Annotated in this window: 103 protein-coding genes, 7 tRNA genes, 1 pseudogene and 1 riboswitch (2 of these 112 cut by a window edge); of the genes and pseudogenes, 24 read left to right on the top strand and 87 right to left on the bottom strand. The window is 72.4% G+C overall.

The window, feature by feature from the left end; all coding sequences use genetic code 11:
• The 3 genes in view from ACFYU0_RS28085 to ACFYU0_RS28075 are tightly spaced (each overlapping or abutting the next) and all read right to left on the bottom strand, a layout consistent with a single transcriptional unit that may run on beyond the window.
• On the bottom strand, positions 1-722 hold the 5' portion of the coding sequence (locus ACFYU0_RS28085) for a bifunctional 3,4-dihydroxy-2-butanone-4-phosphate synthase/GTP cyclohydrolase II (protein WP_351663821.1). It extends 592 nt beyond the left edge of the window; 722 of the gene's 1314 nt are visible here — the first part of the coding sequence; it begins with the start codon at positions 720-722; its stop codon lies beyond the left edge, outside the window.
• Positions 719-1360, bottom strand: coding sequence for a nicotinamide mononucleotide transporter family protein (locus tag ACFYU0_RS28080; RefSeq protein WP_351663823.1), 642 nt, complete (start codon positions 1358-1360; stop codon positions 719-721). The genes ACFYU0_RS28085 and ACFYU0_RS28080 overlap by 4 nt, the downstream gene beginning before the upstream one ends.
• Positions 1357-1962: a riboflavin synthase gene (locus tag ACFYU0_RS28075; protein WP_389304804.1), complete on the bottom strand. Its 606-nt coding sequence runs from the start codon at positions 1960-1962 to the stop codon at positions 1357-1359. The genes ACFYU0_RS28080 and ACFYU0_RS28075 overlap by 4 nt, the downstream gene beginning before the upstream one ends.
• A 156-nt stretch (positions 1963-2118) precedes the next feature.
• A riboswitch (FMN riboswitch) is annotated at positions 2119-2249 on the bottom strand.
• Positions 2250-2549: 300 nt separating this feature from the next.
• On the opposite strand from ACFYU0_RS28075, the gene ACFYU0_RS28070 reads away from it, so the two are divergent.
• Positions 2550-3302, top strand: a complete 753-nt coding sequence (locus tag ACFYU0_RS28070) for an SDR family oxidoreductase (protein ID WP_389304803.1) — start codon at positions 2550-2552, stop codon at positions 3300-3302.
• A gap of 254 nt (positions 3303-3556) precedes the next feature.
• Here ACFYU0_RS28070 and ACFYU0_RS28065 read toward each other — a convergent pair whose 3' ends face one another.
• A complete protein-coding gene (locus ACFYU0_RS28065; protein WP_389304802.1) occupies positions 3557-4771 on the bottom strand; it encodes an ROK family transcriptional regulator in 1215 nt (404 codons plus the stop codon).
• Positions 4772-4890: 119 nt separating this feature from the next.
• On the opposite strand from ACFYU0_RS28065, the gene ACFYU0_RS28060 reads away from it, so the two are divergent.
• Positions 4891-6102 (top strand): MFS transporter, encoded by a 1212-nt coding sequence (locus tag ACFYU0_RS28060; protein ID WP_389304801.1) that lies wholly within the window; start codon positions 4891-4893, stop codon positions 6100-6102.
• On the opposite strand, the gene ACFYU0_RS28055 is transcribed toward ACFYU0_RS28060, so the two are convergent.
• The gene (locus ACFYU0_RS28055) at positions 6062-6520 is read right to left on the bottom strand and encodes a thioesterase family protein (RefSeq protein WP_351663833.1); all 459 of its coding nucleotides are present in this window, start codon (positions 6518-6520) and stop codon (positions 6062-6064) included. The two genes, ACFYU0_RS28060 and ACFYU0_RS28055, sit on opposite strands and share 41 nt — an antisense overlap.
• A 195-nt stretch (positions 6521-6715) precedes the next feature.
• Between ACFYU0_RS28055 and ACFYU0_RS28050 the strand changes: the two genes are divergently transcribed.
• The 3 genes from ACFYU0_RS28050 (at position 6716) to ACFYU0_RS28040 (ending at position 9911) form a co-directional block, all read left to right on the top strand.
• A complete protein-coding gene (locus ACFYU0_RS28050) occupies positions 6716-8107 on the top strand; it encodes a solute carrier family 23 protein (protein WP_351663835.1) in 1392 nt (463 codons plus the stop codon).
• 90 nt (positions 8108-8197) lie between these two features.
• On the top strand, positions 8198-8884 hold the full coding sequence (locus tag ACFYU0_RS28045; protein WP_389304800.1) for a DUF5995 family protein: 687 nt from the start codon (positions 8198-8200) through the stop codon (positions 8882-8884).
• 97 nt (positions 8885-8981) lie between these two features.
• Positions 8982-9911: an LLM class F420-dependent oxidoreductase gene (locus tag ACFYU0_RS28040; protein WP_351663839.1), complete on the top strand. Its 930-nt coding sequence runs from the start codon at positions 8982-8984 to the stop codon at positions 9909-9911.
• Between the two features lie 42 nt (positions 9912-9953).
• Here ACFYU0_RS28040 and ACFYU0_RS28035 read toward each other — a convergent pair whose 3' ends face one another.
• Both ACFYU0_RS28035 and ACFYU0_RS28030 read right to left on the bottom strand, forming a co-directional pair.
• Positions 9954-11651: an NAD(P)/FAD-dependent oxidoreductase gene (locus ACFYU0_RS28035; protein WP_351663841.1), complete on the bottom strand. Its 1698-nt coding sequence runs from the start codon at positions 11649-11651 to the stop codon at positions 9954-9956.
• A 49-nt stretch (positions 11652-11700) separates the two neighbouring features.
• Positions 11701-12489 (bottom strand): carbon-nitrogen hydrolase family protein, encoded by a 789-nt coding sequence (locus ACFYU0_RS28030; RefSeq protein WP_389304799.1) that lies wholly within the window; start codon positions 12487-12489, stop codon positions 11701-11703.
• Positions 12490-12792: 303 nt separating this feature from the next.
• Here ACFYU0_RS28030 and ACFYU0_RS28025 point away from each other — a divergent pair, with 303 nt between their 5' ends.
• On the top strand, positions 12793-13338 hold the full coding sequence (locus tag ACFYU0_RS28025; protein WP_389304798.1) for a Repetin: 546 nt from the start codon (positions 12793-12795) through the stop codon (positions 13336-13338).
• Positions 13339-13529: 191 nt separating this feature from the next.
• On the opposite strand, the gene ACFYU0_RS28020 is transcribed toward ACFYU0_RS28025, so the two are convergent.
• The 9 genes from ACFYU0_RS28020 to fmt all read right to left on the bottom strand — a co-directional run bounded on the left by ACFYU0_RS28020 (position 13530) and on the right by fmt (position 22757).
• The gene (locus tag ACFYU0_RS28020; RefSeq protein ID WP_132894522.1) at positions 13530-13982 is read right to left on the bottom strand and encodes an Lrp/AsnC family transcriptional regulator; all 453 of its coding nucleotides are present in this window, start codon (positions 13980-13982) and stop codon (positions 13530-13532) included.
• Between the two features lie 27 nt (positions 13983-14009).
• The gene (locus ACFYU0_RS28015; protein ID WP_351663847.1) at positions 14010-15497 is read right to left on the bottom strand and encodes an amino acid permease; all 1488 of its coding nucleotides are present in this window, start codon (positions 15495-15497) and stop codon (positions 14010-14012) included.
• A gap of 417 nt (positions 15498-15914) precedes the next feature.
• Complete coding sequence (locus tag ACFYU0_RS28010; protein ID WP_389304797.1) at positions 15915-17357, bottom strand: GuaB1 family IMP dehydrogenase-related protein; 1443 nt, start codon at positions 17355-17357, stop codon at positions 15915-15917.
• Between the two features lie 94 nt (positions 17358-17451).
• Positions 17452-17820, bottom strand: coding sequence for a barstar family protein (locus ACFYU0_RS28005; protein ID WP_351663851.1), 369 nt, complete (start codon positions 17818-17820; stop codon positions 17452-17454).
• Complete coding sequence (locus ACFYU0_RS28000; RefSeq protein ID WP_389304796.1) at positions 17817-18278, bottom strand: ribonuclease domain-containing protein; 462 nt, start codon at positions 18276-18278, stop codon at positions 17817-17819. The genes ACFYU0_RS28005 and ACFYU0_RS28000 overlap by 4 nt, the downstream gene beginning before the upstream one ends.
• Positions 18279-18358: 80 nt before the next feature.
• Positions 18359-19402 carry a sugar-binding domain-containing protein gene (locus ACFYU0_RS27995; RefSeq protein ID WP_351663855.1) on the bottom strand — a complete coding sequence of 348 codons (1044 nt, stop codon included), beginning with the start codon at positions 19400-19402 and terminating at the stop codon, positions 18359-18361.
• Positions 19403-19492: 90 nt separating this feature from the next.
• The gene (gene rpe / locus ACFYU0_RS27990) at positions 19493-20179 is read right to left on the bottom strand and encodes a ribulose-phosphate 3-epimerase (protein ID WP_351663857.1); all 687 of its coding nucleotides are present in this window, start codon (positions 20177-20179) and stop codon (positions 19493-19495) included.
• A gap of 146 nt (positions 20180-20325) precedes the next feature.
• Positions 20326-21744, bottom strand: a complete 1419-nt coding sequence (locus ACFYU0_RS27985) for a transcription antitermination factor NusB (protein WP_351663859.1) — start codon at positions 21742-21744, stop codon at positions 20326-20328.
• A gap of 80 nt (positions 21745-21824) precedes the next feature.
• On the bottom strand, positions 21825-22757 hold the full coding sequence (fmt, locus tag ACFYU0_RS27980; RefSeq protein ID WP_351663861.1) for a methionyl-tRNA formyltransferase: 933 nt from the start codon (positions 22755-22757) through the stop codon (positions 21825-21827).
• A 274-nt stretch (positions 22758-23031) separates the two neighbouring features.
• Here fmt and ACFYU0_RS27975 point away from each other — a divergent pair, with 274 nt between their 5' ends.
• A complete protein-coding gene (locus tag ACFYU0_RS27975) occupies positions 23032-23577 on the top strand; it encodes a hypothetical protein (protein ID WP_351663863.1) in 546 nt (181 codons plus the stop codon).
• Positions 23578-23683: 106 nt separating this feature from the next.
• Here ACFYU0_RS27975 and ACFYU0_RS27970 read toward each other — a convergent pair whose 3' ends face one another.
• From ACFYU0_RS27970 to pyrR, 14 genes are all read right to left on the bottom strand, one after another.
• The gene (locus ACFYU0_RS27970; RefSeq protein WP_389304795.1) at positions 23684-25831 is read right to left on the bottom strand and encodes a primosomal protein N'; all 2148 of its coding nucleotides are present in this window, start codon (positions 25829-25831) and stop codon (positions 23684-23686) included.
• Positions 25832-25984: 153 nt separating this feature from the next.
• Entirely contained in the window at positions 25985-27193 is a 1209-nt protein-coding gene (gene metK / locus ACFYU0_RS27965) for a methionine adenosyltransferase (RefSeq protein ID WP_351663867.1), read from the bottom strand.
• A 295-nt stretch (positions 27194-27488) separates the two neighbouring features.
• Entirely contained in the window at positions 27489-28691 is a 1203-nt protein-coding gene (gene coaBC, locus ACFYU0_RS27960; RefSeq protein WP_351664169.1) for a bifunctional phosphopantothenoylcysteine decarboxylase/phosphopantothenate--cysteine ligase CoaBC, read from the bottom strand.
• A 131-nt stretch (positions 28692-28822) separates the two neighbouring features.
• Entirely contained in the window at positions 28823-29095 is a 273-nt protein-coding gene (rpoZ, locus tag ACFYU0_RS27955) for a DNA-directed RNA polymerase subunit omega (protein WP_005319902.1), read from the bottom strand.
• A 74-nt stretch (positions 29096-29169) separates the two neighbouring features.
• Entirely contained in the window at positions 29170-29763 is a 594-nt protein-coding gene (gene gmk / locus ACFYU0_RS27950) for a guanylate kinase (RefSeq protein ID WP_351663869.1), read from the bottom strand.
• 61 nt (positions 29764-29824) lie between these two features.
• Positions 29825-30148: an integration host factor gene (locus ACFYU0_RS27945; RefSeq protein WP_003977346.1), complete on the bottom strand. Its 324-nt coding sequence runs from the start codon at positions 30146-30148 to the stop codon at positions 29825-29827.
• A 300-nt stretch (positions 30149-30448) separates the two neighbouring features.
• Positions 30449-31294, bottom strand: coding sequence for an orotidine-5'-phosphate decarboxylase (pyrF, locus tag ACFYU0_RS27940; protein ID WP_389304794.1), 846 nt, complete (start codon positions 31292-31294; stop codon positions 30449-30451).
• Positions 31291-32397 carry a quinone-dependent dihydroorotate dehydrogenase gene (locus ACFYU0_RS27935; RefSeq protein WP_389304793.1) on the bottom strand — a complete coding sequence of 369 codons (1107 nt, stop codon included), beginning with the start codon at positions 32395-32397 and terminating at the stop codon, positions 31291-31293. The genes pyrF and ACFYU0_RS27935 overlap by 4 nt, the downstream gene beginning before the upstream one ends.
• 51 nt (positions 32398-32448) lie before the next feature.
• The gene (gene carB, locus ACFYU0_RS27930; RefSeq protein WP_389304792.1) at positions 32449-35757 is read right to left on the bottom strand and encodes a carbamoyl-phosphate synthase large subunit; all 3309 of its coding nucleotides are present in this window, start codon (positions 35755-35757) and stop codon (positions 32449-32451) included.
• Complete coding sequence (carA, locus tag ACFYU0_RS27925) at positions 35750-36892, bottom strand: glutamine-hydrolyzing carbamoyl-phosphate synthase small subunit (RefSeq protein ID WP_351663877.1); 1143 nt, start codon at positions 36890-36892, stop codon at positions 35750-35752. Before carA ends, carB begins: the two co-directional genes overlap by 8 nt.
• Positions 36889-37449, bottom strand: coding sequence for a hypothetical protein (locus tag ACFYU0_RS27920; protein ID WP_389304791.1), 561 nt, complete (start codon positions 37447-37449; stop codon positions 36889-36891). The genes carA and ACFYU0_RS27920 overlap by 4 nt, the downstream gene beginning before the upstream one ends.
• Entirely contained in the window at positions 37446-38732 is a 1287-nt protein-coding gene (locus tag ACFYU0_RS27915; protein WP_389304790.1) for a dihydroorotase, read from the bottom strand. Before ACFYU0_RS27915 ends, ACFYU0_RS27920 begins: the two co-directional genes overlap by 4 nt.
• Positions 38733-38737: 5 nt before the next feature.
• The gene (locus ACFYU0_RS27910) at positions 38738-39718 is read right to left on the bottom strand and encodes an aspartate carbamoyltransferase catalytic subunit (RefSeq protein WP_351663883.1); all 981 of its coding nucleotides are present in this window, start codon (positions 39716-39718) and stop codon (positions 38738-38740) included.
• Positions 39719-39809: 91 nt separating this feature from the next.
• Entirely contained in the window at positions 39810-40382 is a 573-nt protein-coding gene (gene pyrR / locus ACFYU0_RS27905) for a bifunctional pyr operon transcriptional regulator/uracil phosphoribosyltransferase PyrR (protein ID WP_351663885.1), read from the bottom strand.
• Positions 40383-40633: 251 nt separating this feature from the next.
• Between pyrR and bldD the strand changes: the two genes are divergently transcribed.
• Complete coding sequence (bldD, locus tag ACFYU0_RS27900; protein ID WP_351663887.1) at positions 40634-41137, top strand: transcriptional regulator BldD; 504 nt, start codon at positions 40634-40636, stop codon at positions 41135-41137.
• A gap of 194 nt (positions 41138-41331) precedes the next feature.
• On the opposite strand, the gene nusB is transcribed toward bldD, so the two are convergent.
• From nusB to ACFYU0_RS27835, 13 genes are all read right to left on the bottom strand, one after another.
• Complete coding sequence (gene nusB, locus ACFYU0_RS27895; RefSeq protein WP_389304789.1) at positions 41332-41766, bottom strand: transcription antitermination factor NusB; 435 nt, start codon at positions 41764-41766, stop codon at positions 41332-41334.
• 2 nt (positions 41767-41768) lie between these two features.
• The gene (gene efp / locus ACFYU0_RS27890) at positions 41769-42335 is read right to left on the bottom strand and encodes an elongation factor P (protein WP_037742222.1); all 567 of its coding nucleotides are present in this window, start codon (positions 42333-42335) and stop codon (positions 41769-41771) included.
• A 47-nt stretch (positions 42336-42382) separates the two neighbouring features.
• The gene (locus tag ACFYU0_RS27885; RefSeq protein ID WP_351663889.1) at positions 42383-43489 is read right to left on the bottom strand and encodes an aminopeptidase P family protein; all 1107 of its coding nucleotides are present in this window, start codon (positions 43487-43489) and stop codon (positions 42383-42385) included.
• Positions 43490-43568: 79 nt separating this feature from the next.
• Positions 43569-44516 carry a Pro-rich N-terminal domain-containing protein gene (locus tag ACFYU0_RS27880; RefSeq protein ID WP_389304788.1) on the bottom strand — a complete coding sequence of 316 codons (948 nt, stop codon included), beginning with the start codon at positions 44514-44516 and terminating at the stop codon, positions 43569-43571.
• Between the two features lie 199 nt (positions 44517-44715).
• On the bottom strand, positions 44716-45807 hold the full coding sequence (aroB, locus tag ACFYU0_RS27875; protein WP_389304787.1) for a 3-dehydroquinate synthase: 1092 nt from the start codon (positions 45805-45807) through the stop codon (positions 44716-44718).
• Positions 45804-46313, bottom strand: coding sequence for a shikimate kinase (locus tag ACFYU0_RS27870; protein ID WP_389304822.1), 510 nt, complete (start codon positions 46311-46313; stop codon positions 45804-45806). The genes aroB and ACFYU0_RS27870 overlap by 4 nt, the downstream gene beginning before the upstream one ends.
• Positions 46314-46318: 5 nt before the next feature.
• Positions 46319-47503 carry a chorismate synthase gene (gene aroC, locus ACFYU0_RS27865; protein WP_389304786.1) on the bottom strand — a complete coding sequence of 395 codons (1185 nt, stop codon included), beginning with the start codon at positions 47501-47503 and terminating at the stop codon, positions 46319-46321.
• 176 nt (positions 47504-47679) lie between these two features.
• Positions 47680-48519, bottom strand: coding sequence for a shikimate dehydrogenase (locus ACFYU0_RS27860; protein ID WP_389304785.1), 840 nt, complete (start codon positions 48517-48519; stop codon positions 47680-47682).
• Positions 48500-50182 (bottom strand): endolytic transglycosylase MltG, encoded by a 1683-nt coding sequence (gene mltG, locus ACFYU0_RS27855; RefSeq protein ID WP_389304784.1) that lies wholly within the window; start codon positions 50180-50182, stop codon positions 48500-48502. Before mltG ends, ACFYU0_RS27860 begins: the two co-directional genes overlap by 20 nt.
• Positions 50183-50302: 120 nt before the next feature.
• Positions 50303-50767, bottom strand: a complete 465-nt coding sequence (gene ruvX, locus ACFYU0_RS27850; protein ID WP_351663895.1) for a Holliday junction resolvase RuvX — start codon at positions 50765-50767, stop codon at positions 50303-50305.
• 14 nt (positions 50768-50781) lie between these two features.
• Positions 50782-53454: an alanine--tRNA ligase gene (alaS, locus tag ACFYU0_RS27845; protein WP_389304783.1), complete on the bottom strand. Its 2673-nt coding sequence runs from the start codon at positions 53452-53454 to the stop codon at positions 50782-50784.
• Positions 53454-53801, bottom strand: coding sequence for a hypothetical protein (locus tag ACFYU0_RS27840; protein WP_351663897.1), 348 nt, complete (start codon positions 53799-53801; stop codon positions 53454-53456). The genes alaS and ACFYU0_RS27840 overlap by 1 nt, the downstream gene beginning before the upstream one ends.
• Before the next feature lie 9 nt (positions 53802-53810).
• The gene (locus tag ACFYU0_RS27835) at positions 53811-54251 is read right to left on the bottom strand and encodes a DUF948 domain-containing protein (RefSeq protein ID WP_351663898.1); all 441 of its coding nucleotides are present in this window, start codon (positions 54249-54251) and stop codon (positions 53811-53813) included.
• A gap of 162 nt (positions 54252-54413) precedes the next feature.
• On the opposite strand from ACFYU0_RS27835, the gene ACFYU0_RS27830 reads away from it, so the two are divergent.
• A complete protein-coding gene (locus ACFYU0_RS27830; RefSeq protein WP_389304782.1) occupies positions 54414-56594 on the top strand; it encodes an ATP-binding protein in 2181 nt (726 codons plus the stop codon).
• Positions 56595-56600: 6 nt separating this feature from the next.
• On the opposite strand, the gene rpsD is transcribed toward ACFYU0_RS27830, so the two are convergent.
• The 5 genes from rpsD to ACFYU0_RS27805 all read right to left on the bottom strand — a co-directional run bounded on the left by rpsD (position 56601) and on the right by ACFYU0_RS27805 (position 61832).
• The gene (rpsD, locus tag ACFYU0_RS27825) at positions 56601-57215 is read right to left on the bottom strand and encodes a 30S ribosomal protein S4 (protein ID WP_108957064.1); all 615 of its coding nucleotides are present in this window, start codon (positions 57213-57215) and stop codon (positions 56601-56603) included.
• Positions 57216-57521: 306 nt separating this feature from the next.
• Positions 57522-58931, bottom strand: coding sequence for a replication-associated recombination protein A (locus tag ACFYU0_RS27820; protein ID WP_351663900.1), 1410 nt, complete (start codon positions 58929-58931; stop codon positions 57522-57524).
• A gap of 53 nt (positions 58932-58984) precedes the next feature.
• The gene (locus ACFYU0_RS27815; RefSeq protein WP_389304781.1) at positions 58985-59641 is read right to left on the bottom strand and encodes a vitamin K epoxide reductase family protein; all 657 of its coding nucleotides are present in this window, start codon (positions 59639-59641) and stop codon (positions 58985-58987) included.
• Between the two features lie 208 nt (positions 59642-59849).
• Entirely contained in the window at positions 59850-61112 is a 1263-nt protein-coding gene (gene hisS, locus ACFYU0_RS27810) for a histidine--tRNA ligase (protein ID WP_351663902.1), read from the bottom strand.
• Between the two features lie 12 nt (positions 61113-61124).
• The gene (locus ACFYU0_RS27805; RefSeq protein ID WP_389304780.1) at positions 61125-61832 is read right to left on the bottom strand and encodes an MBL fold metallo-hydrolase; all 708 of its coding nucleotides are present in this window, start codon (positions 61830-61832) and stop codon (positions 61125-61127) included.
• A 180-nt stretch (positions 61833-62012) separates the two neighbouring features.
• On the opposite strand from ACFYU0_RS27805, the gene ACFYU0_RS27800 reads away from it, so the two are divergent.
• On the top strand, positions 62013-62846 hold the full coding sequence (locus ACFYU0_RS27800; protein WP_389304779.1) for a peptidylprolyl isomerase: 834 nt from the start codon (positions 62013-62015) through the stop codon (positions 62844-62846).
• A 153-nt stretch (positions 62847-62999) separates the two neighbouring features.
• Positions 63000-64229 (top strand): DUF349 domain-containing protein, encoded by a 1230-nt coding sequence (locus ACFYU0_RS27795; RefSeq protein ID WP_351663905.1) that lies wholly within the window; start codon positions 63000-63002, stop codon positions 64227-64229.
• 63 nt (positions 64230-64292) lie between these two features.
• Here ACFYU0_RS27795 and ACFYU0_RS27790 read toward each other — a convergent pair whose 3' ends face one another.
• From ACFYU0_RS27790 to pgsA, 16 genes are all read right to left on the bottom strand, one after another.
• Positions 64293-66806, bottom strand: coding sequence for a RelA/SpoT family protein (locus ACFYU0_RS27790; protein ID WP_389304778.1), 2514 nt, complete (start codon positions 66804-66806; stop codon positions 64293-64295).
• 257 nt (positions 66807-67063) lie between these two features.
• Positions 67064-67447, bottom strand: coding sequence for a hypothetical protein (locus tag ACFYU0_RS27785; protein WP_351663907.1), 384 nt, complete (start codon positions 67445-67447; stop codon positions 67064-67066).
• 209 nt (positions 67448-67656) lie between these two features.
• Entirely contained in the window at positions 67657-68205 is a 549-nt protein-coding gene (locus tag ACFYU0_RS27780; protein ID WP_351663908.1) for an adenine phosphoribosyltransferase, read from the bottom strand.
• On the bottom strand, positions 68202-69308 hold the full coding sequence (gene secF / locus ACFYU0_RS27775) for a protein translocase subunit SecF (protein WP_351663909.1): 1107 nt from the start codon (positions 69306-69308) through the stop codon (positions 68202-68204). Before secF ends, ACFYU0_RS27780 begins: the two co-directional genes overlap by 4 nt.
• Before the next feature lie 3 nt (positions 69309-69311).
• Positions 69312-71087: a protein translocase subunit SecD gene (gene secD / locus ACFYU0_RS27770; protein WP_351663910.1), complete on the bottom strand. Its 1776-nt coding sequence runs from the start codon at positions 71085-71087 to the stop codon at positions 69312-69314.
• A 140-nt stretch (positions 71088-71227) separates the two neighbouring features.
• A complete protein-coding gene (yajC, locus tag ACFYU0_RS27765) occupies positions 71228-71725 on the bottom strand; it encodes a preprotein translocase subunit YajC (RefSeq protein ID WP_351663911.1) in 498 nt (165 codons plus the stop codon).
• Between the two features lie 166 nt (positions 71726-71891).
• The gene (gene ruvB, locus ACFYU0_RS27760) at positions 71892-72962 is read right to left on the bottom strand and encodes a Holliday junction branch migration DNA helicase RuvB (RefSeq protein ID WP_351663912.1); all 1071 of its coding nucleotides are present in this window, start codon (positions 72960-72962) and stop codon (positions 71892-71894) included.
• A gap of 26 nt (positions 72963-72988) precedes the next feature.
• A complete protein-coding gene (ruvA, locus tag ACFYU0_RS27755; RefSeq protein ID WP_389304777.1) occupies positions 72989-73594 on the bottom strand; it encodes a Holliday junction branch migration protein RuvA in 606 nt (201 codons plus the stop codon).
• Positions 73591-74130 (bottom strand): crossover junction endodeoxyribonuclease RuvC, encoded by a 540-nt coding sequence (gene ruvC, locus ACFYU0_RS27750; protein ID WP_351663914.1) that lies wholly within the window; start codon positions 74128-74130, stop codon positions 73591-73593. The genes ruvA and ruvC overlap by 4 nt, the downstream gene beginning before the upstream one ends.
• A 134-nt stretch (positions 74131-74264) precedes the next feature.
• Complete coding sequence (locus ACFYU0_RS27745; protein ID WP_351663915.1) at positions 74265-75017, bottom strand: YebC/PmpR family DNA-binding transcriptional regulator; 753 nt, start codon at positions 75015-75017, stop codon at positions 74265-74267.
• Between the two features lie 49 nt (positions 75018-75066).
• The gene (pdxT, locus tag ACFYU0_RS27740) at positions 75067-75672 is read right to left on the bottom strand and encodes a pyridoxal 5'-phosphate synthase glutaminase subunit PdxT (protein ID WP_351663916.1); all 606 of its coding nucleotides are present in this window, start codon (positions 75670-75672) and stop codon (positions 75067-75069) included.
• A gap of 13 nt (positions 75673-75685) precedes the next feature.
• Entirely contained in the window at positions 75686-76591 is a 906-nt protein-coding gene (gene pdxS / locus ACFYU0_RS27735; protein WP_351663917.1) for a pyridoxal 5'-phosphate synthase lyase subunit PdxS, read from the bottom strand.
• Between the two features lie 126 nt (positions 76592-76717).
• Entirely contained in the window at positions 76718-77260 is a 543-nt protein-coding gene (locus ACFYU0_RS27730) for a hypothetical protein (RefSeq protein ID WP_389304776.1), read from the bottom strand.
• 47 nt (positions 77261-77307) lie between these two features.
• Complete coding sequence (locus ACFYU0_RS27725; protein ID WP_351663919.1) at positions 77308-78468, bottom strand: glycosyltransferase family 4 protein; 1161 nt, start codon at positions 78466-78468, stop codon at positions 77308-77310.
• The gene (locus tag ACFYU0_RS27720) at positions 78465-79373 is read right to left on the bottom strand and encodes a phosphatidylinositol mannoside acyltransferase (protein WP_389304775.1); all 909 of its coding nucleotides are present in this window, start codon (positions 79371-79373) and stop codon (positions 78465-78467) included. The genes ACFYU0_RS27725 and ACFYU0_RS27720 overlap by 4 nt, the downstream gene beginning before the upstream one ends.
• Positions 79370-80098, bottom strand: coding sequence for a phosphatidylinositol phosphate synthase (gene pgsA / locus ACFYU0_RS27715; protein WP_351664173.1), 729 nt, complete (start codon positions 80096-80098; stop codon positions 79370-79372). The genes ACFYU0_RS27720 and pgsA overlap by 4 nt, the downstream gene beginning before the upstream one ends.
• Before the next feature lie 234 nt (positions 80099-80332).
• Between pgsA and ACFYU0_RS27710 the strand changes: the two genes are divergently transcribed.
• Together ACFYU0_RS27710 and ACFYU0_RS27705 are read left to right on the top strand one after the other, a co-directional pair.
• Complete coding sequence (locus ACFYU0_RS27710; RefSeq protein WP_351663921.1) at positions 80333-82531, top strand: elongation factor G-like protein EF-G2; 2199 nt, start codon at positions 80333-80335, stop codon at positions 82529-82531.
• 210 nt (positions 82532-82741) lie between these two features.
• Positions 82742-84388, top strand: a complete 1647-nt coding sequence (locus ACFYU0_RS27705; protein ID WP_351663922.1) for a hypothetical protein — start codon at positions 82742-82744, stop codon at positions 84386-84388.
• 33 nt (positions 84389-84421) lie between these two features.
• Here ACFYU0_RS27705 and ACFYU0_RS27700 read toward each other — a convergent pair whose 3' ends face one another.
• Positions 84422-84985 (bottom strand): HIT domain-containing protein, encoded by a 564-nt coding sequence (locus ACFYU0_RS27700; protein ID WP_351663923.1) that lies wholly within the window; start codon positions 84983-84985, stop codon positions 84422-84424.
• Positions 84986-85052: 67 nt separating this feature from the next.
• Here ACFYU0_RS27700 and ACFYU0_RS27695 point away from each other — a divergent pair, with 67 nt between their 5' ends.
• Positions 85053-85712, top strand: coding sequence for an ion channel (locus ACFYU0_RS27695; RefSeq protein ID WP_351663924.1), 660 nt, complete (start codon positions 85053-85055; stop codon positions 85710-85712).
• A gap of 28 nt (positions 85713-85740) precedes the next feature.
• On the opposite strand, the gene thrS is transcribed toward ACFYU0_RS27695, so the two are convergent.
• The 3 genes from thrS to ACFYU0_RS27680 all read right to left on the bottom strand — a co-directional run bounded on the left by thrS (position 85741) and on the right by ACFYU0_RS27680 (position 89698).
• Entirely contained in the window at positions 85741-87717 is a 1977-nt protein-coding gene (thrS, locus tag ACFYU0_RS27690; protein WP_351663925.1) for a threonine--tRNA ligase, read from the bottom strand.
• 185 nt (positions 87718-87902) lie between these two features.
• Entirely contained in the window at positions 87903-89135 is a 1233-nt protein-coding gene (locus ACFYU0_RS27685) for a hypothetical protein (RefSeq protein ID WP_389304774.1), read from the bottom strand.
• Positions 89132-89698 (bottom strand): DUF4365 domain-containing protein, encoded by a 567-nt coding sequence (locus tag ACFYU0_RS27680; protein WP_389304773.1) that lies wholly within the window; start codon positions 89696-89698, stop codon positions 89132-89134. The genes ACFYU0_RS27685 and ACFYU0_RS27680 overlap by 4 nt, the downstream gene beginning before the upstream one ends.
• A gap of 168 nt (positions 89699-89866) precedes the next feature.
• Between ACFYU0_RS27680 and ACFYU0_RS27675 the strand changes: the two genes are divergently transcribed.
• Positions 89867-90592, top strand: coding sequence for a 3'-5' exonuclease (locus tag ACFYU0_RS27675; protein WP_351663928.1), 726 nt, complete (start codon positions 89867-89869; stop codon positions 90590-90592).
• Between the two features lie 55 nt (positions 90593-90647).
• Here the strand turns inward: ACFYU0_RS27675 and ACFYU0_RS27670 are convergent.
• The 5 genes and pseudogenes from ACFYU0_RS27670 to ACFYU0_RS27650 all read right to left on the bottom strand — a co-directional run bounded on the left by ACFYU0_RS27670 (position 90648) and on the right by ACFYU0_RS27650 (position 92412).
• Positions 90648-90719: transfer RNA gene (locus ACFYU0_RS27670), tRNA-Val, on the bottom strand.
• Positions 90720-90758: 39 nt separating this feature from the next.
• Entirely contained in the window at positions 90759-91205 is a 447-nt protein-coding gene (locus ACFYU0_RS27665; RefSeq protein WP_389304772.1) for an SRPBCC family protein, read from the bottom strand.
• A gap of 137 nt (positions 91206-91342) precedes the next feature.
• A pseudogene (locus ACFYU0_RS27660) lies at positions 91343-91561 on the bottom strand (sugar ABC transporter substrate-binding protein); the annotation flags it as partial.
• 223 nt (positions 91562-91784) lie between these two features.
• A tRNA-Val gene (locus ACFYU0_RS27655) sits at positions 91785-91856 on the bottom strand.
• Positions 91857-91950: 94 nt separating this feature from the next.
• On the bottom strand, positions 91951-92412 hold the full coding sequence (locus tag ACFYU0_RS27650; protein WP_351663931.1) for a TIGR02611 family protein: 462 nt from the start codon (positions 92410-92412) through the stop codon (positions 91951-91953).
• Between the two features lie 190 nt (positions 92413-92602).
• Here ACFYU0_RS27650 and ACFYU0_RS27645 point away from each other — a divergent pair, with 190 nt between their 5' ends.
• Positions 92603-93016 (top strand): SsgA family sporulation/cell division regulator, encoded by a 414-nt coding sequence (locus tag ACFYU0_RS27645; RefSeq protein ID WP_004002642.1) that lies wholly within the window; start codon positions 92603-92605, stop codon positions 93014-93016.
• A gap of 292 nt (positions 93017-93308) precedes the next feature.
• Positions 93309-93869: a CGNR zinc finger domain-containing protein gene (locus ACFYU0_RS27640; protein WP_351663932.1), complete on the top strand. Its 561-nt coding sequence runs from the start codon at positions 93309-93311 to the stop codon at positions 93867-93869.
• A 75-nt stretch (positions 93870-93944) separates the two neighbouring features.
• On the opposite strand, the gene ACFYU0_RS27635 is transcribed toward ACFYU0_RS27640, so the two are convergent.
• Positions 93945-94097 (bottom strand): hypothetical protein, encoded by a 153-nt coding sequence (locus tag ACFYU0_RS27635; RefSeq protein ID WP_174266498.1) that lies wholly within the window; start codon positions 94095-94097, stop codon positions 93945-93947.
• A gap of 122 nt (positions 94098-94219) precedes the next feature.
• The gene (locus ACFYU0_RS27630; protein WP_351663933.1) at positions 94220-94675 is read right to left on the bottom strand and encodes a hypothetical protein; all 456 of its coding nucleotides are present in this window, start codon (positions 94673-94675) and stop codon (positions 94220-94222) included.
• Between the two features lie 238 nt (positions 94676-94913).
• On the opposite strand from ACFYU0_RS27630, the gene ACFYU0_RS27625 reads away from it, so the two are divergent.
• A complete protein-coding gene (locus tag ACFYU0_RS27625; protein ID WP_389304771.1) occupies positions 94914-95435 on the top strand; it encodes a DsbA family protein in 522 nt (173 codons plus the stop codon).
• Between the two features lie 9 nt (positions 95436-95444).
• Here the strand turns inward: ACFYU0_RS27625 and ACFYU0_RS27620 are convergent, their stop codons facing one another.
• The 3 genes from ACFYU0_RS27620 to ACFYU0_RS27610 are packed head-to-tail and all read right to left on the bottom strand — an operon-like array spanning position 95445 to position 98205.
• Positions 95445-96269, bottom strand: a complete 825-nt coding sequence (locus tag ACFYU0_RS27620; RefSeq protein ID WP_389304770.1) for a GNAT family N-acetyltransferase — start codon at positions 96267-96269, stop codon at positions 95445-95447.
• Between the two features lie 53 nt (positions 96270-96322).
• Entirely contained in the window at positions 96323-97144 is an 822-nt protein-coding gene (locus ACFYU0_RS27615; protein ID WP_389304769.1) for an aminotransferase class IV, read from the bottom strand.
• Entirely contained in the window at positions 97141-98205 is a 1065-nt protein-coding gene (locus ACFYU0_RS27610; protein ID WP_389304768.1) for a chorismate-binding protein, read from the bottom strand. Before ACFYU0_RS27610 ends, ACFYU0_RS27615 begins: the two co-directional genes overlap by 4 nt.
• Before the next feature lie 178 nt (positions 98206-98383).
• Here ACFYU0_RS27610 and ACFYU0_RS27605 point away from each other — a divergent pair.
• The 5 genes from ACFYU0_RS27605 to ACFYU0_RS27585 all read left to right on the top strand — a co-directional run bounded on the left by ACFYU0_RS27605 (position 98384) and on the right by ACFYU0_RS27585 (position 98850).
• Positions 98384-98456, top strand: a tRNA-Gly gene (locus ACFYU0_RS27605).
• 38 nt (positions 98457-98494) lie between these two features.
• Positions 98495-98568: transfer RNA gene (locus ACFYU0_RS27600), tRNA-Cys, on the top strand.
• A gap of 1 nt (position 98569) precedes the next feature.
• Positions 98570-98641 (top strand) — tRNA-Val (locus tag ACFYU0_RS27595).
• A gap of 36 nt (positions 98642-98677) precedes the next feature.
• Positions 98678-98749: transfer RNA gene (locus ACFYU0_RS27590), tRNA-Val, on the top strand.
• 29 nt (positions 98750-98778) lie between these two features.
• Positions 98779-98850, top strand: a tRNA-Val gene (locus ACFYU0_RS27585).
• A gap of 57 nt (positions 98851-98907) precedes the next feature.
• On the opposite strand, the gene ACFYU0_RS27580 is transcribed toward ACFYU0_RS27585, so the two are convergent.
• The 3 genes from ACFYU0_RS27580 to ACFYU0_RS27570 form a co-directional block, all read right to left on the bottom strand.
• Positions 98908-99201, bottom strand: a complete 294-nt coding sequence (locus ACFYU0_RS27580) for a zf-TFIIB domain-containing protein (RefSeq protein WP_351663938.1) — start codon at positions 99199-99201, stop codon at positions 98908-98910.
• Between the two features lie 80 nt (positions 99202-99281).
• Positions 99282-100235: an aminoglycoside phosphotransferase family protein gene (locus ACFYU0_RS27575; RefSeq protein WP_389304767.1), complete on the bottom strand. Its 954-nt coding sequence runs from the start codon at positions 100233-100235 to the stop codon at positions 99282-99284.
• A 611-nt stretch (positions 100236-100846) separates the two neighbouring features.
• The gene (locus tag ACFYU0_RS27570) at positions 100847-101023 is read right to left on the bottom strand and encodes a hypothetical protein (protein ID WP_185091440.1); all 177 of its coding nucleotides are present in this window, start codon (positions 101021-101023) and stop codon (positions 100847-100849) included.
• Between the two features lie 624 nt (positions 101024-101647).
• Between ACFYU0_RS27570 and ACFYU0_RS27565 the strand changes: the two genes are divergently transcribed.
• Entirely contained in the window at positions 101648-103024 is a 1377-nt protein-coding gene (locus ACFYU0_RS27565) for a protein kinase (protein WP_351663939.1), read from the top strand.
• Here ACFYU0_RS27565 and ACFYU0_RS27560 read toward each other — a convergent pair.
• The 6 genes from ACFYU0_RS27560 to ACFYU0_RS27535 all read right to left on the bottom strand — a co-directional run.
• Complete coding sequence (locus tag ACFYU0_RS27560) at positions 102991-103809, bottom strand: TrmH family RNA methyltransferase (RefSeq protein WP_389304766.1); 819 nt, start codon at positions 103807-103809, stop codon at positions 102991-102993. The two genes, ACFYU0_RS27565 and ACFYU0_RS27560, sit on opposite strands and share 34 nt — an antisense overlap.
• 92 nt (positions 103810-103901) lie before the next feature.
• Positions 103902-105134 (bottom strand): uroporphyrinogen-III C-methyltransferase, encoded by a 1233-nt coding sequence (cobA, locus tag ACFYU0_RS27555; RefSeq protein ID WP_389304765.1) that lies wholly within the window; start codon positions 105132-105134, stop codon positions 103902-103904.
• A gap of 140 nt (positions 105135-105274) precedes the next feature.
• On the bottom strand, positions 105275-109423 hold the full coding sequence (gene cobT, locus ACFYU0_RS27550) for a nicotinate-nucleotide--dimethylbenzimidazole phosphoribosyltransferase (RefSeq protein ID WP_389304764.1): 4149 nt from the start codon (positions 109421-109423) through the stop codon (positions 105275-105277).
• Between the two features lie 347 nt (positions 109424-109770).
• Positions 109771-110988, bottom strand: a complete 1218-nt coding sequence (cbiE, locus tag ACFYU0_RS27545) for a precorrin-6y C5,15-methyltransferase (decarboxylating) subunit CbiE (protein WP_389304763.1) — start codon at positions 110986-110988, stop codon at positions 109771-109773.
• Between the two features lie 133 nt (positions 110989-111121).
• Entirely contained in the window at positions 111122-111760 is a 639-nt protein-coding gene (locus ACFYU0_RS27540) for a GNAT family N-acetyltransferase (RefSeq protein ID WP_389304762.1), read from the bottom strand.
• 132 nt (positions 111761-111892) lie between these two features.
• Positions 111893-112621: the 3' portion of a MetQ/NlpA family ABC transporter substrate-binding protein gene (locus ACFYU0_RS27535; RefSeq protein WP_389304761.1), read on the bottom strand. Its footprint extends 105 nt past the window's final position; the window shows 729 of its 834 coding nt (coding positions 106-834); its start codon lies off the right edge, out of view — the gene reads right to left on this strand; it ends in the stop codon at positions 111893-111895.

The raw sequence follows: 112621 nt of genomic DNA, 5'->3' as shown, positions 1-112621 counted from the left end.
TAGGCGGTGAAGGTGCCGTGCCGGGTGGGCAGCCGGGTCTCGGCCTCGCGGCGGACGGTGGGCTCGCTGTCCCGGCGGTAGGCGATCAGGTCCTCGATGGAGATGATCGTCAGGCCGTGCTTGCGGGCGAACGGGATCAGTTCGGGCAGCCGCAGCATCCGGCCGTCCTCGCCGGCAATCTCCACGATGGCCCCGGCCGGGCGCAGGCCCGCGAGGCGGGCGAGGTCGACGGCGGCCTCGGTGTGGCCGTTGCGGGTCAGCACGCCGCCGGGCCGGGCGCGCAGCGGGAAGACATGGCCGGGGCGGACCAGGTCGGTGGGCTCGGCGGTGCCGCTCGCCAGCAGCTGGAGCGTGGTGGCGCGGTCGGCGGCCGAGATGCCCGTGCTCACGCCGTGCGCGGCGGAGGCGTCCACGGAGACGGTGAACGCGGTCTTCATCGACTCGGTGTTGTCCTCGACCATCTGCGGCAGCCGCAGCCGGTCGAGTTCGGCGCCCTCCATGGGGGCGCAGATCAGGCCCCGGCACTCGCTCATCATGAAGGCGACGATCTCGGGGGTGGCCTTCTCGGCGGCGATGACGAGGTCGCCCTCGTTCTCCCGGTCCTCGTCGTCGACGACGACGATCGGGCGGCCTGCCGCTATGTCGGCGATGGCCTGCTCGACGGGGTCGAGCGCGAAGTCCTCGATGCGTTCGGTGCTGTGGAGCAGAGGTGCCGAGGTCATGCCGGCGCTCCTTCCAGAACGGGCCGCGCGTCCCTGCGGGAGCGCAGCCACCAGTCGCGCATGCCCCACAGGACGAGCGCGCCGTAGATGACGTAGACGAAGCCGGAGAAGGCGTAGCCGTTGGCGAAGTTGAGGGGGACGCCGACGAGGTCGACGAGCAGCCAGGCGATCCAGAACTCGACCATGCCCTTGGCCTGGGCGTACATGGCGACGATGGTGCCGACGAAGATGTAGGCGTCGGGCCAGGGGTCCCAGGACAGGGACGGGTAGGCCTTGAACAGCAGGGCGACGGCGACGGTGCCGGCGGCCGCGGCGGCGAGCATCACCGCGCGCTCGGTCCAGGTCGCGAACCGGGGCGCGATGTGGCCGTCCTCGGCGCGGTCCTTCCTGCGCTGCCACTGCCACCAGCCGTACAGCGCGACCGCCATGACGACGGCCTGCTTGCCGGCGCTGCCGGCCAGGTGGCCGTAGAAGGCGCCGAACAGGACCAGGCCGGACAGGAACTGCACCGGCCAGGTCCACAGCGAGCGGCGCCAGCCGAGGGCCAGGGTGATGAGGCCGAGTATGTTGCCGGTCATGTCGGACCAGATGATGTGCTGGCCGAAGAGCGTGAAGGCCTCGGAGTTCATCCAGTTCACTTGCCGTCCCCCTGTCCGGCCGCGAGCAGCCGCTCCACGTACTTGGCGATGACGTCGACCTCGAGGTTGACCGGGTCGCCGGGCTGCTTGTGGCCGAGCGTGGTCAGGGCGAGGGTGGTCGGGATGAGGCTCACCGTGAAGTGGTCGGGGCCGGCGTCGACGACGGTGAGGCTGATGCCGTCGACGGTGATGGAGCCCTTCTCCACGACATAGCGGGCGAGGTCCGCGGGCAGCGAGACCTTCACGATCTCCCAGTTGTCGGACGGCTTGCGCTCCAGGACCTCACCGGTGCCGTCCACGTGCCCCTGCACGATGTGCCCGCCGAGGCGCGCGCCCACCGCGGTGGGGCGCTCGAGGTTCACACGGGAGCCGACACCGAGCGCGCCGAGGCTGGAGCGGTTCAGGGTCTCGGCCATGACGTCGGCGGTGAACTCGTCGCCCTCGTGGTCGACGACGGTGAGACAGACCCCGTTCACGGCTATGGAGTCGCCGTGCTGCGCGCCCTCGGTCACTACGGGGCCACGGAGCCGGAAGCGGGAGGCGTCGCCGAGATTCTCGACGGCGGTGACCTCACCCAGCTCTTCGACGATTCCGGTGAACACTTCCCGGGTCCTCCTGCCTCATGGGGCACGGACTCCGGGGCCTGTCGAAGACGACAGAATCAACGGGAGAACAGCTCCGGGACGACGCCGAACGGGGACCCGTCCGCACGCGGACGCGTCCAGATTCGGCGGCGCGCATGAAGGCATGCCCGCCCGCCGCGCACTGCCTCCCATCCGGACTTTAACCGTCGGTCCAGGAATTTCACCTGGTCAACCGGCCGCTGGAAGCGACCGGGTCGCGGACTGTAACCGCCGGTTCGGACTTTCACCGACCCCGGAGTGCGCTGCTTCTGGTACAGGGCCAGTGTGCCACGGCCGACGCGGGTCCATGCGGGCGAATGTTGTGGAGTGACTCACAGAAGACCCACTCGGACTTTCCGGGACGCTATTGGTCCGGACCATTGACCGTACTGGTCTAGTCCTTTTAGGGTGCGGGCGGGCCCGGCGGCGGTGACGACGGCCCTTGCCCGCCGCCGGGCCGCCCAGGGCGGGTTCGGCCCTGTCACGTTCCGCGTGGCCGCGTTGTCCCCACGGACGGAGGGCACTCCACTCGGGAGTGCCCCGGCGTCCGGAGGGACGGAATCAACATGGCCACGATCCTGGTGACCGGCGGGACCGGCACACTCGGCCGGCTCGTCACCGAACGGCTGCGGGCGGACGGGCACGAGGTGCGGGTGCTCAGCCGGAGCTCCCGGCCGTACGCCGTCGACCTGCGCACGGGCGGCCCGGGTCTGGACACGGCCCTCGCGGGCGTGGAGACGGTCGTGCACTGCGCGAGCAACCCCCGCGGCGGCGACGAGCGGGCGGCGGACCATCTGATCGCGGCGGCCCGGCAGGCGGACGTGGGCCACCTGCTGTACATCTCCATCGTGGGCGTCGACGAGGTGCCGTACGGCTACTACCGCTCCAAGCTCGCGGTGGAGCGGCGGATCGAGGAGTCGGGGCTCGGCTGGACCGTGCTGCGCACGACGCAGTTCCACGACCTGGTGGCCTCGGCGCTGCGCGCGCTCACCAGGTCGCCGGTCGTGCCGCTGCCGGCCGGGGTGCCGGACCAGCCCATCGAGGTGGCCGAAGTCGCCGACCGCCTGGCCGAGTTGGCCGCCGGCCCACCGGCCGGCCGGGTCCCCGACATGGGCGGCCCGCAGGTGCGTTCGTTCGAGTCGCTGGCCCGCGCCTACCTCCGGGCGACCGGCCGTCGCCGGGCGCTGGTACCCGTACCGCTCTTCGGCAGCACCTACCGCGCCTTCCGCGCGGGCGCCCATCTGACGCCCCCGGAGCAGGCGGTCGGCAAGGGCACCTTCGAGGACTATCTGGCCCGGCGGGCGGGGCGTCGAGGGTGAGCGGGCTGCCGGGGCCGGCCGGGCGGGCTTCGGGGCGCACACCTGGCCGACGCACGGGCCCAGCGGTCGGCGTCTGCAAACATCCGTCGCCAAATACGCGCCACCGGTCGACGTTTCGAACACGCGCTCGCTGAACGGATTCTGCGATCGGCACAGGCGAACAGCGCGGATCGGAAACCGAACGAAGCCGAGCGGACTAGGCCGAGCGGGCTTCGGCGGCGGGCCCGGGCGAGGCCCCGGTCGCCGGGCCCGTCCTAGCGGTCGGGCGGGGTGAAGAGTTCGTCCTGGGCCCGGTCCCGTGCTGTCAGCAGGGCGCCGCGGAGGACCGCGGCGCCGCCGAGGCGGCCCGCACGGACCTCGGTGTCCAGGGGTGACATCCGGCGCAGCCGCTCGGCGACGCGGTCGGCGAGGACCGCTCCCCCGGCCTGTCCGATCTCCCCGCCGAGGACCACGCAGCCCGGGTCGAGGATGGAGACGACCGAGGCGGCGCCGATGGCGATCCGGTCGGCGAGGGCGTCGAGGAAGCGTTCGGCGGGACCGGCCCCGGCCGTCCCGCCGGGCGCCTCCGTCACCCGCGCCACCGCCGCGCGCACCACCACCGCCACGCCCGGCCCGTCCGCCCGCTCCGCCGGCGGCAGACCGTGCAGCTCGGCCAGCCGGGCGATCGCCGCCGCTCCGGCCAGGGAGTGGAAGCCGCCGTCGCAGTCCGTCGCCGACGGCAGGGTCACCGTGCCCGGGACCGGCAGGAAGCCGATCTCGCCCGTCCCGCCGGAGGCACCGCGGCGCAGGGCGCCGTCGAGGACGACCGCGGCGCCCACGCCGTGGCCTAGCCAGAGCAGGACGAAGGTGTCCCGGTCCCGGGCGGCGCCCTCGCGCTGCTCGGCCAGGGCGGCCAGGTTGGTCTCGTTCTCCACGGTCACCCGGGCCTCGGGCATCCGTTCCTGAAGGGCCGCGGCGAGCCGGCGGTGCCAGGCCGGCAGACCGCCGGAGTCGCGGAGGTCGCCGGTGGCCGGGTCGACGAGGCCCGGCGCCCCGATCCCGACGGTGTGCGGCCGCCGGCCCCCGGCCCGCTCGACGGTCCGCTCCACGGCGGCCACCGCCTGCTCCAGGGCGGGCCCGGTACCGGTGTCCCCGCCGATGGGCGCCGAGCCCTCGGCCAGCACGCGCCCCACGAGATCGGAGACCAGCACGAGGACGCCCTCGGTGCGCACGTCGAGCGCGGCGAGGTGGGCGCGGTCGGCCACGATGCCGTACAGCCGGGCGTTCGGGCCGCGGCGCTGCTCGCCGGACTCCCCCACCACCGTGATCAGGCCGGAGACGCTGAGCCGCTCCACCAGGTCGGCGACCGTGGGCCGGGACAGTCCGGTGAGCTGCTTCAACTGCCCTGCCGTCAGCGGGCCTTCCCGCTGCAGCAGACGCAGGGCGTGCCGGTCGTTGATGGCCCGGGCGGTGCTCGGTGATGCGGGCATGACGGGCATCCTCCCAGACCTGCGCGGCCGACTTTTCCACTATCTATCAGGCAGGGTCCCTGATAGTTTACGCCCGGGCGGCGACGGCGCCGCGGCAGGACCTGGGGAGGGACCGGAACATGGGTGACGTGAGCCATGCGCCTGACGAGGTGAGGCGCGCCCGGTACGCCGTGGCGGCCGTGTTCGCCGTGCACGGCGCCGTGACCGGCTCCTTCGCCACCCGGGTGCCCTGGGTGCAGGAGCACGCCTCGCTGAGCGCGGGGCAGCTCGGCTTCGCCCTGGCGTTCACGGCGTTCGGCGCCTCGTGCGCGATGCCGCTGGCGGGCCGGATCAGCCACACCTTCGGCAGCCGAACGGCGCTGCGGGGGCTGCTCGCGCTGTGGACCCTGTCGCTGGTCCTGCCGGCCCTCGCGCCGAACATGTACACGCTGTGCCTGGCGATGTTCGTCTACGGCGCGAGCGCGGGCATGGCCGACGTGGCGATGAACGCCCTGGGCGTCGAGGTGGAGCGGCTGCTCGGCAAGTCGATCATGTCGGGCCTGCACGGCATGTGGAGCGCGGGCGCGCTCGTCGGCTCGGCGGCCGGCACCCTCGCCGCCCATCTGGGCTCGGACGCGCGTCTGCACTTCGCGCTCGCCGCGGCCGTCCTCACCGCGCTCGGGCTGGCGGCCTGCTCGGGGGTGCTGGACGTGCAGGCCGCCGAGGACGAGGAGCCGCCCCCGCGGTTCACGCTGCCGCCCCGCTCGGCACTGCTGATCGGCGCGGTCGGGTTCTGCGCGGTGTTCGCCGAGGGGGCGAGCCTGGACTGGTCGGCGGTGTTCCTGCGGGACCGGCTGGACAGTTCGGCCGGGGTCGCGGCCGCCTGCACCACCGGGTTCATGCTGACCATGGCGGTGGCCCGGATCGCCGGGGACGCGGTGGTGAACCGGTTCGGCGCGGTGCGCACGGTGCGGGCAGGCGGGGTGCTGGCCGGGCTCGGCGGCCTGCTGGTCGTCCTCGCCGGGCACCCGGCGGTGGCGATGACCGGGTTCGCGCTGATGGGGCTCGGCATCGCGGTCGTCGTACCGCTGTGCTTCGCGGCGGCCGGGCACGCCGGCCCCAACCCCAGTCAGGCCATCGCGGGCGTGGCGACCATCACGTACACCTCGGGCCTGATCGCGCCCAGCCTGATCGGCGGGGTGGCGCAGGCGACCAGCCTGATGGTCTCGTTCTGCGTGGTGACCGTGCTCGCCTGCGGCCTCGCGGCGTTCGCGGGTGTGCTGCGCACCGCCGAGCGCGGCGGCGCGGAGATCAGTCCTGCGGTCGCAGAAGTTCCCGGCCCACGGCCCTGAAGGCGTCGCTCCACGGCGCCGGGCGGAGCGTCGTCGCGTCCAGCCGGACCAGGACCCGGGTGCCGCGGGCGTAGGTCTGCGCGCCGTCGGCCGAGCAGAAGCGGAAGCCGTAGGTGAGGCCCGTGGTGCCGAGCCGTTCCAGCCACAGATGGACGGCGTAGGTGCCCGGGCGGGTGACCGGCGCCTCGTAGCCGATGGTCAGTTCGCGAACGGCGTTGCAGGCGTCGCCGGCGGCGTGCCAGTCGCCGTCGAAGCGGACGCCGTGCTCGTTCCACAGCTCGGTCCAGGCGCGCTCGACCATCAGCGGGTAGCGGGCGTTGTGCAGCAGTCCGAGCGCGTCCAGGTCGTCGAAGTGGACGGTGACGGGGATCAGCCGGCCGTGGGCGACGGCGGGGGCGATCGGGGCTTCGGCGGTCACGGAGGTGCTCCTGGGCGACGGGACGGGACGATGTGGACCACTCCATACTAAGCGACCGCTCAGGCGGGTTCGCCGGACACCGCAGGTCAGGCACGTGAGCGCGGTCCGCGAGGGGGCCGGGTGCACGGGAAGCCGGCCGGTACCCCCGACAATGGCCTGGAACGTCTTCACGTACAGAGAAAGCGAAACCCCACCATGGACCTCGGCGTGCGCTGGAAGCTGCACGGTGACGGGCGCACGCCCGCACCCGGAGCGGTGGTACGCCCCGACGAACGGCTCTCCTGGCCGCGCACGGTGGGCCTCGGCGCCCAGCACGTCGTGGCGATGTTCGGAGCCTCCTTCGTGGCCCCCGTGCTCATGGGCCTGAACCCGAACCTGGCGATCATGATGTCGGGCGTGGCGACCGTGATCTTCCTGCTCGCCACCCGGGGCCGGGTCCCGAGCTATCTGGGCTGCTCCCTGTCCTTCGTGGGGGTGGCCGCGGTCATCCGGGCGCAGGGGGGCACGAGCGCCACCGTGACCGGCGCGGTCCTGGTGGTCGCCGCCGTGCTGTTCCTGGTGGGACTCGCGGTGCGGCGCTTCGGCGCGCGGGTCATCCACGCCGCCATGCCGCCGATCGTCACCGGCGCGGTCGTGATGCTGATCGGCTTCAACCTGGCTCCGGTGACGGCCTCCACCTACTGGCCGCAAGACCAGTGGACGGCCCTGCTGGTGATGCTCTTCACCGGACTGGCGGTCGTCTGCCTGCGCGGTTTCTGGTCGCGCATCGCGATCTTCCTGGGCCTGGTCTTCGGGTACGGGATCTCCTGGATCTTCGACCTGGTCTTCGGCAAGATCCACTCGGTGGACGCGAGCGGCAAGCTCACCGACCACTGGCGACTGGACCTCTCCGGCGTCTCCAAGGCCGACTGGATCGGGCTGCCGTCCTTCCACGGGCCTTCGTTCCAGTGGTCGGCGATCCTGGTCGCGCTGCCGGTCGTCATCGCGCTGATCGCCGAGAACGCCGGGCACGTCAAGGCGGTCGGGGAGATGACCGGCGACCCGCTGGACGACGAGCTGGGCACCGCGATCTCCGCGGACGGCGTCGGTTCGATGCTGTCGACCGCGGTGGGCGGCCCGCCCACCACCACCTACTCCGAGAACATCGGCGTGATGGCCGCGACCCGCGTCTACTCCACCGCCGCCTACTGGGCCGCGGCCTGCTTCGCGCTGCTGTTCGGCCTCTGCCCGAAGTTCGGCGCGGTCGTCGCCGCGATCCCGGGCGGGGTGCTCGGCGGCATCACCGTCATCCTCTACGGCATGATCGGCCTGCTGGGGGCGCAGATCTGGATCAACGCCAAGGTCGACCTGCGCAACCCCCTGAACCTGGTGCCGGCCGCCGCGGGCATCATCATCGGCGTCGGCAACGTCACCATGAAGTTCACCGACACCTTCTCGCTCAGCGGCATCGCGCTCGGCACCCTGGTCGTCATCACCGGCTACCACGCGCTGCGCGCCTTCGCGCCGGCCCATCTCAAGACCCAGGAGCCGCTGCTGGACGAGGGCACGTCCAGCTACGACGAGAACGACCGGCGCGCCGAGTCGTAGGCGGGTCCCGCCCGCCGCGCGTTCCCCCGTTCCGGGGAAGCGGCGGGCCGGTCGCCGCGCGGCCCGGCCCCGGGCTGCCACTCTTCCCCCATGGCGCAGCCGGAACACCTCACCACGCCCGTCGACGCCGTCCTGGCCCGGATGCGCTCCCTCGACGCGGAGTTGCCCGAGCGGGACGGGGTCGCCGTGTTCAACCGCGTCTACCTCGCCGTCACCGAGGAGGTCGGCCGGCGCCTGGACGCGGGCGTGTTCGCGGACCGGCGGGCGGCGGCCACGCTGGACGTACGGTTCGCCGAGCGGTACCTGGCCGCGGTCGAGGCGGCGGAGCGGGACCGCCGTCCGCCCGCCTGCTGGCGGCCGCTGTTCCAGTTCCGCCGCCACCCCGGGGTACGGCCGCTGCAGTTCGCGCTCGCGGGCATCAACGCCCACATCGGGCACGACCTGGCGCTCGCCGTGGTGGACGCCTGCCGGACGCTCGGTTGCGAACCGGCGGATCTGGAGGACGAGTTCGACCGCGTGGGCGACCTCCTCGCCTCGCTGGAGGAGCGCATCCGGGAGGACCTGATGCCGGGGCCCGACCTGCTCCAGATCGCCGACCCGATCACCCATCTGCTGGGCTCGTGGAGTCTGGAGCGGGCGCGGGAGGCGACCTGGGCGGCGGCCCGCGCGCTGTGGGCGCTGCGCCACTGCGGGGGCCTCGCCGGGGAGTTCACCGAGCGGCTGGACGCGGCGGTCGGCTTCGCGGGGCGGATGCTGCTGACGCCGTGCGGCGACTGACCCGGGCTCTTCCGGCCAACCTCCGCCGGGTCTCCTGGAACTGCGCTGCGATCTCGGTAGGTTGAACCGGGAACCGACCGCGAAGGAGTCACGGCACATGGCTACTCGACTGGGCCTCGGCCTCCCGCAGAACCGGCAGTACGACCTGGGCAGGGACGTGCCCGACGTGGCGCGCACGGCGGAGCGGATCGGGTACGACAGCCTGTGGGTGTACGAGCGCGCCCTGGTCCCGGACCCCGCCCACCAGGGCCTCTACGGCATCCCGGGGCTCCCCTGGCCCGACTCCTACCGCGGCGTCGCGGAGCCGCTGGTCACCCTGACCCTCGCGGCGGCCGCCACCGAACGCGTCGAGCTGGGCTCCAGCGTGCTGGTCGCGCCGCTGCACCTGCCCTTCCAGCTCGCCAGGTCCCTCGCCACGCTGGACGCGGCGAGCGGGGGCCGGGTGCTCGCCGGGTTCGGCACCGGCTGGTCCCACGACGAGTACGCGGCGGCGGGCGTACGGCCCTTCGAGGAACGCGGGCAGGTGCTGGACGAGCTGATCGACGTGTGCCGGGCCGTGTGGGGCCCGGACCCGGTCGTGCACGAGGGCCGGATCAGCCGGATCTCCTCCGCGGTGGTCGGCCCCAAGCCGGCCCGGCCGATCCCGATCCTGCTCGCGGCGAGCGGCCGGCGCGCACAGCGGCGTCTGGTGGACCACGCCGACGGCTGGCTCCCGGTGGGCACGGGCGTCGAGCAGATCGCCGCCCAGTGGGCGGAGTTGCGGGAGCTGGCCGCCGAGCGCGGCCGCGAGGAGCCGATCCGGACCGTGCTGCGGGTCAACGCGGTGCACTCGGCCAAGCCCTACGAGGGCGGGGACCGGCGGCCGTTCCAGGGCGACGCCGGCCAGATCGCCGAGGACCTGGCCCGGCACGCGGAGATCGGCCTGGACGAGATCCTCGTGGACCTGCAGAGCACCCCGCGCGACGCCCAGGAGCTCAAGGACGTCGCCGCCGAGGTGTTCGAGAAGGCGCGGGCGGCCGGAGTCTAGGTCCGGCCGCCCGCGCCTCGGTCCGTTCCGGCCCGGGGCCGGTCAGTCCTCGGGCAGCTCCACCGGGGCGATCTCGTCGTAGACGTCGCCCGGGCCCGGGTTGGTCGGGTCGGTCTCGCCGCCGAAGTGGTGCATCACGCCCCAGACCGCGTTCAGCGCGGTCTGGATCGCGCCCTCGGCCCAGCCCGCCGTCCAGGAGATGTCGTCGCCGGCGAGGAAGATGCCCCGCTTGTCCTCGGGCAGCCGGTCCTGCATGAAGTGCGTGAACAGGCGCCGCTGGTAGCGGTAGTGGCCGGGCAGGTTGGCCTTGAACGCGCCCATGAAGTAGGGCTCGTTCTCCCAGGAGACGGTCACCGGGTTGCCGATGATGTGCTTCCTGATGTCGACCTTCGGGTAGATCTCGCCGAGCGACTTCAGCATGACCTCCATCCGCTCGTTCGCGGACAGCGGCAGCCACTTCAGGCTGTCGTCGCACCAGGTGTAGGACAGGCAGATCACGGCCGGCCTGTCCGGGCCGTCGTCCAGCAGGTAGGTGCCGCGGGTCATGCGGTCGGTGAGCGTCATCGACATGACGTCCCGGCCGGTCTCCTCGTCCTTGTCCAGCCAGAACGGCCGGTCGACCGGGACGAAGAGCTTCGAGGACTCCATGTAGTGGGTGCGCTCGATGGCGGTCCAGTGGTCGATCGGGAAGAGCGAGTCGTCGCAGGCGATCTTCGACAGCAGCATCCAGGACTGGGCGGTGAACACCGCCGCCCGGTAGGTGCGGATGTCGCCGTTCGCGTCGGTGACGGTGATCCGGTTGCCCGAGGTGCGGTGCAGCCGGGTCACGGCGGGGCGGGGCTCGCCGTCCACGTGCAGGGACTTCAGCGAGGTGCCGTACGGCCAGTGGACGATCTTCTCCGGCTCGCGCTCCCAGAGCCGCAGCGGCAGCTGCTGGGAGCCGCCGACGATGCCGCGGTGGTGGTCGTCCGCCTCGGTGTAGACGACGCGCAGGATCTCCAGGATGGAGTTCGGGAAGTCGGTGTCCCAGCCGCCGGTGCCGAAGCCGACCTGGCCGAAGATCTCCCGGTGCCGGAAGGACCTGAAGGCCTCGGAGTCGCAGAGGAAGCCGTAGAAGGTCTGGTTGTCGAGCTTCTCGACCAGCCGGGCCCAGATCTCACGGATGCGCGGCACGTCCCGCTCGCGCAGCGCGCGGTTCATGTCGGAGAAGTCGGCGCCGTCCTCCAGGCACCTGTTCCAGGCGTCGGCGACGTCCCGGTACACCTGGGGCAGGTCGTCGACGGTCTCGGCGTAGTGCGACTCGCCCTTGAGGTCCACGACGGTGGACGGGGTGGTCTCGGCGAGCGGGTTCGGGAACGGCCTGGTCTCCAGGTCCACCAGGTCGATGTAGTGCTGCAGCGCGGTGGAGGACGGCGGGAAGCGCATCGCGCCCATCTCGGCGGTCAGCGACTCGTCGCAGCCCTCGAAGCCGACCGTGCGCAGCCGGCCGCCGAGCTGGTCGGCCTCGTAGACGACGGGCTTGAGGCCCATCTTCATCAGCTCGTAGGCGGCCACCACACCGGACAGACCGCCGCCGATGACGGCGACCTCGGCGCCGTGCTCGGTCGCCGGGATCTGGCCCAGGCCCGCCGGGTGGGCGAGGAAGTCGTCGTAGGCGTAGGGGAAGTCCGGGCCGAACATGGTGATCGGCGGCTGCTGCTCGTCTGCGTGCTCGACGGCGTTGGGCACGGTGGACGTCATGGGGTACGGACTCCTTGCGCGGGGGTGGATCTGGAGAAGCTGGGCGTGATCAGACGAGGGACCGGTACAGCCCGGGGCGGCGGTCCTTCAGGTACGGGTTGGCCTCGCGGGAGGCGGCCAGGAAGCCCGGGTCGGCGTCGGCGAGGACCAGTTGCTCCTCGCGGCCGGCGCGGGCGCGGGCGACGCCGTCGGGGCCGGCCAGAACGGACAGACCGACGAACTCGAACTCGCCCTCGCGGCCGACCCGGTTGACGTAGGCCACGTACATCTGGCTCTCCCAGGCCCGCACCGGCACCAGGGACTCGGCGACGAACTGGAAGGGGTGCATCTGCGCCGTCGGCACGACGAGGAGGTCGGTGCCGGCCAGGGCGTGCGCCCGTACGTTCTCCGGGAACTCGACGTCGTAGCAGATCATCAGGCCGACGGTCAGCCCGTTCAGCTCGGCCTGCACGACCGGCTGCTCGCCGGGCGTGAAGTGGTCCCGTTCGAAGCAGCCGAAGAGGTGGGTCTTGCGGTAGTTCGCGAGCCGGGCGCCGTCGGCGGAGATCAGCTGGGCGGAGTTGTAGACGGCGTCGCCGTGGCGCTCGGGGTAGCCGTAGGCGATCGCCAGACCGTGCCGGCCGGCGATCTCGGCGACCGCGTCCGCGGAGTCGCCGTCGGCGGGCTCGGCGAGGCGGGCGATGCCGTCGCCGATCGCGTACCCGGTGAGGAACATCTCCGGCGCGGCCAGCAGCGCGGCGCCCGCGGCGGCGGCCCGGCCCGCGGCCTCGTCGAGAACCTTGAGGTTCTCGGCGATCGAGCCGGGGCGGCCGGAGCTCTGGAGCAGGGCGGTGCGCATGCGTTTCCTCACCGGGAAGGGGGTTTGGGGGGCCATTAAGAAGGTACGGTCGGCGCGCTCGGCCGGACAAGGAGGAGCCGTTGCGCGCCGGTGCGCGGTTCGTTGCGTGGCGAGCGGGTCGCACGGCGATTCGTTGCGCGCCCGGCGGTGGAGCCCGCGTACGCCCTGGGGCGCAGGTCGCGGCGGGGTTACCCGCCGGACGGCGGAGGCGGGACGCCGTCTGGGGAGCGATGTGCGAACGGCGCGCCGCCGGGAGAGTGATGTGCGTTCAGTTCACGCGCTCCACCTGCGGAAAGGACCGTCATGCGACGTCGTACGAGGATCGCCGCCGTCACCGCCGCCCTGCTGATCACCGCCGGAGCCGCCGACTCGGCGACGGCGTCCGGGCAGGGTCCGCGACAGCAGCACCGGCACGAGGCGGCCGCGCTCACCGGAACGGCCAAGCTGTACCGGTCGGCCGGCGACGACATCACCTTCTCCTTCGACGCGCATCTCGCGGCCGGGGACACGAAGAACCCGGGGGCGGCCACCGGTACCTTCCGGTTCAGCCACTACCTGCACGGCAAGGGCGCCTGGGCCAGGGCGAAGGTCGACTGCCTGGTCACGGGCGGGGAGGTCGCCGTCGTCTCCGGGGTGATCACCGACTCCGACCTGCCGGGCGCCAAGGGCCGCCGGGTCGGCGTCACGGTCCAGGACCTCGGCCGGCACGACCGGCTGGGCTACAGCTGGGCCGCGACGAAGGACCTGGGGCCGCGGAACCTGCCCAAGTGCGTCTCGTCGGCGCCGTTCGAGAAGGTGCGCCAGGGCACGGGCGACTTCCACGTCGTGCCGTGGCGGCCCGCGCTCTAGGCCTTCCGTGACTGCTCCGCGGGACCGCGGAGCGGGTCCGGACCGGCGGCGGGGCCGGTGACGGGGTGGCGGCCCGGCTCGCCGGCACGGACCGGGCCGGACACCCGCGGCAAGCGGGGGTCCGGCCCGCGGGTCGCGGCAGCCTTTCAGGGGGAGCCTGCCGGGGCGTACGGCCCGGCACGGAGCCCGGTCTAGCCCGGGGCGCCCGAGGAGAAGCGGCGCAGCAGCGGAGACAGCACCAGCACCGACTTGGTCCGCTCCACGAACGGCTCTCCGGCGATACGTTCCAGCACCCGTTCGAAGTGGCGCATGTCCGAGGCGAAGACCTGGACGACGGCGTCCGCGTCACCCGTGACGGTCGACGCGGCCACGACCTCCTGGTAGCGCTCCAGGCCTCGCTGGATGGTCTCGGGCGAGGTGTTGCGCCGGCAGTAGATCTCGACGAACCCCTCGGTCTCCCAGCCCAGCGCCGCCGGGTCCACCCGGACGGTGAACCCGGTGATGGCCCCGGTGGCCCGCAGCCGGTCCACGCGCCGCTTGACGGCGGGCGCGGACAGGCCGACGAGCTGCCCGATGTCCGCGTAGGAGCGGCGCGCGTCCTCGGCGAGGGCGTGCACGATGCGTTCGTCGAGATCGTTCAGCACGAGCGGTGGTTCATTTCTCCGGGGCGGTCACTTCTCGGCCGCGACCGCGTCGTCCTCGGCGGTCGCGAGACGGGAGCGGCGATGGCCGTACCCGAAGTAGAACACGAGCCCGACCGCCATCCAGACACCGAAGACCACCCAGGTGACGGCGGAGAGGCTGAACATCATCCAGGCGCAGCAGGCGAAGCCCAGCGCAGGCAGCACCCACGACAGCGGGACCCGGAACGTGCGCTTCATGTCCGGGCGGGTACGGCGCAGCACCACCACGGCGACGTTGACCAGGGCGAAGGCGAACAGCGTGCCGATGCTGGTGGCGTCGGCGAGCTGGCCCAGCGGGATCGCGGCGGCGAGGACGCCGCAGAACAGCGACACGATCACCGTGTTGGCGCGGGGCGCGCCGGTCTTCGGGTTGACCCGGGCGAAGACCTTGGGCACGAGGCCGTCGCGGGACATGGCGAAGAGGATGCGGGTCTGGCCGTAGAGCACGGTCAGGACGACGCTCGCGATGGCGATGACGGCGCAGAACGCCAGCAGGGTGCCCCAGAAGCTCTGGCCGGTGACGTCCGTCATGATCTGGGCGAGCGCGGCCTCGGAGTCCTCGAACGTCCGCCAGGGCTTCGCGCCCACCGCGACGGTGGCGACCAGCACGTACAGGGCGGTCACGATGACGAGGGACAGCATGATCGCGCGCGGCAGGTCCCGCTGGGCGTTCTTCGCCTCCTCACCGGCGGTGGAGGCGGCGTCGAAGCCGATGTACGAGAAGAACAGCGTGGCGCCGGCCGCGCTCACACCCCCCATGCCGAGCGGCATGAAGTGCGCGTAGTTGCCGGACTTGAAGCCCATGAAGCCGATGGCGCAGAAAAGGATCAGCGCGGCGATCTTCACGCACACCATGATCGTGTTGGCGCGCGCGGACTCCTTGGCGCCGCCGAGCAGGAACGCCATCGCGAGCAGCACGACGATCAGCGCGGGCAGGTTGAAGACACCGCCGTCGCCGGGCGGCGCGGACAGGGCGTCCGGGATGGTGACGCCGATGGTGCCGGCGAGCAGTTCGTTCAGGTACTCGCCCCAGCCGACGGCGACCGCGGCCACCGAGACGCCGTACTCCAGGAGCAGGCACCAGCCGCAGACCCAGGCGATCAGTTCGCCCATGGTTGCGTATGCGTACGAGTACGAGGATCCGGAGACCGGGATGGTGCCCGCGAGCTCGGCGTAGGAGAGGGCCGAGAAGAGTGCGGTGAGTCCGGCGATCACGAAGGAGAGGATGACGGCCGGACCCGCCTTCGGAACGGCCTCGCCGAGGACGACGAAGATGCCGGTGCCGAGGGTGGCGCCGATGCTGATCATCGTCAGCTGCCACAGCCCGAGGGATCGCCGCAGCGTCCCTCCCTCGCCCTGGCCGCCCTCCGCGACCAGTCGTTCCACTGGCTTGCGACGCATGAGGCGCGCGGCGACGCCCGGGGACGCCGGGGCGGCCGTTCTCTTGTCTTGCGGTGGTGCGCCTTGCTCGAGCACGCGCTGGGCTCCTTATCGCTGCCGGTCAGGACGGACGAGGACCGGCGGAAGCCCGTCAGGGCAGGAACCCGCCGAGCGGAGTCCCCGCCACGCCACCTACAGCGCAGCACCCTATGAGGCGCGGCTTCGCGGGCGTAATGCAGCAAGGTTGCGCATGCCCGCATGATCATTGCGTTGATCCGGAGCCGGTGCCCTTTTGTTGCGCCCGGACCGCGAACCGTTGCGCGACCACCCCGCCGATCCCTTTTCTCACGCTTTCTCCGGCTCCCTCGCGCCGGTCCTTTCCTCCGTCCGCGTCCCCCCGGCCGGCGAGGGACTCGCGCGGCCGCAGCGCGTCCGGCACACATGCCGACGGCCCCCGGCCGTCCCGGGAGCGGGAGCGGTGGGGGCCGTACGGAAGGAGGTTTTCCGGGTGTGTCAGTTCCAGCTGGCGTGCAGCGGCTTGCCCTCGGCGTAACCGGCGGCGCTCTGGACGCCCACGACGGCCTTCTCGGAGAACTCTTCCAGGGAGCCGGCGCCGGCGTAGGTGCAGGAGGAACGGACGCCCGCGATGATCGAGTCGATCAGGTCCTCGACGCCCGGGCGGGCCGGGTCGAGGAACATGCGGGAGGTGGAGATGCCCTCCTCGAACAGGGACTTGCGGGCGCGGTCGTAGGCGGACTCCTCCGAGGTGCGGTTGAGCACCGCGCGCGCGGAGGCCATGCCGAACGACTCCTTGTAGAGGCGGCCGCCGGCGTCCTGCTGGAGGTCGCCCGGGGACTCGTAGGTGCCCGCGAACCAGGAGCCGACCATCACGTTGGACGCGCCGGCCGCGAGGGCCATGGCCACGTCGCGCGGGTGCCGCACACCGCCGTCGGCCCACACGTGCTTGCCGTACTTCCTCGCCTCGGCGGCGCACTCCAGGACCGCGGAGAACTGCGGCCGGCCTACGCCGGTCATCATCCGGGTGGTGCACATCGCGCCGGGTCCGACGCCGACCTTGATGATGTCCGCGCCGGCGTCGATCAGGTCCTTGACGCCCTCGGCGGAGACGATGTTGCCCGCCGCGATCGGCACGTGCGGGTCGAGCGCGCGCACCAGCTTGATGGCGCTGATCATCGACTCCTGGTGGCCGTGCGCGGTGTCGATGACGAGGGTGTCCACGCCTGCGTCGAGGAGCTGCTTGGCCTTGCCGGCCACGTCGCCGTTGATGCCGACGGCGGCGGCGACGCGCAGCCTGCCGTTCGCGTCCACGGCCGGGGTGTACAGCGTGGCGCGCAGGGCCCCCTTGCGGGTGAGGATGCCGGCGAGCCGGCCGTCCTCGTCCACGGCCGGGGCGTAGCGGCGGTTGTGCGTGTCGAGGATGTTGAAGGCCTCGCGCGGGTCGATGTCGGCGTCCAGCAGCAGCAGGTCCCTGGACATGACCACTTCGAGCTGGGTGAAGCGGTCGACGCCGCTGAGGTCCGCGTCGGTGACGACGCCGACTGGCCGCTGCTCCTCGTCGACGACCACACCGGCGTTGTGCGCGCGCTTGGGCAGCAGGGCCAGGGCGTCGGCGACGGTCTGGTGCGGGGCCAGCACGATCGGGGTGTCCAGCACCAGGTGGCGGCTCTTGACCCAGGAGACGACGTCGGCGACCACGTCGATCGGGATGTCCTGCGGGATGACCACGAGGCCGCCGCGCCGGGCGACCGTCTCGGCCATGCGACGGCCGGCGATGGCGGTCATGTTGGCGACGACGAGCGGGATGGTGGTACCCGTGCCGTCCGGCGAGCCGAGGTCCACGCCCTGACGCGAGCCCACCGCGGAGCGGCTCGGCACCATGAACACGTCGTCGTACGTCAGGTCGTACGGGGGCTGGATGTCATTGAGGAAACGCACGTGCCGCACATCCCAGTCGATCAGAGGTGACCCCCCGACGGGTGCGCCAGGGGGAAAAGAGCACGTACTTCATTGTCCCATGACGGCCGGACGGTCACGCCCTCACAGAACCTCCAGGGCCGCCGGAGGGGGTCTTGGAGGATCCCCCAAGGGCCAGCAGGACGTCGAGGGCGGGGGTGCGGTCCACGGCCTCCTCGAAGACGTCCTGCGCGGTCAGCCACTCCGGCGGGTTCGCCCGGGCGTACTCCCGCCAGCCCCGTACGACGACCACGAGGCCCCGTTCGACGGAGCCCTCGGGCCAGACGGTGTGGTCGGACAGGGAGTCCGCCAGCGCGTCCCAGTTGCGGCCGAACCAGCCGGGCAGCCCCAGGGCCCGGGCCGCGCGGTCCATCAGGCCCGCCTTGTCCGCGACCCCGTCGAGGTCGAGGACGACCACGAGCCGGCCCGTCAGGTCCTCGGTCATCTCAGCACCGCCCGGAACGAGTTGTAGTGGTCATCGGTGTAGTAGGTCTCCCCGTCCCGCCCGGTGACCAGCCGGCGTGCCCCGCGGTCCGCCGAGCCCGGGGTGGGCACGGTGTACTCGTGGTAGTAGCCGCGCGGCTGCCTCGGCAGGTGGCCCTCGAAGTTCCCGAACACGACGCCGTCCCTGGCGTACGGGTAGGGGCCGCCCCGGTCGACGAGCACGAGGGTCCTGCGCGCCTCGGCCGGCAGCCGGGACTCCTGGACGGTGGCCATGCCCCGCGCCCATTCCGGGGCGGACGCGCTCGTGCCCGCGGGCCCCGCCCCGTCCGTGCCGGAGCAGCCGGTGAGCAGGACGGCGAGCGCGAGCAGCGCCCCCGCGAGCACGGCGGGGACGCGGCGCGCCCCGGCTCGCAGGAGGAGCCTCGGGAGCGCGTGGGGGACGAACCGCGGCAGCAGCATGCGGCCGATGCTGTCACGGCCGTCCCGTCACGTCCTCACCGCGACCCGCCGGCGTGCCCGTGGGGCGCCGCCGGGGTCCGTCAGTGCCCGTCGGGGTCCGCGCGGCCCAGCGTGGGCTTCGGCGCCGGGCCGGTCGTCATCAGGTAGTCGGCGGCCGAGGTGTCCGTGACCAGGCTGGTGACCAGCCCGGAGCGCAGCACCGCGTCGATCGCGGACGCCTTGCGCTGCCCGCCGGCGATCGCCACGACCTCCGGGATACGGCGGAGCTGGTCGGCCTTGACCGTGATGCACCGCTCCCCCAGGTCCCGCCCGATCCGGCGCCCCTCGGCGTCGAACAGGTGGGCGGCCATCTCGGCGGCGACACCGAGCGAGGCGTAGTGGGCGCGCTCCTCGTCGCTGAGCATGTCGTGCACCGTCGAGATACCGGGCTCCCAGGAGCCGATGGAGACACAGGCGACCGTGACCTTGTCGAAGTACTCGAAGGCCCGGGCGATCCCCGTCTGGTTGCGCAGCGCGGCCGCGGTGGCCGCGTCCGGCAGCAGCATCGGCGCGTAGATGGGGTGGGCGTCGCCGCCCGACACCTGGGCGGCGCGGCGCACGGCCTCCACCGAGCCGCGCTCGGAGGTCCCGGCGTCGTACACGCCCGTGAGCTGCACCACCGTGCACGGCGGCAGCCGGTCGAGCGCGGCCGCCATGTGGATGGTGGACCGGCCCCAGGCCAGCCCCAGCACGTCCCCCTCGTTGACGAGCTCACCGAGCAGGTCGGCCGCGACCTCGCCGAGGTTCTCGGGGTCGGGGGTCTCCTCCGCCTCGGCCGGGGACTCGACCACGACGGCGTGCCTCAGGCCGTAGCGGGCGCGGAGCGCGTCGGAGCGCTCGGCGTCCAGCTCGGCCGGCACACGGATCTCGATACGCACGAGATCCCGTTCGAGGGCCGTCTCCAGGACCCGGGCCACTTTGAAGCGGCTGACGCCGAACTCCTCCGCGATCTGGATCTTGGATTTGCCCTCGAGGTAGAAGCGGCGGGCCATGGCCGCCGCCTGCACCAGCTCAGCGGGTCCCATCCGCATGGCTGACCGGCCCGCCGACATACCCGACACGGCGATCTCCTCACTGCTGTTCACACTCTGGATTCGCCGTTCATCCTTGCAGATCCGGCGCGGCTGATCCGCCCGGATGGGCGGCGTTCACTCAAGCGTTCACGTAGCCGTGGCTCAGTGGCCGCATGCCCAGGACGCCTCGGCGGTAACGGAATCCGCCTGGGCGCGCAGCGCCCGCACCGCCTCCGCGGGGTCCTCGGCCCCGTACACGGCCGAGCCGGCCACGAACACGTCCGCGCCGGCTTCCGCGCACCGCTCGATGGTCGAGGCGGAGACACCGCCGTCGACCTGCAGCCAGAGCTGCAGGCCGTGCTTGCCGATCAGCTCCCGGGTACGGCGGATCTTCGGCAGCATGATGTCCAGGAAGGCCTGCCCGCCGAAGCCCGGCTCGACCGTCATGATCAGCAGCATGTCGAGTTCCGGCAGCAGGTCCTCGTACGGCTCGATCGGCGTCGCCGGCTTCAGCGCCATGGAGGCGCGGGCGCCCTTGGCGCGGATCTCCCGGGCGAGGCGCACCGGCGCGGCGGCCGCCTCGACGTGGAAGGTGACCGACGAGGCCCCCGCCTCCACGTACTGCGGCGCCCAGCGGTCGGGGTCCTCGATCATCAGATGGCAGTCCAGCGGGGTGCCCGTGGCACGCGCGAGGGACTCCACGACCGGCACGCCGAGCGTGAGGTTCGGGACGAAATGGTTGTCCATGACGTCGACATGGAGCCAGTCGGCTCCCTCGACCGCCTTGGCCTCGTCCGCGAGGCGGGCGAAGTCGGCGGACAGAATGCTGGGGTTGATCTGCGCGGCCATGGCCCAAGCCTGCCATGCCGCCGCCCTCCGCTGAAACGGCGGTCCGCGCGGGCCATGTCCCGGCGGCGGCCGTCGGGAGCCGGCCGCGGCCGGTGGAGGCCCGGTGGCCCTGTTCCCCGCGTCCCCGGGGAACCGCGGGCCGGGCGTCAGCCGGTGCGGCGGATCAGGGCCAGGTACATGGCGTCGGTGCCGTGCAGGTGCGGCCAGAGCTGTACGTCCGGGCCCTCGCCGAGCGCCGGGACGCCGGGCAGCAGCGGGCGGGCGTCGATCAGCTCGGTCTCCGGGCGCTGCTTGAGCACGTCGGCGACGACCGCCCGGGTCTCGGCGAGGTGCGGCGAGCAGGTGGCGTAGCCGACGACCCCGCCGACCCGCACCGAGTCCAGCGCGGTGCGCAGCAGGGCGCGCTGCAGCGGCCCGAAGGTGTCCAGGTCCTCCGGGCGGCGCCGCCAGCGTGCCTCGGGGCGCCGGCGCAGGGCGCCGAGTCCGGTGCAGGGCACGTCCATCAGGACCCGGTCGAAGGAGCCGGGCCGCCACGGCGGCCGGGTCCCGTCGGCGGTGATCACCTGGTACGGGCCCGGGTTGCCCCGGAGGGCCTTGGCCACCAGTCCGGCCCGGTGCGGCTGCTTCTCGGCGGCCAGCAGCGCGGCCCCGCGCTCCGCGGCGAGGGCGGCCAGCAGGGCGGCCTTGCCGCCGGGACCGGCGCAGCCGTCGAGCCACGTGGCGTCGGGACCGTCGAGCGGAGCGTTGGCGAGCGCGAGGGCGACCAGCTGGCTGCCCTCGTCCTGCACCCCGGCCCGCCCCTCGTGCACGGCCGGCACCGCGCCCGGCTCACCGCCCTCGGCCAGCCGCACGGCGTACGGCGACCAGCGGCCCGGCACGGCGGCCTCCTCGCGCAGCAGCTCCTCGGTGGTGGCCCGGCCCGGCCGCGCGACGAGCGTGACCTCGGGCCGCTCGTTGTCGGCCGCCAGCAGTTCCTCGATGCCGGCCCGGCCGCCGCCGAGGGAGTCCCACAGCGCGGAGACGACCCAGCGGGGGTGCGAGTGCACGACGGCGAGATGGTCCTCGGGGTCCTCGTCGTAAGGAGGCGCGACCTTCTCGACCCAGCCGTCGAGGTCGTTCTGGGCCACCTTCCGCAGCACCGCGTTGACGAACTTGGCCCGCCCGTCCCCGAGCACCACCCGGGCGAGCTCCACGGACGCGGACACGGCGGCGTGGGTCGGGATCCGGGTCCCGAGGAGCTGGTGCGCGCCCAGGCTGAGCACGTCCAGCACCGGCGGGTCGACCTCGCGCAGCGGCCGGTCGACACAGGCGGCGATGACCGCGTCGTAGGTGCCCTGCCGGCGCAGCGTCCCGTACACCAGCTCGGTGGCCAGAGCGGCGTCCCGCGCCTCGAAACCGCCCTTCTCGCGCGCCTTGCGCAGCAGCGGCGGCAGGACCAGGTTGGCGTACGCGTCCCGTTCGTCCACCGCGCGCAGCGCGTCGAAGGCCAGGATGCGGACGGGGTCCTTCTGGGGACGGCGGTACGGCTTGGCGGGCCGGCGCGGCCGCTGGGACTGCTCGCTCACGAAAAAGGTGCTCCGGATGTGAAGAAGGGGGTGCGGATCCCAGCGTACGTCGGCGCGGCCGCGCCCCCGCCGCCCGGGGCTCAGCCCCCGAGCGTCTCCCCCTCCGCGATGCGCGCCCCGCGCGCCCAGTCGGCGGCCCGCATCGGCTTCTTGCCCTGGGCCTGCACCCAGAGCAGCTCGACGGCGTACGAACCGGTGCCCACGTGCACGCTGTTCTTGCCGGCCACGAGCTGCCCCGGGGCCAGACCGGAGCGCTCGGGGACGGTCGCGACCTGGACGAGCTTGAGCCGCTCGCCGCGGAACGTGGTCCAGGCGCCGGGCGCGGGCGTGCAGCCGCGCACCACCCGGTCGACGCGGAGCGCGGGCGCCGCCCAGTCCACCTGGGCGTCCTCGACGGTGATCTTGGGGGCGAGAGTGATGCCCTCGGCCGGCTGCGGTACGGCCTTCAGGGTGCCGTCCTCGATGCCGTCCATGGTCGCGGCCAGCAGTCCGGAGCCGGCGAAGGCGAGCCGGGTGAGCAGATCGCCGCTGGTGTCGGTGGGCCGGACCTGCTCGGTGACGGTGCCGTACACCGGACCCGAGTCGAGCCCCTCCTCGATGAGGAAGGTGGAGGCCCCGGTGATCTCGTCGCCCGCCATGAGGGCGTGCTGCACGGGTGCGGCCCCGCGCCAGGCCGGCAGCAGGGAGAAGTGCAGGTTGACCCAGCCGTGCGCCGGGATGTCCAGGGCGACCCGGGGCAGCAGGGCGCCGTAGGCGACGACGGGGCAGCAGTCCGGGGCGATCTCGCGCAGCCGCTCCAGGAACTCGGGGTCGCGCGGCTTGGCCGGCTTCAGCACCTCGATGCCGGCCTCCGCCGCCCGCTCGGCCACGGGGGACGCGACCAGCCTGCGCCCCCGTCCGGCCGGCGCGTCGGGCCGTGTGACGACGGCGGCCACCTCGTGCCGCCCGGAGGCGAGAAGAGCGTCCAGGGCGGGAACGGCGACCTCGGGGGTGCCGGCGAACACGAGCTTCATGGGCGGGATCGGGCCTCTCGGGCGGGGGTCGGACGGGCGGCGCACCAGTCTATGGCCCGGCCGGGTCCACCGTCCCACCTGCCGGGGACGCGCGGTCGCCGGCGGCGCCCGGCCCGCGCCGGTGGTGCGCGGGCTGCGGGCGGCGTACGCATATGCCCGCACGCCCCCACCCCGTGACCGGCGGAGCGTCCACGCGTTGTCAAGAGAGAGTTGACCGCATCGGGCCGCGCCAGCGGCCCGGATTCCTTTCAACGCCGGTTCGAGAGGCTTGTTCATGGCCGACCACGCCACCCACGACGCCCAGGCCCGGGCCAGCCTGCACTTGCTGGTGCGGGACATCGAGCGGGTCCGCCGGCAGGTGGACGCGCTCCGCACGCTCACCGCCCAGCTGGGCAACGTCTACCGTCCGCGCCGTTCCGGCCCGTCCACGGGCTTCGTCGTCTACGGCCGCGCCCCCGCCCCGACGGTCCGCCTCGCCCAGGAACTGCGGGACAGCGTCGAGACGCTGGTCACCGCCGCCGTGGACTTCGACCGCTCGCTCGGCTTCTCCTGGGACGCGGTGGGCTCGGCCCTCGGCGTCACCAAGCAGGCGGTGCACCGCCGTTACGGCGCCCGCCGGGCCGCGACGCAGGCGGCCGCCGAGAACGAGCGGGCCACCGAGCCGTCCGGCACCCGCACGCTCGACGTGAACTCTCCCCTGCCCGCCGCGGTGCCGACGGTTCCCGCGGCCCGTTCCATGCCGACGCAGCCGACCGCGGGCAGCCCGACGCTCCGCGACGACGCCCGGACGACGGCCTTCCCCGGCCCGCGCAACGGCTGAGCGCACCGCCCGGCCCGGTCTCATCCCCGCCCTCCCGGGAGGCACCGGGAGGGCAGACGCGTGCCGGCCGACGGCACCTGGGTCCTCCGGCCGCTGCCGGCGGCCCTCAGCCGATGTCCGGCGGATCGATTCGCACCCGCACCGGCTCCTCGCTCCCCCGCGCCATCCGCGCGGCCTGGGCCGTCTTCAGCGCGGTGGCCAGCGCGGCCCCGCTGCCCGGCGGGACCCGCACCAGCGCCCGCTCCCAGTGCTCACCGGGCGGCGGCGCACCGGGCCTGCGGGGCCGGCCCGGCAGCGTGGGCGGCACCGGCACCGGCCCCAGCACCTCGGCGTCCTCGGGCAGCGCGACGGCGCCGAGGAACTCGGCGACGGCCTCGGCCGTACCGGACACGGCCGCCATCCGGGACACCGGCGGGAAGCCCAGCTCGGCCCGCTCGGCCAGCTCCCGCACCGCGTGGCCTACGGGGTCCCAGCGCACCAGCGCCTGCACGGGACGCAGGGTCGGCTCGGCCACCACGACGACCGTCCCGCCGTCGCCCTGCGGCCGCACGAGCGCCCCGGCGGCGATCCACCGGCGCAGCGCCTCCTCACCGGCCCGCAGGTCGGGCCGCCCGAGCATGGCCCAGCCGTCCAGCAGCAGGGCGGCCGCGTAGCCGCCCTCGGCGACGGGCTCGGCCCCGGGCGTGCTCACCACCAGCGCGGGCGTGTCCGGCACGGTGTCCAGCACGTGCTCGCGCCCCGATGTGCGCACCGGTACGGCGGGGAAGGCCCGTCCCAGTTCCTCGGCGGTCCGACGCGCCCCCACGATCTGGGCCCGCAGCCGGAAGCCCCCGCACTCCGGGCAGTGCCAGGCGCCCTCCTCGCGTCCGCACCAGCCGCACCGCAGCGCGCCAGCGTCCTGGGCCTCCAGCGGGCCCGCGCAGTGGCGGCACCGGGCGGGCGCCCGGCACTGGGCACAGGCCATGCGGGGCACGTAACCGCGCCGGGGCACCTGCACCAGCACCGGGCCGTGCCGCAGCCCCTCTCGGACCGCCTGCCAGGCGAGCGTGGGCAGCCGGGCGGCGCGGGCGGCCTCGTCGCGCGCGAGGTCGTCGTCCCCGACCGTGCGCACGAGGGGGGCGGCCCTCCGTACCTGCTCGCGGCCGGCGGCCAGGGGACGCGCCCAGCCGCTCTCGACGAGCTGGGCCGCCTCGACCGTGCAGCTCCAGCCGCCGAGCAGGAAGGCGCACTTGTCGAGCGTCGCGCGCAGCAGCAGGACGTCCCGGGCGTGCGGCTGCGGGGCGTGCTGCTCGCTGTGGCTGCCGTCCCCGTCGTCCCAGACGGCGACGAGGCCCAGGTCCCGCACGGGCGCGAACATCGCCGCACGGGTGCCGACGACGGCGTGCACGGCACCGCGCCGCACCGCGAGCCACTGCGCGTACCGCTTCTCGGGGCCGGCGTCGGCGGTGAGCAGCACATGCCGGCCCTCGCCGAGCAGCGCCGTCAGCGCGGCGTCCACGCGGGCGGCGGCCCGCCCGTCCGGTACGACGACGAGCGCGCCGCGTCCCGAGGCGAGCGTGGCGGCGACGGCCCGGGCCAGCTCGTCGCTCCACAGCGGGCCGGGCAGGGCGTTCCACACGGCCCGCGGGGCGGCGCCGGCGGCCAGCGACTCGACGAACGCGGCACCGTGCTCGTACCGCGCCCATGGGCCCGGCTCCGGCGCCGGCGGCGGAGGCAGCGGGGCGGGCGAGGGCCGCCGCTCGGCGCGCGCGCTGCGCGGCGGCACGGCGAGCTGCAGCACGTCGGCGAGGCTGCCCGCGTACCGGTCGGCGACGGCCCGCGCGAGCCCCAGCAGCTCTTCGCCGAGCACGGGCTCGGGCGAGACCACCTGGGCGAGCGCCGCCAGCGGCCCCGAGTAGTCGGACTCCGCCCGCCGCTCGACGATGAAGCCGTCGATGAGCCCGCCGCCCTCGCGCCGCCCCTCGCGGACGCGCCCCCGTCCGGCGCCGAACCGCACCCGCACCCTGACCCCGGGCTGCGCCTCGGCGTCCAGTTCCTCGGGCACCGCGTAGTCGAAGTAGCGGTCGAGGTGCAGCACGCCCTTGTCGACGAGCACCCGCGCCACGGGCAGCTCCCCCGCCAGCGCGGCGCCCCGCCAGGTCCGCGGCTTGGCCCGGGGCACCCTGGCCTCCCGCACGCTCTCCCGGATGAGCGCGAGCTGCTCCGGCGGCGCCCCCTCGGCCCCGCCGTCCCCCGAACCGTTCTCGCTGCTCACGCTTGCATTCTTACCAAACGCCACCGACAACCGGCGCCCCGAGCGGTTCCCGCCGGGACGGCGGGCACGGGCACGGGGGTGCGGGAGCGCCGGACGCACCGAGGCCCGGCTCCCGAAGGGGAGCCGGGCCTCGGCGGGACGAGCGGGTCGGGACTACAGGCCCGCGGCCTGGCGCAGGGCGTCCACGCGGTCCGTGCGCTCCCAGGTGAAGTCGGGCAGCTCACGGCCGAAGTGGCCGTACGCGGCGGTCTGGGCGTAGATCGGGCGGAGCAGGTCGAGGTCGCGGATGATGGCGGCCGGACGGAGGTCGAAGACCTCGTCGATCGCCTTCTCGATCTTCTCGTGGTCGATCTTGGCGGTGCCGAAGGTCTCCACGAACAGGCCCACCGGCTCGGCCTTGCCGATGGCGTAGGCGACCTGGACCTCGCAGCGGGAGGCCAGGCCCGCCGCCACGACGTTCTTGGCGACCCAGCGCATGGCGTAGGCGGCGGAGCGGTCGACCTTGGACGGGTCCTTGCCGGAGAAGGCGCCGCCGCCGTGGCGGGCCATGCCGCCGTAGGTGTCGATGATGATCTTGCGGCCGGTCAGGCCGGCGTCGCCCATCGGGCCGCCGATCTCGAAGCGGCCGGTCGGGTTGACCAGCAGCCGGTAGCCCTCAGTGTCCAGCTTGATGCCGTCCTCCAGCAGGGCCTTCAGCTCGGGCTCGACGACGAACTCGCGGATGTCGGGCGCGAGCAGCGACTCGAGGTCGATGTCCGAGGCGTGCTGGGAGGAGACCACGACGGTGTCGAGGCGGACGGCCTTGTCGCCGTCGTACTCGATGGTGACCTGAGTCTTGCCGTCGGGACGCAGGTAGGGGATGGTGCCGTTCTTGCGGACCTCGGAGAGCCGCTTCGACAGGCGGTGCGCCAGGAAGACCGGCAGCGGCATCAGCGTCGGGGTCTCGTCCGAGGCGTAGCCGAACATCAGGCCCTGGTCGCCGGCGCCCTGCTTGTCGAGCTCGTCCTCGTCGCCCTCGACCCGGGACTCGTAGGCCGTGTCGACGCCCTGCGCGATGTCCGGCGACTGCGCGCCGATCGACACCGAGACGCCGCAGGAGGCTCCGTCGAAGCCCTTCTTCGAGGAGTCGTAACCGATCTCCAGGATCTTGTTGCGGACCAGGGTCGCGATGTCCGCGTACGCCTTGGTCGTGACCTCGCCGGCCACGTGCACCAGGCCGGTGGTGATCAGCGTCTCGACGGCGACGCGCGAGGAGGGGTCCTCGCGCAGCAGCGCGTCGAGGATCGTGTCGCTGATCTGGTCAGCGATCTTGTCGGGGTGACCCTCGGTCACGGACTCCGAGGTGAACAGGCGACGGGACACAACGCTCCCTGGGGTTGCAGCGGCTGCTGGCTGATCATTGGCAGATGACGCGGGGGGCTGCACCCGACGTCGTCCGAGAACAGTTTATCGGTCGCACTCGGCCGCCGGCCCACGTGTCTCGCCACTCGGGAGTGCTGTGACCTGCGGCACGGGCATTCTGCACAATGCCGAGCGGCCTTGGCCAGGCCCGCCACGCGACATTGTGCGGCGGAAAACCGACGTCCCGCGGCCGGACCAGAAGGGCCCGGACGGCCGAACCGGGCCGCGCCCGGACGGCCCAACGCCGGCGGCGAGGTCAGCCGAGACGGGCGGCCACCAGGTCCCAGACGACGTCAGCGAGGGCCTCCTTGGGACCGTGCGGCACGGGGGTCTCGCTGCCGTCGGCGCCCAGCACCACGGCCTCGTTCTCCTCGGAGCCGAAGGTCTTGCGCTCGCCGACCTCGTTGACGACGAGGAGGTCGCAGCCCTTGCGGGCGAGCTTGGCGCGGCCGTTGGCGAGCACGTCGTCGGTCTCCGCGGCGAAGCCGACGACGACCTGCGCCGGCCGGGCTCGCTCCGCCGAGATCTCCGCGAGGATGTCCGGATTCCGCACCAGGGTGATGGGGGCGGGCTCCTGGTCGTCCTTCTTCTTGATCTTTCCCGCCGCGTAGACGGCGGGGCGGAAGTCGGCGACGGCGGCGGCCATGACCACGGCGTCGGCGTCGGCCGCCGCCTTCAGGACGGCTTCGCGGAGCTGGACGGCGGTGCCCACCGGGACCACGTCGACCCCGGCCGGGTCGGGCAGCCCGGTGTTGGCGGCGACCAGCGTGACCCGGGCGCCGCGGGCGGCGGCCGTGCGGGCGAGGGCGTAGCCCTGCTTGCCGGAGGAGCGGTTGCCCAGGAAGCGGACCGGGTCGAGGGGCTCGCGGGTGCCGCCTGCCGAGACCACCACGTGCCGTCCCTGGAGGTCGGGCGCCTGGGCGCCCCGGGCCAGGACCCGGCGGCACACCTCGAAGATCTCCACCGGGTCGGGCAGCCGGCCCTTTCCGGTGTCCACCCCGGTCAGGCGGCCCACCGCGGGCTCGACGACGACGGCGCCGCGGCGGCGCAGCGTCGCCACGTTCTCCTGGGTGGCGGGGTGCTCCCACATCTCCGTGTGCATGGCGGGCGCGAAGACGACCGGGCAGCGGGCGGTGAGGAGGGTGTTGGTCAGCAGGTCGTCGGCGAGGCCGTGGGCGGCCTTGGCGAGCATGTCGGCGGTGGCGGGGGCCACCACGACCAGGTCGGCGTGCTGGCCGATGCGGACGTGCGGCACCTCCTCGACCTGGTCCCAGACCTCCGTGGAGACCGGGTTGCCGGAGAGGGCGGACCAGGTGGCCGCGCCGACGAAGTGCAGCGCGGAGGCGGTGGGCACCACGCGTACGTCGTGGCCCGACTCCGTGAACCTCCTCAGCAGCTCACAGGCCTTGTACGCGGCGATGCCGCCACTGACCCCCAGAACGACCCTCGGCTTGTCCACCATCTCTCCCGGACTCGGCAACGTACGGGTTCCTCACACACCACAGGCCCGGCAGCGGGTCCCCCTCCGGGGGAGTGACTGCCGGGCCTGTGGATGAGTCAACCGCGATCTGAAAGTACTACCGCGCGGTTCTACTGGGCGGGGCCCTCGATGGCCTCGGAGGTCAGCAGACCGGCGTTGATCTCACGCAGGGCGATCGACAGCGGCTTCTCGTGGACGTGCGTGTCGACGAGCGGACCGACGTACTCGAGCAGGCCCTCACCGAGCTGCGAGTAGTACGCGTTGATCTGGCGGGCCCGCTTGGCCGCGTAGATCACGAGGCTGTACTTCGAGTCCGTGGCCTCGAGCAGCTCGTCGATCGGCGGGTTGATGATGCCCTCGGGCGCGGTGATGGAAGAGGACACGCTCTACCTTCCGATGGATGGGAAAGAATCAGTCGGTGCTAGGGGCCGCGTGCACCTGGGTGCGGCGGTCACGATCACACAACGTCCATCAAGGCTAGCAGCTCGCGGGCCACGTCCTCGACGGAGGTGTTGACGAGGGTCTCGTCGAACTCCGGCTCGGCCGCCAGCTCGGTCTTCGCCGCGTCCAGGCGGCGCTCGATGACCTCGGGCGGCTCGGTCCCCCGGCCGGTGAGCCTGCGCACCAGTTCGTCCCAGGAGGGCGGGGCGAGGAACACCAGCTGGGCGTCGGACATCGACTCGCGGACCTGCCGGGCGCCCTGGAGGTCGATCTCCAGCAGCACGGGCTCGCCCTTCTCCAGCCGCTCCTGCACGGCCGTGCGGGGCGTGCCGTAGCGGTTGCCGGCGAACTCGGCCCACTCCAGCAGCTCGCCGTTGGCGATCAGCTTGTCCATCTCGTCGTCGGTGACGAAGAAGTAGTGGACTCCGTGCTGCTCGCCGGGGCGGGGCTTGCGGGTGGTCGCGGACACCGAGAGCCAGACCTCGGGATGTTCCTTGCGCATATGGGCGACGACCGTGCTCTTGCCGACCCCGGAGGGGCCGGAGAGCACGGTCAGCCGCGGACGTGCGTCCGGGGGCACGGGGGTCGTCCCCCGGGGTGTTACAGCCATGCAGCGATTATTCCAGCAATCCCGGAGTGCCCGGGACTCCCGGTCCGGCCGGAGACCGGACTCAGGAGCCGGTGCTGCCGAACTCACGCTCCAGCGAGGCGATCTGGTTGGAGCCGAGACCGCGCACGCGACGGCTCTCGGAGATGCCCAGACGCTCCATGATCTGCTTGGCGCGGACCTTGCCCACGCCCGGCAGGGACTCGAGCAGGGCGGAGACCTTCATCTTGCCGATGACGTCGTTCTCCTGGCCCTGCTTGATGACCTCGTGCAGGGAGGCGCCGGAGTGCTTGAGTCGATTCTTGACCTCGGCCCGCTCCCGGCGAGCCGCGGCGGCCTTTTCGAGCGCGGCTGCGCGCTGTTCAGGGGTAAGGGGCGGAAGAGCCACGCCTACGTCACCTCGGATGTCGAACTGTCGGATACGGACCGGTGAGGAACCTAGTCGCCCCACACCTGGGGAGCCACGAGCAACACGCTGCCCGTTCTCCCCCACTACCTGCGGAGGCGCGGGAGGTGCCCCCACTGCTCGGAGACTAGCGGTCAAGTCCGCCAGAGTCAGCGAGAACAGCGGAAAAGTACAGGTCAGCCGCCGTCAGGCCGGACATTTCAGACATACTGCCCTCGATTTGAGGATGTATTCACACTCAAGCCGCCCGCCGGCCGCGCGCCGCGACGCCCTCACGGCAGCTCAGCCGCCCGCGACGGCGGTCCTGATCTCGTCCGCGAAGCGCTCCGTGGCCGAGCGCAGCGCCCCGGTGTCCGGCCCCTGGCGCAGCACGCCCCGGCTGACGTTCGGCACCACGTTGCGCACCGCCGGCCCGAAGAGCCGGGGAAGGTCGGCCGCCGTCGCCCCCTGCGCCCCCACGCCGGGCGCCAGCAGCGGGCCGTTGATGCCGAGGTCGTACGACGACAGGTCCCCCACCGTCGCGCCGACGACCGCCCCGAACGAGCCCAGCGGCTCCTCGCCGGCGTTCTCGGCGGCGAGGTGCGCCAGTATGGTCGCGCCCACGTCGCGTCCGTCGGCGCGGACCGCGTGCTGCACCTCGGGGCCCTCCGGGTTCGAGGTCAGCGCCAGCACGAACAGGCCGGTGCCGCTCTCCCTGGCCAGCGCCACGGCCGGGCTGAGCGAGCCGTAGCCGAGGTAGGGCGAGACGGTCAGCGCGTCCGAGAACAGCGGGGAGTCCTTGTGCAGGTAGGCCTCGGCGTACCCGGCCATGGTCGAGCCGATGTCGCCGCGCTTGGCGTCCATCACGACGAGGGCGCCGGCCGCGCGCGTCTCCTGGACCGTCCGCTCCAGCACGGCGACGCCACGCGAGCCGAACCGCTCGAAGAACGCGCTCTGCGGCTTCACGACCGCGACCCGGTCGGCCACCGCCTCGACGACCCTGCGGCTGAACCGCTCCAGGCCGGCGACGTCGTCGGGGAGGCCCCACTCGGCAAGCAGGGAGGCGTGCGGGTCGATGCCGACGCACAGCGGGCCGCGCTCGTCCATCGCGCGGCGCAGGCGCGCGCCGAAGGGCTCCAGAACCGTCATGCGTCGTTCCTCACGTCGGCGCCGACCGCGTCGGCGAGGGTGGCGTACGGGCTGGTGCGCAGGCGTGCGGCCAGGCCCTTGTGGATCGCACGGGCCCAGAACGGGCCCTCGTAGATGAAGGCGCTGTACCCCTGCACCAGCGTGGCCCCGGCGAGGATGCGCTGCCAGGCGTCCTCGGCGGTCTCGACGCCGCCGACACCCACCAGCGTGATCCGGTCGCCCACGCGCGCGTACAGGCGGCGCAGCACCTCCAGGGAGCGCGCCTTGAGCGGCGCGCCGGAGAGACCGCCGGTCTCCTTCACCAGCGACGGCGGGGAGGTCAGGCCGAGTCCCTCGCGCGCGATGGTGGTGTTGGTGGCGATGATGCCGTCCAGGCCGAGTTCCACCGCCAGGTCGGCGACGGCGTCGACGTCCTCGTCCGCGAGGTCGGGGGCGATCTTCACCAGCAGCGGGACGCGCCGGTCCGGGACGGCGCGGTCGGCGGCCTCGCGCACCGCGGCCAGCAGCGGGCGCAGCGCCTCGGTCGCCTGGAGGTTGCGCAGGCCGGGGGTGTTCGGGGAGGAGACGTTCACGACCAGGTAGTCGGCGTGGGGCGCGAGGCGCTCGGCGGACTTCACGTAGTCGCCGGCGGCCTCCTCCTCGGGGACGACCTTGGTCTTGCCGATGTTGACGCCGACGACGGTCCGGAACACCGGCTCGCGTGCGGCGAGGCGGGCCGCGACGGCCAGTGAGCCGTCGTTGTTGAAGCCCATGCGGTTGATCAGCGCGCGGTCGGCGACGAGGCGGAACAGCCTCTTCCGGGGGTTCCCGGGCTGGGGCTCACCGGTGACCGTGCCGATCTCGACGTGGTCGAAGCCCAGCATGGACATGCCGTCGATGGCGACGGCGTTCTTGTCGAAGCCGGCGGCGAGGCCGAAGGGGCCGTGCATGCGCAGCCCGAAGGCCTCGGTGCGCAGCTCCTTGTGGCGGGGCGCGAGGACGGCCGCCGCGAACGTGCGCAAGCCTGGGACGCGGACGGCCAGGCGGATCCAGCGGAAGGCCAGGTGGTGGGCCGTCTCGGGGTCCATCCGTTTGAAGAGGAGGTTGAAGAAGATCTTGTACATGGTGTCCTCGTGAAGAGGGGGACACCGTTTCCGGTGTCCCCCTCGGGGCTGCTAGTCGCGGGCCGCGGTCAGGTGTTCCGCGTGTTCCTGGAGCGAGCGGACGCCCACGTCGCCGTGGTTGAGCGCGTCGATGCCCTGGACGGCCGCCGCGAGCGCCTGGACGGTCGTCAGGCACGGCACGGAGCGGGCCACCGCCGCGGTACGGATGTCGTAGCCGTCGAGGCGGCCGCCGGTGCCGTACGGCGTGTTGACGATGAGGTCGACCTCGCCGTCGTGGATGAGCTGGACGATGGTCCGCTCGCCGTTCGGGCCGGTGCCCTCGGACTGCTTGCGCACGACCGTGGCGTTGATGCCGTTGCGCCGGAGCACCTCGGCGGTGCCCGAGGTGGCGAGCAGCTCGAAACCGTGCGCGACCAGCTCGCGCGCCGGGAAGATCATCGAGCGCTTGTCCCGGTTGGCGACCGAGATGAAGGCGCGGCCCTTGGTGGGCAGCGGCCCGTAGGCGCCGGCCTGCGACTTGGCGTACGCGGTGCCGAAGACCGAGTCGATGCCCATGACCTCGCCGGTGGAGCGCATCTCCGGGCCGAGGACGGTGTCGACGCCGCGGCCCTGGATGTCGCGGAAACGCGACCACGGCATCACGGCCTCCTTGACGGAGATCGGCGCGTCCAGCGGCAGCTCGCCGCCGTCGCCGTTCGCCGGCAGCAGGCCCTCGGCGCGCAGCTCGGCGACGGTCGCGCCCAGCGAGATCCGGGCGGCGGCCTTGGCCAGCGGCACGGCGGTCGCCTTCGAGGTGAAGGGCACCGTGCGGGAGGCGCGCGGGTTGGCCTCCAGGACGTAGAGGATGTCGCCCGCCATCGCGAACTGGATGTTGATCAGGCCGCGCACTCCGACGCCCCTGGCGATCGCCTCCGTGGAGGCGCGCAGACGCTTGATGTCGAAGCCGCCGAGGGTGATCGGGGGCAGGGCGCACGCCGAGTCGCCGGAGTGGATGCCGGCCTCCTCGATGTGCTCCATCACGCCACCGAGGTAGAGCTCCTCGCCGTCGTAGAGGGCGTCGACGTCGATCTCGATGGCGTCGTCCAGGAAGCGGTCCACGAGGACCGGCCGGGACGGGCTGATCTCGGTCGACTCGGCGATGTAGGAGGCCAGGCGGGTCTCGTCGTAGACGATCTCCATGCCGCGGCCGCCGAGCACGTACGAGGGCCGGACCAGGACCGGGTAGCCGATCTCGTCGGCGATGGCCTTGGCCTCCTCGAAGGTGGTGGCCGTGCCGTGCTTGGGGGCGGGCAGGCCGGCCTCCGCCAGGACCCGGCCGAAGGCGCCGCGGTCCTCGGCGGCGTGGATCGCCTCGGGCGAGGTGCCCACGATCGGCACGCCGTTGTCCTTCAGGGCCTGCGACAGGCCGAGCGGGGTCTGGCCGCCGAGCTGCACGATCACGCCCGCGACCGGACCGGCCTGCTGCTCCGCGTGGACGATCTCCAGCACGTCCTCCAGCGTCAGCGGCTCGAAGTACAGCCGGTCGGAGGTGTCGTAGTCGGTGGAGACGGTCTCCGGGTTGCAGTTGACCATCACGGTCTCGTACCCGGCGTCGGACAGCGCGAAGGAGGCGTGGACGCAGGAGTAGTCGAACTCGATGCCCTGGCCGATGCGGTTCGGGCCGGAGCCCAGGATGATCACCGCGGGCTTCTCGCGGGCCGCGACCTCGGACTCCTCGTCGTAGGAGGAGTAGAAGTACGGCGTCCGCGCGGCGAACTCGGCGGCGCAGGTGTCGACCGTCTTGTAGACCGGGCGGATGCCGAGGGCGTGCCGGACCTCGCGGACGACGTCCTCGCGCAGGCCGCGGATCTCGCCGATCTGCTGGTCGGAGAAGCCGTGGCGCTTGGCCTCGGCGAGCAGGTCGGCGGTCAGCTCGGGCGCCCCGGCCAGCTCGTCGGCGATCTCCTTGATCAGGAAGAGCTGGTCCACGAACCACGGGTCGATCTTCGTGTACTCGAAGACCTCCTCGGGGGTGGCGCCCGCGCGGATGGCCTGCATGACGGTGTTGATCCGGCCGTCGGTGGGGCGCACGGCCTCGCGGAGCAGCGTCTCCTTGTCGCCGGGCTCGCCGGTGAAGGCGAACTGGCTGCCCTTCTTCTCCAGCGAGCGCAGCGCCTTCTGGAAGGCCTCGGTGAAGTTGCGGCCGATGGCCATGGCCTCGCCGACCGACTTCATGGTGGTGGTCAGCGTGGAGTCGGCCTGCGGGAACTTCTCGAAGGCGAACCGCGGGGCCTTGACGACCACGTAGTCGAGCGTGGGCTCGAAGGAGGCCGGGGTCTCCTGGGTGATGTCGTTCGGGATCTCGTCGAGCGTGTAGCCGACGGCCAGCTTGGCGGCGATCTTGGCGATGGGGAAGCCGGTCGCCTTGGAGGCGAGCGCCGAGGAGCGCGAGACGCGCGGGTTCATCTCGATGACGATGACCCGGCCGTCCTCGGGGTTCACCGCGAACTGGATGTTGCAGCCGCCGGTGTCGACGCCGACCTCGCGGATGATCGCGATGCCGACGTCGCGCAGCACCTGGTACTCGCGGTCGGTCAGCGTCATCGCCGGGGCGACGGTGATCGAGTCGCCGGTGTGCACGCCCATCGGGTCGAAGTTCTCGATGGAGCAGACGACCACGACGTTGTCGTGCTTGTCGCGCATCAGCTCCAGCTCGTACTCCTTCCAGCCGAGGATGGACTCCTCCAGGAGCACCTCGGTGGTCGGGGAGAGCGTGAGGCCCTGGCCGGCGATGCGGCGCAGCTCCTCCTCGTCGTGCGCGAAGCCGGAGCCGGCGCCGCCCATGGTGAAGGACGGGCGGACGACCACGGGGTAGCCGCCGAGCGTCTCGACGCCCTTGAGGACGTCGTCCATGGTGTGGCAGATGACCGAGCGCGCCGACTCGCCGTGGCCCGTCTTGCGGCGGACCTCCTCCACGACGCCCTTGAACAGGTCGCGGTCCTCGCCCTTGTGGATCGCCTCGGGCTTGGCGCCGATCAGCTCGACGCCGTACTTCTCCAGGACGCCGTTGTCGTGCAGCGCGATGGCCGTGTTCAGGGCCGTCTGGCCGCCCAGGGTGGGCAGCAGGGCGTCGGGACGCTCCTTGGCGATGATCTTCTCGACGAACTCGGGGGTGATCGGCTCCACGTAGGTGGCGTCGGCGATCTCCGGGTCGGTCATGATCGTCGCCGGGTTGGAGTTGACGAGGACCACGCGCAGGCCCTCGGCCTTGAGCACCCGGCAGGCCTGGGTGCCGGAGTAGTCGAACTCGGCTGCCTGGCCGATGACGATCGGGCCGGAGCCGATGACCAGGACGGACTGGATATCGGTGCGCTTAGGCACGCTGGCCCTCCATCAGGGATACGAAGCGGTCGAAGAGGTAGGCGGCGTCGTGCGGGCCGGCTGCCGCTTCGGGGTGGTACTGGACGGAGAAGGCGGGCTGGTCGAGCAGCTGCAGCCCCTCCACGACGTCGTCGTTCAGGCAGACGTGCGAGACCTCGGCGCGGCCGAACTTGGTGTCGCTGACCTTGTCGAGCGGCGCGTCCACGGCGAAGCCGTGGTTGTGCGCGGTGACCTCGACCTTGCCGGTCGTACGGTCCTGGACCGGCTGGTTGATGCCGCGGTGGCCGTACTTCAGCTTGTAGGTGCCGAAGCCGAGGGCGCGGCCGAGGATCTGGTTGCCGAAGCAGATGCCGAACAGCGGCGTACGGCGCTCCAGGACGGCCGACATCAGCGCGACGGGGCCGTCGGCGGTGGCCGGGTCGCCGGGGCCGTTGGAGAAGAAGACGCCGTCGGGCTCGACGGCGTAGACCTCGTCGGCGGTGGCGGTGGCGGGCAGCACGTGCACCTCGATGCCGCGCTCGGCCATGCGGTGCGGGGTCATGCCCTTGATGCCGAGGTCGATGGCGGCGACGGTGAAGCGCTTCTCGCCGACGGCCGGGACGACGTACGCCTCCTTGGTGGCGACCTCCTCGTAGAGGCTCGCGCCCTTCATGTGCGGCTGCGCCTGCACCCGCTCGACCAGCTCGGCCTCGGGGGCGACGGCCTCGCCGGAGAAGATGCCGGCGCGCATCGAGCCGCGCTCGCGCAGGTGGCGGGTGAGCGCCCGGGTGTCGATCCCGGAGATGCCGACCACGCCCTGCGCGACCAGCTCGTCGTCGAGGGACCGCTTGGCGCGCCAGTTGGACGGCACGCGCGCGGGGTCGCGCACGACGTACCCGGAGACCCAGATGCGCCGGGACTCGTCGTCCTCGTCGTTCCAGCCGGTGTTGCCGATCTGCGGGGCGGTCGCGACGACGATCTGGCGGTCGTAGGACGGGTCGGTGAGGGTCTCCTGGTAGCCGGTCATGCCGGTGGAGAACACGGCCTCGCCGAAGGTCTCCCCCACGGCCCCGTAGGCGCGGCCGCGGAAGGTGCGGCCGTCCTCCAGGACGAGTACGGCGGGAACCTTCGCGGTTCCCCTGGTGGAGGTCGTCATCGTGCGCCTTCCGTGTCGTTGATCATCTTGTTCAGGGTGTCGGCCCACTCGGCGTGCTCGGCCGCGTGGTCGGAGCGGAAGCCGGAGTCGATCAGCTTGTCGCCCAGTGCCCAGGTCACCACCAGCAGTCCGCCCTCGGTGAGGACCTTGCCGGCGATGCCCTTGTCGAGCCGGGCGCCGAGCAGCGCGGCCGTGGGGACGAAGAAGTCGTTCGCTCCGGGGCGCTCGACCTCCAGGCCCGCGTCGGTCAGGGTGAGCTCGGCCCGGCTGCGGGTGCCGAGGCCGTGGGCCACGATGCGGTCCAGCCACTGACCGGCGGTCGTGGAGCCGTGGTAGCGGCCGCTCATGCTCAGTCTCACCGGGCCGTTGGCGTCCGGCGCGCTGGGCGGGGCGGGCAGGTCCCCCTGGAGGGTGCCGCGCCACTTCCATCCCTCGCGCATCAGCCAGTAGATGAGCGCGACGAAGAGGGCGAGTCCGACGAGCCAGCCGATGCGGGCGCCCCAGTCGGTGACCTCGGCCGACTTCTTCGCCTCGGCCAGCAGGATTACAGGTGTCACGTGAGCTTCCCGTCGACGAGCGTGGCCTTGCCCCGCAGCCACGTGTGCGTCACACGGCCCGGCAGCTCGCGTCCCTCGTACGGGGTGTTGCGGCTGCGCGAGGCGAAGCCCGCGGGGTCCACCCGGCCACGGTATGCCGTGTCGACGAGGGCGAGGTTGGCGGGCTCACCAGCCGAGACGGGGCGGCCGTGTCCGGTGGCCTGTCCGATCTGCGCGGGCCTGACGGACATCCGGTCGGCGACGCCGGCCCAGTCCAGCAGGCCCGTGTCCACCATCGTCTCCTGGACCACCGACAGCGCGGTCTCCAGGCCCACCATGCCCATGGCGGCGGCGGCCCACTCGCAGTCCTTGTCCTCGTGCGGGTGCGGGGCGTGGTCGGTGGCGACGATGTCGATCGTGCCGTCGGCGAGCGCCTCGCGCAGGGCGTGCACGTCCCGCTCGGTGCGCAGCGGCGGATTGACCTTGTAGACCGGGTTGTACGAGCGCACCAGTTCGTCGGTGAGGAGCAGGTGGTGCGGGGTGACCTCGGCGGTGACGTCGATGCCGCGGGACTTGGCCCAGCGGACGATCTCCACGGACCCGGCGGTCGACAGGTGGCAGATGTGCACGCGGGAGCCGACGTGCTCGGCGAGCAGCACGTCCCGCGCGATGATCGACTCCTCGGCGACGGCCGGCCAGCCGCCCAGGCCCAGTTCGGCGGAGACGACGCCCTCGTTCATCTGGGCGCCCTCGGTGAGGCGCGGCTCCTGGGCGTGCTGGGCGACGACGCCGCCGAAGGCCTTCACGTACTCCAGCGCCCGGCGCATGATCACGGCGTCGTCCACGCACTTGCCGTCGTCGGAGAAGACGGTGACGCCGGCGGCGGACTCGTGCATCGCGCCCAGCTCGGCGAGCTTCCGGCCCTCCAGGCCGACGGTGACGGCGCCGATGGGCTGCACGTCGCAGTAGCCGTGCTCCCGGCCGAGCCGGTAGACCTGCTCGACGACGCCCGCGGTGTCGGCGACGGGGAAGGTGTTGGCCATGGCGAAGACGGCCGTGTAGCCGCCGCTCGCGGCCGCGCGGGTGCCGGTCAACACGGTCTCGGAGTCCTCGCGGCCCGGCTCGCGCAGGTGGGTGTGCAGGTCGACCAGGCCGGGGAGCAGCACCTTGCCGGCGGCCTCGACGACCTCCGCGCCCTCGGCGCTCAGGTCCCGGCCCACCTCGGCGATCGTCGCACCGTCGATCAGCACGTCCTGCGGCTCGCCGCCGAGCACCTTCGCACCACGGATCAGGATCTTGCTCATGGTCTTTACTTCTCCTCCGCGGTGCGGGCTTGGGTCAGGGCGGGCTCGTTGCCGCCGAGCAGCAGGTACAGGACGGCCATCCGGATGGAGACGCCGTTGGCGACCTGCTCGACGACGGTGCAGCGGTCGGAGTCGGCGACCTCCGCGGTGATCTCCATGCCGCGGACCATCGGGCCGGGGTGCATCACGATGGCGTGCTCGGGCATCTTCGCCATGCGCTCGCCGTCCAGGCCGTAGCGCCGCGAGTACTCGCGCTCGGTGGGGAAGAAGGCGGCGTTCATGCGCTCGCGCTGGACCCGCAGCATCATCACCGCGTCGGACTTCGGCAGCGTGCTGTCGAGGTCGTAGGACACCTCGCAGGGCCAGGTCTCGACGCCGACCGGCACGAGGGTGGGCGGGGCGACCAGGGTGACCTCGGCGCCGAGGGTGTGCAGCAGGTCGACGTTGGAGCGGGCGACCCGGCTGTGCAGGACGTCGCCGACGATGGTGATCCGCTTGCCGCTCAGGTCCTGGCCGAGGCCGGCGTCCCGGCCGATCAGCCGGCGGCGCATGGTGAACGCGTCCAGCAGGGCCTGGGTGGGGTGCTGGTGGGTGCCGTCGCCTGCGTTGACCACGGCGGCGTCGATCCAGCCGGAGGTGGCCAGGCGGTAGGGGGCGCCGGAGGCGCCGTGCCGGATGACGACGGCGTCGACGCCCATCGCCTCCAGGGTCTGGGCGGTGTCCTTCAGGGACTCGCCCTTGGAGACCGACGACCCCTTGGCGGAGAAGTTGATGACATCCGCGGACAGCCGCTTCTCGGCGGCCTCGAAGGAGATCCGGGTGCGGGTGGAGTCCTCGAAGAAAAGGTTGACGATCGTGCGGCCGCGCAGGGTCGGCAGTTTCTTGATCGGCCGGTCGGCGACCCGGGCCATCTCCTCAGCGGTGTCGAGGATCAGGACGGCGTCGTCGCGGGAGAGGTCGGCGGCCGAGATGAGATGACGCTGCATCTGTCAGGCTCCGTAAGGCAGTTCATACAGGGAGATTCGGGGCAGGCCGGTGCGTGCACGGGCGCGCCGGGGCGGCCGTACGCCGGGTGCGCTACTGGCCGGAGGGCTTCACGCCGAGCAGCACGGTGTCGCGACCGTCCTCCTCGGCGAGCTGGACCTTGACCGTCTCCCGCAGCGACGTGGGGAGGTTCTTGCCGACATAGTCCGCGCGGATGGGCAGTTCGCGGTGGCCGCGGTCGACCAGGACCGCGAGCTGCACGGCGCGCGGGCGCCCGATGTCGTTCAGGGCGTCGAGGGCGGCGCGGATGGTGCGGCCGGAGAAGAGCACGTCGTCGACGAGGACGACCAGCTTGCCGTCGATGCCGTCACCGGGGATCTCGGTGCGGGCCAGCGCACGCGGCGGGTGCATGCGCAGGTCGTCGCGGTACATGGTGATGTCGAGCGAGCCGACGGGGACCTTGCGGTCGGTGATCTGCTCCAGCTTGGCGGCGAGCCGCTGGGCGAGGAAGACCCCCCGGGTCGGAATGCCGAGGAGCACCGCGTCGTCGGCGCCCTTGGCGCGTTCGACGATCTCGTGGGCGATGCGGGTCAGGACGCGTGCGATGTCGGGGCCCTCGAGCACGGGCCGCGCATCGGACGCGGAGGGGCTTGCGTGTGTGTCCATACGAAACGGACCTCCTTCTCCGCCTCACGGGACGGACCTTAAAGGACGTCGGATTTGCGCCATCCACCGTAGCAGGTCCCCCGGAGTCCTCGATCACCCGTACGGCGTAACCGGCCACCACCGGAACGGAAGAGTCGGGGTGGACCATTCGGCTTGACGCGCAAGAGTCACGCTGCGTAACCTCACAGTGAGTTACCAGCCGCGCGGCGGAAATCACAGCCGACCGCGTCGACACAGTGCCGGGGAGCTATATGTCCAGCGAATACGCCAAACAGCTCGGGGCCAAGCTCCGGGCCATCCGCACCCAGCAGGGCCTTTCCCTCCACGGTGTCGAGGAGAAGTCCCAGGGGCGCTGGAAGGCCGTGGTGGTCGGTTCCTACGAGCGCGGCGACCGTGCCGTGACCGTGCAGCGGCTGGCCGAGCTGGCCGATTTCTATGGCGTCCCGGTGCAGGAACTGCTGCCGGGCACCACGCCGGGCGGCGCCGCCGAGCCGCCGCCGAAGCTGGTCCTCGACCTGGAGCGGCTGGCCGGTGTGCCGGCCGAGAAGGCGGGCCCGCTGCAGCGCTACGCGGCGACGATCCAGTCCCAGCGCGGCGACTACAACGGCAAGGTGCTCTCGATCCGCCAGGACGACCTGCGCACACTCGCCGTCATCTACGACCAGTCCCCCTCGGTCCTCACCGAGCAGCTGATCAGCTGGGGTGTCCTGGACGCGGACGCGCGCCGCGCCGTGGCGACCCACGAAGACGCCTGAGCCGCGGAACGCCTCAGCAGAAACGTGCCGCCGGGGTGGCCGGAACTCTACGGTTCCAGCCACCCCGGCGGTTTCATTGCGCCCCCTGAGGCCCTCCTGAGCCTCCTCACGGCTTCCCGGGGAGGCCCGGGTATGACGCGCCACAGGGCCCGCGGCGATCGCTCACCGCGGGCCCTGTGGCTTCCGTCGTGCGTCTACGCCTCGTCCCGGCGCAGCGACGGCTTGAGCTCCTTCAGCCGGCCCAGGAGGCCGTTGACGAACGAGGGGGACTCGTCCGTGGAGAACTCCTTCGCCAGCTGCACCATCTCGTCCAGGACGACGGCGTCCGGGGTCCCGTCCACCCAGATCAGCTCGTAGGCGCCCAGGCGCAGGATGTTCCGGTCCACCACCGGCATCCGGTCCAGGGTCCAGTCCACCGCGTACGTCGCGATCAGCTCGTCGATCCGCTTCGCGTGCTCGGCGTAGCCCTCGACGAGCTGCATCGTGTACTCGCTCACCGGCGGCTGCCGGGTGTCGGACCGGGAGAGCCGGATCCAGTCCGCGAGGACCGTGAGGACGTCGGCCCCACGCTGGTCGCCCTCGAAGAGGATCTGGAAGGCGCGCTTGCGGGCCGTGTTGCGGGCAGCCACGGTTAGCTGTTCACCCGGCCGAGGTAGTCGCTGGTGCGGGTGTCGACCTTGATCTTCTCACCGGTGGTGATGAAGAGCGGGACCTGGATCTGGTGGCCGGTCTCCAGGGTGGCGGGCTTGGTGCCGCCGGTGGAGCGGTCGCCCTGGACGCCGGGCTCGGTCTCCTGCACGACCAGCTCGACGGCGGCCGGCAGCTCGACGAAGAGCACCTCGCCCTCGTGCTGGGCGACGGTGGCGGTGAAGCCCTCGATCAGGAAGTTGGCGGCGTCGCCGACGGCCTTGCGGTCGACCATCAGCTGGTCGTAGGTCTCCATGTCCATGAAGACGAAGTACTCGCCGTCCATGTACGAGAACTGCATGTCGCGCTTGTCGACAGTGGCCGTCTCGACCTTGACACCGGCGTTGAAGGTCTTGTCGACGACCTTGCCGGAGAGCACGTTCTTGAGCTTGGTGCGCACGAATGCCGGGCCCTTGCCGGGCTTGACGTGCTGGAACTCGACGACGGACCAGAGCTGGCCGCCTTCGAGCTTGAGCACCAGGCCGTTCTTGAGGTCGTTCGTGGAAGCCACGGTTGCGGAATCTCCTGGACTGACGTACGACCCCGGGGCACGCACTCCTACAGCGCGAGCAGCTCCTTGGTCGTGATGGTGAGTAGCTCGGGTCCGCCGTCCGCCTCTGGGCGCACGACGAGCGTGTCATCGATCCGGACACCGCCCCGGCCCGGAAGGTGGACCCCCGGTTCGACGGTGACTGGCACGCAAGCGTCCAGTTTACCCATGGCGGCGGGGGCCAGCTGCGGGTCCTCGTCGATTTCGAGTCCGACACCGTGTCCGGTCAGCGGTGGCAGTGCCTCCGCATAGCCCGCGGAGTCCAGCACCTGGCGGGCCGCGCGGTCCACCTCGCGGAACGCGGCGCCCGGCATCAGGGACTCCCGTCCGGCCCGCTGGGCGGAGAAGACCAGGTCGTAGAGCTCGATCTGCCAGTCGGCGGGCGAGGTGCCGATGACGAACGTGCGGCCGATCTCGCAGCGGTACCCCCGGTAGGTGGCGCCCAGGCAGACCGAGAGGAAGTCGCCCTCCTCCACCCGCCGGTCGGTGGGCCGGTGCCCACGCCGGCCCGAGTTGGGCCCGGTGGCGACCGAGGTGGGGAAGGCCGGCCCGTCGGCGCCGTGGTCGACCAGCCGGCGCTCCAGCTCCAGGGCGAGGTGCCGCTCGGTGCGGCCGACCAGGATGGACTCCAGCAGTTCTCCGAGGGCCTGGTCGGCGATCTCGGCGCCGATGCGGAGGCAGGAGATCTCCTCCTCGTCCTTGACGACCCGGAGCTGCTCGACGGCTCCGCCGAGGTCGGCCAGGCGCAGCCGCGGCGCGACGGAGGACAGGGCCCGGTAGCGGGCCACGGTGAGGTCGTGCTCCTCCACGGCCAGGGCGTCGCAGCCCTGGGCGTCGGCGAGGCCGGCCGCGGCGACCGCCGCGTCGCCTCCGGGCGAGTCGAGGACGTGCAGGCGCACGCTCTCGTCGGGCCGCCCGTCGGCGGGGCGGTCCTCCGGGGGTGCGGCGCACACCAGGAGATCCTCCTGCCCGCCGAGCAGCAGGACGGCGCCCTGGGGCGCGGCGCCCGCCAGGTAACGCACATTGGCGGGGCGGCTGACCAGGGCGGCGGGGGCGCCGGCCGCGTTGCAGCGCTCCCTCAGGCGGGATCGGCGGGTCGCGTGCACCTCTGACATGAGACGAGCGTAGGAGTTCCGGGCGATTTGTGCCGGTTGGGTGGGGCCGAGTGGGGCCCGGAGGGGGCGCTGCCGCCGGTCACCAGCTCGGCGGGCTGGCCATCGCCCGGACGAGGACCTCGTCCAGCAGACGGGCCGTGCCGGGGACGTCCAGCTGGGAGTTGTCGATGATCGGCAGACCCGAGCCGTACCAGCCCGCCATGCGGCCGTGGATCCTGGCCACCTCCTCGTCGGTGAGGCGGCGGTTGCCGGAGCGCTCGGCGTTGCGCTCCAGGACGATGTCGAGGCCCGGGAGCAGCACGACGGGGAGCAGGCCGGGGCCGACGTGGCGCTTCCAGCCGCCGAGACCCACGACCGGCCGGTCCGGGAAGACGGCGTCGTCGAGGATGCAGGAGATGCCGTTGGCCAGGAAGTTGCGGGCGGCGAAGCCGCAGGTCCGGCGGGCCAGGCGGTACTGGGCCTCGGAATGGTCGTTCCAGCCCGACTGGGGGTCGGCGAAGCCGGAGCGGACCCATTCGCGCACGTCGTCCAGGCTGATGTGGGCCGTGGGCACCCGCCGGTGGTCCGCCCAGTACTTGGCGACGCTGGTCTTGCCGGCGCCCGCCGGGCCGATCAGCAGGACGGCCAGGGTGGTCGCCGCCGGGTCGGGCGCGGGCGCGGAGGCCGGCGGCACGCCGACGAGGCCGCCGGGCGGCAGCGGCAGATGGCCGGTGGTCTCCGGAGGCGGCGGCGCGGGGGCGTGCCGCGGAGCGGGAGGCTGAGCGTGCGGCGGCGGCACGGGCGCCGCAGGGGGCATGGGGCCGGACGGGGGCACGGGCGCCTCAGGGGGCATCGGGCCGGACGGCGGAACGGGCCCCGACGGCGGCACGGCTCCCGCTCCGGTTCCCGGATATCCGGGTGGCGGCGGAGGCACGGGTGCGGGACCCTGCGGGGCTCCCGGATGGTGCGCGGCCGACGCCCAGCCGGCGTGTGGTCCCCGCCCCTGCTCATGGGGCGGTGGCAGCGGAGACCCCACTGCGTGCTGCATCCGTCGCCACTCCGTCTCGTACGCGCATCTGGCACTGGCAGGCGGGTGCGGAGCCCGCTCTCCCCCACAGCCTAGAGGGCGTGGGAGTGACTCCCACCCGAACGGTACCGCCCCCGGCCGTCGTTACGTGCAACGGCCGGGGGCGGTGCGAAGTGCCCGTTCCTCGAGGGGAGTCGGACGCAGTGGTACAGGTCGGTGCCTACTGGCCCACTTCTCCGTAGGCGGCGAGCAGGACCGCCGGGTCCGGGCCCTCCAGCACGGTCGGCCTGGCCAGTCCGTCGAGCACGATGAACCGCAGCAGGTCGCCGCGGGACTTCTTGTCGACCTTCATCGTCTCCAGCAGCTTGGGCCACTGGTCGTAGCGGTAGTGCAGCGGCAGGCCGACCGCTTCGAGGACGGTCCGGTGACGGTCTGCCGTCGCGTCGTCCAACCGGCCCGCCAGACGGCCGAGTTCGGCGGCGAAGTGCATGCCGACCGCGACCGCGGCGCCGTGCCGCCACTTGTAGCGCTCGTTCTTCTCGATGGCGTGACCGAGGGTGTGGCCGTAGTTGAGGACCTCCCGCAGGCCCGTCTCCTTCAGGTCGGAGGAGACCACCTCGGCCTTCACCCGGATCGAACGCTCGATCAGCTCGGCCGTGTGCGGTCCCGCCGGGGTCCGGGCGGCCTCCGGGTCGGACTCGATGAGGTCGAGGATCACCGGGTCGGCGATGAAGCCGGCCTTGATGACCTCGGCGAGCCCGGACACGTAGTCGTTGACCGGGAGGGAGTCCAGCGCGGCGAGGTCGCAGAGCACACCGGCCGGCGGGTGGAAGGCGCCCACCAGGTTCTTGCCCTCGGCGGTGTTGATGCCGGTCTTGCCGCCGACCGCCGCGTCCACCATGGCGAGCACGGTGGTCGGGATCGCGATCCAGCGCACCCCGCGCAGCCAGGTCGCGGCCACGAACCCGGCGAGGTCGGTGGTCGCGCCGCCGCCGACGCCGACGATGACGTCGGTGCGGGTGAAGCCGGACTGGCCGAGCGCCTTCCAGCAGTAGGCCGCGACCTCGGCGGTCTTGGCCTCCTCGGCGTTCGGCACCTGGACGGCGACGGCCTCGAAGCCCTGCTCGGCCAGGTCGGCGCGGAGCGCGTCGCCGGTCTCGGCCAGCGCCTCCGGGTGGATCACCGCCACCCGCCTGGCCCAGGTGCCGATCAGCCCGGCCAGCTCGCCCAGGAGCTGCCGGCCGATCAGCACCTCGTAGGGGTCGGTGCCGGCGCTGCCGGCGACCTGGATCCGGGTGACTGACTCGCTCATGCTTCCTTCAACTCCAGTGCGTCCAGCGCCGCTTGGGTGACCTCTTCGGGAGTGCGGCCGTCCGTCGCCACAACCGCGGTGGCGACCTCCTCGTACAGGTGCCGCCGCGCCTCCATCAGCTCGCGCCACTGCTTGCGCGGGTTGACCGCGAGCAGCGGGCGGGCCACGTTGAGGCCGGTGCGCCTGACGGCCTCCTCCACGTCCATGGAGAGGTAGACCACCCGGTGCCCGGCGAGCAGCGCCCGGGTGTCCGGGTCGAGGACGGCTCCGCCGCCGAGCGCGAGGACTCCCTCGTGGGCGGCGACGGCGCTGTGCACCGCCCGCTTCTCGAGGGCGCGGAAGGCGGGCTCGCCCTCCTCCACGAAGATGTCGGCGATGGTCCGCCCCTCGGCCGCCACGATGTCCTCGTCGGTGTCCCGGAACCCGGTTCCGAGCCGCTCGGCCAGCAGCCGGCCCACGGTGGACTTGCCCACGCCCATGGGACCGACGAGCACGACGGCAGGCATCGCGCTCACCGGATCCGCAGGTTCTCGAGGTACGACCGGACGTTGCGGCTGGTCTCGGCCACCGAGTCGCCGCCGAACTTCTCCGCCACCGCGTCCGCGAGGACGAGGGCGACCATCGCCTCGGCGACGATGCCCGCGGCCGGCACGGCGGACACGTCGGAGCGCTGGTGGTGCGCCTGGGCGGCCTCGCCGGTCGCCACGTCCACCGTCTGCAGGGCCCGCGGCACGGTCGCGATCGGCTTCATCGCGGCCCGCACCCGCAGCAGCTCGCCGGTGGTCAGACCGCCCTCGGTGCCGCCGGAGCGGCCGGACACGCGCCGGATGCCCTCGTCGGTGCGCACGATCTCGTCGTGCGCCTTGGAACCCGGCACGCGCGCGAGTTCGAAGCCGTCGCCGATCTCGACACCCTTGATGGCCTGGATGCCCATGAGCGCGCCGGCGAGGCGCGCGTCCAGCTTGCGGTCCCAGTGCACGTGCGAGCCGAGGCCCACGGGCACGCCGTAGGCCAGGATCTCCACCACGCCGCCGAGGGTGTCGCCGTCCTTGTGGGCCTGGTCGATCTCGGCGACCATCGCCTTCGAGGCGTCGGCGTCCAGGCAGCGCACCGGGTCGGCGTCCAGCCGCTCGACGTCGGCCGGCGTCGGGTACACACCGTGCGGCGCCTTGGCGGAGGCCAGCTCGACCACGTGGGAGACGATCTCGATGCCCGCCGTCTCCTTCAGGTACGACCGGGCGACCGCGCCCAGTGCCACGCGGGCGGCGGTCTCGCGGGCGGAGGCGCGCTCCAGGATCGGGCGGGCCTCGTCGAAGCCGTACTTCTGCATGCCGGCGAGGTCGGCGTGGCCGGGCCGGGGCCGGGTCAGCGGCGCGTTGCGCGCGAGCCCGTCCAGGATCTCGGGGTCGACCGGGTCGGCCGCCATGACCTGCTCCCACTTGGGCCACTCGGTGTTGCCCACCATGATCGCGACCGGAGAGCCGAGGGTGAGGCCGTGCCGGACGCCGCCGAGGAAGGTGACCTCGTCCCGCTCGAACTTCATCCGCGCACCGCGGCCATAGCCGAGCCGCCGCCGCGCCAGGTGGTCCGCCACCATCTCCGTGGTGATCGGCACGCCGGCGGGAAGCCCCTCCAGCGTCGCGACAAGTGCGGGACCGTGGGACTCCCCCGCGGTCAGCCAACGCAGCCTGCTCAACGGTGCTCCTCAGTGTTCGCGCCCGGTACTGCCCTGGGTACGCGTGTCCTCGCGTACGGCGACGACGCGACCGGGTGCGCGACCCCGGCCCGCCACCACCGATCCTCCCACGTCCGGCGCCCTGATCCGGCGGCCGGTCCAGCAGGCGGACGCGGCGTGGACGCGGAAGCGGCCGGTCAGCGCCCGGCGAGCGCCTTCTCGCCGGCGTGCCGCATGGCCTCCAGGGGCGCCGGGGAGCGGCCGGTCATCCGCTCGACCTGCAGGACGGCCTGGTGGACGAGCAGGTCGAGACCGCCGACCACCGCGCCGCCGAACATGGACCAGCGGGCCGCCAGCTCGGTCGGCCAGGGGTCGTACAGCACGTCGAACAGGGTTGCGGGACGCTCGGGCACGGCTGCGGCGAGGGCGTCGGTGGTGCCGGCCGGGGTGGTGGCGATCACCAGCGGGGCGCGCAGCGCCTGCTCGGCGTCGGCCCAGTCCGCCGTGCGGACGTCCACCTCGAGCCGTTCGCCCCACTGCCGCATCTCGGCGGCGCGGGCCTCGCTGCGCACGTAGGCGACCACCTCGCCGGTGCAGATCCGGGACAGCGCGGCGAGCGCGGACGACGCGGTGGCGCCGGCGCCGAGGATCGCCGCCGAGTCGACCTCCTCGATGCCGTGTTCGCGCAGCGCGGCCACCATGCCCGGGATGTCGGTGTTGTCGCCGAGGCGGCGGCCGTCCTCGGTGAGCACGACCGTGTTGACCGCGTCGACGGCGGCGGCCGTGTCGCTGATCTCGTCCACCAGCGGGATGACCGCCCGCTTGAGCGGCATGGTCAGCGACAGCCCCGCCCACTCCGGTCCGAGTCCGTCGAGGAAGCCGGGCAGGGCGGCCTCGTCGATCTCGAACCGGTCGTACGACCAGCCGCCGAGCCCGAGCGCCTCGTAGGCCGCCCGGTGCAGCACCGGGGAGAGCGAGTGGGCGATGGGCGAACCGAGCACGGCGGCCCGGCGGGCGTCAGTTGCCCGAGGAGGCATTGAATTTTTCCTTGAGCTTTTCGAATTCCGCGTTCGTCCGGGCGAATTCCGTGTTGTCCACACCGTCGGTCGCCACGAAGTACATCCAGCCTTCGTGCGTCGGATTCAGCGTCGCCCGCAGCGCGTCCTCGCCGGGATTTCCGATCGGACCGGGCGGAAGTCCCTTGTTGGTGTAGGTGTTGTACGGGCTGCGGTCGCTGTTGATCTCCTTCTCGGAGATATGGATGTTGCTCGTGCCCTTGAGGTAGTTGTACGTCGAGTCGAACTGCAGCAGCTGGTTGGTCTCGGTGTTGGTGGGCTTGAGACGGTTGTAGACCACCTCCGCCATCTTGCGGAAGTCGTCGTGCGTCTTGCCCTCCGCCTGGACCAGGCTCGCGACCGTGAGCAGCTCGAACGCGTTCTTCAGGCCGAGCTCCTTCGCCTTCGCGGGAAGGTTGTACGGGGCGTACTTCTGCTTGGACTGGGCGACCATCTGCTTCAGGACCGCCTCGGGCTTCATGCCCTTGGCGGCCGGGTAGGTGGCCGGCCAGAGGAAGCCCTCAAGCGGGTCCTGGACGGAGCCGCTGTTCTGCGCCCAGCTCGGCAGGCCGAGGTTCTTGTACTGCGCCTTGGCGACCTTCTTGGTGGTGCCGGCGGAGACACCGAGCTGTTTGTCGATGGCCTGGTAGACCTGCGCGTTGCGCTCGCCGGGCTTGACGAGCACGTTGCTCTGGCTCCTCGGGTCCAGCATGAGCTGCACGGCGCTGGCGGCGGACATCTCCTTCTTCAGGAGGTACGCGCCGGCCTGGATGGTGTCCCCCTTGGGGTTCTGCCCCTGGGCGCTCACGAAAGCGTCGGCGCTCTTGACCACGCCCGCTTCCTTCAGCCGCCGCCCGATCTCCCAGCCGCCGGCGCCCTTGGGGATCTCGACGGTCACGCTCTCGCTGGTCCCCTGGCCCGTGTAGTCGGGAGCCGGGGCGAAACGATTTTGGTAGAACTTCCAGCCGAAATAGCCGGCCCCGCCGAGGCCGCCGCCGAACACCAGGCAGACGACCAGGCAGGCGCAGCCGTTGCGCCGCTTCTTGCCCTTGACGGGTTTCTTGCCCTTGCCCCGGCGCTCACGCCTGCTCTGCAGTTCGTGCTCGGCGTCGTCCCCGTCGTCCTCGCCCGAGAAGAAGGCGTGCTCCTCCTCGTCGGCCGCGGGTTCCGGTTCCGGTTCGGGACGCCGGCGGCCGGGCGGCTCGGGCGGCGGGTAGGCGTCCTCGGTGCGGTAGAAGTCGTGCTGCTGCGCGCCGTAGGCCGCGGGCTGCTGGCCGTACGGGTCGCCGGGATCGGGCGGGTACGGCACCTGGCCCTGGGCGCCGCTCGTGTTCCAGACGCCCTGGTGCTGGTACTGCTGCTGGGTGTGCGCGGCGTACTGCTGGTCCTGGCCGGGGTACTGGTGGCCGTACTGCTGCTGGTCCTGCCCGGGGTGGTACGGGTACTGCTGCTGACCCTGACCGGGCAGGCCGCCCTGGGTCCAGTCGCCGTGCTGCGGCTGCTGCGGGTACTGCTGCTGCGCCTGGCCGTCGTAGAGGGACTGCTGACCCGCGTGGGTCTCCTGCCCTCTCCATCCGCCGTCCCCGTACAACGGGTCCTCCGGATGCCACGGTTCGGAGCCAGGGCCCCGGCCATACTCAGTCATCGATCCCCTAGAGCCGCGAGGCGGACGGTCGTGCGGCCGGGGCCGGATCCCGTTCCGCCTCTTGCTGTGCGGTGGCTGTTCGAACACCGCCGCATCGCGCGGAACGTTACCGTATCGCGATCAGATGACCACTTCGACGCCCTCGCCGGGTGCTTTACCTGACACCCGTTCGGATTCCAGGGCCTGCTGCAGAATGATGACGGCGGCGGCCTGGTCGATCACGGAGCGGCCCTTCTTGGATTTCACCCCCGAGGCGCGCAGTCCCTGACTGGCCGTCACGGTCGTCATCCGCTCGTCCACCAGGCGGACCGGCACCGGTGCGATGCCCTTGGCCAGCTCCTGGACGAAGCCGCGGACCTTGGCGGCGGCCGGACCCTCGCCCCCCTTGAGGGAGCGAGGGAGTCCGACCACGACCTCGATCGGCTCGTACTCCTCCACCAGCTGCCGCAGCCGGCGGTGGGCGGCGGGGACGTCCCGGCCCGGGACGGTCTCCACCGGGGTGGCGAGGATCCCGTCGGGGTCGCACGAGGCGACCCCGATCCGGGCGTCCCCGACGTCGATCGCGAGCCGGCGTCCTCTGCGCATGTCCGGCCGCTTCCCTACTTCGCGGTCTCGGCGACGAGCCGCTCGACGGCGTCCACGGCCTCGCCGACCGCGGCCGGGTTCTGGCCGCCGCCCTGAGCGACGTCCGGCTTGCCGCCACCGCCGCCGCCGAGCGTCTTGGCGGCGGTGCGGACCAGGTCGCCGGCCTTGAGGCCGCGCTCGCGGGCGGCCTCGTTGGTGGCGATGACGGTCAGCGGCTTGCCGTTGTTCACCGTGAACAGGGCGACCACGGCTGCCCGGCCGCCCTGGATGCGGCCGCGCACGTCGAGGACCAGCTTGCGCAGGTCGTCGGGGGTGGTGCCGTCGGGGACCTGCCCGGTGACGACCGCGACCCCGCGGACGTCCCGGGCGGACTCGGCGAGACCGGCGGCGGCCTGCAGCACCTTCTCGGCGCGGAACTTCTCGATCTCCTTCTCGGCGTCCTTCAGCTTGCCGAGCATGGCGGAGATCTTCTCCGGAAGCTCCTCCGGGCGGCCCTTGACCAGCTCCTGGAGCTGGGCGACCACGGTGTGCTCACGGGCGAGGAAGTTGTAGGCGTCCACGCCGACCAGGGCCTCGATACGCCGCACGCCCGAGCCGATCGACGACTCGCCGAGCAGCTTGACCAGGCCCAGCTGGGCGGTGTTGTGCACGTGCGTGCCGCCGCACAGCTCCTTGGAGAAGTCGCCGATGGTCACCACACGGACGCGCTCGCCGTACTTCTCGCCGAACTCGGCGATGGCGCCCTGCTTCTTGGCGTCGTCGATGCCCATGACCTCGGCGTGCACGTCGAGGTCGCGGGCGAGCACCTCGTTGATCTTCTGCTCGACGTCGGTCATGACGGCCGTCGGGACGGCGGCCGGGGAGCCGAAGTCGAAGCGGAAGCGGCCCGGCTGGTTCTCGGAACCGGCCTGGGCGGCCGTCGGGCCGAGGGCGTCGCGCAGCGCCTGGTGGGTCAGGTGCGTGGCCGAGTGGGCGCGGGCGATGGCCTTGCGGCGGCGGGAGTCGATCGAGGCGTGGGCCTTGGCGCCGACGGTCACCTCGCCGACCTGGACGACGCCCTTGTGGACGTAGACGCCCGGGACCGGCTTCTGGCAGTCGCGGACCTCGATCACGGCGCCGGAGTCGACCTTGATCCGGCCGGTGTCACCGATCTGGCCGCCGCCCTCGGCGTAGAACGGGGTGCGGTCGAGGACGATCTCGACCTCGTCGCCCTCGGTGGCGGCCGGCGAGGAGACGCCGTCCACGAGGATGCCGACGATCGTGGTCTCGCCTTCGGTGTCGGTGTAGCCGATGAAGTCGGTGGCCCCGGCGGCGTCGGCGATCTCCCGGTAGGCGCCCATGTCGGCGTGGCCGGTCTTCTTGGCCTGGGCGTCGGCCTTGGCGCGCTCCCGCTGCTCCTTCATCAGGCGGCGGAAGCCGTCCTCGTCCACGGAGAGGCCCTGCTCGGCGGCCATCTCCAGGGTGAGGTCGATCGGGAAGCCCCAGGTGTCGTGGAGCAGGAACGCCTTGTCGCCGGAGAGGACGGTGCCGCCGGACTGCTTGGTCTCGGTGACGGCAGTGTCGAGGATGTTGGTGCCGGCCTTCAGCGTCTTCAGGAAGGCGTTCTCCTCGGCGAGGGCGACCTTCTCGATGCGCTCGCGGTCGGTGACCAGCTCCGGGTACTGCTGGCCCATCATGCCGATGACGACGTCGATCAGGTCCTTGACGACCGGGCCGGTGGCGCCGAGCAGGCGCATGTTGCGGATGGCGCGGCGCATGATGCGGCGCAGCACGTAGCCGCGGCCCTCGTTGCCCGGGGTGACGCCGTCGCCGATGAGCATGGTGGCGGTGCGCATGTGGTCGGTGACCACGCGCAGCGAGACGTCCGAGTCGTGCGCGTCGCCGTAGGCCACGCCGGTCAGCTCGGTGGCCTTGTCGATCACGGCCATGGAGGTGTCGATCTCGTACATGTTCTGCACGCCCTGCAGAATCATGGCGAGCCGCTCGAGGCCGAGGCCGGTGTCGATGTTCTTGCTCGGCAGTTCGCCGAGGATCTCGAAGTTGTCCTTGCCGGTGCCCTCGCCGCGCTCGTACTGCATGAAGACGAGGTTCCAGATCTCCACGTACCGCTCGTCGTTGACGGCGGGGCCGCCCTCGGCGCCGAACTCGGGGCCGCGGTCGTAGTTGATCTCGGAGCAGGGGCCGCAGGGGCCGGGGACGCCCATGGACCAGTAGTTGTCCTTCATGCCCAGGCGCTGGATGCGCTCCTTGGGCACGCCGACGACCTCGTGCCAGATGCGCTCGGCCTCGTCGTCGTCCTTGTAGACGGTGATCCACAGGCGCTCGGGGTCGAGGCCGTAACCGCCCTTGTCCTGGGGCGAGGTGAGCAGCTCCCAGGCGTACTTGATGGCGCCTTCCTTGAAGTAGTCGCCGAAGGAGAAGTTGCCGCACATCTGGAAGAACGTGCCATGCCGGGTGGTCTTGCCGACCTCTTCGATGTCGGGCGTGCGCACGCACTTCTGCACGCTGGTGGCGCGCGCGAAGGGGGGCTTGACCTCACCCAGGAAGTAGGGCTTGAAGGGCACCATGCCGGCGGGGACGAGGAGCAGAGTCGGGTCGTCCGCGATGAGCGACGCCGAAGGGACGACGGTGTGCCCGCGCTCCTCGAAGAAGCTCAGCCAGCGGCGGCGAATCTCGGCCGACTCCATCAGTGGTCCTCATTCCGGTTGTACGAGTACGTCGTGTTCTCGACGTACTTCGGGTTGCTGCGGTCGTTCTCCAGGGCGGCGTACCGCCCGGGCGCGGGGAGTTCGGGGTCGGCGTCGATGCCCAGCGCCTCCCCCAGCTCGGCCTCCCGCTGGGCCATGTTGTGGCGGACGTCGAGCGCGAAGCCGACCGCGCCGTCCTTCAGTCTCCGGCCGGTCTCCAGGGCCTTGTTGGCCGCGGTGGCGGCGAGGCTCTCCGGAGTCAGCTGCCTCAGCTTGCGGTTGACCTTGGTGGTGGCCCACACACCGGCGGCGACGCCCGAGGTGAACCAGAACGTACGGCGGAACATCGCTGGGTCTCAGTCCTTCTTCCGCTTGCGTCGTGCGGCGGGAACCGTGCGGCCCACGATCACCGTACGCCGGGGCTGCCTCGCGGGCGCGTCCTCCCGGCGGCCGCCCAGGGCCCGGCGCACGCCGTAGCCGAAGGCCGCGACCTTGACCAGCGGGCCGCCGAAGGTGGAGGCGACGGTGGTGGAGAGCGCGGAGGCGTTCGACGTGACCTCCTGGACGTCGGAGGCGATCGCGTCCACCCGGTCGATCTGGGTCTGCGCGGAGCGCACGGCCGCGGAGGCGTCCGCGAGCAGCGGGACGGCCTGGTCGGTCACCTCCGCCACGAGCTTGGTGGTCGCCTTGAGCGTCTGGGCCACCCTCACCAGTGCGACGGCGAGGAAGGAGACCAGGATCGCCCAGAAGACGGCCACCAGGATCCCGGCCACCTCTCCACCGGACACTGTGCGCACCCGCTCCCTGTACGTGCTCTGAACATCGGAACCATGAGAAAAGCAGTGCACCGAGCCTATCGCGCCGGTGGTGGGGCTCCGTACCGGATTAGCGCCGGCGGCGGGTGGAGTCGCGGGAAGCGATTGTACGGAATGAACACGGTTCAGTACGCTCCGTGTCCCATGCGAGGTCCTCAGCGCCCCGGCCCCTGCGCGGACGGCGATCCGCCCCTGGAACTCACCGCCTTCATCGGGCGCTCGGCCGAACTCGGCGGGCTGGCCGAGGCGATGGCGGCGGCCCGGCTGGTGACGGTGACCGGCGCCGGCGGGGTGGGCAAGTCCCGGCTCGCGTGGCACGCCGCGGTGCGGTCGGCGCCCGCGGACGGGGTGGCCCGGGTCGAGCTCGCGCCGGTCCAGGACCCGCTGTTCGTCGAATACGCGGTCACGGAGGCGCTGGGCCTGACCGACCACACCACGCGGCCGCCGCGCGAGTCGCTGCTCGGCCATCTCGCGGGCCGCCGCTTCCTGCTGGTGCTGGACGGGTTCGAGCATCTCGTGGAGGCCTGCGCCGGGCTGGTGGCGGAGCTGCTGCGCAAGCTCCCGGAGCTGCGGGTGCTGGCCGTGGGACGGCGCCCGCTGGGGCTGGCGGGCGAGTGCCTGTTCCCGCTGGCGCCGCTCGGCACGGACGAGGCGGTGGAGCTGTTCGCCGACCGGGCCCGGCAGCACGGCGCCGAGGTGGCGGACTGCCCGGCGGTCCGGGAGCTGTGCCTGCGTCTGGAGGGGATCCCGCTGGCGGTGGAGCTGGCCGCGGGACGGCTGCGGGCGCTGTCCCCGGCCCAGTTGCTCGAGCGTCTCGACGACCGGTTCCGGCTGCTGACCGGCGGCGGCCGGGACGCCCTGCCGCGGCACCGGGCGCTGCGCACGGCGATCGGCTGGAGCCACGAGCTGTGCACCGCGGCCGAACGGCTGCTGTGGGCGCGGCTGTCGATGTTCGCGGGGACCTTCGACCTGGACGCGGCCGAGTACGTGTGCAGCGGGGACGGACTGCCCGCCGGGGACGTCCTGGACGTGCTGTCGGAACTGCTCGCCCAGTCGCTGGTGACCCGGGAGGAGACGGCGACGGGCCCCCGCTACCGGATGCTGGACACCGTTCGGGCCTACGGCGCCGACTGGCTGGAGGCCGCCGGGGACACGGCCCGGCTGCGGCGACGGCACCGCGACTGGTGCCTGGGGCTGGCGACGATGTGCGAGCTGGACTGGTTCTCGCCGCGGCAGCGGGAGGTGGCCGCGCGGGTCCGGGCGGAGCTGCCGAACCTGCGGGCCGCCCTGGAGTTCTGCCTCACCGAGCCGGAGGAGGCGCACCTGGGCCAGTACCTGGCGGGCTCGCTCTGGTTCTGCTGGGCGGGCTGCGGGCGGCTGTCGGAGGGGCGGCGCTGGCTGGAGCGCAGCGTGGAACTGGACTCGGGGTACGAGCGGTCGCGGCTGAAGGCGCTGTGGGTACTCGGCTACGTGGCGGTCCTCCAGGGCGACACCGTGCCGGCGCTCGCGGCGCTGCGGGAGTGCCGGGAGCGGGCGGAGCTGATCGCGGACGGCGCGGCGGTGGCGTACGCGGAGCACCGCACCGGCTGTCTGGCGCTGGTGACGGACGACCTGGCGCGGGCGGAGCGGCTGCTGCGCTCGGCGCTCGGGCGGTACCGGGAGATCGGCGAGCTGAACAGCAACGTCCTGATGAGCCAGGTGGAGCTGGCGATGGCGCGGGCGTTCCAGGGCGACCTGGCGGACGCGGTACGGCTGTGCGAGGACGTGCGCCGGGTGTGCGAGGACCACGGCGAGCACTGGGCCCGCTCGTACGCGCTGTACGTGCTGGCGTACGCGTCCTGGCGGGGCGGGGACCACCGCCGGGCGCGGGAGCTGCTCGTGGACTGCCTGGGCGACGCGCACGCCTTCCACGACCTGCTCGGCTCGGTGCTGTCGCTGGAGCTGCTGGCCCTGGTGACGTTGTCCCAGGGCGATCCGGCCGAGGCGGCGGTCCTGCAGGGGGCGGCGGGCCGGTTGTGGCCGTCGGTCGGGCTGCCGCTGTTCGGCTCGGCGCACTACAACGCCCCGCACGAGCTGTGCGAGGCGGCGGCCCGGCGGGCGCTCGGCGACGAGCGGTACGGGGAGCTGCTGGCCGAAGGGGCCCGGCTGGACCGGGAGGCGGCCGTGGCGCGGGCGCTGGCGCACGAGGGGGAACGGCCGCCGTACACGGTGCCCGGCCCGCGCGGGCCGGTGCCGCACGCGCGCGGAGAGGCCGGGAAACGCGAACCCGCCGCCTCCCGCACCCGGAAGGGCGGGGAGGCGGCGGGCGGAGTGCCTACGCCGTGACGGGGATCAGCGGGCGTAGTACTCGACGACGAGCTGCTCGTCGCAGATCACCGGGATCTCCTTGCGGTTCGGCTCGCGGTCCAGGCGGAACGCCAGGGCCTTGAGGTTCACCTGCAGGTAGCGCGGGGTCTCACCGTCGGGGGCGAAACCACCCTCGCGGGCGACCTGGAAGAGCGTCTTGTCCTTGGAGCGGTCGCGGACCTGCACGACGTCGTCCGGACGGACGCGGAAGGACGGCTTGTCGACCTTCTGGCCGTTGACCTGGATGTGGCCGTGGACGACCATCTGGCGGGCCTGGTAGATCGTGCGGGCGATGCCCGAACGCAGGACCAGCGCGTCGAGACGGCGCTCGAGCTCGATGATCAGGGCCTCACCGGTCTTGCCCTGGACCTTGGAGGCACGCTCGTAGGCGCGGACGAGCTGGCGCTCGGACACGTCGTACTGCGCGCGCAGACGCTGCTTCTCGAGCAGACGGACCTTGTAGTCCGAGTTCTGCTTGCGGCCGCGGCCGTGCTCACCCGGCGGGTAGGGGCGGGCCTCGAAGTACTTGACGGCCTTCGGGGTCAGCGCGATGCCGAGGGCACGCGACTTCTTGACCTTGGGGCGGGACTGGTTCGCCACTGTCTGTTTCTCTTTCCTGGTTTTCGGCTTGTCAGGGTTGAGGGAGGTCGCATCCGCAGCCGGGGAAACCCGCCTGGTCCGCGTGGGACCCTGCCGGGCAGCCGCTCCCCTGATCTGGGCACATACGTGCAGCACGCGAGTGGCCCACCGACCGCTCCCGGGCTTCCGGGTGGTGGTGGGCTGCCCGCGACACCGTTCGACGGTGCGCGACGCTCCTGGAGCCGGTCCGCGAAGGACCGGGTCTCCGGCTGGCTGTCCCGCTCTGACTGCGCGGGACTCAGCACTTCGGGGCAGTCTACAGGCTGCTCAGGACCGCTTGCGACCGAGGTGCTTGCGCGTCCACTCCACCGCGTCCGCGTACCGGGCTTCCGCTCCGTGCCGGGTCGGCGTGTAGTACGCGCGGTCCTTGAGGGCGTCCGGGGCGTACTGCTGCTCCGCGATGCCCTCGGGCAGGTCGTGCGGGTACACGTAGCCCTGGGCGTGGCCGAGCTTGGCCGCGCCCTTGTAGTGCCCGTCCCGCAGGTGCGGCGGGACGGGGCCCGCCTGTCCCTTGCGCACGTCCTCCAGCGCGGCGCCGATGGCGGTGGTGGCGGCGTTGGACTTGGGGGCGAGCGCGAGGGCGATGGTGGCGTGGCTGAGGGTGAGCGCGGCCTCCGGGAAGCCGATCATGGCGACGGCCTGCGCGGCGGCGACCGCGATGGGCAGGGCGTTCGGGTCGGCGAGGCCGACGTCCTCGCTCGCGGAGATCATCAGCCGGCGGGCGATGAACCGCGGGTCCTCGCCGGCCTCGATCATGCGGGCCAGGTAGTGCAGCGCGGCGTCGACGTCGGAGCCCCGGATGGACTTGATCAGGGCGCTGGCGACGTCGTAGTGCTGGTCGCCGTCGCGGTCGTACTTCACCGCGGCGCGGTCGACGGTCTGCTCGAGCGTCCGCAGGCTGATCTCGCTCTCGCCCTGGTCCAGGGCGGCTCCGGCGGCGGCCTCCAGCGCGGTCAGAGCGCGGCGGGCGTCGCCGCCGGCGATGCGCAGGAGGTGGTCCGCGGTGTCGTCGGGCAGGGAGACGGCGTCCCCCAGGCCGCGCTCGTCGGTGAGGGCCCGCTCGAGCAGCCCGCGGACGTCGTCGTCGGTGAGCGGTTCGAGGGTGAGCAGCAGGGAGCGGGACAGCAGCGGGGAGATCACCGAGAAGTACGGGTTCTCGGTGGTCGCCGCGATCAGGGTCACCCAGCGGTTCTCGACCGCGGGGAGCAGGGAGTCCTGCTGGGCCTTGCTGAAGCGGTGGATCTCGTCCAGGAAGAGGACGGTCTCCTTGCCGAAGCCGCCGGTGGCGCGGCGGGCGCCATCGATGACCGCGCGGACCTCCTTGACGCCCGCGGTGATGGCCGACAGTTCCACGAAGCGCTTGTCGGTGGCCTTGGAGACGACGTACGCGAGGGTCGTCTTGCCGGTGCCGGGCGGGCCCCAGAGGATCACCGAGGACGGTCCGGCGGGTCCCGCCCGTCTCCCACCACCGCCCTTGCCGGAGGGGCCCGCGGCCCCGCCATTCTGGTCTGCGCCCTCGCCCACCAGCCGGCGCAGGGGCGAGCCTGGCTTGAGCAGGTGCTGCTGGCCCACCACCTCGTCGAGGGTGCGCGGGCGCATCCGCACCGCCAGGGGGCTGGCGGCGGGGTCCTTCTCCTGGCGTTCTTCTGCTGCGGCGGTGAACAGGTCGGGCTCCACGCAGAAACCCTAAATCACCGCACCGACAGTCCGGCGGGGCGGTCGGCCGGCCGTCAGCTCGTCCAGAAGTCCCACCAGCGGGTGAGCACCAGCATGCCGATGACGCCGACGTGCAGGACCGGTACGACCCAGGTGAACTCGCCGAAGAAGGACTTCAGCCAGCGCGGGGAGGGCAGGAAGTCGTTGCGGACGTTGAACGAGGTCACGTACCAGAACATGACGATCGTGGCGACCCAGGCCAGCGAGCACCACAGGCAGAGCGCGTTGATCCGGTACAGGGACTGGAACTGCAGCCAGGTGCAGAAGGCGACGCCGAAGAGCGTGCCGAAGTTGAAGGTCAGCCAGTACCAGCGCGGGAAGCGGGCGCGGGCCAGCAGGCTCACGCCGACGCAGACGACGATGCCGTAGCAGACCAGGCCGAGCATCGGGTTGGGGAAGCCGAAGGCGGCGGCCTGCTTGCTCTCCATCACGCTGCCGCAGGACACCACCGGGTTGAGGCTGCAGCCCGGGGTGAAGGTCTTGCCGGCGACCTTGGCCTCGAGGATCTTGAACTTGTCGAGCGTGATGACCCAGGCGGCCAGCAGCCCCGCGGCGCCGGTGATCACGAGCAGGATGGCGAAGGCGCGGCTGCCGCCCTCCGTGCGCGGTCCGCGGGCGGACTGCCCGGACCCGGGCTCGCTGGAGACGTCCTTGACTGTCGTCTTGCTCATCACGCCGATTCCGTCACTCGAGAGGTGGACCTTCTTCGGGCAAGCCTCATTCTGCCGCACGCGTGCGGGGCCTCACCGTTCGCTCCGCATAAGGATGTACGTATGACCGGCGCCGTTCGTTCGGCCCGGGGCGGCGGCCGCGCCGGAAACGGCAAGGGCGCCGGACACCCCCCGTCGGGGAGTCTCCGGCGCCCACGCGCGTGTGCGCTCAGCCGAGCCGTGACTCCAGTTCCGCCACGATCTCGTTCACGCCGACCGCCGTCTGCTCGCCGGACTCCATGTCCTTGAGCTGCACCACGCCCTCGGCGAGATCCCGCTCGCCGGCGACGATCGCGTACCGGGCGCCGCTGCGGTTGGCGTTCTTCATCGCGCCCTTCAGTCCCTTGCCACCGTAGGCGAAGTCCGCCGCGACCCCGAGCCTGCGCAGCTCGGTGACCTTGGCGAACAGCACCCGGCGGGCCTCCTCGCCGAGCGGGACGGCGTAGACGCTGGTCGTGGACGGCAGGTCGAGCGTGATGCCCTCGGCCTCCAGGGCGAGGACCGTGCGGTCGACGCCCAGGGCCCAGCCCACCGACGGCAGCGCGGGGCCGCCGATCATCTCGGACAGGCCGTCGTAGCGGCCGCCGCCGCCGACCGCGGACTGGGAGCCGAGGCCGTCGTGCACGAACTCGAAGGTGGTCCGGGTGTAGTAGTCCAGGCCGCGGACCAGCTTCGGGTCGTTCTCGAAGGCCACGCCCGCCGCGGTGAGCAGCTCGCGGACCTCCTCGTGGTACGCCTTGCAGGCGTCGCACAGGTAGTCGCGCAGCAGCGGCGCGCCGGTCAGCTGCTTCTGCACCGACTCCCGCTTGTCGTCGAGGACCCGGAGCGGGTTGATCTCGACGCGGCGGCGGGTGTCCTCGTCCAGGTCGAGGGCGCGCAGGAACTCCTGCAGCGCGGCCCGGTACACCGGACGGCACTCCTTGTCGCCCAGGCTGTTCAGCAGGATGCGGAAGTCGCGCAGGCCGAGCGAGCGGTAGGCCTGGTCGGCCAGGATGATCAGCTCGGCGTCCAGCGCCGGGTCCTCGGCGCCGATCGCCTCGGCGCCGACCTGGGAGAAGTGGCGGTAACGGCCCTTCTGCGGGCGCTCGTAGCGGTAGTACGAGCCGGAGTACCAGAGCTTGACCGGGAGGTTGCCCGCCTTGTGCAGGTTGGCCTCCAGGGCGGCGCGCAGCACGGACGCCGTGCCCTCGGGGCGCAGGGCGAGCCGGTCGCCGCCCTTGGTCTCGAAGGCGTACATCTCCTTGGTGACGATGTCGGTGGACTCGCCGACACCGCGCGCGAACAGCTCGACGTTCTCGAAGCCGGGGGTCTCGACGTAGCCGTAGCCGGAGTCGCGCAGCGGGGCCGCGATCGCCTCACGGACCGCCAGGTAGGTCGCGGAGACCGGCGGGATCAGGTCGTAGGTGCCCTTGGGGGCCTGGAAGGTGCTCACGGAAGTCTCTCGTCACATTCCTCGTCGGGGAGCCTGGAGGGCTCCCTGGCCGGCCGCCACCTGCCGCAGATAGGGGTTGGTGGCGCGCTCCTGGCCGATGGTCGTCTGGGGGCCGTGGCCGGACAGCACCACGGTGGAGTCCTCGAGCGGCAGGCACACGCGTGCCAGCGAGTCGAGCATGTCCTCCATGGAGCCACCCGGCAGGTCGGTGCGTCCTACGGAGCCGGCGAACAGCAGATCCCCGGAGAAGAAGACCTGCGGGATGTCCGCGGTCTCGGGCATCCGGAACGTCACCGACCCCTTGGTATGGCCCGGTGCGTGCGCGACGGAGAACGTGAGGCCGGCCAGTTCGAGCAGCGCGCCGTCGGTCAGCTCCCGGACGTCGTCCGGCTCGCCCACGGTCAGCTCGCCCATGAGCGGCATGCCGAAGGAGCGGCCGAGCGCCTTCTCGGGGTCGCTCATCATGTACCGGTCGCTCGGGTGGATCCAGGCCGGTACGTCGTGCGCGCCGCACACGGGGACGACCGAGGCCACATGATCGATGTGGCCGTGGGTGAGGACGACGGCGACGGGCTTGAGCCGATGCTTCTTCAGCGCTTCCTCGACTCCGTCGGCGGCCTGGTGGCCCGGGTCGATGATCACGCACTCCTCACCGGCGGCGGGGGCGACGAGATAACAGTTCGTCCCCCAGGCCCCGGCGGGGAACCCGGCAATGAGCACGATCGTCCTTCGTTGTGTCGGTACGGGAGGGCCTGCGAACAGGCCGCCTGTGGTCCAGAAGCCTACCGGCGCTGCCGTTTCCTCAGCGAACCCATATACGGTACGGGGCTACACGCGGCCGTCGGCTCACAGGACGCACGCGTACCGTCGGCAACACGACACGCATGAGGAGAGAACCCGGTGGTCAGCCAGGAGCAGCGGCGGCGTCAGCTCGCCCGGGAGAAGTTCTTGCGGCAGCAGCAGCGGCGCACCAGCGCGCGGCGCAAGGCACGCATGCGCAACTCCGTGATCGCGTCGGTGCTCGGCGTGGTCGTGATCGGCAGCGTCGCGCTGTACACGACCGGCGTGCTGAAGAACGACGACGACAAGAAGACCAGCGCGGGCGCGGACGCGTCGCCGAGCGCCTCCCCGGCCGGCAAGGCGCCGGACCCGTGCGGGAAGCCGGCGGCGGGCTCGGTGAAGAAGCTGAGCTGGAAGAAGGAGCCGGCGATGACGATCGACACGTCGGCGAAGTACACGATGAAGCTCGCGACGACGTGCGGTGACATCGACCTGTCGCTGAAGGCGTCGGCGGCCCCGCACACCGTGAACTCGTTCGACTTCCTCGCGGGCAAGGGCTACTTCGACCACACCAAGTGCCACCGCCTCACCGCCGAGGGCATCTTCGTGCTGCAGTGCGGCGACCCGACGGCCACCGGCAGCGGCGGACCGGGCTACACGATCCCGGACGAGAACCTCAAGGACAAGAGCCTCAAGGCCAACACCTACCCGGCGGGCACGGTCGCGATGGCGAACACCGGCCAGAAGCACACCGGCGGAAGCCAGTTCTTCCTGGTCTACAGGGACAGCCCGCTGCCGCCCAGTTACACGCCGTTCGGAACGGTCACCGACGCGGGCATGAAGGTGCTCAAGAAGATCGCCGCGGCCGGCGCCCAGGCGGCCGACCCGACCACCGGGAACACCGCGCCGAACGCGACGGTCGTGATCGACAAGGCGACCGTCGCCAAGTCCTGACCCGGCGGGAGAGCCGGAGCGGCCGCCAGCGCAATTTCGCCCGCGCTGGATGCGGACAGGTCACCCGCCGGTCGCCTATGTTGGCGGTGACGAAACTGTGGACGATGCCCGGGGGCGCGAGGCCCCTCGCAGGCATCATGTGGAGGAGGCGCTGTGAGCAGCGACCCGTGGGGCCGCGTCGACGAGACGGGGACCGTGTACGTGCGTACGGCCGACGGCGAGCAGGTCGTCGGTTCCTGGGCGGCCGGCTCCCCTGAGGAGGCGCTTGCCTACTTCGAGCGCAAGTACGAGGGCCTGGTTGTCGAGATCGGCCTCCTCGAGAAGCGAGTCAAGACCACCGACCTGTCGGCGAAGGACGCCCGGACCGCGATCGACCACCTGCGCGAGCAGGTGGACGCGCACCACGCGGTGGGCGATCTCGACGCGCTGCGGACCCGCCTCGACAAGCTCGTGGAGACGGTCGAGGCCCGGCGTGAGGAGCGCAAGGCGCAGCGGGCCAAGCAGTCCGACGAGGCCCGCCGGGCCAAGGAGGACCTGGTCACCGAGGCGGAGCAGCTCGCGCAGTCCGACCAGTGGCGGGCGGCCGGCGAGCGGCTGCGCGCCCTGGTGGACACCTGGAAGGGGCTGCCGCGGCTCGACCGCAAGTCGGACGACGAGCTGTGGCACCGCTTCTCGCACGCCCGGTCGGCGTTCTCCAAGCGGCGCAAGGCGCACTTCGCGCAGCTCGACGCGCAGCGCGAGGAGGCCCGCCGGACCAAGGAGCGGCTGGTCTCCGAGGCCGAGGCGCTCTCGGGTTCGACGGACTGGGGCGTGACGGCGGCCCGTTACCGGGACCTGATGACGGAGTGGAAGGCCGCGGGCCGCGCCCAGCGCGAGCACGAGGACGATCTGTGGAACCGCTTCCGCGGCGCCCAGGACGTGTTCTTCGCGGCCCGCAGCTCGGTCTTCGCCGAGCGGGACGCGGAGCAGGCCGAGAATCTGAAGCTGAAGGAGGAGCTGGCCGAGGAGGCCGAGAAGCTCCTGCCGATCTCGGACCTGAAGGGCTCGCGGGCGGCCTTCCGCTCGATCAACGAGCGCTGGGAGGCCATCGGCCACGTCCCGCGGGACGCGCGTCCGAAGGTCGAGGGCCGGATGCACGCGGTCGAGCGGGCGCTGCAGGAGGCCGAGGAGGCCGAGTGGCGCCGGACGAACCCGGAGGCGCGTGCGCGTGCCGCCGGCCTGACCGGTCAGCTCCAGGCCGCCGTGGACAAGCTGCGGGCGCAGATCGAGCAGGCCCGTGCCCAGGGCAACGCCGCCAGGGCCGACAAGCTGGAGCGGGAGCTGGAAGGCCGCCAGGCGCTGCTGGACCAGGCTCTCAAGGGCCTGCAGGAGTTCGGCGGCTGATTCCCCGCTGCGCGTTCGAGAGGGCCCCATACCGGCGTATGGGGCCCTCTCGTATGTCCTGCTCTACGCCCGGCTGCGCGCCGAGGTCACGCGGTACACGTCGTAGACGCCCTCCACGCCCCGGACGGCCTTGAGGACGTGGCCGAGGTGCTTGGGGTCGCCCATCTCGAAGGTGAAGCGGGAGGTGGCCACCCGGTCGCGGGACGTCTGCACGGCCGCGGACAGGATGTTGACGTGCTGGTCGGACAGCACCCGGGTCACGTCGGACAGCAGCCGGGACCGGTCCAGCGCCTCCACCTGGATGGCGACCAGGAAGACGGAGGACTGGGTGGGCGCCCACTCGACGTCGAGGATGCGCTCCGGCTCGCGGGACAGCGACTCGACGTTCACACAGTCGCTGCGGTGAACCGATACGCCGCTGCCGCGCGTGACGAAGCCGATGATCGGGTCGCCGGGCACGGGCGTGCAGCAGCGGGCCAGCTTGACCCACACGTCGTCGACGCCCTTGACCACGACGCCCGGGTCGGCGTTGGAGCGCCGCTTGCGGCCGCGGCCCCGGGCCGGCGGGACCGTCTCGTCGATCTCCTCGGTGGCGGCCTCCTCGCCGCCGAGGGCCTGCACCAGCTTCTGGACGATGTTCTGCGCGGAGACGTGGCCCTCGCCGATCGCCGCGTAGAGCGCGGAGATGTCCGAGTAGCGCATCTCGTGCGCGAGGGTGACGAGCGAGTCCCCGGTGAGGATGCGCTGGATGGGCAGGTTCTGCTTGCGCATGGCGCGCACGATGGCGTCCTTGCCCTGCTCGATCGCCTCGTCGCGGCGCTCCTTGGAGAACCAGGCCCGGATCTTGTTGCGGGCGCGCGGCGACTTGACGAACCCGAGCCAGTCGCGGGACGGACCGGCGCCGGGCGCCTTGGAGGTGAAGACCTCCACCAGGTCGCCGTTGTCCAGAGTGGACTCGAGCGGTACGAGCCTGCCGTTGACCCGTGCTCCTATGGTGCGGTGGCCGACCTCGGTGTGGACGGCGTACGCGAAGTCCACCGGCGTCGCCCCGGCCGGGAGCGCGATGACGTCGCCCTTCGGCGTGAAGACGAAGACCTCGTTGCGGGAGAGGTCGAAGCGCAGGGACTCCAGGAACTCGCCGGGGTCCTCGGTCTCCTTCTGCCAGTCCAGCAACTGGCGCAGCCACGCCATGTCGTTGATGGCGTCCTTGTCCTTGCCGGAGGCCTTGGGCACGTCCGTGCGGACCTTGGAGGCGCCGGCGACGGCCTCCTGCTTGTACTTCCAGTGCGCGGCGATGCCGTACTCGGCGCGGCGGTGCATGTCGAAGGTGCGGATCTGCAGTTCGACCGGCTTGCCGTTGGGCCCGATGACCGTCGTGTGCAGCGACTGGTACATGTTGAACTTCGGCATCGCGATGTAGTCCTTGAACCGGCCGGGGACCGGGTTCCATCGCGCGTGCACGGTGCCGAGCGCCGCGTAGCAGTCCCGGACGGTGTCGACCAGGACGCGGATGCCCACCAGGTCGTAGATCTCCGCGAAGTCCCGGCCGCGGACGATCATCTTCTGGTAGACGCTGTAGTAGTGCTTCGGGCGGCCGGTCACGGTCGCCTTGATGCGGGCGGCGCGCAGGTCGGACTGGACCTCGTCGGTCACTATGGCGAGGTACTCGTCGCGCTTCGGCGCCCGCTCGGCGACCAGCCGCACGATCTCGTCGTACATCTTGGGGTAGAGGATCGCGAAGGCGAGGTCCTCCAGCTCCCACTTGATGGTGTTCATGCCCAGCCGGTGGGCCAGCGGGGCGTAGATCTCGAGCGTCTCGCGGGCCTTCTTCTCCTGCTTCTCCCGCTTGAGGTAGCGCATGGTGCGCATGTTGTGCAGACGGTCGGCGAGCTTGATGACCAGGACGCGCGGGTCCTTCGCCATCGCCACGACCATCTTGCGCACGGTCTCGGCCTGCGCGGCCTCGCCGAACTTGACCTTGTCCAGCTTGGTCACGCCGTCGACGAGCAGGGCGACCACGTCGCCGAAGTCGCGGCGCAGGTCCTCCAGGCCGTACTCGGTGTCCTCGACGGTGTCGTGCAGCAGCCCCGCCATGAGGGTGGCCGGGTCCATGCCCAGCTCGGCGAGGATGGTGGTGACGGCGAGCGGATGCGTGATGTACGGATCGCCGCTCTTGCGCTTCTGGCCGCGGTGCCAGCGCTCGGCGACCTGGTAGGCGCGCTCGATCTGCCGCAGCGTGGCGTTCTCGATCTTGGGGTCGTTGCTGCGCACTATGCGCAGCAGCGGTTCCAGCACCGGGTTGTACGGGTTCGCGCGCTGCACGCCGAGGCGGGCCAGGCGGGCGCGGACGCGGTTGGAGGAGCCGGTGCGGGCGGGCTGGCCGGCGGCGGGGCGCACGGGCGGGGCCGGTTTGGGGCGGGTGGCCTCGGGGGTCTTCTCGACGGGCGCGGACTGGGCGTGCTCGACCGCCCCGCGGGTGTCGTTCTTTGCGGACGACACGTCCCGCGCGGGCTTGGCCGCGGGCGCCGAGGCGGGCTCGGGCTTGGCGGCGGTCAGTGGCTGGGCCTCGTCTGGCAAGAGGACTCCTCGTGCGCGATCCGGGTCCCCCGGTCAGGCTCCGGAAACCCCATGGTAGCGATCCTGTGTCTCGTCATCGCCCGCAGGCGGCTGTGAGGACCGTCTACCCGTGCAACACGGAGGACTCCCACCCGATTCCGGGCCCGGCACCGGGAACCTCCCGATGCCGGGGGAAACGCACGAGGCGGGCCCGGATCGCTCCGGGCCCGCCTCGGTCCGTCCGGCTGGTCAGGCCCGACGGTGCGACGGCTTGGACATCACGCCGAACCGGTGGAGGTGTTGCAGAAGCGCGGGGTGCCGTTGGCACCGTCGCGCAGGCAGATCTTGAGGGTGACCTTGGTGCCCTCGGGCAGGTTGACCACCTGCGTGGCACAGGGGCTGCTGTCGCTTCCGCCGTTGGCGTCGTCCATGCGCTTGCTGCCCCCGTTCCAGGTCAGCGTCCCGGAGGCGCGCAGGCCGTCCTCCTGCCAGTCGCACACGTCCCACTTGTCGCCGTCGGCGTGCCACTGGGCGTAGCCGCCGGGGTTGTCGTCGGTGGTCACCACGAAGGTGTTCGCGGCGAACGCCGGCGTCACGGCCAGCGCGACACCGCCCATCGCCAGACCACAGACCATCCCGACCCGTTTGGCGAACGTCTTCACTCATTCCCCCTGAGGAGCACTTCCGCCGGAACTCTTCCGACGTCCCGCGATTAGAGCATGATCATGATCACCGAAACAATCGAAAATGATCGGTTGGAGCGGCTAGCGAACGATATCGGCCAGGTCGACGATCAGAATGGCGAGAACCCCGCATACGAGAGGGCGGACGCCGCGTCATCGCGGCGTCCGCCCTCGCACGTGCTTGTCACTCAGATCTGGAGCAACGCCTCCAGCGGAGCGCCGGACAGGACGGGCTCCAGGCGGGCCCGGCCGTTCAGGAAGCCCAGCTCCATGAGGACCGCGAGCCCCGAGACCTCGGCGCCCGCCCGCTGGATGAGCTGGATCGCGGCCTCGGCGGTGCCGCCCGTGGCCAGCACGTCGTCGACGATCAGCACCCGGTCGCCGGACGCCAGGTCCTCCGCGTGCACCTCGATCTCCGCCGAGCCGTACTCCAGGTCGTACGCCTGGCGCAGCGTCGCGCCCGGCAGCTTGCCCGCCTTGCGCACCGGGATGAAGCCGAGGCCGGCGCGGACCGCGACCGGTGCGCCCAGGATGAATCCCCGGGCCTCCAGCCCGACGACCTTGGTCGCGCCGGTCTCGGCGGCGATCCGGGCCAGGGCGTCGGTCAGCGCGGAGAACGCCGCCGGGTCCGCGAGCAGCGGGGTGATGTCCTTGAACATCACGCCCGGCTCGGGATAGTCGGCCACGTCGCGGATGCGGCTGAGCAGCAGCGACGGGATGTCGGCCAGCTCGGTCATCGGCGCTTCCCCGAGGGTCGGCCGCGGCCCCGGTTGCGGGCGGCGGGCTGGTTGCGCGGACCCACCACGGCCGCCGCCTCCTCGGGCTCGTCGCCCTCACCGGTCCGGACCGTCACGGCGTCCTCGCCGGCGGCGGCCTGCGCACGCTTGGCCATGACGCGCTTGCGGAGCGCCTTCATCGCCGGCTCGCGCTCCTTGAGGTCGGCGACCAGCGGGGTGGCGATGAAGATCGAGGAGTAGGCGCCGGCCGCGAGACCGACGAACAGCGACAGCGAGATGTCGTTCAGGGTGCCGGCGCCGAGGAAGCCGCCGCCGATGAACAGCAGGCCCGCCACCGGCAGCAGGGCGACCACGGTCGTGTTGATGGAACGCACCAGCGTGCCGTTGATCGACTGGTTGGCGATGTCGCTGTAGGTGAAGCGGGTCTGCTTCGTGACGTCCTTCGTCTGCTCCTTGAGACTGTCGAAGACGACGACCGTGTCGTAGAGCGAGTAACCGAGGATCGTCAGCAGACCGATGACCGTACCGGGCGTGACCTCGAAGCCGACCAGGGCGTAGATGCCGGTCGTGATGGTGATGTCGTGGATCAGCGCGACGAGGGCCGCGACGGCCATGCGCCACTCGAAGGCGATCGCCAGGTAGATCGCCACGAGCACCATGAAGATCGCCAGGCCCTGCCAGGACTTGGTGGCGATCTGCTCGCCCCAGCTCGGGCCCACCGACTCGCCGGTGACGTCCTTCTCCGGGATGTTCAGGTCCTGGGCCAGCTTCGCCGACACCTTGTTGGCCTGGTCGGTGTCGATGCTCGCGATCTGGACGCGCATGGCGCCGTTGCCCAGCTTCTGCACGACGGCGTCATGGCCGGAGGCTTCCTTCGCGTACTCCTCGACCTGGGCCACGGAGGCGCTGATGTGGGCCGGCGTCGTGAGGACGGCGCCGCCCTGGAACTCGATGCCCATGTTCAGGCCGCGCACCGCCAGGCCGACGATGGCCGTGATGGTGATCAGGATGGAGATGCCGTACCAGATCTTGCGCTTGCCGACGAAGTCGTAGCTGATCTCGCCGCGGTGCAGTCGAGCGCCGAGGTTGCCGAGTTTCGACATCGCTCACGCCTCCTTCGGGTCGACAGGGCCGGCGGCGGGACCGGCGGGACGGCGGGTGCGGCGCAGCGGAGGCTTGGCACCCAGGCTCTTGGGGTCGAGACCGGACCACTTGTGGCCGTCCGCGAAGAACCTGCGGCGGGCGAGCAGCGTCATCAGCGGCTTGGTGAACAGGAAGACGACGACCACGTCGAGCACGGTGGTCAGTCCGAGCGTGAACGCGAAGCCCTGCACCTTGCCGACGGTCACGATGAACAGCACGGCGGCGGCGAGGAACGACACGAAGTCGGAGACCAGGATGGTGCGCCGGGCGCGCGGCCAGGCCCGCTCGACGGCGGGTCGCAGCGAGCGGCCCTCGCGGATCTCGTCCCGGATGCGTTCGAAGTACACGATGAACGAGTCCGCCGTGATGCCGATCGCGACGATGGCGCCGCAGACGGCCGGCAGGTTCAGCGCGAAGCCGATGGCCGGGCCCAGCAGGGCCATGATCACGTAGGTGAGGATCGCGGAGACCAGCAGGGACGCCATGGCCACGAGCGACAGACCGCGGTAGTACGCGATCAGGTAGATCACGACCAGGGCGAGGCCGATCGCGCCGGCGATCAGGCCCGCGCGCAGCTGCTCACCGCCGAGCGCGGCGGTCACCGTGGTGACGGTCTCCTCCTTGAAGGAGAGCGGGAGCGCGCCGTACGACAGCATGTTGCCGAGGTTCTGGGCCTCCTCCTGCGTGAAGCTGCCGGAGATCTCCGCCTGGCCGCCGGTGATGGCGCTCTGGACGTACGGGCTGGAGACGACCTCGCCGTCGAGGACGATGCCGAACTCGTTCTGCGGGCTCTGCTTCTGGGCCAGCTGGCCGGTGATGTCCGCGAACTTCTTCGTACCGGTGCCGGTGAAGGTCATCTGGACCTGCCAGCCGGAACCGCCCTGGGTGTCGAAGACCGCCTGGGCCTTCTTCACCTCGGTGCCGTCCACGCCGGCCGGGCCGAGCAGGTACTTGTACCAGACCTTGTCCCGCTCGCCGCAGGCCACGGTCGGTTCGCCCGGCTTGGCGTTGGTGCCGGCCTTGGCGCGCTCGGCGGGCTTGGCGCAGTTCAGGGCCGCGTACTGGGCCTGCAGCTTCGTGACGTCCGTGCTGCCCGAGGCCGGGGCGGAGGGGCTGGCGGAGCTCTTGGCGCCGGAGGAGGCGCTCGGGGAAGCCGAGCCCGACGGCGTGCTGTCGGCCTTCAGGGCGTCGGTGACCGCGCGGCCCTGCGAGGTGGCGGAGGCGCTCGGGGAGGCGGAGGAGGACGAGGACGCCTTCTCCTTGGCGGAGCCGGACGGGCTCGGCGAGGCGCCGCCGGTGGGGGACGCGCTCGGCGACGGGCTCGCCGGGGTGGCGCCGCTGGGCTCGCTGGCGAGCACCGGGCGGAAGTACAGCTTGGCGGTGGTGCCGACCTGCTGCTGGGCCTCCTTGGAGTTGGTGCCCTTGGGGATGTTCACGATGATGTGATCGCGCCCCTGGGTCTGCACCTCCGCCTCGGAGACACCCAGGCCGTTGACACGGCGGTTCATGATGTCGACCGCGGTGTCCATGTTGGCCTGGTTGATCGCGGAACCCTGGTCGGCCTTCGCCTTGAGCGTGATGCTCGTACCACCGGCGAGGTCGATGCCGAGGCGCGGTGTCGTGTGCCCGGAGGCGAACATCCCGCCGGTGAGCGCCACGATGGCGATCAGAATGAGGGCCAGCGAGCGCCCTGGCCTGCTCTGGGCGCTCGCGCTCCGGCCCCTCTTAGGTGCTGCCACCTTCTCGTACTCCCTCTCGGGCCACCCCGTGCCTCGTCGGCGCGGTCAGCCATGACATGGTGTCGGGCTCCGTGCGGCGAACAGAAGCGCCCGGGGCGCGCGGGGCACGGCCGCGCCGCGCCGCACACCCCGGCGCGTGACTACTTCGCCTCGGAGTCGCCGTCGGTCTTCTTCGGCTCTTCGTCCGTCTTGGCCTCGGCGGCGTCGGTCCCGTCCTCGGCGACGTCCTTCTTGCCGAAGTCGACGGCCTTGTCGCCGGGGGCGGCGGCAGCGGCGGGCTCGTCGCTCCCGGCGGTCTCCGTGAGGGAGGAGGCGTCGTCCGGGACGACGTCGGCGTCGGACTTGAGGTCGTGCTCGATGCCGTGGACGATCCGGTTGTACTCGTCGTCCGAGAGGACGGCGCCGATCGCGTTCTTGGCGAAGAGGAGGTCGACGCCCGGTCCGGCGTCGAGGAGGACCGTGTCCTCGCTGACCTCCTTGACCGTCGCGTACATGCCCCCGATCGTGCGGACGCCGGAGCCGGGCTGCATCTCATTGCGCATGCTCGCGGCCTGCTGCTGCTTCTTCTTGGCCGAGCGCGTCATCAGGAACATGGCCGCGATGAGCACAATGAACGGGAGAAGGGTCAAGGTATTCACGGGACGGGGTTTCCTTCGCGCGACCGCGCGGTGAGAGCGGCCTGTTGATGGGGGTGGGTCGGCGCCGCCCGCAAGGGCGGCATCGGCGGAGTCTAAGCGAGTCCGCGCGCATGGAACAACGCTCAGCATGGCACCTGGGTTCCTGCCCCCGCCAATGCCCTCGCCGTCACGCCCCGAACAGGTCCTGTTGTCCGTTTCCCCCGGTGGCCGTGCGGGGCGGGGTCAGACCGAGGTGCGCCCAGGCCGCCGGAGTACCGACACGGCCGCGCGGCGTACGGGCGAGCAGGCCTTCCCGGACCAGGAAGGGCTCGGCGACCTCCTCGACCGTCTCGCGCTCCTCCCCCACCGCGACGGCGAGCGTGGACAGGCCGACCGGGCCGCCGCCGAACAGCTTCAGCAGCGCCTCCAGGACGGCCCGGTCGAGGCGGTCGAGGCCACGCGCGTCCACCTCGTAGACGGCGAGGGCGGCCGCGGCGATCTCGCGGGTGATCACGCCGTCCGCCTTGACCTGCGCGTAGTCCCGGACGCGGCGCAGCAGGCGGTTGGCGATGCGGGGCGTGCCACGGGAGCGGCCGGCGATCTCGGCGGCGCCGTCCGACTCGATGCCGACGTCGAGCAGGCTCGCCGAGCGGTGCACGACGCGCTCCAGTTCGTGCGGCTCGTAGAACTCCATGTGCGCGGTGAAGCCGAAGCGGTCGCGCAGCGGGGGCGGCAGCAGGCCCGCGCGCGTGGTGGCGCCGACCAGGGTGAAGGGGGGCAGCTCCAGCGGGATGGCGGTGGCGCCGGGGCCCTTGCCGACGATGACGTCGACGCGGAAGTCCTCCATGGCCATGTACAGCATCTCCTCGGCGGGCCGGGACATGCGGTGGATCTCGTCGAGGAAGAGGACCTCCCCTTCCTGGAGCGAGGAGAGGATCGCGGCCAGGTCGCCGGCGTGCTGGATGGCGGGGCCGGAGGTGATGCGGATGGGGGCGCCCATCTCGGCCGCGATGATCATCGACAGGGTGGTCTTGCCGAGGCCGGGGGCGCCGGAGAGCAGCACGTGGTCGGCGGTGGCGCCGCGCGCGCGTGCGGCGCGCAGGACGAGGTCGAGCTGTTCGCGGACCTTCTCCTGGCCGATGAACTCGTCGAGGTCCTTGGGGCGCAGCGCCGCCTCGACGGCCTGGTCCTCCCCGTCGGCGGCGGAGCCCACCAGCCGCTCGGGGGCGGCGGAGTCGGTCGTGTCGTCCCAGTTCATGTGGTGTGCCTCGGTGGTGTGGTCGGTCAGCGGGCGCGGTTCAGGGTCTGCAGCGCCGCCTTCAGCAGCTGACCCACCTGCGGGGTGCCGCCCGCGGCCTCGGCCTGGGGGGTCACGGCGGCGACGGCCTCGTCGGCCTCGCGGGTGGCGTAGCCCAGGCCGATGAGGGCGGCGTGCAGCTGGTCGCGCCAGCCCTGGGTGACGGGCGCGCCCACCGCGGGGGCGCCGACCGGCGCGCCGAGGCGGTCCTTCAGCTCCAGCAGGAGCTTCTGGGCGCCCTTCTTGCCGATGCCGGGCACGGCGGTGAGGGCCTTCTCGTCGGCGGTGGCGACGGCCCGGCGCAGTGCGTCCGGCGTGTGCACCGCGAGCATGGCCTGGGCGAGCCTCGGTCCGACCCCGCTGGCGGTCTGGAGCAGCTCGAAGACCTGGCGCTCGTCGTCGTCGGCGAAGCCGTACAGCGTGAGGGAGTCCTCACGGACGACCAGGGAGGTGTGCAGCTTGACGGGCCGGCCCTGGCGGAGCGTGGAGAGCGTGTTCGGCGTGCACTGGACGGCCATGCCGACGCCGCCCACCTCGATCACCGCCGCGTCGGGGGCGAGTGCGGCGACCGTGCCGCTGAGGAAGGCGATCATGCCGTACGGCCTTTCGTTGCCTGGGCCGAGTGCAGCGCCACGGCCTGCTGGAGTCGGTTCTGCGCGGGGGCGCGCCAGATGTGGCAGATGGCGAGCGCGAGGGCGTCGGCGGCGTCGGCCGGCTTGGGCGGCGCCGAGAGCCGCAGCAGCCGGGTGACCATGGCGCCGACCTGCGCCTTGTCGGCGCGGCCGCTGCCGGTGACGGCGGCCTTGACCTCGCTGGGGGTGTGCAGGGCGACCGGGATGCCGCGGCGGGCGGCGCACAGCATGGCGACCGCGCTGGCCTGGGCGGTGCCCATCACGGTGCGCACGTTGTGCTGGCTGAACACCCGCTCCACGGCGACGAATTCGGGCCGGTGCTCGTCCAGCCAGGCCTCGATGCCCTGCTCGACGGCGACCAGGCGGTGCCCCAGCTCGGCGTCCGCGGGCGTCCGCACGACACCGACGCCGATCATGGTGAGCGGGCGGCCCGCCACTCCCTCGACGACGCCGACACCGCACCGGGTCAGGCCGGGGTCCACCCCCAGTACGCGCACGCGCCCTCCCTCTCTGGATCCGCGGACGTCCGGTGATCCACGGATGCCGCCAGGCTAGCCGGTGCCTGTGACAACGGCGGCGGGCCGGTGGACGTGTTCCACCGGCCCGCCGAACCGCTCAGCACGCGGCAGCGCTACGCGTCGACCTTCTCCATGATCTCGTCGCTGACGTCGAAGTTGGCGAAGACGTTCTGCACGTCGTCGCTGTCCTCGAGCGCGTCGATCAGCTTGAAGATCTTCTTGGCGCCCTCCTCGTCCAGTTCGACCTGGACGGACGGCACGAAGCTGGAGTCCGCGGAGTCGTAGTCGATCCCGGCCTCCTGCAGGGCGGTGCGGACCGCGACCAGGTCGGTGGCCTCGCTGATGACCTCGAAGGTCTCGCCGAGGTCGTTGACCTCCTCGGCGCCCGCGTCCAGGACGGCGCTGAGGACGTCGTCCTCGCTCAGCTCGCCCTTGGGGACGATGACGACGCCCTTGCGGCTGAACATGTACGACACCGAGCCGGGGTCGGCCATGCTGCCGCCGTTGCGGGTCATGGCGACGCGCACGTCGGAGGCGGCGCGGTTGCGGTTGTCCGTGAGGCACTCGATGAGCACCGCGACGCCGTTCGGGCCGTAACCCTCGTACATGATCGTCTCGTAGTCGGCGCCACCGGCCTCGAGACCACCGCCGCGCTTGATCGCGGAGTCGATGTTCTTGTTCGGGACCGACTGCTTCTTGGCCTTCTGGACGGCGTCGTAGAGGGTCGGGTTGCCCTCGAGGTCGACGCCGCCCATACGGGCCGCGACCTCGATGTTCTTGATCAGCTTCGCGAAGAGCTTGCCGCGCTTGGCGTCGATCACGGCCTTCTTGTGCTTCGTCGTAGCCCATTTAGAGTGGCCGGACATCTGCCTGTCTCCTTCGCGTAACCCATCTCTGCAACGAACTCCAGAGATCCTACAAGGACTCCGGTGTCCGGTTGGCGCGCACCATGTCGACGAAAAGCGAGTGCACGCGGTGGTCGCCGGTCAGTTCCGGGTGGAACGACGTGGCGAGCACGTTGCCCTGCCGGACCGCGACGATGTGTCCCTCGTGCTCGGCGAGCACTTCGGCGCCGGCGCCCACGGACTCCACCCAGGGAGCGCGGATGAAGACGCCCTCCACAGGATCGCCCGCGATGCCCCGGACGTCGACCGCGGCCTCGAAGGACTCGTTCTGCCGTCCGAAGGCGTTGCGGCGCACGATCATGTCGATGCCGCCGATGGTCTCCTGGCCCGAGCGCGGGTCGAGGATCTTGTCGGCGAGCAGGATCATGCCGGCGCAGGTGCCGTAGACGGGCATGCCGTCGCGCACGCGCGCGCGGAGGGGTTCCATCACTCCGAAGAGGACGGCCAGCTTGGAGATGGTGGTGGACTCGCCGCCGGGCAGCACGAGGGCGTCGACCTCGGCGAGTTCCTCGGGGCGCCGCACCGGCCTGGCCACGGCGTCGGCCGCGGCCAGGGCGATGAGGTGCTCCCGTACGTCGCCCTGGAGTGCCAGGACGCCTATGACGGGGGTGTTCATGTGCCGTGTCGCCTTACCAGCCGCGGTTGGCGTAGCGCTCGGCCTCGGGGAGGGTGTCGCAGTTGATGCCGACCATGGCCTCGCCGAGGTTGCGGGAGGCGTCCGCGATGATCTTCGGGTCGTCGTAGAAGGTGGTGGCCTTCACGATGGCGGCGGCGCGCTTGGCCGGGTCGCCGGACTTGAAGATGCCGGAGCCGACGAAGACGCCCTCGGCGCCGAGCTGGCGCATCAGCGCGGCGTCGGCCGGGGTGGCCACGCCGCCGGCGGAGAAGAGGACCACCGGGAGCTTGCCCAGCTCGGCGACCTCCTTGACCAGCTCGTAGGGGGCGCGCAGCTCCTTGGCGGCGGCGTACAGCTCGTTGTTGTCGTAGCCGCGCAGGCGGGCGATCTCGTTCTTGATCTGGCGCAGGTGGCGGACGGCCTCGACGACGTTGCCGGTGCCGGCCTCGCCCTTGGAGCGGATCATCGCGGCGCCCTCGGCGATGCGGCGCAGGGCCTCGCCCAGGTTGGTGGCGCCGCAGACGAAGGGGGTGGTGAACGCCCACTTGTCGGAGTGGTTGACCTCGTCGGCCGGGGTGAGGACCTCGGACTCGTCGATGTAGTCGACGCCGAGGGACTGCAGGACCTGGGCCTCGACGAAGTGGCCGATGCGGGACTTGGCCATGACCGGGATCGAGACGGCGTCGATGATGCCCTCGATCATGTCCGGGTCGGACATGCGGGCCACGCCGCCGTCCTTGCGGATGTCGGCCGGAACCCGCTCCAGGGCCATGACGGCGACGGCGCCCGCGTCCTCAGCGATCTTCGCCTGCTCCGGCGTGACTACGTCCATGATCACGCCGCCCTTGAGCTGCTCGGCCATGCCGCGCTTCACGCGGGCGGTGCCGGTCTCGGGAGCCTGGTTGTCGATGGTGGACACGGGTGACCTCACTGAAGTGGAGAAGGGTGACTGCACCGACGAGGAAACGCGAGGCGAGCAGTCCACAGCAAGGGCCAATGGCGACCCCGTGGCTCCTTTTGTCCGGCGGCGGGCGGGGCGCCCGGTTCAGGCGGCCCGCTCCACCAGGGCCGCGGGCGGCTCGTCGTCCATCTCGAAGGCCAGCGGGAACGGGGCGTGGCCGGCCAGCCGGAACCAGCGCACCTTGCGGTGCTCGCGGAGCCTGCGGGCGGCCCCCACCGCGTCGTTGTGGAAGCGGCGGGCCATGGGGACCCGGCGCACCGCCTCGGCCAGCTCACGGGCCGCCTCGTCACCGCCCGGGGCGTCCCGGACCACCTCGACCTGCCGCGGGTCCTCGAACACCGCGCGCAGGGCCTGGCTCAGCTCGCTCTCCGCGACCTCCCGCTGGTCCTCCTCCGCCTGCCGGGCGGCGTGCGCGGCCTCGTAGAGCACGATGGAGGCGGCGGGGTCCAGCACGCCCGAGGTGGCCAGTTCCTGGGCCACGGAGGCCCGCCGCAGCAGCTGGGCGTCCAGCGCGGCCCGCGCGGCGTCCATGCGCACGTGCAGCCGGTCCAGCCGCCCGGCCGTCCAGCTCAGGTAGACGCCGACGGCGACGAGGGCGAGAAGGATCCAGATGAGGGTTGCGGTCACGGGCGAAGGCTATCGGGACGCCGCGGCCGCGCCGCCGCCCCGTCGGTTCAGTCCCGGGCCAGGCCGAACCGGGAACGCCGGCCGGGGCGCTCGTCGGTGGCCACCGCCGCCGTCCCGGTCGTGACGGTCTCGTACACCGAGAGAATGTCGGCGCCGACCGTCGACCAGTCGAAGCGGCGCACGTGCGCGCTGCCCCGCTCCCGCAGTTCGGTGCGCCGCTCCGGGTCGGCCAGCAGGTCCACGGCGGCCCGGGCCAGTGCGTCGGCGTCCTCGTTGGCGAACACCTCGCCGGCCTTGCCCTGGTCGAGGACCTGGACGAAGGCGTCCAGGTCGGAGGCGAGGACGGGGGCGCCCGCCGACATCGCCTCGACCAGGATGATGCCGAAGCTCTCGCCGCCGGTGTTGGGCGCGACGTACAGGTCGACGCTGCGCAGGAAGCGGGCCTTGTCCTCGTCGCTGACCATGCCGAGGAACTCCACGCGTGAGCGCAGCCCGGCGGGCAGGTCCTCGACGGCCGCCTCCTCGTCGCCGCGCCCCGCGACCAGCAGCCGGGTCTGCGGGCGGGCGGCGAGGATCTTCGGCAGCGCCCGCATCAGCACGGGCAGGCCCTTGCGGGGCTCGTCGATGCGGCCGATGAAGCCGATGGTGTCGCCCTGCCACTCGGGCTTCGGCTCGGCCTCGGCGAAGAAGTCGACGTCGACGCCGTTGGGGATGACCACCGCGTCGCCGCCCAGGTGCTCGACCAGGGTGCGGCGGGCGTACTCGCTCACCGCGATCCGCGCGCTGATCTTCTCCAGCGCTGCCTGCAGGATCGCGTACGCGGCGATCATCGCGCGCGAGCGGGGGTTGGAGGTGTGGAAGGTGGCCACGATGGGCCCCTGTGCGGCCCAGCAGGTCAGCAGGCCGAGCGAGGGGGACGTCGGCTCGTGGATGTGGACCACGTCGAACGCGCCCTCGTGCAGCCAGCGGCGCACCCGCGCGGCCGACAGGAAGCCGAAGTTCAGCCGGGCCACCGAGCCGTTGTACGGCACCGGGACCGCGCGGCCCGCCGAGACGACGTACGGCGGCAGCGGGGTGTCGTCGTCGGCGGGGGCCAGGACGGAAACCTCGTGGCCGAGCCGGATGAAGTACTCGGCGAGGTCGCGGATGTGGAACTGGACGCCGCCGGGCACGTCCCAGGAGTACGGGCAGACGATCCCGATTCTCACGAGGGTCCCTTCGTGGGGTCCAGGTCGGCGAGCCACAGACGCTGGAGCATGTGCCAGTCCTCCGGGTGCTCGGCGATCCCGGTGGCGAAGGCGTCGGCCAGCGACTGTGTCATGGCGGCCGTCTTCTCCGCGCGCGTACCCGTCTGCGGTACCTCGATCGGGGGATGCACGCGGCCCTTCATGACCGGGGAGTCGTCGTACCAGAGGGTGACGGGCAGCAGCAGCGCGCCGGTCTGCTGGGCCAGCAGGGCCGGCCCCGCGGGCATCCGGGCCCGGTCGCCGAAGAAGTCCACCTCGGTGCCGGACGCGGACAGGTCGCGGTCGGCGACCAGGCAGACAAGACCGCCGTCGCGGAGCCGCCGGGCCAGGGTGCCGAAGGCCGAGCCGCCGCTGTGCGGGAGCACCTCCATGCCGAGGCCCTCGCGGTAGGCCACGAAGCGGTCGTAGAGGGTCTCGGGCTTCAGCCGCTCGGCGACCGTGGTGAACGGGGTCCGCAGCTCGGTGGTGACCCAGGCGCCGGCGAGGTCCCAGTTGGCCAGGTGCGGCAGGGCCAGGACCACGCCCCGGCCGGAGGCGAGCCCGTCGGTCAGGTGGTGGAGGTCCTTGGGTTCGAAGCCGCTCCGGACGCGTTCGGGGCTCCAGGCCGGGAGCCGGAAGGACTCCATCCAGTAACGCAGATAGGACCGCATGCCGGCGCGCGAGAGTTCGGCCAGCCGCTCCGGGCCCGCGTCGGGCACGACGCGCGCGTAGTTGGCCTCCAGGCGCAGCACGCCTTTGCCGCGGCGCTTCCAGGCGAGGTCGGCGATGGTCCGGCCGAGGCGGACCGCGACGGGTTCGGGGAGGTTCTTGACGGTGCTCCAGCCGAGCCCGTAGAGCGCGTCGGTGAGCCGGTCGGCGGTGCTCACTTCGCCGCCTCCCTCCCCTGGGAGGCGTCCTGCCCGGCCGCCGCCTCGGCCTCGGCGGACTCGCGGCGGACGGTGACGACCCGCTGGATCAGCGTCACGAGGCTGCCCACGGCGACGATCCACAGGGCGATCGGCAGCAGCCACTGGATGCCCGGCACACCGAACTTGTGCAGTCCCGCGAAACCGGCCGCGACCAGCGAGATCACCAGCCGCTCTGCGCGTTCGACGAGACCGTTGACGGCGACCGGCAGGCCGATCGACTCGCCGCGCGCCTTGGTGTACGACACCACCTGGCCGCTGGCCAGGCAGAAGATCGTGACGGCGCACAGGACGTTGTCGTTCCCGTTGCCCGCGTACCACAGCGCGAGGCCGCCGAAGATCGCGCCGTCGGCGACCCGGTCCAGGGTGGAGTCCAGGAAGGCGCCCCAGCGGCTGGACCGGCCGAGCTGGCGGGCCATGTTGCCGTCGACCAGGTCGGAGAAGACGAAGAGCGTGATCACCACCGTGCCCCAGAAGAACTCGCCCCGGGGATAGAAGACCAGCGCGCCCGCCATCACACCGGCGGTGCCGATGAGGGTGACCGTGTCGGGGCTGACGCCCCGGCGGATCAGAAACGCGGCGAACGGCGTGAGGACACGCGTGAAGAATGCACGCGCGTACTTGTTCAGCATGGCCTTCCCGACGGTCGTTGTCGCCGCGGCCCTGGTGGCCTCCGGCTGGCCCATCGTAGTCACGCGTGCGCGTGCGTGACGGGCGGGCACCCACGAGCCGGCGCCGGCGCCCCGCAGGGGGATGCGCCGCGCCCGGCCCGCCGTGGCCGCTTCGCGGCCGTTCGTATGGACGCGGCGTTACGGGAGTGGAAAGCTCGAAGGACCGCGGGCGTCGCCGGAGCCGCCACAGCACGCGGATCCCGCGTGTCCGCGCCCACAGTGACCTCACCGTGCACGGGAGGCAGGATCATGGGCGACAAGGCACAGACACATCCCGGAGCCGCCGGCAGGGCAAGGGCGGCCGACCACCCCGCGTCCATTAGGAATGTGGTGCTGGTCGGCCACTCCGGATCGGGCAAGACCACGCTGGTGGAGGCCCTCGCGCTGACCGCGGGGGCGGTGAACCGGGCGGGCCGCGTGGAGGACGGCGGCACCGTCTCCGACCACGACGACATCGAGCACCGGCAGCAGCGCTCGGTGCAGCTCTCGCTGGTCCCGGTCGAATGGGACGGCATCAAGATCAACGTCCTCGACACCCCCGGGTACGCCGACTTCGTCGGGGAGCTGAGGGCCGGTCTGCGCGCCGCGGACGCGGCCCTCTTCGTCGTCTCGGCCTCGGACGGGGTGGACGGCTCGACCCGGATGGTCTGGGAGGAGTGCCAGGCCGTCGGCATGCCCCGGGCGATCGTGGTGACACACCTGGAGTCCGCGCGCGCGGACTTCGAGGAGATGACCCGGGTGTGCGCCGAGGCGTTCGGCGCCGACGACCCCGACGCCGTGCTGCCGCTGTACCTGCCGCTGCGCGGCCCCGAGGGCCCCGACGGGCACGCTCCGGTGACGGGCCTCGTCGGCCTGCTGTCGCGGAAGCTGTTCGACTACTCGTCCGGCGAGCGCAAGGAGTCCGAGCCAGGCGAGGACCAGCTCCCGGACCTCGACCAGGCCCGCGACCGGCTGATCGAGGGGATCATCGCCGAGAGCGAGGACGAGACCCTGATGGACCGCTATCTGGGCGGCGAGCAGGTCGACGTCAAGACGCTGATCCAGGACCTGGAGCGGGCCGTGGCACGCGGCTCCTTCTTCCCCGTCCTGGCCGCCGCGCCCGCCGCCGAGGGCGCCCGGCAGGGCCTCGGCACGGTGGAGCTGCTGGAGCTGATCACCGGCGGGTTCCCGACGCCGTTCGAGCACCCCATGCCCGGGGTCACCACGATCGACGGCAGGCCGCGCGAGCTGAAGGCGTGCGACACGGACGGCCCGCTGGTCGCCGAGGTCGTGAAGACCTCCTCCGACCCCTACGTCGGCCGCATCTCCCTGGTCCGCGTCTTCTCCGGCACCCTGCGCCCCGACGAGACGGTGCACGTCTCCGGGCACGGACTGGCGGACCGCGGGCACGAGGACCACGACGTCGACGAGAAGATCGGCGCCCTGTCCACCCCGTTCGGCAAGCAGCAGCGCCCGGTGACGCACGCCGTCGCCGGCGACCTGGTGTCCGTGGCCAAGCTCGGCCGCGCGGAGACCGGCGACACCCTCTCGGCCAAGGACGACCCGCTCCTGATGGAGCCCTGGCGGATGCCCGACCCGCTGCTGCCGCTCGCCATCCAGGCGCACAGCAAGGCCGACGAGGACAAGCTCTCGCAGGGCCTGGCCCGGCTGGTCGCCGAGGACCCGACGATGCGCCTGGAGCAGAACCAGGACACCCACCAGGTGGTCCTGTGGTGCCTGGGCGAGGCGCACGCGGACGTCGCCCTGGAGCGGCTGCGCAGCCGGTACGGCGTCCAGGTCGACGTCGTACCGCACAAGGTCTCGCTGCGGGAGACGTTCGCGGTGCGGGCCGCCGGCCGCGGCCGGCACGTGAAGCAGTCCGGCGGGCACGGGCAGTACGCCATCTGCGAGATCGAGGTGGAGCCGCTGCCCGGCGGCTCGGGCGTCGAGTTCGTGGACAAGGTGGTCGGCGGCGCCGTGCCGCGCCAGTTCATCCCGTCCGTGGAGAAGGGCGTGCGGGCGCAGGCGGCCAAGGGCGTCGCGGCGGGCTATCCGCTGATCGACGTCCGGATCACGCTGCTGGACGGCAAGGCGCACTCGGTGGACTCCTCCGACGCCGCGTTCCAGACGGCGGGCGCGCTGGCGCTGCGCGAGGCCGCGGCGGGAGCGCGGATCCATCTGCTGGAGCCGGTGAGCGAGGTGGGCGTGCTCGTCCCGGACGACTACGTGGGCCCGGTGATGAGCGACCTGTCGAGCCGGCGCGGCCGGGTGCTCGGCACCGAGCAGGTGGGCTCGGGACGGACCCTGATCCGGGCCGAGGTGCCGGAGTTCGAGATCGGCCGGTACGCGATCGACCTGCGTTCCCTGTCCCACGGCACGGCACGCTTCGACCGCGCCTACGCGCGGCACGAGCCGATGCCGCCGCAGATCGCCGAGCGGATCCGCGAACAGGCGGGCGAGACGCCCTGACCCGCGCCGGTCCACTCCGTGCGCCGGTGGGCGGCTTCGGCCGTCCACCGGCGCGCTGTCGGTGGCTGCGGATACGCTGATCACCTGATCACGTCGTGCCGAAGTCGTGCGGTTGTCATGCCGATTCGGCAGGTTGGCCTGTTCAACAGGTGTGCGGGGCAGTGAAGTCGGGAAGGCCGCAGGAGCGACACCGGCGGCGAGGGGGCGGGAATGTCGGTTGGTACGGAGTGGGACGGCCCGCAGGTGCCCGTCTCCGGCGACGAGGGACAGGCGGCGACGTACGCGCTGGCCTCGGCGGCCTACCGGGACAACGTGATCGAGGACATCAAGAAGACCGACAACGAATGGCACCAGTCGACCGTCAAGGCCGGCCGGATATCCCTGCTCAGGCCCAATCTCGGCGAGGCCTTCTCGCGGGCCGTGGTCGACCGCATGCTCGCCCCGGGCCGCAAGCCGCTCATCCAGTCCTTCGGCGCGGAGCCCCAGGTGGTGGTGGAGCACGCGCTCGCGGCCAACAACATCCGCCGCGAGCGCGACAACCGGCTGTCCGTCGTCGTGGTGCTGTGCGGTCTGATCTTCCTGCCCGGGTTCATCGGCTGGCTGCTGGTCTTCCAGTTGCGCACGCTCGTCACCAGGCGTGACGACAGGCGCGCCGGGACGCTGGCCACCGTCCTGCTCACCGGGGTGGGCATCCTCGCCGCGCTCTTCCTGCTGAAGATGCCCTTCGGCGGCTTCTGGGGGTGGTACGCGCGCGGCTGCGTCGTGGCCCCGGTGCTCGGCTGGTTCTGGGCCAAGCGAATCTGCGAGCGCAGCGCCCAGGACCTGCGGGCGCGCTGGGAGGGCCTGCTCTCCGGCAGCAGCGTCGGCGCCAAGGTGCCGGAGGCGGTGCCCCGCGCCCCGGGCGAGACCGCGGCCGAGCAGCTGCGCCAGTCGCTGGCCCGGCTCGGTGCGGAGCAGCGGTCCAACTCCGTCTTCTACGCCGGGCCCAAGGGCATACTCGGCATGGGCACCCGCTGGGGCTCCTGGCAGCTCGCCGAGGACCTGGAGCCCGCCGATCCCACCCGGGAGATCCATCCCTTCCGCAGCTGGGACGTCATACGCGCCATCCACGACCAGCTCCGCATGCTGGAGCGGGGCCCGCTGAACACCGGCGGCTTCCCCCGTCCGTCGATACGGCACTGGATCGTCACGCCGATCGGGGAGAACGCCAAGGAGGTGTCCCGGCCCGAGGGCACCGACGTCGAGGCGTTCCAGATCAAGCAGCACGCCGTGCAGGACATCTGCAACAAGCAGCAGTTCGGCAGCGGTGACCGGCACTACCTGGGCGTGCAGTGGACGCTGTGGGACGGGCAGCTCGTCATCACCATGATGATCACGGTGACGGTGCTGCACGAGACGCTGCGCATCGAGGTGACCGGGCACGCCCTGGGACCGGTGAACCCGCTGTTCACCACGAAGCCGACGGCGCCCACCAAGGAGGTCGCCAAGTCGCTCAAGCCCTGGGAGAACCGCACGGTCAAGCTGCCCCTGGTGACCACCGACGAGGTGGTGCGGCTCACCGCGCGCGCCCCGCTGAACTGGTACCCGCCGATGCTCAAGTGGCTCGGCGGCTCGCTCGTCCTGCCGGAGCCCTTCGGACTGCGGCACGCCTGGGCGGACCAGCCGTGGCGGCACCGCTTCATGGCCGACGACGCGCTGCGCGCGGCCACCCCGGTGCTGCGGGTGGTGCACTCGGCCGCGATCCGGGTGCTGAAGGAGAACGGCGTGGACACCGAGAAGTTCGGCAACCGCTCGTCCGTGCTCAGCGGCCTGGTGCAGGACCCGACGCCGAAGAAGGCCGACCTGTACGACGCCTGACCGGTGCCCTCGAAGCCGAGGGCACCCGCGGGTCTAGGCCGACGCCGGCCAGGCCTCAGCCAGCATCTTCCTGGTGTCCGCGAGGAGCTGCGGCAGCACCTTCGTCTGGCCGACGACCGGCATGAAGTTCGTGTCGCCGCCCCAGCGCGGGACGATGTGCTGGTGCAGGTGGGCGGCGATGCCGGCGCCGGCCACCGTGCCCTGGTTCATGCCGATGTTGAAGCCGTGCGCGCCGGACGCGGTGCGCAGCGCGGTCATCGCCTGCTTGGTCAGCTCGGCCAGCTCGGCCGTCTCCGGCAGGGTCAGGTCCGTGTAGTCGGCCACGTGCCGGTACGGCACGGTCATCAGATGGCCGCCGTTGTACGGGTAGAGGTTGAGGACCGCGTACACGTGCTCGCCGCGGCGGACGATCAGGCCGTCCTCGTCGGACTTGGCCGGGATCGAGCAGAAGGGGCAGCCGTCGTCGGCCCCCGGGCCGCTCGGCTTGTTCTCGCCCTGGATGTAGGCCATCCGGTGGGGCGTCCACAGGCGCTGGAACGCGTCCTGCGTCCCCACTCCAATCTGCTGTTCCGGCTCACTCGTCATGCAAGGCAGCATATGGCTTCGCCCGTTCGCGGCGTGTCGCCGGGGCGGCCGGAACGTTCTCACCGGCCAAGCTGGGCCGGTGGACGACGACAGCCCCGCGGCCCGCTGGGAGCAGCGCACCGAGATCCCGCTCTTCGCGGGGTCGCTGATCTTCATCGCCGCCTATGCCACCCGGGTCCTGGCCGTGAGCCTTGCGTCCTTCTGGCGGGACCTGTGCCTGCTCGTGATGCTCGCGCTCTGGGCGCTGTTCGCCGCGGACTTCCTGGTGCGCTGGCGGCTCGGCGGCCAGCGGTTCCTGCGCTTCGTCAGCACGCACTTCCTGCACACCGTGGTGGTCGTCCTGCCGCTGCTGCGCCCGCTGCGGATCGTCCCGCTGTACGACGTGGTCCAGCGCCGGCAGGGCGAGCCCCGGCTCTCGCTGTACGCGCGCGTGATCTCGTACGCGAGCCTGTCCACGCTGCTGCTCGGCTTCTCGGGCGCGCTGGCGGTCTACCAGCAGGAGCGCGGCGCGCCCGGCGCCACGATGCGGACGTTCGGCGACGCCGTGTGGTGGGCCGCCTCGACCCTGAGCACGGTCGGCTACGGCGACATCACCCCGGTGACCCCGCTGGGACGGGTGATCGCGACCGGGATGATGGCCTGCGGGCTCGGCCTGCTCGGCGCGGTGACGGGTTCCTTCTCGTCATGGCTGATGCAGACCTTCACCCGCGAGAGCGACAAAGGGCCCCCGAGGAGGTGATCCCCGGAGGCCCTTCGGTTGGTGCGGATCAGACCTGGGCCCGCTCCGACACGACCTTCGCGATCTTGGCGATGGCCTCGTCGAACGGGATGCCGTTCTCCTGCGAGCCGTCGCGGTAACGGAAGGACACAGAACCGCCCGACATGTCCTCGTCGCCCGCGATGACCATGAAGGGCACCTTCTGCTTCTGGGCGTTGCGGATCTTCTTCTGCATCCGGTCCGAGGAGGAGTCCACCTCGACGCGCAGGCCCTGCTTCCTGGCCGCGGCCGCGAACTTCTCCAGGTACTCCACGTGCGCGTCGCCGATCGGGATGCCGATCGCCTGGACGGGGGCCAGCCACGCCGGGAAGGCGCCCGCGTAGTGCTCGAGGAGCACCGCGAAGAACCGCTCGATGGAGCCGAACAGGGCGCGGTGGATCATCACCGGGCGCTGCTTGGAGCCGTCGGGGCCGGTGTACTCGAGGTCGAAGCGCTCGGGCAGGTTGAAGTCGAGCTGGATGGTCGACATCTGCCAGGTCCGGCCGATGGCGTCCTTGGCCTGGACGGAGATCTTCGGGCCGTAGAAGGCGGCGCCGCCCGGGTCCGGCACCAGGGGCAGGCCCTGCTTCTCGGCGACCTGGCGCAGCGTCTCGGTCGCCTCCTCCCAGACCTCGTCCGAGCCGACGAACTTCTCCGGGTCCTTGGTGGACAGCTCCAGGTAGAAGTCGGTCAGGCCGTAGTCGCGCAGCAGGCCGAGGACGAAGGTGAGCGTCTTGTCCAGCTCCTCGGACATCTGCTCACGGGTGCAATAGATGTGCGCGTCGTCCTGGGTGAAGCCGCGGGCACGGGTGAGCCCGTGCACGACGCCCGACTTCTCGTACCGGTACACGGTGCCGAACTCGAACAGGCGCAGCGGCAGTTCGCGGTAGGAGCGGCCGCGCGCGTCGAAGATCAGGTTGTGCATCGGGCAGTTCATGGGCTTGAGGTAGTAGTCCACGCCCTCGTCGAGCTGCATGGGCGGGTACATGCCGTCGGCGTACCAGTCCAGGTGGCCCGAGGTCTCGAAGAGCTTCCCCTTGGTCGCGTGCGGGGTGTAGACGAACTCGTAGCCCTCCTCCTCGTGCCGGCGGCGCGAGTAGTCCTCCATCACCCGGCGGACGATGCCGCCCTTGGGGTGGAAGACGGCGAGACCGGAGCCGATCTGCTCGGGGATGGAGAACAGGTCGAGTTCGTTGCCCAGCTTGCGGTGGTCGCGCTTCTCGGCCTCGGCGAGGAAGTCGAGGTGCGCCTTCAGCTCGTCCTTGGACGGCCAGGCGGTGCCGTAGATGCGCTGCAGCATCGGGTTCTTCTCGCTGCCGCGCCAGTAGGCGGCCGCGTTGCGCATCAGCTTGAACGCGGGGATCAGGCGGGTGGTGGGCAGGTGGGGACCGCGGCAGAGGTCCTTCCAGCACAGCTCGCCGGTCTTGGCGTCCAGGTTGTCGTAGATCGTCAGCTCGCCGGCGCCGACCTCGACGTCCGCGCCGTCGTCGTGCGACGCCGAGCCCTTGAGGCCGATCAGCTCCAGCTTGTACGGCTCGTCGGCCAGTTCCTCGCGGGCGGCCTCGTCGGTGACCACGCGGCGGGAGAAGCGCTGCCCGCGCTTCTGGATCTCCTGCATCTTCTTCTCGATGGCCTTGAGGTCATCGGGGTGGAAGGGCTTCTCGACGTCGAAGTCGTAGTAGAAGCCGTCCTTGACGGGCGGGCCGATGCCGAGCTTGGCCTCGGGGAACAGCTCCTGCACGGCCTGCGCCATGACGTGCGCGGTGGAGTGGCGCAGGATGTTGAGACCGTCCTCGGAGGAGATCTCGACGCCCTCGACCTCGTCGCCGTCGGACAGCTCGTGGCTGAGGTCCCGCAGCTCACCAGCCACGCGCGCGGCGACGATCGAGCGCTCGCCGGCGAAGAGGTCGGCGGCCGTAGTGCCCGTCGTCACCACGCGTTCTTCCCGCTCGGAATCGCGTTGGATGATCACACGGACGTCTGACACCGGTCTCTCCTGACTGAAGGTGGGTGCGGCGCCATACCAGGAGCGCGCGCACAACGGATCGTACCGACCCGGGACCGCCGACCGCGAAACGGTTACTTTCCGTCCCCGTCCCGGCACGCCTCCGCTCCTCGGCCCGGTAGGCGTCCGTCCCCCGTGTCGGCACGCCCCGGAGCGTCCCGGTCCCCTCAGTCCCCGTCCCGGTACGCCTCCCCGCACGCCTCCTCGAAGAAGTCGAGGTTCTCGTGCAGCGACTTCATCAGCCGGTCCCGCTCGGCGTCGTCGACCTGGACGGGTACGACCCCGCGGGCGCCGGTGAGCCGGCGGAAGCCGCCCCGGCGCTCCAGCCTGCCGTCCACCCGGACGGGGAGTCCGACGAGGTGGGCGTGACCGGCGATGCGGTAGTCCTCCTCGCCCAGGGTGACGCGGACGTGCGGGACGTCGGCGCCCGCGAGCACCCGCAGCCGTACGGCGCCCTCGCCGAGCGGCCCGGAGCGGCGCAACCGGACGACGGCGCCGGTGATCCGCACCGGTACGGAGGGCTCGGCGCGCAGGTAGCGGGCGCCGGCCGCCCGCAGGGCGGGCAGGTCGCCGGGCGAGAACTCGACGGGTTCGGCCGGGGCGGCGCAGCCCTCCGGGACGCCGGCTCCGGGCGCCCACGCGACGGCGACGCGGGCGCCCTCGGTGCCGCGCACCAGAGCGGTGAGCGCGTCGGTCAGTTCGCGGCTGGCGCCGGCCTCGACGGCGCCGTCGAAGGCGTCCGTGCCGCCGGTGGCGCGCTGGTAGTCGATGGCCTCGCGCACCGCGTACAGCGCCTGATGGAGGCGGACGGCGAGCGGGCGGCCGGTGGGCACGGGCACGAAGGCGGTGAGCCGGTGCCCCTCTGTGCCGGGGCCGACGAGCACGTTCTCCAGGAGGGTCGCGGCGGCCGAGCGGTGCCGGGCGCCGTGGTAGCCGGCACGCGCGCGCGTGGCGAGCGCCGCGGCGAGGAGCAGTTGGCGGGCGGCGCCGCGCAGGTGCTCGTCGGCCGTCCAGGGCGCGGCCCCGGACGGTCCTCCCGGGGCGTCCCGCCACCAGCGGATCTCGTCGCTGGGCACGGCGAGGGAGATCAGCACCTCGCGCGCGGACGGGGTGTCGCTGCGGGCGAGCGCGTCGAGGGCCTCGCCGAGCAGGTCGTCGCTGTCGGGGAACGCGCGGCTCTCGGGGACCAGCAGGCTGGTGCCCGCGCCGCCGGGGCCGGGCGGGGTCCAGCGGCCGTAGCGCCCGGCCGCTCCCCCGCGCCGCTGCCAGCCGTGCCGGTGCAGCAGGGCGCCGAGCACGACGGGATCGACCGCGGCGGGGTCGGGCGGCCGGTGCCACGCGGGCTCGTCGGGGTGCGGCCGGGCCTGGCGCGGAAGTTCCTCCTGGGGACGGCTCCTCATGGCCTGCCTCCCGTCCCGACCCGCGTCATGATCTCGCACAGCGCCCGGTCGTCGAAGATGCGTGAGGTCGGTATCCGCACGGTGGTCCGGTACCGGCCGGTGACCTCCCGGCCGGCGAGGTTGACCCAGTAGCAGCAGTGCCGCAGGTCGAGCCGGTCGTGGCCGGCGCGCAGCCAGTCGTCCTGGGACCGCGGGACGAGCATGACGACCAGGATCTTGTGCACCGAGACGGGTGTGCGGGCGAGTTTGCGCAGGTGGTCGTTGTCGAGCGTGAAGGAGAAGAAGCGGCCCGGCGGGTTCGGCGTGATCTGGTAGGTGCACTTGAGCTGCACCTTGATGGTGACCTCGTCGTCGACGGTGTGGCCGGGCGCGCTGTGGCTGACGTGCCAGTCGATGCCGTTGTCCGGGAAGGGCTGGGACAGCGAGCAGCCGGCCGCGGCGGCGACCGCGTGCAGATAGCCGACCTGCAGTGTCTCCATGCAGGCGGTGGTGGCGAGCGTGCCGCGTTGGTGACCCGTGCGTTCGGGCAGCAGCCCGCCCCGCTCGGGCTGCGCAATGGCCATGACCAACAGCCTTCCGAGCCAGGGGTTTCCCCGTGGTGGGTCGCTGAACTGCAAAGACCCGTACTCCTGTTGTGTCCTTCCGGCGTACGGCGCAAACGGCCCGGGTATCACCAAACAGGCAGAAGACGGGATGTCACCTGCCCTGGGTGGACGAGGAGTTGCATTGCGATGACGAGCTGGTACGAGGGGCCGCTGGCCGCCTTCGACACGGAGACGACGGGTGTGGACGTCGAGGCCGACCGGATCGTGTCGGCCGCCGTCGTGGTCCAGGACGCGCCGGGCACCCGGCCGCGGATCGTCCGCTGGCTGGTGAACCCGGGTGTGCCGGTGCCCGAGGCGGCGACGGCGGTGCACGGACTGACGGAGGAACACCTGCAGCGCAACGGCCGCTGGCCGGCGCCGGTGATGTACGAGATAGCCGACCAGCTCGCCGAGCACGCGGCGATGGGACGCCCCCTCGTTGTGATGAACGCGCCGTTCGATCTCACCCTGCTGGACCGGGAGTTGCGCCGGCACCGGGCCTCCTCGCTGGACCACTGGCTCCGGGCTGCCCCGCTGCGGGTGCTGGACCCGCGGGTACTGGACAAGCACCTGGACCGCTACCGCAAGGGCCGCCGCACCCTGACCGATCTGTGCGCGCACTACGGCGTCGACCTGGACGACGCGCACGACGCGGCGGCGGACGCGCTGGCCGCACTGGAGGTCGTACGCGCCGTGGGCCGCCGCTTCGCGACCCGCCTGGAGCGCCTCTCCCCCACCGAGCTGCACACCCTCCAGGCCGACTGGCACGCGGCCCAGGCACGGGGCCTGCAGGCCTGGTTCGCCCGCAGCGGCTCGCCGGAGATAGTCAACACGGACTGGCCCCTGCGCCCGGAGCTGCCTGCGGCGGCGTGAGCCCTCGCCCGCGATGACAAAGGCCGGCCCGCTGCTGCGGACCGGCCTTTCCCGGTGGGCGATACTGGGTTCGAACCAGTGACCTCTTCGGTGTGAACGAAGCGCTCTCCCACTGAGCTAATCGCCCGGGAACGCACTGAACAATACAGGGCCGTGCGGGGTTGGTTCAAACCGCTTCGAGGTGGCGCAGGATCCCGCGTCGGCCGGCGGCCATCATCAGGGCGTGGTTGGCCCGGAAGAGGGGCCGGCCCGGTACGGCGAGCCGCCTGAGCAGAGGCCTGGTCACGTCGACGACCTGGTCGTAGCGGGCGAGCGTGCCCTGGCCGGCCGGGGTGACGGTCCAGCGGGCCCAGCCCTCGATGTCGCCGGACAGCGCCACCTCCAGGACGCCGGCGGCCGGGTCGCGGCGGGTCTCGCGGGCGGTGAGCGTCATGTCGTAGGGCAGCAGGGAGCGGATGGTGAGGACACCGGTGGCGGCGTCGAGGCGGGTGACCGAGCGCACCTGGGGCCACCAGCGCGGGTAGTCCTCCGGTCGCTCCAGTACGGCGAACACGGCGGCCGGCGGGGCGGGCAGCGGCCACAGGGTGCGGAAGCGGTAGTGGTTCCAGTCCATGGCCGGAGTCTGCCCGCGGCGGCGCGTGCAGATCTGAGTACCCGTACTCATGCGCCACCGAGTGACGCGGACCACACTCGGGGGACGAGCGCCGCCGCCCGTGCGACGGCGCTCCCCATCGCCCCTCTGGGCGGGCAGTCGGAGCCGACGGGAATTCCGAGTTGCCCACCGTCGACCCCGCCGACCTTCGTGGCGCCCGCCCGGAAGTGATCCAGGCTCAGATAGCCCGCCTGCACCTGGGGCCTGAGGTCGAGGAGAATTCCGCGCTTGTCGTACTTCCGGAGGAAGGTGACGGCGTTTTGGAAAACGTCCAGGAGATTTCCGTCGGCGACTCGCGTCCGGGACTTCTCCCAGAACCATTACTCCGTCCGGAAGTCGGTCTTCCGTGAGTAACGGATCGTCACCGCCCCGGCTGTCTTCAGGGCCGTATGCCTCTCAGGATCAGTGCTGGTTCCGGCATCGGGCCCTCTCGCAACGTCGCCGGCGCGGCGCGGATGAATCGTTTCAGTCAGCGCTGCCGGGCCGCGTGCGAGAACGACGACGGCCCACCTGCTGTCGGCAGGTGGGCCGTGATCCGGGTGGGCGATACTGGGTTCGAACCAGTGACCTCTTCGGTGTGAACGAAGCGCTCTCCCACTGAGCTAATCGCCCGGGCGCAGGAAGAACATTACCCCATGTCAGGGGGTGCCTCCGACCATGGGCGCGACGCGGCCGCCGGCGCCCGGCGCACCGGCGGCGGCCCTGGTCACTGGTCCTCGATCCTCCAGGGCATGACGAAGCCGAACTTCCACAGGTAGATCCCCGCCAGCACGCCGATCACCACCAGGCCGATCACGGTCAGCGTGATGTTGCGCCTCCGCACCCGGGGGTCGAGGGCCCGCTGGGCCGCCTCGGTGACCTTGCGCTTGGTCCAGCGCAGCACGAGCTGGGCCCAGACGAACTCGGTCGCCCAGATCGCCATGCCGCCGAAGATCACCACCCAGCCGGGGCCGGGCAGCGGCAGCATGACGACACCGGCCGCGACGACCGCGAGGCCGATCACGAAGACGCCGACCTGCCAGCTCAGGTGCAGCACTCTGCGTGACTTGACGAACTGCGGAGCCCTGGAGCCGAGTCCCCGCTCGGCCCGCTCCTCGCCTGCCTTCATCCCGTCCGCCTCGTCGATGGCCACGGCAACGCCGCCCGGCTCGTCACTCCCCGTATTCATACAGACAAACCCTACCGTAGTGAATCAGTCACTGGAATGGTCGCAGGTCTCACAGGAGTTCTCGGCCGGAAGAGTTACCTAAAGACACGCAAAACCCTCAGAGGGGTTTACAACGGCACCGTAGGTGGCATGTCGATTTCGCCGACGTGCGAATCCCCGAGCGCACACTGAGCGAAAGGCCCTGGCGCTTATGAACACCACGGTCAGCTGCGAGCTGCACCTGCGCCTCGTTGTGTCGAGCGAGTCCTCCCTGCCTGTCCCCGCAGGCCTGCGGTACGACACGGCCGACCCCTACGCCGTGCACGCCACCTTCCACACCGGAGCCGAGGAGACCGTCGAGTGGGTGTTCGCCCGCGACCTCCTCGCCGAGGGTCTTCACCGTCCCACCGGCACCGGAGACGTCCGTGTCTGGCCGTCCCGCAGTCATGGGCAGGGCGTGGTCTGCATCGCCCTCAGCTCCCCTGAGGGAGAGGCTCTGCTCGAGGCCCCGGCGCGGGCCCTGGAGTCCTTCCTGAAGCGAACCGACGCCGCCGTGCCGCCCGGCACGGAACACCGGCACTTCGATCTGGATCAGGAGCTCTCGCACATCCTGGCGGAGAGCTAGGTCGCGCCCCTGGAAGCCGCCCGGCGCCGTCCACTCGGGGAGACGGCTCGGGCTCAGGACAACCGCATACGGCACAGGCCCGCGTCGTCACCGTGAGCGCTCACGGTGATGGCGCCCGTCTGCGTGTGTACGCGCACGTCCGGGCGTGGGAGACTCGTGACCCCCCAGGGCGCGGGGGCGCCGTGCCGGCGGTCCGCCGGCGGGGCGGTACCCGGTGCGGTGGGCGCGGTTGTCGCTACTATCGGCCGGCATCGGCGGGCGCCCGCCCGACCTCCAGGCCAGGGAGCGAAACGTGCTGATCACCCACGACACCCGCTGCGCCCTAGACACGGTGGTGGATCTGGTGAACTCCGCGCCGGACGACGAGGCGGCGGCGGACGGACTGCCGGATGTCGCGGCCCTCGCCGATTTCGTGCGAAGCCACAACGTCAGCGACGTCGGGGTGCTGTCGGAGTTCGACCTCTCGGCGGTGCGCAAGGTCCGGAGCCGGTTCGCCGGCATCTTCGCCGCACCGGACGCCCGGGCTGCGGCGGGGCAGATCAACGAGCTGGTCGCCGCGGCCGGCACCACTCCGCGTCTCACGGACCACGACGGCTACGACTGGCATGTGCACTACTTCGCTCCCGGCGCGTCCGTCGCGGACCACCTGGCCGCCGACTGCGGCATGGCGCTCGCCTTCTTCGTGGTCGCCGGGGAGCAGGAGCGGCTGCGGCGCTGCGAGGCCCCGGACTGCCGGCGCGCCTTCGTGGACCTGTCCCGCAACCGCTCGCGGCGCTACTGCGACAGCCGTACCTGCGGCAACCGGCTGCACGTGGCCGCGTACCGGGCACGGCGCAAGGAGGCGGCGGGCTGACGGCGGGGCCGGACGCTCGCGCTCGTCGGGGCGACGCCTGTCCCGGCGGGTGGCGCCGGGACGGACGTGTACGGCTCACAGCAACAGCAGGTCGTGCAGCGCAGCCATGAGGATGAGACACCCGATCACCGCAAGGAAGATCATCAGCGGTGGCTGGGAAAGGGCGAAGAGGCACCCGCGCGGCTCGTCCTTCGGCGGCGCGGCCTCGCTCTCTGACGTGTCCAGCATCTCGCCGGTGATGATGGACCAGGCGGCACCCCGTTGGCGATCACCACACCCGCCACGTCCGGGTGTTCACCGTTTTCCCCACGGAACGGTTCGGCTCGGTTCCGGTTGTGAACGGTTTCAGGTCATATGCCGTGCTTCTTGAGAATGGCCTCGATGTCGCTGAAGTCGTCGCCGGAGCTCGCGCCGGCGGGCGGGGAGGCGGGCCGGGCCGCCGGGCTCTTCCCGGCCCCGAGCGAGGGGGCCGAGGCCGTCGGCGCCACCGCGTCGGGCCGCGCGCCGCGGGCCGCCGCCCGCTCGGCCCTGCGCTCGGCGCGGGTGCCGCCGCGCCGGCGTTCGACGGCGCGGGTCCCGGCGAACAGCAGCCAGGCCGCGCCCAGCACGCCGAAGCCGGCCCAGGCCGTGGGGCTGAAGGCGGTGTCGGAGAGCCAGCCGACGATCCCGGTCATCACCAGGCCGATCGGCACCAGGGAGTAGGCCGCGATCCGCGCGGCGGAGAGGTAGCGCTTGCGGTAGGCGGTGACCACCGCTATGCCCAGGCCCGCCGCGGAGACGGCGGAGCAGACGGTCTCGGCAATCATCCGGTCCTCCTGGCGGGCTCGGTCGGGTAGCGGGACGGGCGCCGCTCGGTGCGCGCTTCGTCCGTTCCATCCTGCACCGTCCCGGTCCCGCGAGGCCATGGCTCAGGCCCGAGATCAGGGAGATCTCCGGGTCGCCTCCTCCGCGCGGCGGGCCCCGCCGACGGACCCCCGGCCCGCCGCGGGCCCCGGCCCGGCGCCCGATTCGGCCCTGGAGGGCTCGCCTGGAAGACTGGTGACCATGAGCGACTCCTCACCCCACCGCGCCGAACCCCTGGTCCTCGACGTCTGGTGCGAACTCCAGTGCCCCGACTGCCGCAGCGCCCTGGACGACGTCCGCGCCCTGTGCGCCCGTTACGGGGACCGGCTGGAGCTGCGGCTGCGGCACTTCCCGCTGGAGAAGCACAAGCACGCCTTCGCCGCCGCCCAGGCCGCCGAGGAGGCCCTCGTACAGGGGCAGGGCTGGCGTTACGTGGAAGCGGTGCTGGAGCGGGTCGCGGAGCTGGACCGTGCGGGAGAACCCCTCCTCGTCGAGGTGGCCCGGGAACTGGGTCTGGACGCCGAGGAGTTCGACACCGCGCTGGTCGACGGCCGGCACATCCTGATCGTCGACGCCGACCAGGCCGAGGGCAAGGCCATCGGCGTGACCGGCACCCCGACGTACGTCATCGGCGGTGAACGCCTCGACGGCGGCAAGAGCCAGGAGGGGCTGCGCGAGCGCATCGAGGAGATCGCCGACCGGCTGCTGGCCGAGCGGGCGTGACCGGCGCGGCTACAGCAGCGGCTTGGTGAGGGCGCTCTCCGTCGTCTCGTAGCCCAGTGACTCGTACAGCCGCTCGGCCGGGGCGTTGCCGGCGAAGACGTTGAGTCCGAGGACCGGCCGGCCGGCGGCGATCGCCTGGCGCTCCGCCAGCAGCATGAGGGTCCGGCCGTGTCCCCGGCCCCGGTGCGCCTCGTCGGTCTCGACGTCGAAGACGAACGCCTTGTCCTCCTGCAGGGCCAGCCACAGCACGCCCACCCGGGTCCCCGCGTGCTCCAGGACGCTGAAACTCATGTCCGGGGTCGACCGCCCGTTGGGCAGCAGCATCTCGTGGTCCCTGCGGGCCTTGGCGTACGCGGCCTCCTCGAGGACGCCCCGCTCGATCCACATCCGGGCGTAGTCCGCGGCCTCGTGCTCCTGCCAGGCGGTGAACTCGGCGGGGGTCATCGGCCGCTCCCGGCTGTCCGGAGGCAGTTCGGGCGGAGTGCCGCCGAGGCGCTTCTCCATGGCCCGGTTGCGCAGGGTGTAGCCCAGGGCGCCGGCCAGCCGCAGCGCCCGCTCCGCCGTCGCCGGGACCACGACCTCGATCTGGGTGCAGCCCCAGCCGCGGGCCACCTCCTCGGCGGCCAGGGCGGCCACCGTCCCCCTGCCGCGCCCCCGGTCCGGCTCGGCTATCCGCACCTGGATGATGCGGGCCACCGAGTCACCCAGGTTCGCCGAGGTGCCGAGGTGGAGCGTGCCGACGGGGCGGCTGTTCACACACACCTGGTACCGGCGGGACCGTGTCCCGTTGGCATTGCGCTGAAGCGGCTCGGCCGGCCGCAGGGTCGTCGTCATCACGGGTGTTCTACCCGCTCGGCGGCCCCGGGTCAGCCGAATTTCCACGCCGGTCACGGATCCAGGTCGTGCCCGGACCGCTCGTCGAAGATCCGCATCGCCTTGAGGGTCGCCGGACCGGGGGCGCCGGGCAGTTCCCGGTCGTCGACCCGGTGCACGGCCTGGACGTCGCGGAGGCTGGAGGTGAGGAAGACTTCCTCGGCGCGCTCCAGCACGTCCAGCGGCAGATCGGTCTCCCTGGCGCCGGTCCACTCCACGACGAGGGCGCGGGTGATGCCGGGGAGGCAGCCGGAGGCGACCGGCGGCGTGTGGATCTCGCCGTCCAGGACGACGAAGACGTTCGAGCCGGTGCCCTCGCAGAGCTGTCCGAGCGTGTTGCCGAACAGCGCCTCGGAAGCGCCGTGTTGGTGGGCGCGGGCGAGGGCGACGACGTTCTCGGCGTACGAGGTGGTCTTCAGGCCGGTGAGCGCGCCCCGCTCGTTGCGGGTCCAGGGCACGGTGATCACGGCGGTGGTGTCCGGGCGGCGGGCGGTGTCGCCGAGGGCGACCACCAGGGTCGGGCCGTGCTCGCCGCGGTCGGAACCGAGCGGTCCGTGGCCGCCGGTGTAGGTGATGCGCAGCCGGCCGAGCGGCATCGGGGTGGCCTCGAGGACGGCCGCGCAGGCGCGGCGGACCTCGTCGAGGTCGGGGTCGGGCAGGCCGAGGCCGCGGGCCGAACGGGTCAGCCGGTCCAGGTGGCGGGTGAGCGCGAAGAGCCTGCCGTCGACGGCCTTGACCGTCTCGAAGACGCCGTCGCCGACGGTCAGCCCGTGATCGAAGACGGAGACCCGGGCGGTGTCGATGTCCCGCAGTCCGCCGTCCAGCCAGATCTTCATGAGAGAGCCCCTCCACTTTCCTGGTACAGCCCCGACGCTACCGCGAGCAGCCGGGACGCCTTCAGCTCGGTCTCCCGCCACTCCCCCTCGGGGTCGGACCCCCAGGTGATGCCGGCGCCGGTGCCGAAGCGCAGCAGGGGCGCGCCGGGGCCGGAGCGGTCGATCCAGAAGGTGCGGATGCCGACGGCCAGCTCGCCGGTGCCCCGGTCGGCGTCGACCCAGCCGATGCCGCCGCAGTAGGGGCCGCGCGGGGCGGGTTCCAGGGCCTCGATGATCCGGAGCGCGCTGGACTTGGGGGCGCCGGTGACGGAGCCGGGCGGGAAGGCGGCGGCGAGCAGTTCGGGCCAGCCGGCGTCCGGGCGCAGTTCGCCGCGGACCGTGGAGACCAGGTGGACCAGGCCGGGGTGCTTCTCCACGGCGCACAGGTCGGGGACGCTCACGCTGCCGGTGGCGCAGACCCTGCCGATGTCGTTGCGGACCAGGTCCACGATCATCACGTTCTCGGCGTAGTCCTTCTCCAGCAGGTCCGCCTCGGTGCGGCCGGTGCCCTTGATGGGGCCCGACTCGACGGTCCGGCCGGCGCGGCGCAGGAACAGCTCGGGCGAGGCGGTGGCTATCTCCACCCCGTGCCCGGGCAGCCGGACGGTGCCCGCGTACGGGGCGGGGTTGCCGCGGGCGAGCAGGGCGGTCAGGGCGTCCACGTCGGCGTCGGGGGCGACGGGCGCGCTCAGCACCCGGCAGAGGTTGGCCTGGTAGACCTCGCCGGCGGCGATGTGGCCGCGGATCCGGTCCACGGCCGCGGTGTACCCGGCGCGGTCCAGTGAGGAGGTCCAGTCGGACACCGCGGGGCCGCGCCAGGCGCCCGGCGCCGGGGCGGGCACCGGCTCCTGCCGGACCTCGGCGAAGCGGGCGCAGGTCAGCCGGCCCTCGAAATCCGCGCACACCGCCCAGAAACCGGCCGAGTCCAGGGCGGCGGGATCGTCGGTGACGTCGAGCAGTCCGGTGGCGATGCGGGTGCCGAAGCGGGCCAGGGGAGGTGGGCCGGAAGGGTGGTGAAGCACGAGGTCGAGTCTAGGGCTGGTGTCCGAATCGCGGCCGGGAGACGTACCCCGGGAACCGCCGGCCGCCACAGCCGCCGGGTGCAGCGCAGCACGCTGCGCAAACGCGTTTTTGTACTGGCCCGGGAATCCGCTAGAGTTCAACACGTCGCCGGGACGCGAGAGCGGACCGAAACGACAGGCGGACGTAGCTCAGTTGGTAGAGCGCAACCTTGCCAAGGTTGAGGTCGCGAGTTCGAGCCTCGTCGTCCGCTCGAAGGAAGAAGGGGTCGTCCCGATCCCCTACACTCCTGGTGGAGTGGCCGAGAGGCGAGGCAACGGCCTGCAAAGCCGTCTACACGGGTTCAAATCCCGTCTCCACCTCCAAGGACGATTAGCTCAGCGGGAGAGCGCTTCCCTGACACGGAAGAGGTCACTGGTTCAATCCCAGTATCGTCCACTGGATCCGCCGGCTCGTACGGCAGGACCCGAACCCGCGCGATTAGCTCAGCGGGAGAGCGCTTCCCTGACACGGAAGAGGTCACTGGTTCAATCCCAGTATCGCGCACTGTCTGTGACTCACGGGTCACAGCCCGCGGACGATTAGCTCAGCGGGAGAGCGCTTCCCTGACACGGAAGAGGTCACTGGTTCAATCCCAGTATCGTCCACACAGCAGGAAGCCCCCGGCCGTCTCGTACGGCCGGGGGCTTCTTCGTGGTCCGGACTCAGCTGGAGAACAGCATGTGGCCGAAGCTCTTGTGGCGGTGGTGACCGCCGTAGTGGCCGCCGTGGTGGCCGCCGCCGTGCGGGGCGCCCCAGGCGGGGGCGGACGGAGCCGGGTACGCCTGCGGGGCGGGCGGGGGCGGGGGCGCCGGCTGGGACCACTGGGACTCCAGACGGGTCAGCGCCTCCAGCTCGCCGTAGTCGAGGAAGATGCCGCGGCAGCCGCTGCACTGCTCGATCTGGACGCCGTTGCGGTTGTAGGTGTGCATCGGCGCATGGCACTTCGGACACTGCATGGTCGGCTCAACTCCTCGCCGGTAGGTCCTGCTTCGTGTTTCCCCAGGACAGACTCCGTGCGGCCCCGGTCGGTTGCACCCTACGCGGGGAAACCGCGCGTCAACTGGCGGGGTACGGGACTCATTCGGGCACAGGCGTCGACCAGGGCCTGCTCCACCTCGTCCAGCGGGCGGCCGGCTGCGATCGCCTTGGTGAGGGCGCGGGCCGCGGTCTGCGCGGTGAGCGCGCGGGCGGGGACGTCCAGGGCGGCCCAGGGGTCGCCTTCGGCCGGTACGGCGGGTCCGCCGGCCTCGCGGTAGGCGGCCAGGAACCGGGCCCACTCGTCGGGCGGGAGCAGTCCGCAGGCGTACCAGGCGGCGGGACGGGCGAGGTCCCAGGCCGGGACGCCGAGGCCGAGGTCGTCGACGTCGATCAGCCGCCAGGGGCCGTCGGGCGCCGGGTGCCGTACGAGCTGGCCGAGGTGCAGGTCGCCGTGGCAGAGGGCGGGGGCACCGGGCATGGGCGCTTCGGCGCGGGCCCAGGCGGGGAGGGCGGTCCAGGCGCGCAGGACGGGGGGTCCGGCCGGGTGGGGGGTGGTGCTCAGGGCCGTGCGCAGGCGGGCGAGGGCGTGGGCGGCCTTGACCGGACCGCGCATGGGGGGTGGAGGGACGCCGTCGCCGGGGGCGGTCCGGTGCAGGCGGGCGAGGAGGGTGGCGGCCGCTTCCCAGGGGGCGGCGTCGGGGTCGTCCGGGTCGACGGGGGCGCCGTACGGCCAGAGGGTGACCAGGCGGTCGTGCAGGGCGGTGGGGGTGGGGGTGAGCGGGGGCAGGAGGACGTCCGGGACACGGGCGGCCGCGGCCAGGCGGAGGCTGAGGCCGGCGGGGTCGGTGTCCGGGGCGTGGGCCTTGACGACGGTGCCGGCGTGGCGGACGACGGTGGCGTCGGGGCGGTCGGCGAGGGTGGTGGCCGGGCAGGGGCAGGGGGGTCCGCCCGGGGGAAGGTGGGGGTGGGCGGTGGTTGTGGCCTTTGCGGTGAGGGCGGTGAGGAGGTTCACGGGGGTTGTTTCGGCCTCGGGGGTTGGGGGTGCGGGGTGAGCGTACGCCTGCGGGGGGCTGTGCGGGTCGGGTCAGGCGGACGGTGCTGTTGGGGCTGGGCGGTGTCCAGGCACGCCCAGCGGGCGGGCGTTGCCTGGGCGGCTGGGCGGTGTCTGTGCGGGCCGGCTTAGGCGGACGGTGCTGTTCGGGCTGGGCGGTGTCTGCGCGGGCCGATTCAGGTGGACGGTGCCGGGGTGGCTGGGCGGTGTTGGTGCCGACCGGGGGGTTCCGCTTGCCCGCGCTTGCGGGGTGCCTCCCCCACTCTCGGCTTCGCTCGAGCGGGGGGACCCCCACCGCCCACCCGTGCCGCCCCTAGCGGCACGCATGCCCGCAGCTGGGGGAGGCCGGTACCCGCAGCGGAGCGGCGCGCATGCCGGCAGCTACGCGGCTCGGGTGTCCTCGTTCATGCGGCTGTGGGGCCACGGCGGCGGTTCTGTGGGGGAACGGCGTAATGCCGGCGCAGCTCCCCAGCTGCGCCGGCATTTGTGCCGTCCGCCGCACCCCCGTCCCCACGGGGTTTCATGGATGGATGTCCCCGCCCGGACCGCTCTTCCGGGCCTGGGGTCGCCGCTCAGCGCCCCAGCATCACACCCACGGACGACGCCTGTGTGGCCACCGTCTCCCAGCCGTCGAAGACGAGCAGGAGCAGGGCCGCCAGGGGAAGGGCCATGAGCGTCGCCACCAAGGGGTGGCGGCGGCCCGTGCGGCGGGGGGCGAACGTGGTGCGCCGTGGTGCCGTGTGGGCCATGGTCCCTCTCCCGACCGTGTCTGTCGTACACGCTTGTGTTCGTGCAGCGGCGGGTGTCTGACCTCGGGGGACGAGTGCTGCCACCCGCCGCTTGACCTCAAATCTAGGCGTGCGGCGCCGCGTGGGCGTCATGCCCTCGTACCGATTGGCGGGCCTCCCGGAGGATGAGCGGCGACCGGCGGACTACTCCCCTGGGTGGAGACATGGACCTGACTCTCGGGGTCTTCCCGGAGGGGGCGCCCGCTGTGTCCCGTCATGTCCGGACCTGTCGGCGCGTCACTTCGAGTGAGTTCGATCACTTCCTCCGTTTCCGGGCGGTCGGCGACGGGTGTCCTGATCGTCCGGTGGCCGGTAGCGTCGGGCGCGGTGCGGTTCGGGCCCGGGGGCCGCCTCCCCGCCGCCGTGCGCTGCGGCGGTTCGCTGCGTCGCGGTTCAACGTCCCTGCCGCGCAGCGTTGTTGGAGCCGACACAGGTTCAAGGGGGCTTCAGGGCACGGCTTGCTGACCCTGTCTCACCCGGGCCGCGCGCGGTGGACAATCCCTCGGGGCGAGAGGGCGCGGCCTATGCGCGCGGGCGGCCGTGGAAACGTAAGCTGTGCCACGTCACAGGGACCGGGCAGCGGGGATGAACATGGCGATGATGCGCCTGAGGCGCGAGGACCCGCGCGTCGTCGGCTCGTTCAGGCTTCACCGACGGCTCGGCGCGGGCGGGATGGGCGTGGTCTACCTCGGCTCCGACAAGAAGGGCCAGCGGGTCGCGCTCAAGGTGATCAGGCCCGACCTCGCGGAGGACCAGGAGTTCCGGTCGCGCTTCGCCCGTGAGGTGTCGGCGGCCCGGCGGATCAGGGGCGGGTGCACGGCCCGGCTGGTGGCCGCGGACCTGGAGGCCGAGCGGCCCTGGTTCGCCACGCAGTACGTGCCCGGGCCCTCGCTGCACGACAAGGTCGCCGACGACGGCCCGCTCGGCGCGGCCGACGCCGCGGCGATCGGCGCGGCCCTGTCGGAAGGGCTGGTCGCCGTGCACGAGGCCGGCGTGGTGCACCGGGACCTGAAGCCGTCCAACATCCTGCTGTCCCCCAAGGGACCGCGCATCATCGACTTCGGCATCGCCTGGGCCACCGGCGCCTCCACGCTCACCCACGTCGGCACGGCGGTCGGCTCGCCGGGCTTCCTCGCCCCCGAGCAGGTGCGCGGCGCGGCGGTGACCCCGGCGACCGACGTGTTCTCGCTGGGGGCGACGCTGGCCTACGCGTCGACCGGCGACTCGCCGTTCGGCCAGGGCAGTTCCGAGGTGATGCTGTACCGCGTGGTGCACGAGGAGCCGCAGCTGCACGGAGTGCCGGACGCCCTCGCCCCGCTGGTCCGGGCCTGTCTGGCCAAGGACCCCGACGACCGGCCGAGCACGCTGCAACTCTCGCTACGGCTCAAGGAGATCGCCGCCCGCGAGGCGCAGGGCCTGGCCGACGTACGGCCGCCCGCGCCGCGCGTCGCGGAGGCGGACCTGCCGACCGGGCGGCTCGCCGACACCTACCCCGAGCAGCAGCGCACCCAGCGGCGCACCGCTCCCGGCACTCCGGCGCCCCGTGGGAACACGCCCGCCAGGGGCGGTGCGCCCGCCCGCGGCGGCAGCGCCTCCCGGGGCGGTGGAGTGGCCTCGCGGCCGGGCGCGGTTCGGTCCACCCCTCCCCCGCGCGGCGGCGGCCCGCGCTCCGGCAGCAGGCCCGCGCCGCGGAGCGGCACGGGGCGGCCCGCGCCGCGCCCGACGGGAAGCCGGCTGCGGCCGGCCAACCCGCGGCTGCTGCGGCAGCGGCTGTTCGTGTTCGTGGTGGTGACGTTGCTGGTCGCGCTCGGCATCGCGGTCGCGCAGGGCTGCCAGGGCCCGGCGCGCGGTCTGGGCGGCGACGGGCGGCAGCGGCACGTGGGGGCGGGGGCGCACCCGTCGGCCGCCGAGCGGGCGGTCTCCCCCGGTCAGGCCCCGGGGCGTCCCGAGGCCACCGCGTAGAACGCCACCGCGGCGGCCGCGCCGACGTTCAGCGAGTCGACGCCGTGGGACATCGGGATACGGACCCACTCGTCGGCGGCCGCCAGTGCCTTGGCGGACAGGCCGTCGCCCTCCGCGCCGAGCATCAGGGCCACCCGGTCCATCCGGTGCGGGGCGACCTCGTCGAGGGTGCGGGCCCTGTCGTCGGGGGTGAGCGCGAGAAGGCCGAAGCCGGCCTCGCGGACCGGGTCCAGGCCGTTGGGCCAGGTCTCCAGGCGGGCGTAGGGCACCGAGAAGACCGCGCCCATCGACACCTTGACGCTGCGCCGGTACAGCGGGTCGGCGCAGTCGGGTGAGAGCAGCACCGCGTCCATGCCGAGGGCGGCCGCCGAACGGAAGATCGCGCCGATGTTGGTGTGGTCGTTGACCGCCTCCATGACCACGACCCGCCGGGCGCCCCGCAGCAGCTCCCCCGTCGTCGGCAGCGGCTTGCGCCGCATGGAGGCGAGGGCGCCGCGGTGCACGTGGTAGCCGGTGACCCGCTCGGCCAGGTCCGGGGTGACCGCGTACACCGGCGCCGGCACCTCGTCGATGACGTCCCGCATGACGTCGATCCACTTGGCCGAGAGCAGCATGGACCGCATCTCGTAGCCGGCCTCCCGGGCCCTTCTGATCACCTTCTCGCCCTCGGCGATGAACAGGCCCTCGGCGGGCTCGCGCCTGCGGCGCAGCTCGACGTCGGTCAGGCCCGTGTAGTCGCGCACACGCGGGTCGTCGGGGTCGTCGATGGTGATGATCTCGGCCACGGGGTGAATACTGCCTTGTCCTGGGGTGGGTCGGTTGCCAACGGCTGGGGGGAGGGCGTGGTGCCCGGGGTGGTCCCCCGGGTGACGCGTGATCAGGCCGGCGTTTCCGGGCCCACGTTCACGACCTCGCCGACGACGATGACCGCCGGGGGCCTGACGTCCTCGGCGCGTACGGTCTCGGCGACCGTGGCGAGGGTGGCGTCGACGCGTCGCTGCGCGGCCGTCGTGCCCTCCTGGACGAGGGCGACGGGGGTCCGGGGCGACCTGCCGTGCGCGACGAGCGTGTCGGCGATCTTCCCGATCTTGTCGACGCCCATCAGGATCACCAGCGTGCCGGTCAGCCGGGCCAGGGACGGCCAGTCGACCAGGGAACGCTCGTCGTCGGGGGCGACATGGCCGCTGACCACGGTGAACTCGTGGGCGACGCCCCGGTGGGTGACCGGGATGCCGGCCGCGCCGGGCACGGAGATGGAGCTGGAGATGCCGGGGACCACCGTGCACGGGATGCCGGCCTCGGCGAGCGCCTGGACCTCCTCCATGCCGCGGCCGAAGACGAACGGGTCGCCGCCCTTGAGCCGGACCACCGACCTGCCCTGCTTGGCGTGCTCGATCAGGGCGTTGTTGATGGCCTCCTGAGCCATGTAGCGGCCGTACGGGATCTTCGCCGCGTCGATGACCTCGACGTGCGGCGGGAGTTCGGCGAGCAGGTCGCGCGGGCCGAGGCGGTCGGCGATGACCACGTCGGCCTCGGCGAGGAGACGGCGGCCGCGGACGGTTATCAGGTCCGGGTCGCCGGGGCCGCCGCCGACCAGCGCCACTCCCGGCGTGCGGGTGCGGTGGTGCGGGGCGACGAGGGTGCCGTCGCGCAGGCCCTCGACCACCGCGTCGCGGACGGCCGCCGTGTGCCGGGGGTCGCGGCCGCGGGCGTCGGTGGTGAGGACGGCCACCGTGACGCCCTCGCTGTGCCCGGTCGCCGGGGTCCAGGCGGTCGCCCGGTCGGCGTCGTCGGAGCGGACGCACCAGACGCGGTTGCGCTCCGCCTCGGCGGACGCGGCGGCGTTGGTCGCGGGATCGTCGGTGGCGATGAGGACGTACCAGGCCTCCGCGAGGTCGCCCTCGGCGTACGGCCGGCGCTGCCAGGTGATCTCGCCGCCGTCGGCCATGGCCTCGACGGACGGCGTGGCCTCCGGGGAGACCAGGACGATGTCGGCGCCCGCCGCGATCAGTGCCGGGAGGCGGCGCTGGGCGACCTGGCCGCCGCCGAGGACGACCACGCGGCGGCCGGAGAGGCGGAGGCCTACGGGGTAGGCGGGGTGTTCGGCCATGAGGGACGGCTCCTCGTGCAGCTCTGCGATGGGCGCGCTGCGGCTTTGGAGCGGCCCTGACGTGCGGATTTTAGGACGTGGGAGCGAGCGGGGCACGGGCGGTCCGGTGGCTGGGCACCGGACCGCCCGCCACCGGGCCGCTACTTCTCCGTGACGCCCGCCGAGTCGAACGTCGCCACTTCGTGCATCGCCCGTGCGGTGCTCTGCACCAGGGGCAGGGCCAGCAGCGCGCCGGTGCCCTCGCCGAGGCGGAGGTCGAGGTCGACCAGGGGCCGCAGGCCCAGCTTGTTGAGCGCCGCCACGTGGCCGGGCTCGGCGCTGCGGTGACCGGCGATGCAGGCCGCGAGGACCTCGGGGGCGATGGCGCGGGCGACCAGGGCCGCGGCGCCGGCGCTGACGCCGTCCAGGATCACCGGCGTGCGCAGGGAGGCGCCGCCGAGGAGCAGGCCGACCATGGCCGCGTGCTCGAAGCCGCCGAGGGCCGCGAGGACGCCGATCGGGTCGGCCGGATCCGGCTGGTGCAGTTCCAGGGCGCGGCGGACGACCTCGGTCTTGCGGGCCAGGGTCTCGTCGTTGATGCCGGTGCCCCGGCCGGTGACCTCGGCGGGGTCGGCGCCGGTGTACACCGAGATCAGCGCGGCGGACGCGGTGGTGTTGGCGATACCCATCTCGCCGGTGAGCAGCGCCTTGTTGCCGGCCGCCACCAGGTCGCGGGCGGTCTCGATGCCGACCTCGATGGCGGCCTTGGCCTCCTCGCGGGTCATCGCCGGGCCGGTGGTCATGTCGGAGGTGCCGCCGCGGATCTTGCGGGGCAGCAGTCCGGGCGTGGCCGGCAGGTCCGCCGCGACGCCGACGTCCACGACGCACACCTCGGCGCCGACCTGGCCGGCGAAGGCGTTGCACACCGCTCCCCCGCCGAGGAAGTTGGCCACCATCTGCGCGGTGACCTCCTGCGGCCAGGGGGTGACGCCCTGGGCGTGCACCCCGTGGTCGCCGGCGAAGATCGCGACGGCAGCGGGCTCCGGGATCGGCGGCGGGCACTGCCGGGACAGCCCGGACAGCTGGGCGGAGATGATCTCCAGCATGCCGAGCGCGCCGGCGGGCTTGGTCATGCGCTTCTGCCGCTCCCAGGCCTCGCCGAGCGCCTTGGCGTCGAGCGGGCGGATCTGTGCGACGGTCTCGGCAAGCAGGTCGTGGGGTTCCTCTCCGGGCAGGGCGCGGCGGCCGTACGTCTCCTCGTGCACCACCCAGGACAGCGGGCGCCGCTTGGACCAGCCGGCCTGCATCAGCTCGGGCTCGTCCGGGAACTCGTCGACGTAGCCGACGCACAGGTAGGCGATGACCTCGAGGTGCTCGGGCAGGCCGAGGGCGCGGACCATCTCGCGCTCGTCGAAGAAGCTGACCCAGCCGACGCCGAGGCCTTCGGCGCGGGCGGCGAGCCACAGGTTCTCCACCGCGAGCGCGGCGGAGTACGGGGCCATCTGCGGCTGGGTGTGCCGGCCGAGGGTGTGGCGGCCGCCGCGGGTGGGGTCGGCGGTGACGACGATGTTCACCGGGGTGTCGAGGATGGCCTCGATCTTCAGTTCCTTGAACTGCTTGGCCCGGCCCTTGGGCAGCGACTTGGCGTAGGCGTCCCGCTGGCGCATGGCGAGTTCGTGCATGGCCCGCCGGGTGTCGGCGGAGCGGATGACGACGAAGTCCCAGGGCTGCGAGTGGCCCACGGAGGGCGCCGTGTGGGCCGCCTCCAGGACGCGCAGCAGCACCTCGTGCGGGATCGGGTCGCCGCGGAAGCCGTTGCGGATGTCGCGGCGTTCGCGCATCACCTTCAGCACGGCCTCGCGCTCGGCGTCGTCGTAGGCGGGCGCGGCCGGTCCGGCGGACCGCTTCGGCTCCTCCACCGCGGTGGTGCTCTCTTCCTGCTCGTCGGCCCTGGTCCGCAGGTCCTCCGCGTGCTGTACGACATCGGGGCCGGCCTCGGCGTCCGGCGCGGCCGGTACCTCCGGTGCGGCCGGTGCGGCGAGGGACTCGGCCTCGCGGGGCCCGGGAACGGTGGCCATGGGCTCCTGCTGGTCCTGGACGGGCAGCACGAGGGGGTGCGGCGGGGTGGGGGCCAGGTGCGGTGTGGTCGGCACCTGGCCGTCCACGGGCACGAACTGCCCGAGCGGCTGCCCGGGGCCCGGCTGCAGCGGAACGGCGGAGGGCAGGGGCTCGGCGGGCGCGGCCGGGTCGGCCTCGGCGGGGGGCGCGGGCGGCGTCGTGGCCTCGGCGGCGGCCGGTGCGGGGACCGTCCCGGCGGGCTGGTGCTGCGGGCCCGAGGGTGCGGCGGGGCTGGTGGCCGGGGCGGGCGCGCCGTCGGCGGAGACCTGGCCGGTGCTGTCGGGCGCGACGGCCTGGTCCTGGTCCTGGCCCAGGGGCGGCTGGGGCTGCTGCTGAGCGGTCGCCGCCTCGCCGTCGTGCGGGGCGGGTACGGCGGGCTGGGCGGCCTGCTCCTGCCCGGCGGCGGGCGCGGATGCCTCGGTGGACGCGGTCGCCGCCTCGGCCTCCGCCGCCAGGGCGACATGGTGGGCGGCCGGTGCGGCCTGCGGAGCCTGCTCCGGCTCGGGGGCCTGCGCCGCCTCCGCGCCCTGCGCCGACTCGGTGGCCGGCAGCGGCTCCGTCGCGGTGGCGGGTGCGGTGGCCTCGGCCTGCTCGGGCACGGCGGCCGGGACGTCGGCGGACGCGACGGGCTGAGGCTCGGCGGGTGCGACGCTCGGCTCGGCGGCCATGACCGGCTGGGGCTCGGTGGACGCTGGAGGCTGAGGCTCGGCGGGCTCGGCGGGCTGGGGGGCGGCGGGCTGAGGCTCGACGGTCGCGGCGGGCCGGGGCTCAACGGGAGTGGCGGGCTGAAGCTCCCCGGCAGCGGCGGGCTGAAGGGCCCCCGGCGCTGGAACGGCCTCGGCCGCCGGAGCGGCTTCGGCCGGCGCGGCCTGCTCGGTCGCTTCCCCGGTCACTTCCTCGCGTACTTCCTGAGGTGCGGCCGCGGCGGCGTCGGCCGCGGGGGCCACGCCCTGTGCCGGGACGGCCTCCTCGGCCGCCACGACCCCATCGGCCTCCTCGGCCGCCACGACCGCATCGGCTGCCGCGTCCGCGGCGAGTGCGGCCTCGGCGGGCGCGGCCTCTTCCGGCTGGACGGGCTGCGCGGCCTCGCCGGACACCACGGGCTCGGGCGCCTGGGCGGCCTCGGCGCCCTCCGGGGCCTGCGTCTGCGTGTCCGCTGCGGCCACAGGGGCCTGCTCCGCGATGTCCGCGACGACCGGGGCGGTGACCGCCTGACCCGGCTCGACGCCCGGCGTCGCCCCGGAAGCCTGGTTCGCTTCCCCGGCAACCTCGGGCGCGGCCGCCTCGGTCACCGCCGACGGCGACGCCTGCGCCGCCGGGACTCCGTCCGCACCGGTGAGGGCCGCGGCCTGCGGTTCCTGAACGGTGGCCGCGGGAGTCGCGCCGCCCTCGGCGTCCTGACTCTGGCCGGCGGGAGCGACGTACACGCCGTCGTGGCCGTGCGCGGGCTGCATCCCGTCGTGGCCGTGCACACCCTGCGCCGCGGCGGGCGCCTGCGGCTCCCCGGCCGGCGCCTGTGCCGTCGCCTGGGTGGTGAGGCGGGCCACCGCGGCCTGGGCGGCGCCGGAGGCACCGCCGCTGGGCTCGGGCCCGTCGGCCGGAGCAACCGTTTCCGCAGCCGGCCCCTGAGCCTCGGCCCGGGCCGCGACCGCGGACGCGGCGCCCCACGGGGCCGCACTCTGCGGGGCCACGCCGGGCAGGGCCTGGACGTCGAGGTACTCGGGCGCGGTCGCGGCCGGTCCGGGCTGCCGGACCGGCGCTCCGGCGGGGCCGCGGTCGGCGAGGGAGCGGACCGGACTGGCGGAGGCGTCGGGGATCGGCGGACCGAGGTGCAGCGGCCGGCGCGGCGCCGCCGCCGTGGCGTCGTGGGGGGCCGAGAGGATGGGGGAAGGGGGCACGGACACCGGACCCGTGTCGGGCAGGCGGACGCCGCTGAGATCAACGGAACCGCTGTCCCGGCCGGCCGTCTCGTGCGGACCCGGCTCGTGGAGGGCCTCGACGACCGGTTCCGGCGCGGGCGGCGGAACCTCGTTGCCCCAGGCGCCCTGAGCACCCGGCAGCAGCAGGTCTTCGTCCTCGGCGGGAAGCTCGGAGAGGTAGGTGTACGCACCGTGCGCGGGGACGCCCGGCTGCTCCACCATGCCTGCGCTCTCCGGCTGTCCCTCGGCCGGGACCTGGCCGGTGTCCGTCATGCGTACCCCTCGCCCATCGGTTAGTGCTTCTCTACGACCAGCTCATCCGGAACGGCGCACCGACCGCCCCGTAGTGAAGAACGAGCGTGCGTGCCCAGCGGCACGAACGACCGCCCGGAAAAGGCGACAAAGCCATTCAGTGGCATTGTCCCGGCCGTTCCACCGTCGCGACAGCATGATCCGCGACAGCCCGCTGTGGACTGCGCCACGTTGCGCGTCCTCAGGTTCTGCCGTACCACACCCCACCCCAAAACGGGCGCGCTTTCCGGACATTGACGAACGAAGCTCCGGGCCACCGGTACGGCACAACGATCGGCCAGCCTACCGCGCGCGGTACGACAACAGGATCACGGGGCGCGCTCGGCCAGCACCCCGCTGAGCAGGAACGCAACGTTCCGCTCGGTCTCCGTCCAGGCGCCGGTGTCCAGTTCGACGGACTGCAGCAGGGCGCACTCGACCCGGTACCCGTGCTCGGTCAGCCCGCGGCCGACGAGTTCGGCCTCGTCGCGGGTCGCGGCGTGGGCGACGATGCGCTGCGGCCGGCGGTCGGCGACGGCCGAGACCACGGCCGCTCCCCCGCCGCCCACGCGTACGACGTCGGGTTCGGGCAGGTTCTCCAGCACGTGCGGGGCGGTGCCGTGGACCACTTGGAGCTGGACGCCGAAGCGGCGCGCGGCCGCCTCGGTCCGGGCGCAGGCCTCGGGCAGCCGGTCGACGGCGATGACGGCGGCCCCGGCGCGCGCGGCCTCGGTGGCCAACGCGCCGCTGCCGCAGCCGATGTCCCAGACGAGGTCGCCGACGCGGGGTCCGAGCCGGGCGAGTTGGGCGGCCCGCAGCAGCTGGGTCTCGCCCTCGCCGAGACCGCCGGGCGCGCCGTACGCCTCGTCCGGCTGCACCCAGCCGCGCGGCCCGGCGCCCGGGTCGCGTCCGGCGATCCAGCCGCCGTCCTCGGCCGCCGCCGCCCGGCCGCCGACGACGATGACGACGTTGGGGTCGCGCCAGGTGTGGTCGGCGGCCTTGTCGGAGGTGACGACGGTGACCTGTTCGCGTGCGGTGCCCAGTTCCTCGCAGATGACGAAGGTCCGGTGGACCCCCTCCATCAGGAGGCCGAGTTCGGCGGGCCCGGCGCCCGGCGAGGTGAGGACGGCGACCTTGGTGTGGGCCCGGCACACGTTGACGGCGCGGCGCAGGGTACGCCGGTGGGCGACGACCACCTGGGCGTCGTCCCAGGGCATGCCGGCGCGGGCGAAGGCGGCGGCCACGGAGGAGACGGCGGGGACGACCTCGACCTCGAGTCCGAACTCCGGTGCGCGCAGGGTCCGTACGACGCCGAAGAAGCCGGGGTCGCCGTCGGCGAGGACGACGGCGGTGCCGCGGTGGGCGGCGATGCGGCGGGCGGCCAGGGAGACGCTGCCGAGGCGGACGCGCTCGGCGGCGGGCGGGACATCGGGGAGCGCCAGGTGGTGGGCCGCGCCCGCCACGAGCGTGGCGGCGCCGAGGGCGGCGCGGGCCGCTTCGGTCGGCGGCGAGCCGTCCCAGCCGATCACCGTGACCCGGTCGGCCATCGTCGTCAGTCTCCGTTTCCGCAGGTCGTCGGGGGTACGGGCCCTGGGTGGGCTCCGTGAGCGTACCGGGTGAGGCCGGTCGGACGCGCGGTGGGGGGCGATGCGGCGCGCGGTCGCCCGCGCCGCGGTGGTGTCAGTTCCAGTCGGAATAGGAGGTGAAGTCACCGGTGTCGGCGAACTGCTCGTCGCCGCCTTCGAGGTCCTCCGGGAGCAGGCTCCAGACGATGAAGTCGGTACGGGTGTCGGTCCAGGTGCCGTCCGCGGTGCGGGCGTGGGCTATGCAGGCGTTGCGCAGCACGCCCTCGCTGATGCAGCCGATCTTCTGGGCGACCTGCTGGGAGGCGGTGTTGCCGGCGGCGGTGCGGAGCTCGATGCGCTCGAACTTCTGGTCGCCGAACAGCCAGTGGGCGGTGGCGAGCGCGGCCTCGGACGCGTAGCCCTCACCGCGGGCCCAGGGCGCGATGATGTACGACAGCTCGGTGGAGCGCAGGTGCCAGTTGGTCTTGGCGAGCTGGACGATGCCGACCAGGCGCTGGGTGAGGAACTCGGTGACCGCGAGGTCCAGGCCCCGGCCCGCGGCGCGTTCGGCGGGCGCGTACGCGGTGATCCAGTGCCGGGCGCCGTTCTCGGTGAACGGCTGCGGCACGTCGGTCCAGGCGGCGATCTGCTCGTCGTTCATCATTTCGGCCATCGCGGGCACGTCGTCCTCGTCGAGGGGCCGCAGCACCAACCGCTCCGTGCTGATGGAGACGTTGGGGAAGGTGCTACTCATGCGCCGCTCCGTAACCTTCGGAAAATCCTGCAGAGGCTGCTGAACTGCCCAGCATGCAGCATGAAAGCACCGAAACGCACAACGGGGTCCACTCCATGTAAGTGAGCAGACCCCGTGCGTGGCGATATGGGCTCAGAAGGACGGGATGACCGAGCCCTGGTACTGGTCCTCGATGAACTTCTTCACCTCGGGCGAGGTCAGCAGCTTGGCGAGCTTCTTGACCCGGGGGTCCTTCTCGTCGCCTTCCTTGACCGCGAGGAAGTTGCCGTACGGGCTGTTCTTCGCGGACTCCAGGACGAGGGCCTCCTTGGCGGGCTTGATGCCGGAGGAGATGGCGTAGTTGCCGTTGATCACCGCCGCGTCCACGTCGTCGAGGGAGCGCGCGGTCTGGGCCGCCTCGACCTCCTTGAACTGGAGCTTCTTCGGGTTCTTGGTGATGTCCCGCGGGGTGGCCTCGGTGCCCACGCCGTCCTTGAGGGTGATCAGCCCGTTGGCGGCGAGCAGCTTCAGGGCGCGAGCCTCGTTCACGGCGTCGTTCGGGACGGCGATGGTCGCACCGCTCTTCAGCGCGTCGGCCTTCTTGACCTTGTGGGAGTAGAGGCCGAGCGGCTCCAGGTGCACCGTGACGACGGGCGCGATGTGGGTGCCGCGCTTCTTGTTGAAGTCGTCGAGGTACGGCTGGTTCTGGAAGTAGTTGGCGTCCACCGAGCCGTCCTCGGTCGCCGTGTTCGGCGTGATGTAGTCGGTGAACTCCTTGACCTCGAGGTCGAGGCCCGCCTTCTTCGCCAGGTTCTTCTTGACGAAGTTCAGGATCTCGGCGTGCGGGGTCGGGCTCGCGGCGACGACCAGCGGTCCGCTGTA

Source organism: Streptomyces sp. NPDC003720 (assembly GCF_042875075.1).
GTDB lineage: Bacteria > Actinomycetota > Actinomycetes > Streptomycetales > Streptomycetaceae > Streptomyces.
This window is presented reverse-complemented; position numbering and strand designations above follow the sequence as displayed.

What these genes read in the sequence shown, in the direction of transcription:
- ACFYU0_RS28070 (WP_389304803.1), top strand. Translation starts at nt 2,550, where the DNA reads ATGGCCACGATCCTGGTGACCGGCGGGACCGGCACACTCGGCCGGCTC.
- ACFYU0_RS28065 (WP_389304802.1), bottom strand. Translation starts at nt 4,771, where the DNA reads ATGCCCGCATCACCGAGCACCGCCCGGGCCATCAACGACCGGCACGCC.
- ACFYU0_RS28060 (WP_389304801.1), top strand. Translation starts at nt 4,891, where the DNA reads ATGGGTGACGTGAGCCATGCGCCTGACGAGGTGAGGCGCGCCCGGTAC.
- ACFYU0_RS28050 (WP_351663835.1), top strand. Translation starts at nt 6,716, where the DNA reads ATGGACCTCGGCGTGCGCTGGAAGCTGCACGGTGACGGGCGCACGCCC.
- ACFYU0_RS28045 (WP_389304800.1), top strand. Translation starts at nt 8,198, where the DNA reads ATGGCGCAGCCGGAACACCTCACCACGCCCGTCGACGCCGTCCTGGCC.
- ACFYU0_RS28040 (WP_351663839.1), top strand. Translation starts at nt 8,982, where the DNA reads ATGGCTACTCGACTGGGCCTCGGCCTCCCGCAGAACCGGCAGTACGAC.
- ACFYU0_RS28035 (WP_351663841.1), bottom strand. Translation starts at nt 11,651, where the DNA reads ATGACGTCCACCGTGCCCAACGCCGTCGAGCACGCAGACGAGCAGCAG.
- ACFYU0_RS28030 (WP_389304799.1), bottom strand. Translation starts at nt 12,489, where the DNA reads ATGCGCACCGCCCTGCTCCAGAGCTCCGGCCGCCCCGGCTCGATCGCC.
- ACFYU0_RS28025 (WP_389304798.1), top strand. Translation starts at nt 12,793, where the DNA reads ATGCGACGTCGTACGAGGATCGCCGCCGTCACCGCCGCCCTGCTGATC.
- ACFYU0_RS28005 (WP_351663851.1), bottom strand. Translation starts at nt 17,820, where the DNA reads ATGACCGAGGACCTGACGGGCCGGCTCGTGGTCGTCCTCGACCTCGAC.
- ACFYU0_RS28000 (WP_389304796.1), bottom strand. Translation starts at nt 18,278, where the DNA reads ATGCTGCTGCCGCGGTTCGTCCCCCACGCGCTCCCGAGGCTCCTCCTG.
- rpe (WP_351663857.1), bottom strand. Translation starts at nt 20,179, where the DNA reads ATGGCCGCGCAGATCAACCCCAGCATTCTGTCCGCCGACTTCGCCCGC.
- fmt (WP_351663861.1), bottom strand. Translation starts at nt 22,757, where the DNA reads ATGAAGCTCGTGTTCGCCGGCACCCCCGAGGTCGCCGTTCCCGCCCTG.
- ACFYU0_RS27975 (WP_351663863.1), top strand. Translation starts at nt 23,032, where the DNA reads ATGGCCGACCACGCCACCCACGACGCCCAGGCCCGGGCCAGCCTGCAC.
- gmk (WP_351663869.1), bottom strand. Translation starts at nt 29,763, where the DNA reads ATGGCTGTAACACCCCGGGGGACGACCCCCGTGCCCCCGGACGCACGT.
- pyrF (WP_389304794.1), bottom strand. Translation starts at nt 31,294, where the DNA reads ATGACGGTTCTGGAGCCCTTCGGCGCGCGCCTGCGCCGCGCGATGGAC.
- ACFYU0_RS27935 (WP_389304793.1), bottom strand. Translation starts at nt 32,397, where the DNA reads ATGTACAAGATCTTCTTCAACCTCCTCTTCAAACGGATGGACCCCGAG.
- carA (WP_351663877.1), bottom strand. Translation starts at nt 36,892, where the DNA reads ATGACGACCTCCACCAGGGGAACCGCGAAGGTTCCCGCCGTACTCGTC.
- ACFYU0_RS27915 (WP_389304790.1), bottom strand. Translation starts at nt 38,732, where the DNA reads ATGAGCAAGATCCTGATCCGTGGTGCGAAGGTGCTCGGCGGCGAGCCG.
- ACFYU0_RS27910 (WP_351663883.1), bottom strand. Translation starts at nt 39,718, where the DNA reads ATGCAGCGTCATCTCATCTCGGCCGCCGACCTCTCCCGCGACGACGCC.
- pyrR (WP_351663885.1), bottom strand. Translation starts at nt 40,382, where the DNA reads ATGGACACACACGCAAGCCCCTCCGCGTCCGATGCGCGGCCCGTGCTC.
- bldD (WP_351663887.1), top strand. Translation starts at nt 40,634, where the DNA reads ATGTCCAGCGAATACGCCAAACAGCTCGGGGCCAAGCTCCGGGCCATC.
- ACFYU0_RS27885 (WP_351663889.1), bottom strand. Translation starts at nt 43,489, where the DNA reads ATGTCAGAGGTGCACGCGACCCGCCGATCCCGCCTGAGGGAGCGCTGC.
- ACFYU0_RS27880 (WP_389304788.1), bottom strand. Translation starts at nt 44,516, where the DNA reads ATGCAGCACGCAGTGGGGTCTCCGCTGCCACCGCCCCATGAGCAGGGG.
- aroB (WP_389304787.1), bottom strand. Translation starts at nt 45,807, where the DNA reads ATGAGCGAGTCAGTCACCCGGATCCAGGTCGCCGGCAGCGCCGGCACC.
- ACFYU0_RS27870 (WP_389304822.1), bottom strand. Translation starts at nt 46,313, where the DNA reads ATGCCTGCCGTCGTGCTCGTCGGTCCCATGGGCGTGGGCAAGTCCACC.
- ACFYU0_RS27860 (WP_389304785.1), bottom strand. Translation starts at nt 48,519, where the DNA reads ATGCCTCCTCGGGCAACTGACGCCCGCCGGGCCGCCGTGCTCGGTTCG.
- mltG (WP_389304784.1), bottom strand. Translation starts at nt 50,182, where the DNA reads ATGACTGAGTATGGCCGGGGCCCTGGCTCCGAACCGTGGCATCCGGAG.
- ruvX (WP_351663895.1), bottom strand. Translation starts at nt 50,767, where the DNA reads ATGCGCAGAGGACGCCGGCTCGCGATCGACGTCGGGGACGCCCGGATC.
- alaS (WP_389304783.1), bottom strand. Translation starts at nt 53,454, where the DNA reads ATGGAGTCGGCCGAGATTCGCCGCCGCTGGCTGAGCTTCTTCGAGGAG.
- ACFYU0_RS27840 (WP_351663897.1), bottom strand. Translation starts at nt 53,801, where the DNA reads ATGTTCCGCCGTACGTTCTGGTTCACCTCGGGCGTCGCCGCCGGTGTG.
- ACFYU0_RS27830 (WP_389304782.1), top strand. Translation starts at nt 54,414, where the DNA reads ATGCGAGGTCCTCAGCGCCCCGGCCCCTGCGCGGACGGCGATCCGCCC.
- ACFYU0_RS27815 (WP_389304781.1), bottom strand. Translation starts at nt 59,641, where the DNA reads ATGAGCAAGACGACAGTCAAGGACGTCTCCAGCGAGCCCGGGTCCGGG.
- ACFYU0_RS27780 (WP_351663908.1), bottom strand. Translation starts at nt 68,205, where the DNA reads ATGACCGAGCTGGCCGACATCCCGTCGCTGCTGCTCAGCCGCATCCGC.
- secF (WP_351663909.1), bottom strand. Translation starts at nt 69,308, where the DNA reads ATGTCGAAACTCGGCAACCTCGGCGCTCGACTGCACCGCGGCGAGATC.
- ruvB (WP_351663912.1), bottom strand. Translation starts at nt 72,962, where the DNA reads ATGAACTGGGACGACACGACCGACTCCGCCGCCCCCGAGCGGCTGGTG.
- ruvA (WP_389304777.1), bottom strand. Translation starts at nt 73,594, where the DNA reads ATGATCGCCTTCCTCAGCGGCACGGTCGCCGCACTCGCCCCCGACGCG.
- ACFYU0_RS27745 (WP_351663915.1), bottom strand. Translation starts at nt 75,017, where the DNA reads ATGTCCGGCCACTCTAAATGGGCTACGACGAAGCACAAGAAGGCCGTG.
- pdxT (WP_351663916.1), bottom strand. Translation starts at nt 75,672, where the DNA reads ATGAACACCCCCGTCATAGGCGTCCTGGCACTCCAGGGCGACGTACGG.
- pgsA (WP_351664173.1), bottom strand. Translation starts at nt 80,098, where the DNA reads ATGGGCCAGCCGGAGGCCACCAGGGCCGCGGCGACAACGACCGTCGGG.
- ACFYU0_RS27710 (WP_351663921.1), top strand. Translation starts at nt 80,333, where the DNA reads ATGGGCGACAAGGCACAGACACATCCCGGAGCCGCCGGCAGGGCAAGG.
- ACFYU0_RS27705 (WP_351663922.1), top strand. Translation starts at nt 82,742, where the DNA reads ATGTCGGTTGGTACGGAGTGGGACGGCCCGCAGGTGCCCGTCTCCGGC.
- ACFYU0_RS27700 (WP_351663923.1), bottom strand. Translation starts at nt 84,985, where the DNA reads ATGCTGCCTTGCATGACGAGTGAGCCGGAACAGCAGATTGGAGTGGGG.
- ACFYU0_RS27685 (WP_389304774.1), bottom strand. Translation starts at nt 89,135, where the DNA reads ATGAGGAGCCGTCCCCAGGAGGAACTTCCGCGCCAGGCCCGGCCGCAC.
- ACFYU0_RS27680 (WP_389304773.1), bottom strand. Translation starts at nt 89,698, where the DNA reads ATGGCCATTGCGCAGCCCGAGCGGGGCGGGCTGCTGCCCGAACGCACG.
- ACFYU0_RS27675 (WP_351663928.1), top strand. Translation starts at nt 89,867, where the DNA reads ATGACGAGCTGGTACGAGGGGCCGCTGGCCGCCTTCGACACGGAGACG.
- ACFYU0_RS27665 (WP_389304772.1), bottom strand. Translation starts at nt 91,205, where the DNA reads ATGGACTGGAACCACTACCGCTTCCGCACCCTGTGGCCGCTGCCCGCC.
- ACFYU0_RS27650 (WP_351663931.1), bottom strand. Translation starts at nt 92,412, where the DNA reads ATGAATACGGGGAGTGACGAGCCGGGCGGCGTTGCCGTGGCCATCGAC.
- ACFYU0_RS27645 (WP_004002642.1), top strand. Translation starts at nt 92,603, where the DNA reads ATGAACACCACGGTCAGCTGCGAGCTGCACCTGCGCCTCGTTGTGTCG.
- ACFYU0_RS27635 (WP_174266498.1), bottom strand. Translation starts at nt 94,097, where the DNA reads ATGCTGGACACGTCAGAGAGCGAGGCCGCGCCGCCGAAGGACGAGCCG.
- ACFYU0_RS27630 (WP_351663933.1), bottom strand. Translation starts at nt 94,675, where the DNA reads ATGATTGCCGAGACCGTCTGCTCCGCCGTCTCCGCGGCGGGCCTGGGC.
- ACFYU0_RS27625 (WP_389304771.1), top strand. Translation starts at nt 94,914, where the DNA reads ATGAGCGACTCCTCACCCCACCGCGCCGAACCCCTGGTCCTCGACGTC.
- ACFYU0_RS27620 (WP_389304770.1), bottom strand. Translation starts at nt 96,269, where the DNA reads ATGACGACGACCCTGCGGCCGGCCGAGCCGCTTCAGCGCAATGCCAAC.
- ACFYU0_RS27615 (WP_389304769.1), bottom strand. Translation starts at nt 97,144, where the DNA reads ATGAAGATCTGGCTGGACGGCGGACTGCGGGACATCGACACCGCCCGG.
- ACFYU0_RS27580 (WP_351663938.1), bottom strand. Translation starts at nt 99,201, where the DNA reads ATGCAGTGTCCGAAGTGCCATGCGCCGATGCACACCTACAACCGCAAC.
- ACFYU0_RS27570 (WP_185091440.1), bottom strand. Translation starts at nt 101,023, where the DNA reads ATGGCCCACACGGCACCACGGCGCACCACGTTCGCCCCCCGCCGCACG.
- ACFYU0_RS27565 (WP_351663939.1), top strand. Translation starts at nt 101,648, where the DNA reads ATGAACATGGCGATGATGCGCCTGAGGCGCGAGGACCCGCGCGTCGTC.
- cobA (WP_389304765.1), bottom strand. Translation starts at nt 105,134, where the DNA reads ATGGCCGAACACCCCGCCTACCCCGTAGGCCTCCGCCTCTCCGGCCGC.
- cobT (WP_389304764.1), bottom strand. Translation starts at nt 109,423, where the DNA reads ATGACGGACACCGGCCAGGTCCCGGCCGAGGGACAGCCGGAGAGCGCA.
- cbiE (WP_389304763.1), bottom strand. Translation starts at nt 110,988, where the DNA reads ATGGCCGACCGGGTCACGGTGATCGGCTGGGACGGCTCGCCGCCGACC.
- ACFYU0_RS27540 (WP_389304762.1), bottom strand. Translation starts at nt 111,760, where the DNA reads ATGAGTAGCACCTTCCCCAACGTCTCCATCAGCACGGAGCGGTTGGTG.